Source organism: Catenulispora pinisilvae (genome assembly GCF_015356865.1).
GTDB classification, from domain to species: domain Bacteria; phylum Actinomycetota; class Actinomycetes; order Streptomycetales; family Catenulisporaceae; genus Catenulispora; species Catenulispora pinisilvae.
The window spans coordinates 1-115,343 of the sequence record NZ_JAAFZA010000002.1; the positions used below are offsets into that span (position 1 = coordinate 1).

The following is a 115,343-nucleotide window of genomic DNA, read 5'->3' on the forward strand; positions in this document are numbered from 1 at the left end:
CGAAATCTGCCGATTTCTCAACAACGCCTTTAAACCCCGTACACGACCGGCGGCCTCCGCACCCGACTCTCGTCCAACAGGTGACCACACCACCAACCCGGTGAACCAATCCGGCCACCGCACTAGCAGGACCACGGCTGACAAGCAGTCCTTGCGAAACGGCTTAGGGCAAGGCCCTCCTGGCCGCGGCAGCGAAACACTGTGCGCCCCGGACGGCCGCACTCAGCCCTGGTTGGCTTCGGGTGGCCGGCCGGGGCGGCCAGGCGCCGCTACTGTGCCCTTGGCAGCCAGAGGCTGCGTGCCGTTTCGCGCCGGTACCCCCAGGAATCAATCGTCTAGCTTCCGCCTGCGGCCGCGCGTCGGTATCTTTCGCCTGTCTGCCTGAGGTGCTCGACGAGCTCCGGATGTCGTTCCGGATTCTCGATGTCGAAGTCGACACCCAGCGCTCCCAGCCATGCGGCAAGCACCTGAGGGGTATCTGAACTGAGCTCGACCCGGCAGCTGTGCTCGTCGATCGGCTCGACCACGAGTTGCCCCGGTAGCCGGGTGAGGATGGTCTCGGCGTTCGCATGAGCGATGACTGTGACCCGGTAAGGCCACGCCATACTGACGCCCCTGATGACGTACGCCGCCGGGTCGTCGTCAGGGAGCTGACGCTGGGCGAATCGGCGCCCGGTGTGGTTCGGTCGCAGACGGATCCGATCGACCCTGAAGCTGCGCCAGGCCTCTCGGCCGGTGTCCCAGGCGAGGAGGTACCAGCATCGTCCGGCGTTGACGAGCCGGTGGGGCTCGATGGCACGGCTGCTCTCGGTGCCGTCGTGACGGCGGTAGTCGATGCGTATCTGTTCCTGGTCTCGGCAGGCGCTGGCGAGTGCCGTGAGTATGTCGGCATCGACGGTCGGACCGGAAGCGGATGCGTGCACGGAAAACGCCTCAAGCGCGCTCACGCGTCGCCGAAGAGGGGCCGGAAGCAGTTGGTGCATCTTCGCCAGGGCGCGGACCGACGCTTCTTCGATCCCGCCGACCGAGCCGCCGGCCGCGCTGCGCAACCCGACGGTCACGGCCACCGCCTCGTCATCGTCGAGAAGCAGGGGTGGGATGACGGCGCTCGATCCGAGCCGATAGCCGCCGGCCGCCCCTTCGGTTCCGTCGACCTGGTAGCCCAGCCGGCGCAATCGCTCGACGTCGTTGCGCACCGTCCGAGTGGTGACGCCGAGGCGCTCGGCGAGCTCGGCGCCGGTCCAGTCGCGGCGGCTTTGGAACAACGACAGAAGACGGAGCAGGCGAGCCGAAGTTTCGAGCACATCCCAAGAATGACACGGAACTAGGAACGATCCATACCTAGATCGCCGCTACCGTGTTCTGTATGGCCCTCGACGACAAGATCAGCCCCTACCGCATCGACATCCCCCAGGGCGCGCTCGATGACCTCCAAGACCGCCTCGGGCGCACCCGCTGGCCCGACGAACTGCCCGGCGTGGGCTGGGACCTGGGCGTCCCGCTGGACTACCTGAAAGGTCTGGCCGAGTACTGGGCCACCGCCTACGACTGGCGCGGCCAGGAGGCCGCCCTGAACGAGTTCGCGCAGTTCACGACCGTCATCGACGACCAGAACATCCACTTCCTCCACGTGCGGTCCCCAGAGCCCGCGGCGCTCCCGCTACTCATCACCCACGGCTGGCCCGGTTCGATCGCCGAGTTCCTCGACATCATCGGCCCGCTCGTCGACCCGGCCGCCCACGGCGGCGATCCGGCCGACGCCTTCCACGTCATCGCCCCTTCGATCCCAGGCTTCGGATTCTCCGGCCCCACACACGAGACCGGATGGAACACAGTCCGTGTTGCCCGCGCATGGGCGGAGCTGATGCGGCGGCTCGGATACGAGCGCTACGGCGCCCAAGGCGGTGACACCGGCGCGCTAGTCTCCCCCGAGCTGGGACACATCGACCCGGAGCACCTCGTCGGCATCCATGTCAACAACCTGCTGACCTTCCCCTCCGGACAGCTCGACAATCTGAGTGACGCCGATCAGGGGCGGCTGAAGCTCATGCAACGCTGGCAGAACGAGATGGCCGGCTACGCCAGCATCCAGTCCACCCGGCCCCAGACGCTCGCCTACGCGCTGACCGACTCCCCCGTCGGTCAGCTCGCCTGGATCGTCGAGAAGTTCAAGGAGTGGACCGACCCCGCCGCCGAACTCCCCGAGGACGCCGTCGACCGTGACCGCCTCCTCACCGACGTCAGCATCTACTGGCTGACCGCGACTGCGGGGTCCTCCGCCCGCCTGTACTACGAAGGCGCGAAAAGCTGGGGACAGGCGCACGAACCATCCGCGGTCCCCACCGGGGTCGCGGTCTTTCCCATGGACATCACCATCAGAAGCATCGCCGAGTCCCAACACAACATCGTGCACTGGACCGAGTTCGACCGCGGCGGGCACTTCGCCGCCATGGAAGCACCCGACCTTCTCGTTGCCGACGTTAGAGAATTCTTCCGGCCCCTCCGTTAAGCCGCTGGGCCGTTGAGCGGCTGAGCCGCCGGGCTGCTGGGCCGCTGGGCCGCTGGGCGCATCACAATGCCTCAGCTCGGTGATCGGTCTGCGACCGGACAGAACCCTTCGTTCGAAGACCATCTCACGGAATTGATGAACCTGGGTACGGCGCCGGGATCGGGGCCGAAGGCACCGTTCTCAACGGCCGATGTGCTGGCGAGTGCACGCCGACGGTTGCGGGTCCGCGGTCTCGGCATCGCGGGCAGCGCGCTGGCGGTCGTCGCGGTCGGGGCCGGCGTGACGACGGTGGCTGCGACCGCGGGTACGGGCGGGTCGGGCTCCACGGTGAGCGCGGGATCGGCGGCGTCCGGTGGCGCGCGTGCCGTGTCGCCGGTCAAGCATCTTCCCCGCGACGGTCAGGCCACCGTCGGCGGCACCAATCCGTTCAACCGACCACAGCAACCTGTTCGACATGGTGGGCGGCGTTGCGCTTCATTGGCTGCCGCCCTCGGCGGTCATATGATGACCGGCGTCGAGGACATTTGCGAGATGACGATGGGGCAGGCACTGTCCGAACGCCTTGTCGCGTTGCTCGCGGGACGGCCGAGCCTGGCCACGGTCGCCGATGCGGTGCGGCACGTCTGCGAAGTCGACCACGTGGCACTGGTCGAGCTCGGATCCGATGAGTGCACCGTGCTGGCGGCAGCCGGGCCCGAGTTGCTCACGGTGGCGACGGCGTTCGCCCGCGGTGGTGTCCACCCGACTCGTCGCGGTCTCCGAGGGCCGGGTCTGGTTCTCGCCGGACGTGAGCCGGGATCCGGATTCATCGGCGAGTTGGTCGAACTCGCCTCGCCGGACGTTCTCGCGATCCGTCTCTACACGGATCCGGAGGGCGGGTTCGATGCCGTGGACTTCGACACGGAACACGCAGACATCTCCTCTGCGCACCTTGAGCACGGCATCATGCAGCGCTGACGGCCTCAAGGCGGCACCGTGATGACAGGCTCGGGCACCGCGCCGGTCTGCGCGCGGGCCGAACGCCGCCGGCGAGCCGACCGGGTTCACGTCGCAACCGCTAAAGCCCTGGCAACCGCTGAAGCTCTCGCAACCGCTAAAGCTCGAAGAGCCACTCGGGCACGAAGCCAAGCAGCTGCTCCGCGGCCGCGGTGCGGATCGCCGCCTGCCGCCCGCGGATCGCCGCACGGAGCTCGACGCCCGGGTGGAAGCGGGCGATGAGGTCCGAGGTCGGTTGCCGGGAGAGGGTGTCCGGCGCGCACAGATGGACGGCGGGTGCGCCGGGGCCGGGGACTGCGAGGGCGAGGAGTGCGGCGCGCGCCGCGTCGCGGACGTCGAGATAGGTCCAGAGTTCGGCGGCGCCGGCTGCCGGGTTCTCCGAGAGCTGCCGGGCTCGGGCGGCGAGGCGCTCGTGGTCCCCGACGAACGGGTAGCGCAGACAGACGACGCTCATCCCGTGGCGGCGCGCTGCCATCTGCGCGATGAGTTCGTCAGTCTGCTTCGAAAGCCCGTATGAGTCGCTGACTTGCGGGGGCATCGCCTCGTCCACGGGAAGGTACGGCGGGTGCGCGTCGGTGACGGACCAGGGCAGGCCGGTGACGCCGTAAGAACTGGCGAGGCAGGCATGGTGGATGCCCGCGTGTCCGGCCTCCTCCAGGACGGTGAGGGTGGCCATCGTGTTCGTGCCGAAGACCTCCTGCGGGGTGTTGCGCTCCGGGGTGGGGATCGCCGCCAGGTGGATGACCGCGTCGACGCCGTGCAGGGCTTCGCGGACGGTCGCCGGGTCGGCCGCGTCGCCGACGACGACGTGCCGGGCCGTGAGGTCGCCCGGGTCCGCCAGGACCAGTGCGGTGGCCGCGACGCCGCGGTCGGCGAGGTGGGCCAGGACGGCGCGGCCGATCCGTCCTGCCGCCCCGGTGACGAGTACGTGTTCTGTCATGGCCTGTTCCTGTGCTCCGCGCTGTCAGTAGACGCGAACCGCGACCACATGGGCCGACGGCGCGCCGTTGGTGGACTCCACGACGATCCGTACCGCCGAGGTCGTGCGGCCCGTCGTCTCCGGCCCTGGACCCCCCAGGACGTGGACGTTGCGACGACGCCGGTTCCCAGCGACCCGGGCGACGGTCTCCCACTGCCCATCCGCCGTCCTGAGCTCCACGCGGTAGTCGCGGACCAGCGTCGGCATCACCGGCTCCGGGGTGCGGTGGTGGTGCAGGTTGATGAGGTCCTCGTCCACGTCGTCGTCCAGGACGACCTCGATCCGCGCCACCGGGACCGGCTCGGGCCAAGCCACTTGAAGCCACTGCGGGCCGTCCGGCTCGCCGACCCACATGTGCGGGCCGCCGAACGGCCGTGCGTATCCGTCCACTGACTTCGCCGGAGCGAAGGCCGCGGTGCTTCCGGCATCGAAGGAGAAGACCCGGTGGCGCAGGTCCGTGTCCGTCCATTCCCGAAGCAGCTGCGGCGCCTCGTCCTTGGGCCGCAACGGGATACGGCTCAGGCAGAGCACGCCGGGAACGCCCAGTTCCGAGACACGCAACGAGACGTCCGGATTGGCATTCACCACGAGGAAGGCGTTGCGGGGCGACTCCGGCGACCAGCTCAGGCCGGTCTTCACCCACTGCTGCGTCCCAGCCGGAACAGCCAAGCGCACCGTGTCGACCAGTTTCCGGGGCACATAGTTCTGCCCGAGCTCCGGATCGTAGAGTTCGACGATCAACTCAGTATCCTGCGTCGCATCGACCAGGAGCGAGAATTCGTCGAGCGCCGGATCGACCGGCAGCACGATGCCGGCGTCGGCGGCCAGCGGCCAGGACGTGGTCGGCGCCGGGGAGTCGGGCATGCCGGACGCCAGCCGCGTCATCGTCGACGACGCCGTCACCGTCCCGCGCGCCGCATGGTCGTCCGGATCGTCGAGAGCGATCCCGACCACCGAGGCGTCCTGCCGCAGCAGCGTTCGTTGCAGCGCCGCCACGTCCAGCCCGCTCGGCGAAACGCCCTCAGCCGCGCACAGCGCCGCGGCCGTCCCCGCCGCCTGACCCAGCGTCGCGCAGGTCGCCATCACCCGCGTGGACCCGAACGCCACGTGGCTCGCCGAGATGTCCCGCCCGGCGAACAGCAGGTTGCTGACATTCGCCGAGTACAGCGACCGGTACGGGATGTGATAGACGCCGTCGGCGAAGCGCTGCTTGGCACCGTCCTCCGCGGCGTACATGCCCCGCGCCGGATGCAGGTCGATCGACCAGCCGCCGAACGCGACACGGTCGTCGAACTCCGTCTGCCCGAGGATGTCCCCCTGCGTCAGGACGTGGTCGCCGAGGAAGCGCCGGTACTCGCGTTTGCCGGGGATCGAGCCGACCCACTCCAGGGTCATCGTCTCGGCGTCGAACTTCCCGGAGTTCTTGATGTGGTCCCAGATCCCGTAGACCACCGACCACAGCTCGTCCCGGATCGCCTCGTTGTCGTGGACGGTGTCCAGCTCGCCGCCGAACTCGATCCACCAGTACGCGCAGCCGTTGTCGCCGGCCTTGATGATGCGGCGCTCGGGGATCGAGGTCTTGCTGATGTCCTTCGCGAACGACGGCGGCACGAACGCGACCGGGTGCCCGGCGTCCTTGGTGTAGAACAGCAGCGTCGAGCCGAGGGTGACGTCGTCGGCGACCTCCGGGGCCCAGTCCTCGCCGTATTCCGAGCGCGCCTCCCGGCCGATCCGGTGCTTCGCTCCGGCGAGGAAGCCGACGAGCCCGTCGCCGGTGCAGTCCAGGAAGACGTCGCTCTCGAAGCGGATCAACCGCTCCGAGCCCATCGTCCAGCCGGTCAGTGCACTGATGCGACGCTCGTGCAAATCACCGCTGTCACCGACATCCGCGGCCTCAACCTCCCGCACATCAGTGTTCAGATACAGACTGATCCCCGCCTCGGCCCGCACCAGATCCAACAGTAGCGCGTCCCAGATGTAGGGGTTCCCGTCGATGTTCCGGTACTGATTCTCGACGAACAGCTCCCCCATGATCCCGCCTTCGCGGGCGAAGTGGTTCTTGCCGTGCCCGGTGGCCCCGACCACCCACACCCGCACCTCGCTGCTGGAGTTGCCGCCGAGCACCGGGCGGTTGGTGACCAGGGCGACGGAGGCGCCGAGCCGGGCCGCGGCGATCGCCGCGCAGGTCCCGGCCAGGCCGCCGCCGACGATGGTGATGTCGTGCCGTACGTTCTCGCTGCGCATGATTCCGACGCGTCCTAACTCGTCTTCCAGTCGGCGTTGGCGGCCAGGCCCCAGACGATCCGGGGCGCGCCGTCCAGGGTCAGGGTGGCGGCGTAGTTCGAGGCTCGGAGCGTGCTCTGCCGTCCGATGCAGTCGGCCACGGTGACAGTGCCGCTCGCGGTTCCCGCGTGCACGCTGACCTGGGTCTTGGTCGGCCAGACGTCGGTCCAGGCCTCGGGGGTGGCGTAACCGGTCCCAGTGCCGTGGTCCGCGTTCAGCACATAGCCGTCGTGCCGGGACCACAGGATCGACACCGGGCCGTTCGGCGTCGTGAACACCAGACCCTTGATCAGCGGATCGGAGAAGCTCAGAGGGCGCAGGAAGGTCGCCTGGTCCAGCGCTCGGGCGACGGTCGCGTACGCCAGCATCGACGGCTTCGGGCTGGTGTCCCGCATCATCAGACCGGAGTGGTACTCCACGTCCGTCGGGTCGGCCTCCTGCGGGTGGTGGATCGTCGAGTCGTGGAGCTGATACCACTGCACCAGCTCGACACCCTGGACCTTGGCCAGCGCGAGGCTCAGGACGATGTTCTCGGCGGCGGTCCGGTAGGTGTCGCTCCACCACACGTTCGGGCGGGTCGGCGCGTAGGCCTCCGTCAGCCACAGCGCCTTGCCGCCGCCGTAGGTGTCGACGATCTGGCGGGCCTTGGTCACCGCGCCGTAGAAGTTCCAGTAGGTGCCGGTGCCGCCCTGCGTCCAGGTGGACGGGTCCGGCGCGTAGTCGGCGGTGAAGTTGCCGCGTCCGGGGTGGATGGCGAAGGCGTCGATCAGCGGCCAGCCGCCGGCGGCGTAGAAGTTCGCGGTCCAGTTGTAGTCCATGCCGCCCAGACCGCAGTTGGAGACCTTCACCGCGGATCCGGCGGCCGTGAGCCGGTCGTGGATCGGCTGGAGGCCGCCGCGGACATACACGTCCGCGCCCTGGCCCGACATCCAGGGCTGATTCAGTTCGTTGCCGACCTCGAAGTGCTTGGCGCCCGAGCTCGTACAGGTCGCGACCGAGGCGTCGGCCCAGGCCGAGATCTGCGCGGCGGTCCCGTTCAAGGGGATGGCGCCGAGTTCGACGTTGTGCAGGATCCCGTTGGCGTCCAGCGTCGCGGTGTCGATGCCGGGAGCGCCGCTGTAGGCGTTCCGGATCCACTTGATGCCCATGGTCTTCAGCAGCCCGAGAACGGCAGCCTGATTCGGCTTGAGCAGCCACGGATAGTTCGCCAGGCCGAACATCGACGTCGATCCGCCCTGGTAGGCGAAGTCGGGCAGCACGGCGAGGTTCGTCCGGGCGAACGCGGAGGCCGATCCGGCGACGGCCTGCACCTCGGTGAACACGATGCCCTGCGCGGGGCCGGTGACCGGGAAGGAGCCGTTCCAGACCGCGCCGGCCGCGATGGTCGTGCTCAGAGTCCCGCCGGCGAGCTGCTGCCCGGCGAAGTCCTTGGCGAACCAGGTGACGGTCACCGGCTGCGACGCCGCGCTCCCGTTGGCGACCTGGGCGTTGAGCGTCATCGCCGCGCCCGGGGTGTTCCACAGGTTGAACGGCTGGTCGGTCCAGGCGTCCACGCCCAGAGCGGCACCGGTGGCGATCGCCCCCGCCGAGCGCGGCCGGGTTCCGCCCAGGACCAGGGTCGCCGAGGTGGCCGCCGAATCAGAGCCCGTGGACGTGCCCGGCGCGTGCATCCAGGTCGCGTTCGTGTAGGCCGGGGTGGTCGCGGCGAGATAGAAGAACCCTTGCATGTCAGCCCACGTCTCGACGTAGGTCACGCCGGCGTTGGTCTCGTACGGGACGCCGCCGCCGGTGTCGCGGTTCCACACGGTCACCGGCTCGTAGGTCTCGGCGGCGGTGGAAGCCGAGACGGTGCGCCCGACCATGAACCCGGTGGGTGTCAGGGTGCTGGATCCGGCCACCGTCCAGGACAGCTCGGCCTGGTTCGGCTTCGCCGCGAAGACGCCGGTCACCGTGACGCCCGGCGCCGCGCTGCTCAGGACGTAGGCCATCTGGATCGCCGAACGCCCGTCGGCCAGGGTGATCAGGGTCGGCGTGCCGCCGAAGGTGCGCTGCTGCCCGAGGACCGAGTCCTTGAGCATGAAGTACGGGACCAGGACCCGGTCGCCTCCGGCTCCGTCCTGGATCAGCAGGCTGCCGTCGGTCTGCCCGACGAGCGTGACGCCCGCCGCCGAGACCGTGACCGATCCGGCGGCCTGCGCGCTCTGGGCGACCGCCGGGGTCAGCAGCGCCGTCCCGGTGGCCACGGCGGTTCCCTGGACGAATCTGCGGCGCGAAAGTGACATCGTGGTGCCTTTCTCTTTCGATGGCGATACGAGGGACGAGCTTTTGCGCTATCTGGTCGGTCCGCACTGTCCGGACGACCGCCGGCGGGCCGGCGGGTCAGCCCTTGACGCCGGTGAACCCGAGTCCGGCGACGATCTGCCGCTGGAACACGGCGAAGACGACGATCGGCGGCGCGGCGGCCATGACCATGGCCGCGATGAGCTGGTCCTGCGGCGCCTGCCCGGACAGCTGGGACAGCGCCACCGAGATCGGCTGCTTCGTTGGATCGGTGAGCGCCACCAGCGGCCAGACGAACTCCTTCCAGCTGTGCGTCACCGCCAACAGGCTGATGACCGCCAGGACCGGCCGGCTCATCGGCAGCACGATCTTGGTCAGCAGGTGCCGGGTCGAGCAGCCGTCGACGTGGGCCGCGTCGAACAGCTCCCGGGGCAGGGAGTCGAAGAACTGCTTGGCCAGCAGCACGGTGAACGCGCTCGCGCCGGCCGGCAGCCACAGCGCCCAGTAGGTGTCGGCCAGGTCCACGTGGATGATCGGGACGTCGATGATCGTCAGGAACAGGCTGACCAGGTTCACGGTGTAGGGGACGAACATCGTCGCCAGGATCATCGCGTAGACGACCTTGCCGAACCTGGGCCGCAGCACCGACAGCGCGAAGCCGGCGGTCACCGAGACGAACAGCTGCACGGCCCAGGAACCGCTCACCACGATCAGGGTATTGAGCAGGTAGTGCCCGATGCCGAGTTCGTGGAACGCGGTGGAGAAGTTGGCGAACCGGGCCTGGCCCGGCCACACCGCCAGCGGGTGCGCGACGGTCTGCGCCGGCGGCGAGACCGCGCCCTTGATCATCCAGTACAGCGGGCCGATCCCGGCCGCCAGCAACAGGATCAGGGTGGCGGCCTGGATCGAGCGGGTGGCGGCGCGGGCCGCCGGGCCCTGGCGCCCGGAGGCGATGAACGTGGTCGGGAAAGCGGTGGGGGAGGTCATGTGCGGCTCCAACTCCGGGTGGCCCGCAGGTACACCGCGGACAACACGGCCAGGGTCAGCACCATCAGCGTGGTCAGCGCCGCGGCCTGGCCGTACTCGCCGTTCTGGAAGGCATAGCGGAAGATCAAGAGCAGGACGGTCATGGTCGCGTTCTGCGGTCCGCCGCCGGTGAACAGGTAGGGCTCGGTGAAGACCTGGATCGTGCTGATCAGCTGGACCAGCAGCAGCAGCCCGATCACCGGCCGCAGCTGCGGCAGCATCACGTGCCAGATCCGCCGCCAGACCCCGGAGCCGTCCATCTCGGCGGCCTCGTACAGCTCCCCGGGTATGCCGGCCATCGCCGCCAGGTAGATCAGGACGGCGCCGCCCATCCCGGCCCAGGTGGACTCCAGGACCAGCGAGGCCAGTGCGGTGTGCGGGGAGTCCAGCCACGGGTAGGGCCCGAGCCCGACCTTCCCCAGCAGGCTGTTGAAGAGCCCTGAGCCCGGATCGTAGAACCACTTCCACAGCAGGATCGCCACCGTCGGCGGGATGACCACCGGCAGGTAGACCAGGAAGCGGTACAGGCCCGCGCCGCGCCGGACCGTGGACATCACCGACGCCAGGATCAGCGGTGCGGGGAAGCCGATCGCCAGGGCCAGTCCGACGTAGATCGCGGTGTTCTTCACCGCGGTGGCCGCCAGCGGGTCGTCCAGCACCGCGCGGAAGTTGTCGAACCCGACCCACTGCGCCGGGTCCACGAGGTTGGTGCGCTGGAAGGCCAGGGTGAAGCCGCGCACGATCGGCCACCAGGCGAACAGGCCGAAGATCACCAGCGCCGGCAACAGGAACAGCCAGCCGGCGATCTGGCGCCGGGTCTCCAGGCCGCGCCGCCGTGCGGCGAGCCCGGCGAGAGGACGGCGCCGCGAGGCAGTGGGCGGCCGGTTCTGAGTGAGCAGGCTCATCGCGGGCTACTTCTGGTCCGCGGACAGGGTCGCGTCGACGGACTTGTGCGCGGCGGCCAGCAGGCTGTCCACGTCGGCGCCCTTGTCGGTGAGCACCGCCTGCATCACGGTGTCCAGGACCGCGTAGACCTTCTGCGCCTCGAACTCGGGCTCGGGACGGAGCTTCAGCGCCGCCAGACTGCTGCTGTAGGGCGTGAAGTGGGACAGGTCGACGTTGACGTACGGCTTGACGGCGTCGGCGATCTGGGCTTGCCGGGCCGCGTCGAAGACCGGCAGCGTCGGCACGCCGACCGCGGCCTTGGGATCGGCGGCGAGCGTCTTGGCCTGCTCGGCGGCGGCCGTGGTGTCGTAGGCGGGCAGGGCGTAGGCGAAGATCAGCCACTTCGCGGCGGCGTCGGCGTGCTTGGCGTCGACCGACTTGGGCACCATGTAGACGTCCGAGCCGGTGAGCGTCGCCCCGCCGCCGGCCTGCGGCATCGCCGCCGCGCCGAACGAGGCGGTGTCGGTCATGCCGTAGGTCATCTTGGCCAGCCGGTAGGTGCCCGGGGAGCCCAGGAACATGCCGATCTGGCCGGCCGCGAACGCCTTGACCACGTCGGTCTGGTTGTTCAGCTGGGAGGCGCCCATGGAGTTATCACTCCAGCGCATGGACTTCAGCAGGTTCAGGGCGTCCTTCGTGGGCGCGTCGTCGAAGGCTGAGACGTACTTGCCGCCGGTCTTGTCCTCGATGTCGCCGCCGAAGGCGTAGGTCATCATCGTGAGCTGCCAGCCGCCCTGGTTGTCCTTGGACTCCGCGACGAACCCGGCCTTGCCGGTCTTCTTGGCGATCGCGGCGGCGTCGGTGCGGACCTGGTCCCACGTCGTCGGCGGCTTGTCCGGGTCCAGTCCGGCGGCGGTGAACAGCGCGCGGTTGTACATCAGGCCCTGGGCGTAAGGGTTCTGCGGAACTCCGTAGACCTGGCCGCCGGCGTCGCTGAGCGGAGCCAGGATCTGCGGGTTGAACTCCTTGTAGTGGTCCCAGGCCTGGAGTTGGCCAGTGATCGAGCGCACCTGGCCCTGGGCGATCAGCCGCTGCGGCTCGGTGAGCGGCACCTTGATGACGTCCTCGACGGTGCGCGCGGCGAGCTTGGCCGAGAAGGTCATCGGGTCGTAGACGTTCGTCGACCCCTGGACCTTGATGCCGGGGTTCGCCTTCTCGAAGTCGGCGACCATCTGCTGGAACTGCGCGGTGCCGGCCCGGTCGGTGGCCGGCGGCATGCCCTGGACGTGCAGGGTGATGGAGCCGGATCCGGACCCGGACCCGGACGCCGAGGACGAGCAGCCGGCGGCGGTGAGCGCCGTCGCGACGCATCCCGCTATAAGTACGAACCATGATATACGGACCATTTTGGCTTCCTGGAGGGATCGTTGAAGTAAGGGCTCTGTTCTCGGTGTTTCTTGCTGTGTTCGACGGTGGAGCCGCGGGCGGCTAGCGGTTCGGCGCGGGCCCGGTCGAGGCGCGCGGCACCAGCCGGGACCCGACCTCGACGACGCGCGCCGGGACACCGCTCTCCCGGCCGGCGATCGCCTCGGTGAGCAGCTCGACGGAGCGGACGGCGAGCTCGTCCGGGGAGATCCGGATCGTGGTCAGGCTCGGCGTGGAGACCGAGGCCAGCAGGGTGTCGTCGATGCCGATGACGCTGACGTCGCCGGGTACCGAGGCGCCGAGGTTGGCGAGTTGGTGCAGGACGCCGAGCGCCACCAGGTCGTTGTGTGCCAGGACCGCGGTCGCGTTGTGCGCCAGTATCAGCGGCGCGGCGTGCACGCCGGTCTCGAACCGCGGCTCGTAGGGACCGATCTCGGTCAGCGCGAGGTCGGCGGCCTCGAAGGAGTCGTGGATCGACTTGCCGCGGGCCAGCTCGGGCCGGGAGGCGTTGATGAAGACGCATTTGCGGTGGCCGTAGGCACGCAGGTGTTCGGCGGCCTGGCTGATCCCGGCGGCCAAGGAGATCCGCACCTCCGAGACCTCGGGAACGTCCCGGTTGACCACGACGATCGGGATCCGGCCGGCGAGTTCGCGCAGCCGGGTCTCGCTGAGCGTGGAGGCCCACAGCACCAGGCCGTCCACCCGCTTGGACACCGAGGCGATCGTCTCGATCTCGTCGGCCTCCTGCTCGTCGCAGTCGGCCATCAGGACCGTGTAGCCCAGCCGCCGGGCCCGGGACTGCATCGCCTTGATGATCGGCGGGAAGAACGGGTTGGCGATGTCCGGGATGATCAGGCCCAGCGTGCCGGTTCCGCCGCCGCGCAGGCTGCGCGCCGCGGGGTTGGCCGCGTAGCCCAGGGCCGCGGCGGCCTCCAGCACTCGCTTCAGGGTCAGCGGCTTCACCTGGTCCGGTGCGGTGAAGGCACGCGAGACCGTCGAGACCGAGACCCCGGCGGCCTCGGCCACCTCGCGGATCGTCACCGTCATCGCCGCTCCTGCTCACTGTCGGGGTCGTCGTCGTCCGGCGACCGGTGCGAGGATCCTCGCGAACGTTCCCGGGATATGTCAATGGGGTTGCGGCCACGAAAACTCTGAGGTCCGCGAGTCTTGCGCGGCCGGACGGTGAACGCCCATGATGCAGATCTGCGAGATTTTGAAAGTTCCTGGGAACGTTTTCATAGCCTGATCGAGACGATTCCCGGCGCTCACCCTGGGGGCACCATGAAGATCACCGGCATCGAGGTCCTGACCCTGCCGGACCACGGCGACTCGATGATGCTGGCCGTCGTCGACACCGACGAGGGCCTGTACGGCATCGGGGAGGTGGGGGTCCGCACCCGCCAGCGCGCCGTCGCCGGCGGCCTGGACCACCTGGCGGGCCTGCTGGTCGGCGAGGACCCGACCCGCATCGAGCACCTGTGGCAGACGATGTTCCGCCGCGGCTTCTACCCGGCCGACCGGATCCTGGCCTCGGCGATCGCCGCCGTCGACGTCGCGCTGTGGGACATCCGCGGCAAGTCGCTGGGCATCCCGGTCTACGAGCTCTTCGGCGGCCCGGTCCGCGACCACATCCCCGCCTACGTGCACGTCGGCGACATCTACCACGACCGCCCGGCGTTCCTGGACCGCTGCCGCGACCTGGTGGCGCAGGGCTGGGGCCACCTGCGGTTCTCCGCACCGCACGACGAGGACGACGTCCTGGACCAGCGGCGCTGCCTGCGGGCGTCGGTGGACCTCTTCCACGCGGTGCGCGAGGCGGTGGGCGAGGAGATCGAGCTCATCCTCGACGTCCACACCCGCCTGGACCCGCCCGAGGCGGTGACGCTGTGCCGCGAGATCGAGACGGCCCGGCCCTTCTTCGTCGAGGACCCGATCCGCTGTGAGAACCCTGACGCGTACCGCATGCTCCGGGCCCGCACCGGCGTCCCCCTGGCGGCCGGCGAGCAGTTCGCCTCCAAGTGGGAGTTCGCCCGCCTCCTGGACCACGACCTGGTGGACTACGCGCGGGTGGACGTCGGCATCGCCGCCGGTCTCACCGAGGCCCGCAAGATAGCGGCGATGGCCGAGGCCCGCTACATCCGCCTGGCCACCCACAACCCTCTCGGCCCCGTCACCGCGGCGTCCTCGATGCACCTCAACGCCGCGACCCCCAACGCCGCGATCCAGGAACACCAAGTGGATCCGCAGCCGCTGGCCGACGCGCTGTTCACCCTTCGGCCGCGGATCACCCCGGGGCGGGTCGAGCTGAGCGGCGCCCCGGGCCTGGGCGTCGACATCGACCGGATCGAGGCCCGCAAGTACCAGGCGACGGCGGCCGAGCGGCCGCAGCTCCGGTCCCGGGACGGGGCTTTCACGAACTGGTAGCGGCCGGTCGCCGGCGGGGCGGCGACCCTGCGGCCGTTGGCCCTACGGCTGTTGGCCCTGCGGCCGTTTCCCTGCGGCTGTTGGCCCTGCGGCCGTTGCCCCTACGGCCGTTGCCCTGCCGGCCCGCACCGTCAGCGTACGAACCGGCGCCTGACGGTTCAGCGGAAGAATTCAGCGCGAGCTGCGAGCAGCTTCTCCTGTTCCTCGGCGGCCTGGGGGTAGTCGTCGTGGTGGCCGGCCGCCAGGACGTGCAGCTGCTTCGGCCCGGCCAGCCCGTTGTAGACGCTGAACTGGCCAGGCGGCGGAACGGACGGATCGAACAGCGCCGCGGCGACCTGGACGGGAATGCGCAGGTGCCGAGCCGCGGTGGCGGCGTCGAAATAGGCCAGGACATCCAGCACGTCAGGGTGGACCAAGTAGCGCTCGCGCACCGCCGCGCCGCTGCCGAGGCAAGGCAAGGTCACGCGCAGCGGGTGGTTGCCGAAGCTCGGAACGGTGAGGTGCGCGCTGTGAAAGCGGGCATCCCACGGCAGCGCCAGGGCACCGATCCCGCCGCCGAAACTCCCACCGACGTAGTCGAGCCGCTGAGCCGCTGCGGGCACCGCCTCGATCAGCGCGCTCGCCGCGCACCACACGTCGGCAGCACAACCGGCGTGGATATAGGTGTCGCGGGACTCGATGCCGTGCAGGACGTGCTCGGCGGCCACCGACGGGACGCCGGGAATCAGGCTGCTCACCCCGAGCCCCCGCGCGACGGGGAAGAACGCCGCCGCGCGGGAAGCGGGCAGGACCAGATCGGGAGCGTCACGTCCGCCGTACCCGTGCCCGATCACGAAACCCCGATCGACCTTCCCATCCGAGGGCAGGACCAGCCAGCCGCCGAGCCGCACCCCGCCCACGGAGCCGAAGGTGACGGTGTGCAGATCCAGTCCATCGCGGGTCTGCCGAATCAACGGTCCAACCTGTGGCCGGATCGGCACCGCCGACGCCCGCTCGAACAGGCCCCGCCAGAACTCGGCGAAATCGGCAGGCGGATTCGACGGCGGCCCGACCTGAAGCAGCGCGTCCAGACCGAACCCGTAGGCCGGATCGAACGGGTAGGGATGCGGCTGGTCCGAGAGAACGATCACGGAGCAACCTTGGCACAAGGGCGTTCCGCGGGCAGTAGCGGGAGCGCAGCATTTCGGACAAGTACAGCGCCCCGGCTACGGGGACCCGGCTCTCGGACCGCGGAACCAGGCCCCGTCACTCACCCGGGCGGATCTGTACCGGTCGCGAAGCCGACCTCAGCGTCGTCGGTGCACAACCGTGAGTGAGCTGTCAGGGAGATCCCGAAACGAACTTGTCCACGGCGCCCAGAACGGCTATGTCTGTGGTGGACCGGCCGGGACATCATTCGGGCCGCACATGCCCTCCGGTCCGCAAAGACACCGGCTATCGCAGCGGCCTGCGACGGCTTTCGCGCTACCTGGAAAGTCTCACGTTGGGACACGATGACATGCCCTTGCCGAATGACGACGGTGATCGACCCCCGTTCACGCCCGCGCGGCCGGACGCTGGTCCTGGCGACTCCGCGCCTCCTCCGGCACCACCTGCGATGCGGTCGCCGTACCGGCCGGACGAGCAGCTTCCCGAGAACCCGCCCCACAGACATCCGCAGCTACGGTTTCCGATGTTGCACCACGACACCGAGCATGACGCGGGCGACGGTGCCGGACATGCGCAACTGCCCGCGCTGCCGGTCGGGCAGCGGACGTCGCAGGGGGGTCCGTCCGGTTGGGGCACTGGTGCGGCCGGTGCGAGTAGTGATGGGCTCACACCTCCCCCGCCGCAGTTCTCCTACCGGCCGGAGGCGCAGCCCGCGCCCGTGCCCGAGCCGCCCCGCGAACGCCGTCGCAAGACGATCGTCTGGGGCTCGACAGGTGCGGTACTGGTGGCTGTGGCTGTCGGAGCGAGTGTGCTGATCATGGGCGGCATGGACACGACCCGAGGCACGCTCGCCGGGCCCACATCGTCCGGCAGCGCCAAGGTCCAGGCCACGAGCACCACCGCGCAGGCTCCCAAGAACATGCCCGCAGCCTGGTCGGCGCCGGCCGGCGGGGACTCGGCGGCGGTCGTCGGCAGCTGGCTGGTGAACGGCAAGACGATCGTCCGGGGAGACGCCGGCGCGTTGAAGGCTTATGACACGGAGACTGGGAAGGCGCTGTGGACCTTCCAGCCGCCGGGCCAGGGTGCGACCATCTGCGCGATGAGCCAGCTGGCGGCACCGAACTTCGGCATGGTTCAGTACGGGCCCAACGGCGCGTGCACCACCGTCGCGGCGATCAACACCGACACCGGCAAGCCGCTGTGGAACACCACGCTCACGCTCCCCCCGGGCTCGGCGCCCGGGACGCTGCCGGCAGTGTCCCTCGACAGCGAGGTAACAGTGTGGCAGGTCGGGACCACGGTGACGGCGTGGGCCTCGGCCGGCGGCAAACAACTGTGGACCACCGACTTGGCCAAGGCGAAGCCGGCGTGCCGGCTGGGGCAGTTCGGCTCCCAGGACGGGTCCCTGGCCCTGATAGAAGACTGCGGGACCGGTCCGATCGTGGCGATGAAGGACGCGCATACCGGCCGGGACCTTTGGCACACGCCCCTGCCGCCGGACGGTCTGCAGGGCGCGCAGATCACGCTGGTGCACACGTCCCCGGTCATGGTGCATGTGACGTCCCAGGGCGCACAGCCCGTCGACCGCTACTATTCGTTCGATCCCAGCGGCAAGCTGCTGCCCCCGATCGATGGCAACGGCGACTACGGTGACCTCGACCTGAACGTCGGCTCACAGGGACAGCAGCACCCCCTGGCCGACCTCCAGGACAACGTCTTCATCGCCCCGACTGCCGACAAGGACGCGAACGCCTCACTGGTCGCCTTCGACCTGACCTCTGGCCACCAGCTGTGGCAGGCGCCGGCGACCGCCTCCGGCCCGGTCACGGTCGTCGCGTTGAACCAGAAATGGGTGACGGTGTTCGACGGCGTCGCAGGGGGCTCGGGCGCGCGCCTTCTGGCGTACCAGACAAGCGGCGGCGGGCCGACCACGACGGGGATCAGCAAAGAGACGCTCGGTCCCGACTGGAGCGGGCCCGTGGCGGCTGGGTACATCGCGGGGGATCGGGTGATCGTGGTGCCGGCGGCGCCGGAGAAGGGCGCTGATGTCCTCGCCTTCACGTGGGGTGGCGGTCAGTGAGCTGAGGCACCGGCCGTCGAAGTCGAGCGGAGGGCCCGAACCACTGCGGCACACCGTTCTCGAACCATGCCCAGGCTCCATAACAGGAGGTTGCGGTGGGGGCGTGATGATTTCGCCGAGGATTCGTTTCCTCTTCGTGACCTGTATGGCCGTTTGGTCTCCGGCCGACTGCCGTACAGTCGATCTGCTTCCTCGACGAGGCACCGTGTTCGGCAATGGGAAGGCACCCGGTACGACACCGGGCGAGCGGGGCTCCGCACCTCGCCGAATCCCGGTCTGATCACACGTTCCACGGGGAGGTTTCGGTCAGTGCTGTTCGAAGCCGGATGATGCTGTTCGTGACCGCGTGTTCTTCGGGGAATTGGTGACCAATGGGTTCGCACCGAGATATCGATCTCGTCGTGGTCGGTCTCGGCTACGTCGGCTTGCCACTGGCGCAGGGGGCGGCTCTGGCAGGGCTGCGGGTGGTCGGCTTGGACCACAGCACACGGGTTGTCGAGGCGCTCAACAACGGCATTTCGCACGTCGACGACATCGCCGACGCCGAACTGCGGGACATGTCGGCCGCCGGGTTCCATGCCACCTCGGACGGATCAGTGATCGAGCGTGCGGCGGCTGTGGTGATCTGTGTACCGACCCCGCTGACCGACCACGGGGCTCCTGATCTGCGTGCCGTGAACAACGCGGTCGCCGTGATCGCGGAACACCTTCAGCCAGGTACCTTGGTCGTGCTGGAGTCCACCACCTATCCGGGCACCACGGACGACATCGTCCGCCCGGCACTGGAGGTCACCGGACTGACGGTGGGTGTCGACTTTCACCTGGCGTTCTCTCCGGAACGCATCGATCCGGGCAACCCGACGTACGGGCTGGCGAACACTCCGAAAGTGGTCGGGGGATGCACGCCGCAGTGCGCCAAGGCCGCGCGCGAGCTGTATGAGAGGTTCGTGGTCGAGGTCGTGGAGGCCAAGAGCGCGCGCGAGGCGGAGATGGCCAAGCTGCTGGAGAATACCTACCGGCATGTCAACATCGCCCTGGTCAACGAGATGGCGATGTTCTGCCGGGAGATCGGCGTCGACCTTTGGGACGCGATCAGGTGCGCGGCGACCAAGCCATTCGGGTTCGCGCCGTTCTATCCGGGGCCGGGCGTGGGCGGGCACTGCATCCCCATAGACCCGAACTATCTGTCGTACAAGGTCCGCTCCCTGGGCATCCCGTTTCGGTTCGTGGAGTTGGCTCAGGAGATCAACGCGCGCATGCCGTTACACGTCGTGCAGCGCGCCGCCGACCTGCTCAATACGCACGCCAAGGCGGTGCGCGGCTCGCGGGTACTGCTGCTCGGGGTGACCTATAAGCCGGATATCTCGGATGTGCGGGAGACTCCGGCCACGACGATCGCGGCGGAGCTCCTGAACCGCGGCGCCGACCTGTGCTATTACGACAGCAATGTCGAATGCTGGGATGTCGCGGGTACACCGGTACCGCGCGTCACGGACTACCTCGCCGAGGCCGAGCGCGCAGACCTGACGATCCTGCTCCAGCCGCACCGCGATATCGACATCGTCGAGCTCGCCGACCGTGCCGGGACGCTGTTCGACACCCGCGGGAAGAGCGCCGGGCACCCTCGTACGGTCCTGCTGTGACCTCATCCGACCCGGGCGATTTCAAGAAGCGGCACCGGGATCCAGGACACTCCGACGATCCCCTCCGTGCCGAGAGCCGGCCGGCTGCCGACGGCTTCGACGGCGCGCTTGTCGAATCCGGTGAATCCGGTGAATCCGACACAGGTTTCGACTACCTCACGGCACCGGTGCCGCGCCGTTCCGGCAAGGGTCCGAGCGACAAGCGTCGTGTCGTCGTGCCGCATGGCGTGACCGCGCCCCGTGCAACGACCCGCGAGAGCGACGGCGACCGCGCCCGGTTGAAGGTTTCCTACCTGGTGTTCGCCATCCTCGCCGTGATGATCGTGACACGGATGAAGGCCTCGTCGCTGCACGTGTACGCGATCCTGTCGATAGGGCTGCTGTCGATCAAGATGTTCCTCGCGTTGTTCTACCGGGTCAGGCGGGCCACCCCGGAGCAACAAGCCAAGCTCGACGGGATGTGGGTGACCGCGGTCATCCCCATCTACAACGAAGACCCGGCGATGTTCGAGCAGGGCTTGCGCAGCCTTCTGGCGCAGAGCCGGCTCCCCGACGAGATACACATCGTGGACGACGCCAGTGCCGACCCGGCCGGGGTCGTCATGGCCAAGCGAATAGCCGCGGAGTTCGAGGCGGCCGACGTCCGGTTCAAGGTCAGCGTGCAGCCGGAGAACAAGGGCAAGCGCGAGGCCCTCGCCCGAGGCTTCCAGGACGCCCCGGAATCGGACGTCTTCATGTGCGTCGACTCCGACACCGTTCTGACTCGGGACACCGTCCGCGAACTCATCACGCCCCTGGCGGACCCGGAAGTCATGGCCGCGACCGGGATGGTGCTGGCGCTCAACTACCGGACGAACCTCTTCACCCGCCTACAGGACCTCCGCTACGGCAACTCCTTCCTTTTCGAGCGGGCGGCCTATTCGCAAGTGGGCTCGGTACTGTGCTGCTGCGGCGCGCTGTCGGCATACCGCGGCACACTGGTGCGGAAGTACCTTCCGGACTTCCTGAACCAGCGGTTCCTCGGGAAGCCGGCGGTCTTCGGCGACGACCGGCGCATGACCAATTACTGCCTGATGGAGGGCAAGGTCGTCTTCCAGGAGTCGGCGGTCGGGTACACCGCGGTCCCCGAGAGGCTGGCGCATTTCCTGCGCCAGCAGGTCCGCTGGAACAAGTCATTCTTCCGCGAATCGCTGTGGGCGTTGCGCAACCAGCGGCTGGGGCGACCGGCATTCTGGCTGACCTGCATGGAGGTCGGCCTCTGGCTGACGTTCGGCACGGCGATGGTGTACTCCTTGTTCGTCAATCCGATCTTGCATCCGGCCGCGTTCCTCCGGCACGCGGCCGACTACGCCGTCTTCATGATCCTTATGGGATATCTGCGGAACGTCCGTTACCTGGACTTCCCCCGTCGGGGCATGGGCCTGGTCAAGCGGTTCGGCATGTTCCTGCTCGCCCCGGCCTACGGCGTGATCCAACTGACACTGCTGACACCACTGCGCATGTACGCCCTGGCCACCCTCAACAAGGGCACCTGGGGCACTCGCCAGGGCGGCGTCGAAGTGACCATGACGACCGAGCCGGGCGACGACCCTCCGCCGCTGGCTGAGGACGAACCGGCCTTCGCACTCTGACCTGTCCTGGTCTTCACCATCATCAAGGAGCCATTGTGGAACCCGCTCGGGGGAGGATTCGCCAGCTGATACGAGACACAGCCCTGCTGGTGGCGTTCGTTGGACTGCTGGCGCTCGTCGTCGACACGTTCACATCATCCGGGAGCGTCGCCAAGCGGGCGAAGCCCGTGCTGACGATCGAGTACCGCTCCGACGGCGCGAGCGACACCCCCGTCGCGGATCCGTCGCTGGAAGTGGTCAACACCTCCGAGCAGCCGGTGAACCTGGACGCTGTCACGGTCCGCTACTACCTGTCGGCGCCCGCTGGCAGCCAGTACACGTTCAACTGTGTCGAAGCCGCCGTGCACTGTTCGAACATCACCGGCACCATCGATGCCCCGGCCTCGCCGACCCCCGGAGCCGGCCGGTACCTGCAGATCGGCTTCACGCCGGGCGCGGGGATCCTTGCCCCGGGTCAGAGCAGCCTGGACATCAGCCTCCAGATTTACCGGCTGGACCATCAAACGTTCAACCAGGACGCCGACCGCTCGTTCAACGCCGACGACGCTGATTACACGCCGGAGAAAGTCATCACCGGCTACCTTGACGGCGCGCTGGTGTGGGGTACCGAGCCCGATGGCCAGAGCGTCTCCAGTTCTCCGAGCAGCATCTCGGCTCAGGCTGCCTCCCCAGCCCCGTCGAGCGGCACGCCGTCGATCGGCACGTTGTCGAGCGATGCGCCGTCGAGCGGTGCGTCCACGACGGGAAGCCCGGTCTCAGCACCCCCCGGGATCGTCTTCGACTCCTTCCACTACACCGGCTCCGACGACCCGGCCCTCGGCGAGCACGGCTGGGGGATCCGCACCGGCGCCGGCGGCCCGGGAATCAACGACACCTGGTCGGCCTCCGGCGTCAGTTTTCCCGCCGCGGACGGTGCGCAGGGCGGCCAGGTGCTCCAGCTGCGGGCCGCAACCGATGGGACCAAGGCCGGAACAACTCAGGCCGAGTTGGAGAGCACCGGGATGCGGTTCCTCAACGGGACGTTCGCCGCCCGCGTCCATTTCAGCGGGCAGCCCACCAGCGGCAAGACCGGCGACCCGATCAACGAGGCCTACTACCTCATCAGCCCGGAGGCCCAGAGTGGGTACAGCGAGCTGGACGACGAGTACATGCCGATCGGGTGGGGCGACGTCAAAGGCCCCATCCTGGACACCACCAGCTGGTTCGACGACCAGACCAAGGACCGGGCCACCAGCAGGACCACGATCGACCTGAACGGTTGGCACACGCTCATCCTCACCGCGGCCGACGGCAAGGTCACCTACTCGGTGGACGGCAAGCCGCTGTACACCAGCTCCGGAAAGTACGTTCCGCGCACACCGATGAGCGTCAACTTCAACGCCTGGTTCGGAGACCTGTTCGCTTCCGGCCAGCGCGCCTGGGATATGCAGGTCAACTGGTTCTTCGCCAGCGATAAGGCCTTGTCACCCGCGGACGTCGATGCCAGCGTCAACGGCCTATACGCGCAGGGGTCGTTGTTCGTCAACACCATGTCCGGATCGTGAGGCCCTTGAAACGCCGTGAGCAACGAACAGGGGAGCTGAAGGCATGAACATCTCGCTCCTGGGCGGCTGGCTGCCCTGGACGTTGCGCGTCCTCACGCTCGTCCTGCTCGCCGCGGCCGTCGGCCTCCGGAACCGCCGCTGGTATGTCACCGTCCTGCCGATCCTGCTCGCCACCGGTGCGGCCGTCGCCCTGATAGCGGTCTTCCTCGTCCGAAGGTACGTGGACGCGGGCGATCCGCTTCCCACCTCGCTGTGGTTCTGGCTCGGCTGCGTACCCATCGCGATCGGCGCGGGGATCACCGGCTGGCAGCAAGGCCGCTGGTGGCGTCGCGCGGCTGCGCCACTCGCCCTGCTATTGGCGCTGCTCACCGCCGGTGACGCCCTCAACATGGGTCTGGGCTACTACCCGACCGTGGCCGACATGTACGGGGAGTTGACCAACCAGAACCTGCCGGCCCAGGTCACCCTCAAGCAGCTGCGCAGCATCCATGGAGACACCAAGACCGGACGCATCGTCGCGGTCAACATCCCCGCCGTCCCCAGCGGATTCGAGCACCGCACCGAATACGTGTACCTGCCGCCGGCCTGGTTCCGCAGCACGCACCGCCCCAAACTCCCCGTCGTCGAGATGGTCGCCGGCGCCTACGAGGTGCCGGACAACTGGATCCGCTCCGGCAACGCCGTGAAGACGGCCGACGCCTTCGCGGCCACCCACCACGGCTACGCCCCGATCCTGGTCTTCGTCGACGCCACCTCCGGCTTCAGCACCGACACCGAATGCGTCAACGGCTCCGCCGGCAACGCGGGCGACCATCTCACCAAGGACATCCCCCGCTACATCGAGCACACCTTCGGCAGCTACACCGATGCCAAACACTGGGGCGTCGCCGGCTGGTCCATGGGCGGCACCTGCGCCGTCACCCTGGCCGTCACCCACCCCGAGATCTTCGGCCACTTCGTCGACATGGCCGGCGACCAGGGCCCCAACCTAGGCGACAAAGCGACCACCATCGCCAAGCTCTACCACGGCAACACCGCCGCCTGGGCCGCCAACGACCCCATGACCGTCCTGGCCCACCACGGCCCCTACCCCCACAACACCACCGGCTACTTCGCCGTCGGCAACCAGGAGACGGCCCACGAAGCGCAGGCAAAACAACTCAGTGCCGCGGCCAAGAAGGACGGCATCGGCACCAGGGTCGTCGTCAGCCCGGGCAAGCACTCCTGGACGTTCGCGGTCGCGGCGTTCGCGCAGTCGCTTCCGTGGCTGGCTTGGCAGGTCGGGACGCCTGGGGTGCATAAGGTTTAGGGGCTATTGGCCTTCGTTCGGGACCTTCTTCACAAAGATCAAGGCACGCCCCGCGGGCGTGCATGAGGCGGCATGGTCTGGTCGGGATCTGTTTCCTATCTTCTGCCCAGCAGCCCCACCCCGACCACCGCCAATACGGCCAGGAAAGCCAGACCGACGAGAACTTCGCCCCCCACACGGGTAGCTGCGACGAGCTTCCCAATGCCGACAGCTCCGCAGCGGCCATGACGGCAGACGGCACGGTGGCGACCGGGTGGACAACCGTGGGCTCCGCCCAGACCCGGCCCTCCCGGCCGACAACGACCGTCAGGAGCGAGCGGGTCCCGGAAGGCGCTGCCGCCGCCCGGTCATCCGAAGGACTACGACGGAACCCCGCCGGAGGCAAGGTAAAAGCCCATACCTTGCCCCCCGGCGAGAACCCGTCGAAGGGCACAGCCTGCCCTACCGACGACAGCACCACTTCCGAAGCGGACATGTGTTGTAGAAACCCAACAACCAATAGCATTATATCAGGACCCTCTGGCGGCAACGGTGCCGGCAACGCAGCTGCACAACCCTGCACTGCGAGCGGCTCGAGTGACGCGCGATGCGCCTCAGGAAATCGAGATCGTCCACACATCGCCGATTCCCGGCTTTGTCCCTCTCTCGCAGTTCAGATCGTTGACTGCAAATGCAGTTGCACGGCAGCTAGCGATGCGAAGCTCGTCGAATCCACGACCAGCGACTCGCTGGATCATATCCTCACCTACGCCCCGGCCGTGCAGTCCTTCAACCACCCCGTCCAGCTCAACGTAGCGGCCAAACGCACCGTAACTGGCTAAGACTGGCTCTGGCACTAGATCAGCACCGCCGCCAGCAAGTCTATGCACCTGAATCGAGACTCCCCGACACACCCATCCATTGTCGTTCTGATAGGCGAACTCAATTAGACCATAGTCTCGGCGCTTTATCCCCTTATAAAGGTCATCCAAGTAGTCTGACCCGAGCGCCTCCTGCATCGCCCCTGGTGGGTCGCCGATCCCGCTACCCAGGATCTTGCCAGCCAGAATGGCGTCGAGGTAGAAGTCCATATCAGCCACCGTCACCCATGTTCTGAAGTGCCTTGATCAGGAAATGCATCTCCGCTGCCCGGTTTGTGCTCATTCCCCACTCTCCCGCATTCATACTATCCATCGCGCTCTGCGTCTTGGCGATCAGGTCAGCACGGAGCGCGGGGTCTGAGTTGAGAGCGTCGAGAGCTGTCTGAACATCTGCCGCCGATGCAGTTCCAGTTCGGAGTCGAATCGCTTCGGCTCCGATGCTACCGCCGCCGTTGGGAAATATTCGCACTTCGTTTCTGCCGACATGCACATGAGCACCCTTTGTGGCCCAGTCCTGAAATGCCGGGGAAACCGTGACGCCGCAACCCTGCGTATTGTGCACCAGCACCGGCGCGTCGCCCGCGACCACATAGTACGTGTGGAGGCCGTCGATCGTCAGGTCGTAGGTGGTCTGGCTGGCGTGGAACGAGTGGACGCCGGAGACGGTTACTGTTCCGTCAGGAGTTTCAAGCGTGTCGCCGGGTTTTAGATCTACGGCTTGGACGAACGAGGCCTTGCCGACCGAGTAGAACGGGTGGTGCTCTGTCGTGTGGATCGTTTGATCGCCGCGCGAAGTGGCAACCGTCACGTCGGTGAAGTCGTGATCAGTGTGGGTGACGATAACCGCGTCGACTCGGTGTTTCTGCTCGAGCCTCGTTGCGGGATCAGCGTTTGATATTACGTCGCCAACCTTCACGGCGCTGATGGGTTTGGAAGTTCCGTCTGCCATCAACACCGGCGTGGATGCCGTAAAGGAATGTGGTTGCGCACACGAGCTCAATGCGTCGCCAGTGTCCTTGGCGCCATTTTCCGCTGCGTCCTTGGCGCCAGTCTCGAGCGCGGCCTCACCCGCAGCCTCAGCTGCCGCTCGGTCTGCGGCCGCCTCACCGCCTGTGAGGACAGTCGCGCCCACCGTGACCACCGCCGCGCCACATCCACTCACCGATGGTCGTGTGGCACAGCCGACCACGTCGGAAGCTCCGGTGTCGTGGTAAACAGCCTTCACGACACCCTTCAAGAGATTGGTGTCGCCGGGATTGGCCGCCAACTCGTTGCTCTCGCCCTGCAGGATGGCAGAGTCCAGGTCTTGATCCGCCTGCTGGAATGCGTTTATGCAATCCTGGCCGATAGCTTGAGTACAATTTCCAGTTCCGCTGCCGCCTTCAACCGCCATCAGGCCACTGGGGTCGGTAACCGTCACCGGGTTGTCGCCTGCGTAGTCGTACGCATTGAGTTGGCTTGGGCTCGCGCTGTTGACGGGGTCGGGGCTGATGAAGTGGCCGGTACTGGGGTCGTAGTAGCGTGCCCCGTCTTGGATGAGTCCCGTGCCGTAGTCATCAACATGGCCGAGGAAGCCCTTGTCAGTACTGGGCTCCAGGACGTTGCCACCGCGTTGTGCACCGTAGGGGGTGTAGAACTGCCGGTTGACGGCTCCAGTGGTGGCGTTGACTGTGATCTGCGCGCTGCCCTGCGCATCGTTGAGCAACCAAGTCAAAGTGCTCGGGGTACGTTCGGCGATGGTCGTTCCGCCGACAACGTAGGTGCGGTCTGCGGCAACGGCGCTCCCGTTCAGCACGAGTTCTTCGTTACCCAGGAACAAGGTGGCTTGGTTGGTGCCCGGGTCGTGCCGTATCAGGCGCGTTCCATCGGCGGCGTAAACGAACGATGTGCTATTCGCCCCCTGAGTAACGCTGGCAAGCTGTTGCTGCTCATCCCAATCCAGCGTGGACGAAGCACCACCAACCGTCCGCGACGTCATGTCCCCGTTGGGGTCGTACCCGTAGGTGTCGCCGCCCTGGTTGGTCAAAGCGTGGACGTGGTTGGGGTCGGTGTACTGCCCGATCTGCGTAGTCGCGGCGATGTTGTCCGTGGTCTGCACGATGTTGCCCAGGCCGTCGATGCCATAGGTGACGTCGTATGGCGACGGCCCGTAGGTGTGGTTCGCGGAAGCACAGGTAGTGCTGTCGGTGGTGAAGGCCTGCGTCATCTGGGACTGGCCGTTGTAGGCGAAGCACTGGTTCTGGACCGGGCTGTCGATCGAGGTGACGTTGCCGGCGGCGTCCCGGCCGTAGGTGTCGGATTGGATCTGGACGGTGCCGGCACCATTGGTCGTGGTGGAGGCGATGTTGGACAGTGCCTCGGTGTCCGGCTCGTAGCTGTAGCCGCGCACGGTTTGGCCCAGCCCGGCGTTGCCGAGGGTGCGGCCAGTGATCCGGCCCAGGCCGTCGAAGACAGTGCTGGTGACGTACGTTCCCAGGTCGCCGTTGACGGTTGTCGGCTGGCCGATGTTGTCGTAGTTGGTGGTGACGGTCTCGGCTGCCAGGCCGCCGGCGGCGGGGTATTTGACCGTGTTCTGGTGGCCGGCTGCGTCGTAGGTGATCGACTCGGTGTAGGTACCGGCCAGCGCACCCTCGGAGGCGGGGATGTTCCAGCTGGTGCCGAGCGAGCGGCCCTGGTTGTCGTAGCCGTTGCCCGCGACGGTGTAGGCGCCCCCGGCACTGTAGGAGGTAGCAGCGGAAGGCTTACCGAAGCCGTTGGCCTGGTTGTCGTAGGTGTACGCCTGGGCCGGGTCGACGGACCCGTCGATGGCGCCGTTCTTGTACAGCGTGGTGGCCTGAGCGCTGGTCAGAGCGCTGCTATAAACACGCACATCAGAGATGGAACCGTTGAAGAACTGGCTGATCGCGCCATTGGCGAACCCCGCGCCGATCGTCAGAGGCCCGGTGGATGCGATCGGACTTGTGTCCTTGGCGCTGCCAGCCTGCTGGCCGTTGACGTACAGCACCATGTTGCCGCTGGACGCGTCGTAGGTGGCGACCAGGTGTGTCCAGCTGCCGGTGCTCGACGAGGCGGAGGCCGCGGTGTCGTGCTGCGAGCTGGGGTCGTCGGCCTCGTGCCGGCCGAAGCTCCATCCGGTCGGGCTCCAATTGAGGTCGAAGCCGCCGGTCTTGGTCGCCTGCTGAGTCAGGATCGTCTGGGTTCCGGTGCCGTTGGTGCTCTCGTTCACCCACGCCGACACAGAGAAGGACTTAGTGGTGTCGACGATCGAGGCGGCGGTGGAGTCGGAGGCCGTGGTGCCGTCGAATTCGGTGGCGAACAGGCCCGGCTTGGGACCGGCTGCCACTACAGTCTCACGTGCCGGGGGCGCGCCCGAGACTGTGGACTCGATCGCGCTGTGCTGGTTGCCGGAGGCGTCCGCTGCCACGTTGGGGGTGTCGCGGTTGGGCGCGGACTCGTTCAGGTACCACACTCCGACGGCGCCGTCGTTGATATCGGTGACCGTCTTGCGGTTCGCCGAATCATAGGCCGTGCTCAGCAGCGCGCCCTTGGCGTCCTGGGTCTGGATGACGTTGCCCGCGCCGTCGTAGTGTGTCGCCGACGCTCCGGTGTCGGGGTCGTTGGCGGTGAGGCGGCGGCCCATCCAGTCGTAGGTATAGGTGGTTTGGTGGTTGGAATTGTCAGTGATACCGGTCTGATCGCCCAGAACGTCGTAGCTGTATTTGGTGACGGTTGTCGAGCCTGCGGGCCCGGGCTGGTCGACCTCGGAGGTGTGGCCGAAGGCGTCGATCTTGGTGGTCGTGTAGGCACCGGCCGGAGCCGGCGGGTTCACCGTGGTCTGGTCGGCGTAGTAGGTGGTCGTGGTGGATTCCGCCAGACCATTGCGGGTGACCGGCTGCCGGTTGTAGAAGTTGCTCGTCTTCCACGGCCGGTTCAACTCGTCGTACCACGTCTGCGTGGAGACCCCGTCATTGGAGTTACCCGGACCCCACAGTTGGTACGTCCCCGTGGCACCTGGCAGGAAGTTCGGGCCTTCAGTGAGCGTCTTACGGCCCAAACTGTCATAGCCCACGGTTGAGACCGAGTACCCACCGGTGGTCGGCGTCTGGGTCTCGATGGTGCGGCCGAGACCATCGACGAAGGTGTAGGACGCGGAATAGGAACCGTCGGCCTGAAGGCGCTGAGTCTCGGTGTTCGCCGGCACGTTCGTGTTCGCGCCACCGCTGCCGGAACCACCGTTGGGCTTGGTGTAGGCGATGTTGTAGGTGAACTTGTACGACGGGGAGCTCGTCGAGTCACCCGGCAACCTGACCGTCAGCAGCCGACCGAGACCGTCGTAAGTCTCGTAGGTGGAGTTGCCGTTGGAGTCGGTCACCGTCACCGGCAACTGGCGTGCCACATCGTAGTTGGTGGTGGTGGCGTGTCCCTCGGCGTCGGTGGTCGTGACCGCGGCCGCCAGACCATAGGCCGGGCTGTAGACGGTGGTGGACTGGTTGCCGTCAGCGTCGGTGCTGGAGATCGCCCGCCCATAGGTGTCATAGGCCGCCGTAGTCGTGACCGTCTGGTTCATGCCAGGAGCCTTCACCGTCTTGGTGACGTCACCCTGGATCGGCGAGGAACCCCACGTCGACTGGTTGTCGTAATACAGGAACGTCTCAGCAGACAACTGGCCACTACAGGTACCAGCCAGTGTCTTAACGTCATACGGCACCTCCCACGTGTGGTCCGCAGACTCCGAGAACGTGGTGGCAGTGCAGTACTCGTTGGTGTTGACACCGGTCTCGCCGTAGTGCTCCAACTGCGTGACGTTGCCGTACGCGTCGATCGCCGAGGCCGTTTGGATCTCGCGGGCACCACCGGCAGCCTTCAGCCCTTGCGAGAAGTCATTGTCGTTCGTGACCTGATACGCGTTGTGCGTGCGGTCGTTCGGAAGCGGATAGCCGGTGGCCGTTGTCCTGAGCAGATACTGGTGCTGATCCCATGTGACCGGCGGCCCGCCGTCAGGAGAATACTGGATGTGCTGCAGCACCTTCCCGGCCAGCGCGTCGTAGTCTGGCACGGCATTTTGAGTCACGTTGTTCAGATCTGGTCTCGGAGTGATCGTTTCGTTCCGATACGCCTTGGTGGAGGCTATCCAGTCGTCAAACTGTCCTCGATAGAACAGATAATCGTCGACCGTCTCCATCGTGCCGATGGAGAAGAACGCACCGTTGGCATTAGGTTCACCCTTGACGACTTCGACGAGACCGTACCCTCGATAGTCGTCGTAATACGGAGACTTCGACACCAGCGGCACGCCCAAGTGCCATGCTGTGCCTTTCGTGTCCACATTCGGCCGATAGTGCGCAGTATTCTGGCCGTAGAGGTACTGCGTGTTCTCCACGAACTGATCGCCGGTGCTGGAATCAGCGACCAGATCGAAGGTACTCGTGGCAGTGACCTGATACTTGATGTACCACTCGTACGTGCTTGGGTCCGGCGCGGTGGGGGTAGGCGGGTCTGGCTCCTCGAAACAGTCGGCGTAGGAGGAGTCCTGGGCCGGCGGCGTCGCCGCGACACAGGCGCTGGGCGTGCCGTATTGAACGTCAGTCTCCGCACCAAGCTCGTTACTGATCGCTGTCAGCCGATACATGTCCAACGGCCCCGAATTCGCGGGGGTCGATGTCAACAGCCGGTTGTCGAACTGGGTGCCGTAGGTGTACACCGGCGCTTCATCCGTAGCCCCGGCGTCCCAGCCGTGATGCTGAATCTTCCCAAGCCACAACGCCGTTGTCCCACCGCTGTCGCTGCCCGGCGGATCCTGGTTGGAAGTGGCCGGGAAGAAGTACCCGAAGTCCCAGGCGTCCACCGAACGCATGCCGTTGGTAACCGGATCGAAGACGTTCGTGATCACATGCGACAGCGCGTACTGAGACCAGAACGACGGCCCCGAGTTGTTCGCGCACGGCGCAGCACTGCATTGCAAGTCCCATGGAATATCCGGCCACTGCGACGCCGTCGAGTCAGACAGCGGCTTACACGGATCAGGATAGTAGGAGACCGGGTTGGCACCGCCCATATTGCAACGACCGCCGTAGTACAGAATCACCTGGCCGACGGCGTTGCCGATACCCACCATCCCGTAATCGATCTCCGCCAGGTACCCGCCCCGAGTGTAGGAACCGGTCCCGGTCCCGTTACGCATGTCGTATAGGTTCGACTCGGTGTTGTAGAAGTACCGGGACGTCGTCCCGTGGCTGTCGACGACCTTGTCCAGCATCCAACGCCAAGGCATCATGCAGTACTGGTAGTCCGGGCCCGTGCCTCCGGAGTTGCAAGCCGGCGGCGTCGTACCGCCGAAGCTGAACACCGGCACCAGCCACGCCGAATTGGGCGACCGGCCGTTCCACGTCTCGTCGTAGCCGAAGTAGTATTTCGTGCCGTCTTGCGTGGTGATGACGATGTACTCACCGGGCGCGTTCGGGTCGTTGTCGCCGTTGGTCGCACCCGTCAGATCCTGAACGGCCCAACCGTTGTCGTCCTTCAAACGCCAGCCACTGGTGGTGGTGTCACGGATCAACTCAGAGGTCGTGCCGTTCAGCGACACCGTGAGGTTGTCGTTGTCCCAGCACTCGTCCATCGACGGGCCGTTATTGGCCACGATGCCCTGGACCGCACACGTCTCATAGTCCCGCTGCACAAAGTTCTGACCCACCGACCAGCCGATCCCCGAGTCAGAAGCCTGCGGGTTGTTCGCCTTGGTGTGGCCGTCGACGCTTTGTGAGTTGTAGTTCAGGCTGAGGCTCGGGGTCACTGCACCGGGCACAGTCGGTGCGGCCATCGGATACGAGTAGGTAAAGGCACCCGAGTTCAGGTCAGTCTTCCACTTGTCTCCGGCATTCAGCGGCGAGGCCGCGTAGTTGCCATTCGGCGATGTCGTCGTGGTCATCAGCACGTAGACGGAGCCCGCAGTGTCCGCCTTCGGGGCACTACCGGTTGAAGAAGAATCTGCTGCTGCTATCGCAGTCGGGTCACCATCCGCGGCCACTGTCGCGGTCAGCATTCCAGCGCCGGTATTGTTACTTTCCTTCACCGCCGTCGACACGGAGCAACCCGGCGCTGTGGGAGTCGTCAAATAGCAAGAGGGGTAGGCGAAAAGCTGGAGCCGCCCAGCGAAATCGCCGCCGTAAGCGTTCCGGAAGCCGGAATAGTCCACCTTCACCGAGACCGGAGCCTGCTTCACCGCCGCGGACTCTTGCCCGGTTTTCTGCAACGCTCCAGCATCTGAACGGGTCACCCGGAAGGCAACGCCGACACCGCGCAGTTTCGAGACTGTCGCCTGGTCGAACGCCTCCACCTTCACCTGCGAAGGGCTGGATGCATCCACTGGCTGTGCAGCGGCCGCATGCGCCCTGCCAGCTATAGCACCGGCTGCCGCATCTGAGACAGACACCGCGGACATCCCCGCCTTCGCCGGTGTGCCGCTCAGAGACACTGTCGTCGAAGCGGCCTGCGGCCATACAGGCGCAGCAGCCTTCGGCGTTCCCGCCATCGGCTTGTGATCCGGCGACTTCGGCTTCGGCAACGCACTCGGCTTCACCGGCGTAAGCGGTTTAGCACTGCTGGACGCTGTGGTCGCGGCCGCCGCCGGCGCAGCCACAGGCGACAACATCGTGATGGCAGTAGTAGTCGACAACACGAAAGCTAGACCCGTGCTCAACCACAGGCGACGGCCCATGAACCCACCCCAGAAGATTGCGAAACGACGAGATTGACGTGCACCCCACAGGGCGGGCGACTAGGCCAAGGAAGCAGACACAGGCAGCCATCCCCCGGATACTTAAGTAGTCGATCAACGAGGCAACGGCAATACGTTCGAGTCGAGTCTTTACCGATCCTTTAGGTCACCTAGAGTGAGTTCATCTATTGACACCCATGACTAGCTCGAAGATTATTCACCGCACCACGGACCTGTGTTTGAATACCGGACGGCAACCAGGGTGGTGGCCACGCGGGGGGCCTGAAGACAGACAGGCAACTGTTCTACACAAGCTGACAAGCCCCTGCGATACGTCGAACTACTTGCTTTCGACACGACAACAAGGGGGCAACCATGCACGCCATCAGAAGGCAAACACGGACGCGGGCAACGTTAGCCATCACCACAGCCGCAGTCCTCAGCTGTGGGGCTGTAATAAAGAGCGAGGCACCGCCAGCTCACGCAGCTGCCGCAATCGACCCCACCTCGTACGTCAACATCGTGGCGCACGAGGACGACGACGTGCTGTTCCTCAACCCCGACCTCGCCGCACCACTGCGGGCCGGGGACCCGAACGTCACGATCATCCTCACCGCCGGTGAGGCCGACGGATCCCCCTTCACCACTCCTGCTACTTCTCAGGCCGACTTCGCCGCACAGCGCGAGGACGGATCCCGCGCCGCGTACGCCAAAATGATGGGCCTGGCGGACAACTGGACCCGGCAGGACGTCATCCGGCCCACCGACGCCGACTACGAGATGGACACACTCGTGGGGGCACCGCAGGTCAAGCTGATCTTCCTGAACATCAAGGACGGCGGCGACCCGAACGAACTCGACGACCTCACCAACCTCGACAGCGGCGCTGTCTCATCGATCTCGACGTTCGTCCCCAACAACCCGGTGGTCACCCCAACACCGCAGGTGTACTCCAAGCAAAGCTTGATCAATACCCTGGATACGCTGCTCAACCAGTTCCAACCGACGGTGGTACGGACCCAGCAGCCCAGCGACATCTACAACTATGCCCTTGACAACGTCGACCACCTCGCCGCCGCAAGCTTCGCCGACCAGGCGATGGCCGGCTATCACGGCCCCGGCGGCGACCGGCACGTGATCCTCGAGCACTTCCGCGACTACGCCGACAACAACATGCCGGACAACCTGTCCTCCACGCAGCGCAACGACAAAGAGACGATCTTCCAAACCTACGAGGCGCACGACGCAAACGCTTACCACTACGACACCGACAGCCCAGACCCGGACTACAAGAACTGGCCAAACCGTCAGTACCAGCGCTGGCCCGCCGGCAGCGCTTGGAACGCCACCGACGCCGATGGTCGCATCGAAGCCTTCGCCGTCGAAGACGGCACCGTCATGCGGTGGTACCAGACCACACCCGGCGGGTCATGGACCGGCCCTGAGGCGCTGGCCGCGCCTGGGGGCGAGCTAGCGCCTCAGTTGAGCATCGTCCGGAACACCGACGGGCGCCTGCAGGTCTTCGCCATGCAGTACGACTCCGTGGCCGGCACCAGCAACGTAGTCACGGCCGCACAGACGACCCCTGGATCCTCATTCGGAGGCTGGACCAACCTGGGCAATCCGAACGGAACGGGCGATCAGACGGGCTTGCCTGCCGTCGGTGTCAACGCCAATGGAGACCTCCAGGTATTCGCCAAGAACTACTACGGCGGCGTCAGTACCCTCGTACAGTCCAGCCCGGGCGGCTCCTTTGGCACATGGACCGACCTAGGCGGCGGTAGTGGCGTTCAGGACGGTCTGTCAGTGGCCTCCGACAGCGCCGGCAGGATCCAGCTATTCGCCAAGCGCTGCGACATCCCCGCCGCCCAGACCTGGGGCTACCAGATCGTGTCGTGCTGGCTCGCACACTGGAGTCAAGGCACGGCCAACGGCACCGGAACCTGGGACGCAACCGAGTGGGCGAAGGGCGGTATCAGTGACCAGCCCGTCATCGGCCGGAACCAAGACGGCCGCCTCCAAGTCTTCTTCCGCCAGGCTGGCGGCAGCGACGTCGAAACCGTCGCAGAGAATTCCGACGGCAGCTGGAACATGACACCCGTCGACTTCTCCGGCAACGGCGGCACAGGCAGCGTCGCGGTGGCCACCAACACCGGCGCCGACGCCCGAATCTTCATCTTCGAGCGCGACAACTCCAGCGGCGTCAGCGTCACCCAGCAGAGCGCCGCCAACGGCACCGTCAACAACCTCTGGACAGCGATGGGCGGGCTTGTCGAAGACCTGCCCGCCGCAGCGGTCGATTCCAACGGCAAAGTCGTGCTGACCACCCTGGGTACCGACGGTCGGCTCGATATCCAGACTCAGGAGGCAGCGGGCGCTGCGCTCACATTCAGCGGCTGGCAACCTGTCGGTTCCTAACCGCGAGAGGCAAGTCGAGCCGGGGCCGGCCTTGAGGCCGGCGTCGGCTCGACTCGAATGTGCTGCGGCTGACCGCCGTCGAGCAAAGACGTCCAAGGCCGAAGATCTCGCCTCGCTAGTCCCTATCTGCTCTCCACCCGCTTGGCTACCGCGGCTATCTCGGCTTCGAACTCGGCCAGGGTCGCCGTCGTCTTATAGCCAAGGGCGTGGTTGATGCGGATCATGTGGGCGTTGTCGTAGGCGGTTTGAGTCGAGACGACCGCGATCGCGGGCCGTTCGGGCGTTAGCCAGCGCAACATTGCGCCCTTGACGGCGAGGCCGAGGCCGTGGCCTCGAAAGTCGACCGCGACGGCGGTATCGCCTTGGAAGGCCTGGTCGGGCCGGCTGGCGAACAGCTGGATCTCGGTGATGCCGGCTACCTGGCCGCTTGATTCATGCACGGCCACGACGACGCGATTCTCGACGTTCCGCGCCCGCAGGTCTGCTTCGTGGGTGCGGACACGCTCGGGTGTCCAGTCCTCGAACTCGATCGAAGAATCCCCGATCGGCGCGTCCAGGATGGCGGTACGAGCGCGCGCGTACTGCTCAAGCAGTTCGTCAGGGGCTCCGCCAATCCAGCGCTCTAGGCGGAATCCGTCAGGAACACGGCGTTGCCAAAGGGCCGGCGCGACTTCGGGGAGGTTCAGGGTCTGGCGGACATACGCGTGGGTTCGGGCGAAGCCCATTTCCGTTGCCCACAGCTCACCGGAGGCGTCGGCTTTGACGTTCTCCCCAACCGCGACGGTCCGGCCGTGGGCACGCAGGGCCGGGAGCATCGCCCGCAACAGCGCGGTGCCTGTGCCCTGGCGCCGCCGCGTCGGCGTCACGGCGACGTGCAGGGAGGCCAGGTGGCGATTCTCCAGTTCCGGGTAGGTCGCAGAGCAACTGCCGATGATGTGGCCGTCATCCCGCGCCACCCAACGCTCTCTTGGTCTCGTCGCCACCGCGGGTTGGCACACCAGCGTGACGTACCCCTCGAGCGTCGGCACCGACTGGTCGGGAAAGTCCAACGCCATGACGGCCGTCATCACCCCGTAATGCTCGGCGAAATCGTTATCAGAGGCAGATAACGGATCAAATAGGCCGATCTCCACCGACATGATGAGCTCCCTTTCTCGAAGACGTGTCGAGTGACGCCAACGTGACTAAAAATGACCTTGCACCTCAAGATCTTGATCCTTCGTGCGATCGTTCGACTTCTACGGTGTGCCGACCCAACCACCACCCTGCGGTCGCTCCTCGGGCCACAGCTGGACCGCCTGACCGGCGGCAGCGACTACGGCGGCACCGTCGATCTCGTGGCGCGCCTCGGTGATGCCCTCAGCGAGCCAGGACATGACGATGGTGACGGGCCCCTCCGGCGGCAGCGGGTGGATCCAGTAGCTCATGTTCCAGGACGTGCCGCCGCCACCGCCTGACCCGGAGAGCAGGACCACCTCCTTGTCAGGGTCGAGTTCGCTGAAATAGTGACGCCGCTGGTTGGAGGCGGCACGACGCCCGTCCGCGAAGAGGACGCCCACACGCAGGTCCTGTGAGGGATCTCCGGGCTCCCTGACGCTGACGTTCCTCATATAGTCCCGGTGGCGGCGGTGACCCAAGGGGTCGATCCGGTCCCCATCGCCTCGGCACCGGATGTGAACCGAGAACTCGAAGCCGCTCGGATACACCGACAGGCCGCCGATGGAGATGGCGAGCCGTTCATCGCGGACGATGATGGCGTTCTCGGCCATCGCGGCCGGCAAGGCGGCGACCGGCTTCATCCACGTCGGCCGTGGCGGTGCCTGCGCGGGCTCGGCCAGGTGCGCGGGCGCGGGCTCGGGGAAGTCGTCGAAGAAGGTCATGACTCTCACCATGGCAGAGCACTGATGTGTAGGCAGCGGTCTTGAGCCATACCGTCGGTTCCGGCAGATGACAGCACGAGTCGAAGCGCAACCCGCGACGACGATCACGCGGCCCGCGATAGACAGTCCACAATGGTGGACATGTCCACCAGCCGCGCCCTCAGCGCCGCCGCCCCCGCGGCCGACCGGCCCGCTCGGCGCCGGGACCCGGAGGCGACCCGTGCCGCGATCATCGACGGGGCGCTGGCCTTCGTTGAACAGCACGGGCGAGCACCGACCGCCAAGGAGATCGCCACGCAGGCGGGGGTGTCGGAGCGGTCCGTGTTCGTGCACTTCGCCGACTTGGACGAGTTGCGGCGCGCGGTCGGGCTGCGGCAGGCCGAGCGGTGGAAGGCGCTGGCGGCGCCGATCGATCCGGTCTGGCCGTTGGAGCGGCGGGTAGAGGCGCTGGTCGATCAGCGGTGCCGGATGTATGAGCTGATGACGCCGGTGCGGCGGGTGGGGTTGTCGGAGGAGGGGGTGTCGTCGGCCGTGGCGTCGGTGATGGCCGCCGGCGACGCCTGGTTCCGCGCCGACGTCTCGGCGGTGTTCGCCGGCGAGGCCGCGGCGCTCCCGGCGGCGCAGGAGCCGGGTGGGCTGCTGGATGCGGTGGACGCCGCGGTCAGTTGGGCGGCCTGGGATCATCTGCGGCACCGGCGCGGACTGTCCGCGGCGACGACGTCCGCGGTGCTCAGGCGGACGGTGTTGGCTCTGCTGGCTTGATCGGCGCGGCCACCGCGGCCTCGGCCACCGCACGACGGATCAGGCGCCAGCCGAGCCACCCCACCGGGAGCCACATCGGCGGTCCGAGCACGACCCGGACCACGGCGAGCGCGAGTGTGTCGTTCGCGAGGTAGAGCGGGACCTCGATGGACAGGTGGACGGCCCATAGAACCAACCAGACCGACGTGGCCTGGACATGGCCGCGCAGCAGGCCGGGAACGGCGCGCAGGTCGTCCACCGGAACGCCGAGGGCCCGCAGGAGCGTCGCGGTCGCGGGCCGATGCGCCGCCAAGGACACCGCGAACCAGGTCGTGAGGGCGAAGTTGCCGATCAGGTCGGGCAGGAACAGGTTCACGCCCCGCCCGGTCCGGTGCACGACCGTGGCCGCGATCAGCAGCACCGCCAGCGCCACCAGAGCGGGCCGCGGTCCTTCCCGGCGGAGGACTCGGAAGCCGCACAGCATCGCCGCGACTCCGACTGCCGCGGCCACGCCCGCGCCGGTACCCGCCGCGAGGAAGCCGGCGATGAACGCCGCCACCGGAGCCGAGCCGTCGACGATCGGCCGCCAGCCGATGCGCTCGCGCAGCGCGCTCCACAGGTCGGCGCCGGCCGGCTCAGGCCGTTGACTCGTCGGGCTCGTGGGACTCATCGTCGAACACCTCCGGGGCGTCAGGTGAGCGTGGCCACATCTTGACGCCTATTGCAGTGACACTGCAATAGTTGGGACATGGACACCTTGCGAGACTTCGCCGAGCAGATGTGGCAGGGCCGGGGCGTGATGCGAGGCCTGATGCCCGAAGGCGCCCCGACCGCCCGGGCCTTCGCGCTCACCGGGCAGATCGCCGTCGTACCGGACTTCGCCAACATCACCGCCTTCGCCACCGACGACGGCCTGGTGCTGGTCGACACCGGTCTGGAGCTGACCGCGCAGAGCATGTACGACGCCATCCGCGCCTGGTCCGACCAACCGGTCCGCTACGCCGTGTTCACCCACGGCCACGTCGACCACGTCTTCGGTCTGGGCCCGTTCGACGCCGAGGCCGAAGCCGCCGGGCGGCCCAAGCCGGTCGTCGTCGCGCACGAAGCGGTCGCCGACCGCTTCGACCGCTACGCGACCACCGCCGGCTACAACGCGGTCATCAACTCCCGCCAGTTCGGCGTCGACGACCTGGCCTGGCCGACGACCTACCGGCGCCCGGACCGGGTCTACCGCGACCACTTCGTCCTGGAACACGGCGGCCTGACCTTCGAGCTGCACCACGCGCTGGGCGAGACCGACGACCACACCTGGGTTCACGTACCCGAACTCGGCGCGCTGTGCCCGGGCGACCTGTTCGTCTGGGTGTCCCCGAACGCCGGGAACCCGCAGAAGGTCCAGCGCTACCCCGCCGAGTGGGCCCAGGCCCTGCGCACGATGGCCGAGGTCGGCGCGGAACTGCTGCTGCCCAGCCACGGCCCGCCGATCTTCGGCGCCGACCGCGTCCGTGAGGCGCTGACGTGCACCGCCGAATACCTGGAAGCACTGATCGAGCAGACCCTCGGCCTGATGAACGCGGGCCGGCGGCTGGACGAGATCATCCACACCGTGCGGCCGCCGGACCACCTGACTTCGAAGCCTTACTTGCAGCCGGTGTACGACGAGCCGGAGTTCATCGTCCGCACCATCTGGCGCCGCTACGGAGGCTGGTACGACGGCAACCCCGCGCACCTGAAGCCGGCACCGGAAGAACAGCTGGCCAAGGTGATCGCCCAGCTGGCCGGCGGCGCGGAACGCCTCGCCACCCGCGCCCACGCCGCAGCCGATGACGGCGACCTGCGCCTGGCCACCGACCTGGTGGAACTGGCCTGGCAAGCCGCACCCGACGACGTCGCCATCCACAAGAGCCGCGCCGAGATCTACGAAGCCCGCACGGAGGGCGAACGGTCGCTCATGGCACAAGGGATCTATCGCTGGGCCGCCCGCGAATCCCGCAGGGCAACGGAATAAGCGGGGCCGCAAAGCAAAACGCTATGACGCGCAGGTCGCCGGGTTCGGCTCTAGGTCCGGCTCCGGCTCCGGGTTCGGCGGAAGAATCACGGTGGTGCTGCGGCTGACCGAGAAGGGCTGCACGGAGCGTGGATGAGGTCTTCGGCCACCACAGCTCGAGCCCTGACACCGATGCCCGTCACAGCGGGCACCGTTGCCGACAAAACGATTCCGTTCCGCCCGGACGGCGGCATCGGCTGCGAGTACGGCCGTGGTACCGCGGGCGATCCGTTCGACGTGGTGTGGCAGGCGTTCGTCACCCCGGTGACAAGACGCGGGCGCCGGTCCGGCCCGACAACGGCGGGCTTGAACCGAACGCTACGTCAGGTCCTAACGGGGAGAACGCACCCCCGAAAGGACGGACGATGACAGAAGCGGACGGACAGTGGCGAGTCGGCGACCTGGCCCGAGAAGCAGGCATCACGGTGCGGACGCTGCACCACGACGACCGGCTCGGGCTGCTGAAACCGTCGTCCGACCAAACGGTACAGCCGTCGATCAGACAATTCCTTCAACTCATCGAGGAGACGGCCACCATGACCGAGCTACTCACCCCAGAGCAGGTCACCGCCCTGATCGAGAACCGCAGGACCCAGATGGAGCAGCTCGGCACAGAAGAGTTCGCCGCGCTGGCCGCGCGTCGCGAACACCACGTCGCCGCACTCAGCTCACAGGAGAAGGAGCAGTTGAACAACCGCCAGCGCGCGGTCGCTCGGCCTACCGGAGACCCGCAGGCCTGACCCGCCGAGCATCTCCCAATCCGCGGGTTCGGGATTCAAGCCCCTGGCGGCGCACCCCTAGCAAACCCCAGCTCACCTAGCGTGAGCTGGGGTTTTGCATTCTCTATCGTGAACTGACCGGGCCAATTGAATTCGCCCTGTCGGTACACCAGGCAAGAGGGGGTCTCGCATTACCCGCATCACCAGGGTCTCCCAGGCGTCTAAAACGCCTGTCAACCTGGTTGAGTCGAAAGCGCCGACAACACTCCATGGAAACGCATTGCGGCGCGGCTTTACCCCATCAATTCACTGCCCCCGAATGCGCGACCGTGTCGGCGCATTCTTCCACGACAGAAGGAACGGCGAGCAATGGCGGACAACCAATTCACCACTCACACAGAACTCTTCGATCTAAGGGGGAAGTACGCCCTTGTCACTGGTGGCACCAGGGGCATCGGGATGATGATCGCGCGCGGCCTTCTCCAGGCGGGCGCCCGCGTCGTCATCAGCTCACGCAAGGCAGACGCGTGCGCGGAGGCACAGCATCTACTGTCCGAATTCGGCGACGTCCAAGCCATCCCCGCCGACCTGTCCAGGCACGACGAGTGTCAGCGCCTTGCTGATCTTGTCAGGGCCGACTCCGAACGCCTGGACATCCTTGTCAACAACGCGGGAGCGATGTGGCGCGAGCCGCTGGCGACGTTCCCGGACGAGGGCTGGGACTCAGTGATCGACCTCAATCTCAAGTCGCCGTTCTGGCTGGTGCAGGCGCTGCTCCCCGCACTTCGCAGGGCGGGCACCCCCGATGATCCCGCGCGGATCATCAACATCGGCAGTATCGCCGCCATCCACGTCGCCGAGGCGCCCAACTACTCGTACGCCAGCAGCAAAGCGGCACTCCATCAACTCACCAGAGTGCTTGCCAGGGAGCTGGGTCCACAGCACGTCACGGTGAACGCGATAGCACCGGGAGTGTTCCCGTCGCAGATGATGGCGTCCGCGCTCGATGCCATCGGCGACAAGATCGTGGCGGCGGCCCCGCTGCGCCGGATCGGCCGCGACGACGACATGGCGGGTATCGCCGTGTTCCTCGCCAGCCGGGCTGGGTCCTACCTCACCGGCACCATCATCCCGGTGGACGGCGGCATCGCGACGACCGCATCGGGTACCCCTTAGATTCCGGGACGGGCTTACCCCCAGAGCCGACCTGACAGAGTCACATGCCGACCCTCAACGCGGGCTGTGCCGGCTCCGGTAGGCCGCGACGCTGGCCCGGTGCGCGCAGGTTCGGGTGCAGTACTGCTTCGAGCCGTTGCGTGAGAGGTCCACGAAAGTGGCCCGGCAGGTCGGCCCGGCACAGACGCCGAGACGACTCGGACCGAACGTGGCGATCACGGAGGCCAGTGCGCTCAGCGTGGTCGCGGCCAGGTGCGTCGAGCAGCGGTCGGTGTCGGAGGTGACCTCGGTCCACCAGCGGTCGTGATCGTGGCGCAGCTCCGGGGTGGCGCGGCTGCGACGCAGACCGCCATTGATCAGAGCCGCGGCTCCGACCGCGTCGGTGCTCGCTTGTTCGAGCACGGCACGAACCGTCTCACGCAACGCGCGGACCTCGGCCAGGTCGGCGCGGGTGAGAGGCTGCCGCAGACCGGCCCATCGGTCTGCGGCCGAGCTCGCGGGTCCGGTCGGCCCGGTCGGCCCGGTCGGTTCGGTCGGTTCGGTCGGTTCGGTCGGTTCGGTCGGTCCGCTCGGTTCGGTCGGTCCGACTGATCCCGCCGGGAAATGCTCATCAAGGAAGTCCCGGAGCTGCTCCACGGTCTCGAGCGTGTCCTCTCCCTTGATCGGTCTCAAGGTGTTGGCAAGATCGACGGCCGTCTGGACCGCCGAGGGTTCGTTACACCCATTGAGCATTTGACGTGTCTCCTCGCGTCTCCTAGCGTGACACCCATAGAGCAAGTCACGTGTCACAGCATACCGGGGAGGAGACGGCGATGTTGCAGACGATCCCGTCTGGAACGACGCTCGGCGGCGGATCGAACGCATCGAACGCTCTGAACGGGCGCCGGCTGGGGCTGGCCCTGGGGGTGCTGGTGCTGCCACAGTACGTAGCACTGGGAGCGCCGTCGGTGGCGCTGCCGACCATCGGCCGCGAGCTCGCGGTGCCGTTCGGGGCCACCGCCTGGATCCTCGCCGCATGGTCGCTGACCTCCGCGCTCGCGATGCCGGTCGCGGGTCGGCTGATAGCCCGGTGGAGCCCCTTCCGAGTACTCGTCGCCGGGGTCGTAATACTCGCGGCGGGCTCGGCGCTCGCGGGACTCGGCCCGACGCTGCCAGTGGTGATCGTCGGTCGACTGATCGGTGGCGCCGGGGCGGGTGCGACCGTGATCGCCGTCTTCGCCGCGGCCACCGCCCTTCCCGGCAGGGAACGGACCCGCGCCCTGGGAATCATCGCAGCCGCCAGCGCGACGGCATCGGCGTGCGGGACCCTGGTGGGCGGGGCGGTCACCGCCTGGCTGGGGTGGCGTGCCGTGCTCGCGATCCCGGTCCTCACGCTGCCCCTGCTGCTGGTCGCATCGGCAGGTAGGCACACGTTCACGCGGATCGGCGGCGGTGAGCAGGACGGCGCGGCCGGGCGATTCGACTTCGCCGGCGCGGCCGTGCTGTCGGTATTCGCCGGCTCGTTGATCACGTTGCTCCAGGCACACTCGGTCGGTCTGCCCGCTCCGGTCACGCTCGTCGTGGCTGCCGCCGGGGCGCTCGCCGTCGTGGGACTGTGGTGGCTGGTTCGACGCAGGCCGGACGGGTTCGTGCCGCTGCGGGTGATCGCGGCCCGCGGCTTCGTCTCGGCCGGGCTCGTCGGCGGGACGGTCTTCGCCGGCTACTACGGGGTGCTGTTCCTCGCTCCGTCGCTGATCGAGCAGGCCACGGGCGGTGGCGCCCTGGAAGCCGGCGCGCTCCTGGTCCCGGCCGCCGCCTGCTCGGTGCTGGCCGGGCGGCTGGTCGAAGCCTTGACCGCCCGGTTCACCGGTTGGCAGGTGTCAGCCGGGCTCGCGGCACTCACCGTCGTCGGCGTGCTCGTGGTCGCGACCCTCGATGGGCCGATCCCCGTCGTCGTCGGCGCGGCGCTGACCGTATGTGGGTTCGCCGGTGCCCAGGCCACGCTGGTGGGCCTGGCACCGGAACTGGTCGCCGCGCGCGACCGCGACACCGCACAAGGCCTGCTCAACTTCATGATATTCCTGGGCGGCGGGATCGGTCCGGCAGCCGTCGCGGGCCTGTCCGGCATCGTGTCGGCACCGGCGGCCCTCGGCGTGCTCGCGGCACTCCCCCTGGCCGGACTCGTCCTCAGCCTGACCCTGCGCCCCGGCGCCGGCTGACGGCTGACGGCTTCGCCCTGCCCTACATCTGATCCGATCGATCACGCCCCACCGAGGAAGAGAGTCCCCGTTATGGTCGCCGAGCCATTTGAGGTCAGCGTCACCGAAGCTGAGATCGCGGATCTCCGTGAACGACTGCGACGGACCCGCTGGCCCGAGCCCGAGCCGGTGGACGACTGGTCGCAGGGGTTGCCACTGGCTTATGCGCAGGAGCTCTGCCGCAGTTGGGCCGAGGACTACGACTTCGGGTTCGCCGAGCGGCTGAACGTCTTCCCGCAGTACCGCGACACAGTCGACGGGCTGGGCATCCACTTCCTGCACGTCCGCTCACCGGAGCCGGACGCGTTCCCGCTGGTACTCACGCACGGGTGGCCGGGATCAGTGCTCGAGTTCTCGGACGTCCTCGGCCCGCTGACCGACCCCCGCGCGCACGGCGGGAACCCGGCGGACGCATTCCACGTGGTCGCGCCGTCGTTGCCCGGGTACGGCTGGAGTGACAAGCCGTCGACGACCGGATGGGGCGTCAAACGCATCGCGCACGCCTGGGACACGTTGATGGTCTCGCTCGGTTACGAGCGGTACGGCGCGCAGGGCGGTGACTGGGGTTCGGCGGTGTCCGGCGCGCTGGGCGAGGTGGCACCCGAGCGGGTCGTCGCCGTGCACCTGAACCTGGGGTCCGTGGCGGCGGGCACGTTCGACGACCCGACGCCCGCGGAGCTGGCGAACCTCGAGGCGGAGCGGGAATTCCAACGCACGGGCCGGGGATACTCAGCGCAGCAGGCGACCCGACCCCAGACGCTCGGCTACGGCCTCACCGACTCCCCGGCGGGCCAGGCCGCCTGGATCGCCGAGAAGTTCTGGGCCTGGACGGACAACAACGGCCGCCCCGAGGACGCGGTGTCACGACAGAAGATCCTCGACGAGATCTCGGTCTACTGGTTCACCGCGTCGGCCACGTCGTCAGCACGCCTGTACTGGGAGAGCTTCGCCAGCTTCCGGGACAAGGTCACCGCACCGTCCGGCCTGTCGGTCTACCCACGCGACATCACCCGCCCATCGCGACGGGAGGCCCAGCTGCGGTTCACCGACCTGCGCTGGTTCGAGGAACTGCCACGAGGCGGCCACTTCGCCGCGCTGGAACAGCCGGCATCGTTGGTGGAACAGGTGCGCGGGTTCTTCCGCCTCTTCCGCTGACGGTCCGTCCCATTCCCCGGGAAGCACGCACCCGGGGGACGATGCCGGCTCGTCAGCCGGCATCGGGTGTGAGACTGTTTGTCTTCCTGTGTGCAGTCCTGGTGCGGGATCAGGTTTGCTTGATCAGGTTTGCTTGATCAGCTCCGCAGCACGTTCGGCGAGAGCAATGACGGTCGCCTGGGTGTTACAGCGCGGGATGGTCGGGAAGACCGAGGCGTCTGCGATCTGCAAGCCTTCGATGCCGTGGACATTGAGATCGGGGCCGACGACGGACATCTCGTCGCTCCCGATCCGGGCGGTACCGACCGCGTGCCAGTAGGGGCCGGCGCTGGCCCTGATGTAGTCGTCGAGATCTACGTCCCGGCGGTCCTCGGGCACGCCGACGGCCGGCCCGGTGACGGAAGCGAGAGCGGGAGCGGCGAACAGATCCAGGGCGGTTCGCAGACCCGCGCGCAGGCGGTCATGGTCGCTCTGCTCGGCAAGGTAGCCGGGATCGACAAGCGGCAGGTCCGCCGGGTCGCCGGACCGCAGGGTGACGCTCCCTCGGCTCTCGGGCGTGAGCAGGGCGACCAGGCTGATGATCACGGGCGTGGGCAACGGGTCCCGCCCGGCGTCAACGCCGCGCAGGGCGAGAACGAGCTGCAGGTCCGGGACGGTGAGTCCAGGGTCGGAGCGCAGGACGGCGGCGGCCTGCCCTACCGCCGAGAGCGGACCGCGTCGCATCATCTGATACGTGGCGGCGGGGTCTTCGTAATACCCGCCTCGCAACGCCGAAGCGTCCGTCAGCGGCCAGGCCAGCGGGACCAGCGGGTGGTCGTGCAGGTTCGCGCCGACACCGGGCAGGTCGGCCACGACGGGAATCCCGTGGCGCCCCAGTTGGTCACGAGGCCCGATGCCCGACAGAAGCAGCAGATGCGGGGTCCGCAGCGCCCCGGCGCAGACGACGACCGACCGCCGAGCGCGGACTTCGCCCTGTGCGCAGTGGACGCCGACGGCCCGGGTGCCGTCGAGGGCTATCCGCTGCACGGCGGTCGCTGTGCGTACTGTGAGATTCTCCCGGCCGAGCGCGGGGTTCAGGTAGCCGTCCAGGACGCTGTGCCGAACGCCGTCGCGGATATTGCTCTGCACCAGGCCGATGCCCTCGCGCGTAGCCCCGTTCAAGTCGGGGATGACGGGCCAGCCCAGCGAGGCCCCGGCCGCGATGAACCGAGCGGTCGTCGGGTGCAGGTGGTACGGAGTGGTGACAGCCATGGGCCCGCCCGCTCCGTGGTACGCCCCGGCGCCGAATTCGTGATCCTCGATCAGGCGCAGGTACGGCGCCATATCGGCCCAGCCCCACCCCGCGGCACCGCCCGCAGCCCAGCCCTCGAAGTCCTCGGGGAATGCCTGGAACCAGCCCATGCCGTTGACGCTGCTGCCCCCGCCGAGCCCGCGCCCCGTGGCCAGCGCGACCCGGCGCCCGGCCAGACCCTGCTGAGGAACGGTCAGGTTCTCGTAGGCGCTGGCCCCCGCCCAGAGAGTCGAGGCCATCCCAGGGACTCGCGCCACGTCCTCATCGATGACCTCGCCCGCCTCAAGCAGGAGAACGGTGCGGTCGGGGTCGGCGCTAAGCCGGGCCGCCAGTACCGCGCCCGCGCTACCGGCGCCGACGATGATGTGGTCGACAACAGCCGGCAGCGGGCCCTGGAAACGATCGCCCTCAACGTCGGTCACTCTTCAGCATCCTTTCGGGCCCCGGAGGGGTCTACGAACCACTCAGGCATCAAATCCATCAGGTCCTGCGCGATGACCGAAGGCTCCGCGGGTTCGCTCTCCCGCAGCCACCAGATCAACGTGGACAGCACGGCACCCGCGATCAGATGCGCTGCCCTGCTCGCGTCACGGTCATCGAGATCCGGCCGCGCCTCCCGGACCGCCGGGACGGTCTCCACAGCGAACTTCTCCAACAGCGCAGTCAGTACCGCGCCCGGGGCCGCCGACGACAGCAGCAGATCCCGGTACATCGCAGAGTTCTCGGACATGTGCGCAGCCAACCGCTCCAGCGCACTCCGGGTGGTCTCCAGCCTGCTCGTCCCGAACCTCCGGGCCCGCCGGTTGACCTCCGCGATGGACTCGTACAGCGACTCGACCACCTCGACCGCCACAGCGACCGGACTGGAGAAGTGGTCATAAAACGCGCCGCGGCTCACCCCGGCCTCGGCAGCGATTCGGGAGACGGTAGCGGCGCCATAGCCGTCCTCGACCAGCACCCGCTCGAAGGCCGCGCACAACCACGTCCGCGTCTGCACCGAACGAGGATCGTCCGTGCCAGCACGCGTGGCGCGGACCATGCTCCGGCGCCGGGCCCCCGCCTGCATCTCACCCACACACCCGATACTAGGCCTTTGCACACAGCTGTGCGCAAGGCCATCGTTCCGGGTTGCCGCGCCCCTGGCGCGACGTGCCTGCGTGTTCAAAAAGCCCAGCTACAGGGTTTCACCTGCGCAAATGCTGCCCAGGGGTCGCGCGGGGGTACGGGATGATGATGCTCGTGTCTGTACGTCCGGTCTTGCCGGTCGATCTCGTGCTGCCGCAAAGCAGCCAAGTCGCCACAAGAAACTCGCTAGTTGAGGCGCACTGCTAATCAGCGAAAGCTATCTATATTAGCCGCGAGCCAGGTTGTGAACGATCGGGGACGTTCGCCCGTTAGATTCTCTACAGTCGGCAGAACCCTTTGCTCCTCCGGCTTAGGACTTCCGCTCATCGCAAGGAAGTAGTCCAACCTATCCGGGCTCATACCCCTACTAAGATTCTCGCGCGCCTGGGCGGCCGATATTTCTACATACCGAATTTCGCTTCCCAGCATATCCGAGATCCCTTTTACCATCTCTCGCGGACTGATGCAGTCCGAACCTGTTATCTCGATACGTTCACCCTGAAACCGATCTTCAATAAGGCACAACTTCACCACCGCCGCAATATCGTACGGATCGATTATCGGCACCCCGACGTCACCAAACGGGTGCCGAACGACCCCTTCCTTCACCATGTCTCGCCACCGCAAGGCGTTTGACGCAAACTGCCCTGGGTGCACACTGACAAGGTTTGGAAATATTGAACGAAATTCGTCCATGACGTCCCGAAGAAAATTGGCAAACACAAGCTCATGGCGAGTGAAAATACACGAAGAAGACAACAGTACCGCTCGCTCGACGGGGCTTCGACCAACAACGTCGGCGACCTTCCCAGCAGTCTCGATATCATTCAGGAATACCGAGTTAACAAAAACCGCGTCGACGCCTTCCAGTGCCCCTTTCAGGGATCCTGCATCCGTTGGATCCCCGATAACATTTTCGACGGTATCGGGAAGATCCACAATGAGCGGCCGCCTGCTCATCGCACGCACAGCGTGGCCTTCCGCCCCCAACTGTTTCATCAAATCGAGCCCGACGCCGCCCGACGCCCCTGTGATCAGGATAGTCATCATGCCACTCTCCGCCGTCAAAAAACGTGCTCGGATGATTTCGGGGCCGACTCTATCTCACAGAAACCCAGGGCCAGGCTATGACGTATATCACCCATCACAATGGCGCGATACCGGACAAAGCGTTAGCGCTCTGCCTTGCCGCCGCGGCCAAGTTATGGGCTCTGGAGTTGCCCGCCTTCCAATCGGGGCCTCCATCGAACTTGGCTCTATCGCATATTCTCCGCCGTAATGAAACACCATCGGCCCTTTACCTTGCATGACACTGCCGGTCGGCGGCAGCCGATCACGCGGGAGGGCAGCGACGACCCGTCGTGACGTGTCAAAGAGGTCGAGTTGCTCGTACTCCGGCACGAGAACCTCGGGACGGAGCGGATCCGGAGGCGGGGCGACGCTGGGTGAGTAGCTGCGGTTGTGAGCAGCTGGCAGTGGCCAGTCGGCGGAGTCGACGTGGGTGTCGTATGCAGTCAGACCGGCCGGTCAGGCCCGCCGGCCGGGGAGCAGCAGCGCCGGCAGAACTGCCAGGGCGAGCAGGACCGCCGCGACGGCGTAGGCGGTCCGGAAGCCGGAGGGGTTCGGGCCCGCCGATCCCAGCACCACGGAGACGAGCGCCGTCCCCACGGATGCCCATATCTGGGCGTTGATGCTCAGCGCGGTGCTCGCCGCGGCCATCCGTTCTTTCGGGAGGTCGCGGCCGGCCGTCGTCATCGTCGGCATGAGGACCATGCCCGATCCGACGCCCATCAGCATCGCCGGGACCACGATCCGCCACGGTGCCACGTCGACCGTCCCGGCCTGCAGCGCGGTCAGCGCCATTCCGGACGCCCCGACCAGGACGCCGGTCGGGATCAAGCGCCGCGGCGAGGTCTTGTCGACGCGCCGTGCCGCGATCTGCATCGTGGTGCCGACGACGAGGCCGACCGGGGCGCCGAGCAGTCCGGCCGCTGTCGCGCTCATCCCGCGCACCTGTTGCCAGTACATCGGAGTGAGCAGCATGGAACCGAAGTAGCCGCAGGTGAACAGTGCGAGCGTGACGATGCCGGCGGCGAACGTCCGGTCCTGCAGCAGTCGGAGGTCGAGCAGCGGTGCGCGGACTGTCAGCGCGCGCCGGAGGAACGCGGCGATGAGCGCGGCGCCGACGAGTGTGGGGATCAGCGTGCCGGGGGTGGTGAAGTCGCGGTGTGCGCCGCCGCTCGCCAGCCCGAACAGCAGCGCGGCGAGACCGGGCGAGAGCATGAGCAGGCCCGGGACGTCCAGCTTGGGCGCTGCCGCCCCGGCGGTCGCCGCCGGGGCGGCGGATGGCAGCAGCCTGGTGGCCAGCACCAGCGCCGCCGCCCCCACCGGCAGGTTGACCAGGAAGATCCACTGCCAGGAGGCGGCGTCGACCAGCCAGCCGCCGAGCACCGGCCCGGCCACCGGCCCGACGAGGACGGGCAGGCCGAGCAGGGCCATCGCGCGCCCCATGCGGTCGCGGTCCGCAGCCCGCATCACCATCGCCATGCCGACCGGCATGAGCAGTCCGCCGCCGAGTCCTTGGAGCGCGCGGAACGCGATGAGGCTGTCGGCGTTCCATGCGCAGGCGGCGAGGAGCGATCCGCAGGTGAAGAGAGTGAGGGCCGTGAGATAGGCGCGCTTGGCGCCGATCCGTGCCATGACCCAGGCCGCGGTGGGGATGACGGCGGCGAGGGCGAGGGTGTAGGCGGTGGCGGTCCACTGGATCGTTTCCAGGGGGACGCGGAACGTCTGCGAGAGGTGGCGCAGTGCGACGTTCACGATCGTCATGTCCAGCACCGACATCACGGAGCCGACGATGACGACTGCGACGGTGCGGTTGAGCGCGTTGGAGGGGATGGAAACCGCGGGCGTCGCGGGCGCCGGGGGCTTCGCGGCCCGGGCGCCTGTCTCCATGCTCTGGATCTCCGTGCTCTGGATCTCCGTGCTCTGGATCTCCGTGCTCTGGATCTCCGTGCTCTGGATCTCCGTGCTCTGGATCTCCGTGCTCTGGATCTCCGTGCTCTGGATCTCCGTGCTCTGTGTCATCGTGCTCTGTGTCATCGTGCGCTGTGTCATCGTGCGCTGTGCCGTAGTCATGGCGCGTCGCCCTTCACGCCTGGTAGGGCGCGGTCAGCCGGGCGTCGCGCAGCGCCTGACCCCACCAGAGCAGTTGGCCGAGCATGCCCTTGGCCGCGCCTTCACACACGGCCTGGTCGCGCGGCGTGCCGTCGGCGTCGAGACCCGACCAGGGTCCGTGCAGGCTGACGGAGTCCCGGACCGTCATGGCGTGCAGCTCGGCGAAGATCAGCCGGAGCTGCTCGACGGCGCGCAGGCCGCCGCCGAGGCCGCCGTAGGAGACGAAGCCGACCGGCTTGGCCTGCCACTGCCGGTGGTGCCAGTCGATGAGGTTCTTCAGCGCGGCCGGGAAGCTGTGGTTGTACTCCGGCGTAACGATCACGAAGGCGTCGGCGGCCGCCAGGAGCGGTGTGACGCCGGCCAGAGCCGCGGCCGCGGCCGCGTTCGGCGCGCTGCCCCAGTCGGGCATGGCCAGCGGGAGGTCGATGTCCGCGAGGTCGATGACGTCCAGCTCCAGGCCCTCGTGGCCGCCGGCTGTGTCGAGGAACCAGTCGGCTACGGAGCGCCCCGCGCGACCCTCTCGGACGCTTCCGATGACGACCGTGACGCGCAGCGCCCTCGGGGGCGTGTTCGTGGTGGTGACGGCGGTCTCGGCGGGCACGGTGTGGGTGGCGGCCATGGTGGATTCCCCTCCAGATGCGGGACGACCGCCTGGTGCGGCCTCCGCTGCGCTAAACTTACAACGATCGTTGTCAAAAGTGCAACGACCGTTGTACTTCAGGAGGGAGCGACGGTGGGAAGCATCGGTGAGGGCCGGACGCCGAAGGCGACGTCCGCGAAGGCGGCGTCGGCGAAAGCGGCGTCCGCGGTGCGAGGCGGGAATCCGACTCGGAAGCAGGAGAAGGAGGCCGCCATCGCGAGCGCGTCCTGCGGCGTCTTCGGCCGGGAGGGGTATGCCCGCGCCTCGATCGACGCGCTCGCCGCCGAGGCCGACATCTCGACGCGGACCCTCTACAACTACTTCCCGGGCGGCAAAGCGCAGCTCTTCCAGGCCGTCGTCACGTGGACGTCGGCAGAGGTGCGGGACGCCCAGATCGCGCGTATCAGTTCCCTGCTGGACCCGGCGCGTCCGCCGCGTCCGGAGGACCTGGAACGCGATCTCGTCGCCCTGGCGCACGCCCTCGTCCGCCTCATGACCGACTACCCGGACCACTTCGCGCTCGTCCGGCACATCCACGCCGAGGCCGACCACGTGCCGCCGGAGGTGCTCCAGGCCTGGAAGGAGGCCGGACCGGGCCCGGTCATCCGGGCTTTCGCCAAGGCGATGACAGGCCTCGCCGACGCTGGGCTCATCGACGTCCACGGCGATGCGGCGATGGCGAGCACCCACTTCATGGCGCTGGCCTCACACGCCATCGTGCAGAGCACGCACTACGGCGTCGTCCCGCTGCCCGAGGCCGAGACCGACCACGTGATCAAGGGCGGCGTCGCGGCGTTCCTCCGGGCCTATCAGCGCCGATAGCGGTCAGGACAGGAAGACGGGCCACGGCACATCAGGGTGTCCACACTCCAGGGGACAGGCCGGGACTCCAGACCGTGCTGAGTGTGGACGTCGCGGTTCGTTGCCTGTTCACGACCGGAATCACGCTGGCCGTCGTGAGGGCCCCGGCGGCTACGACGGTGACCGCGATCCACCACGTGCCGCTCAGCGCGAGGCTTCCGGTGCGCACGTAGGCGTAGGCGTAGGGGATGGCGGTGGCCGCCGCGGCCACGAGGCCCATCGCCGTCGCGGCCACGGCGGCGATGGCGCTTTCCATCGCGGCGGCGCGGGTGATCTGGGTCGGGGTCGCTCCGATGATCGCTAGGAGCCGGTTGTCGGTGCGGCGTCGCCGCGCGACGGCGACCAGGGCACCGAGGTTGTGACCGGCGAGGCCGACCGTGACGGAACCGGATATCTTGACGGCCCTGTCAGCCAAATGGCCCAGGGCAGGCCCGAAGCGGACCCAAAACCCATACCATCGGGCTTTGATTCGGCCCCTCACCTGCGCCTCGAAACCGATCGATCGGCGACGGCGCCAGCAAGAAGACTCCGCGCACGGGGCATCAGCCTCCTGTTGACCCGCCACCGAGGCTGCCCGGCAGGCGGCCAGGGCGTCTGTTGCGCACGCGTTCCCGACCCGACTCCCCCATACGGATCAATGCGGCGCAGCTTAGAAGACCATCGGAGCTCCTTCACCGTTTTTCAGCGAAAAGTCAGGGGATCAACGCAAAGTCTTTGGATTGGGCTTCCTGCCAGAAATAGGGGTTCCGGATGGCTGCGACACAGCAGGCGAGTTTCGAGGGCGGGATCCGCAGCCTGGTGCCGGCCCGCATCGACCGGCTCGGCTGGTCGCGCTTCCACACCATGATGGTCGTCGCGCTCGGCGTGGCGTGGGTGCTCGACGGCCTCGAGGTCAGCATCGCGAGCAACGTGAGCCCCTACCTGACCAACCCGCGCGCGCTCGGCATGAGCACCGGTTCGGTGGCCTTCTCGATCGGCACCGTCTACCTGCTCGGCGAAGTCTTCGGTGCTCTGTTCTTCGGGAGCCTCTCCGACCGCTGGGGCCGACGCAATCTGTTCATGATCACCCTGGGGGTCTACCTAGTCGGCGGCGGGCTCAGCGCCCTGACCCTGGGCAGGGGCCAGGGTTGGGTGTTCTACCTCGACGCGACCAGATTCATCGCCGGGGCGGGCATCGGTGGCGAGTACGCCGCGATCAACTCGGCGATCGACGAGCTGATCCCGGCGCGCTACCGGGGGCGGGTGGACATCGCCGTCAACGGCACCTACTGGGCCGGTGCGTTCCTGGCCTCCGTGCTGACCATCACCGTGATCAAGCACCTGGACGTGAGCTACTCCTGGCGGATCGGCTTCCTGTTCGGCCCGGTGCTCGGCCTCGTGATCCTGTTCGTGCGCAGGAACCTGCCGGAGAGCCCGCGATGGCTGGTGATGCACGGCCGAGTCGAGGAAGCGGACGCGGCAACGGCCAAGATCGAGGAGGCGACATTACGCACCGGGGGCGAACTCGCCCCCGTCGATGAGACACAGGCGATCGAGATCCTGCCGACGGACCGCGTCGGCTATTGGACCCTGACGAAAACGCTCTTCGCCCGCTACCCCGGACGGTCGGTGCTCGGCGCCTCGCTGATGATCACGCAGTCCTTCCTGTACAACGCGATCTTCTTCACGTACTCGCTCGTGCTGACCAAGATCTACGGAGTACCCGAAGGGAACACGGCCTACTACTTCATGGCCTTCGCCTTCGGCAACCTCGCCGGACCGCTCCTGCTCGGCCACCTGTTCGACACTGTCGGGCGCCGGGCGATGATCTCCGGGACCTACCTGATCTCCGGTATCGCGCTGGCGGTGAGCGCTTTGCTGTTCCACCAGGGCTTGCTCAGCGCATTGACCCAGACCCTGTGCTGGTGCTTCATCTTCTTCTTCGCCTCCGCGGGGGCGAGCGCCGCGTACCTGACCGTGAGTGAGATCTTCCCCGTGGAGGTGCGGGCCAAGGCCATCGCGGTCTTCTTCGCCATCGCGCAGTGCTTCGGCTCCTTCGGCCCCTGGTTCTACGGCAAGCTCATCGGCGACACGACCGGACGCAGCTCCGAGTACCTCGAACACCACTCGAAGCTGTGGATCGGCTACCTGATCGGCGCCGCCGTCATGGTCGCCGGCGCCATCGTGGAGCTCACCCTCGGTGTCGACGCCGAGGGCAAGTCGCTGGAACAGGTCGCGACGCCCCTCACGGCCGTGAGCCAGGACGGCGGCCTGCTGAGCAACCCGACCGGCGCGCCCCGCCCGCCGACAGCCTGACGCACAGCACAAAGACAACTCCATGGCGGAGGTCGCCGCGCCGCACGCCTTCCTCGCCGCACCCGCAGCACCCGCAGCACCCGCAGCACCCGCAGCACCCGCAGCCGACTACGTCGCCGGCTCCGTTCTGGCCGTCGCCGGCTCCGTTCTGGCCGTCGACGGCGAATACTCCGCCGTGTGACACATCGACCGACGACACGGGGCGTGGTGGAAACGGCGGCACGCCGGTGCCAGTTGACCGGGCTCGGCGGCTTGCAGCTACTACGAGCGCGCATCGGCGGGCGGGCCTTCGCCCGGCACAGCCACGAGACCTTCGCACTCGGTGTTGTGCAGGCGGGAGAGGAAGAGATCCGAACCTTCTGCACGAGCGCCTCGTCGATCCGCCGCCCCGACCCAGGCTCGACGGACCGTCGGCTTCGGTACGCCGTCACTTTCTAAATACTCTGATTCGAAAGCCGCGATCGTTTCTGTGTACGCCGGCGTCTGTTAAAGTGCGATTCGCGTCGGTAGGTGCGGGGGCGAGCACGCAGGGGGTAGGGCATGGCACGTTTCCAAAGGGCTGATCCGGAGGCCATTGGTCCGTATCAGGTGCAGCGGTTGCTGGGCGCCGGGGGCATGGGCCGGGTTTATCTGGGCGTCGACCAGGACGGCAGTCAGGCTGCTGTGAAGGTGGTCAACGCCGACCTGTTGCAGGATGCCGAGTTCCGGCGGCGTTTCACCCGGGAGGCTTCCGCAACGTCGAGGGTGAGCGGCCGGTTCGTCGCCGGTGTCATCGCCTTCGACCTCGACGCGCCGGAGCCGTGGCTGGCCACCGAGTTCATCGACGGGCCGCCGCTGAGCGACGTGGTCGCCGAGCGGGGGCCGCTGGCTCCGGCGCAGGCGCAGGCGGTGGCAGCGGGCCTGGCCGAGGCGCTGGTCACGATCCACGACGCCGGCCTGGTGCACCGCGACGTCAAGCCGGCCAACGTTCTGCTCGCCGCGAACGGCCCGCACCTCATCGACTTCGGTATCGCCCGCGAGTCGGCGGCCAGCACCATCACTCGCACCGGCGTCGTGGTCGGGACCCCGCCCTACATGGCGCCGGAACAAATCCGCGGGCGTAGCAAGGTCGGCCCGCCCGCTGATGTCTTCGCGCTGGGCGGCGTTCTGTGCTTCGCGGTCACCGGGCGTCACCCCTTCGGCGAGGCCGACCCGACGACACTCTCCTACCGCATCGCTCACGAGGAGCCGGATCTCGACGGCATCGAGGACGAGCCGATCCTGGCCCTGATCGCGACCTGTCTGGCCAAGAAACCCGACGACCGGCCCACTGCGCCGGCGTTGCGGAAGCAGATCAGCAGCATGTTGACGCGGCCTGTGATGCCAGTGGTGGCGCCGCGGCCGGTGCCGCTGGCGCAGGAGGCGACGGAGCCGATGCCGGAGGGACCGGAATCCGGGTCCGAGGCCGAGTCGGCGGCCGGGAATGCCGAAGCGGCGCAGCCTGACGATTCAGCGACGGTGCCAGACGATCCCGCGCCCATCGCGGCCTCCTCGCACAGCCCGGCCACCGATTACCCGAGCAGCCCGAACCTCCCGAACCGACGCCGTGTCGCCATTGCCCTCGCCGCGACCCTTGCCGTCATCGTCGGCGCCGGGCTCATCGGCACGGACCTCATGCAGGACGGCAATAAGAACTCGCGACACGGGCTGGGTCCCGATCACGCCGGCGGATCCACACCGTCTGCTTCGCCGACCACACCCGCGGGTTCCGGCACTCCGTCATCCTCCGCCGGCAGTCCCGCCCCGCCGACCGGATCGCACAGCTCCTCCGTGCCCCCCGGGCCGCTCACGACCGTGTCGAGCGCACCCGACTCGGGCGTGACCGGCCCACCAGATCCGCCGCCGACCACAGTTGTCGTCACCGACCCGCGCAGCACCGTCACCACCTCCACGAGCGGCCACAGCACACCGCCGCCGCACCCGACCTCCCAGCCGATCAAACCGCCGACGTCGGCCCCACCGTCCAACCCGCAGTCAAACCCCACGCCGCCCGGCAACCCGCCGCAAGCCCCGACCGGGCAGGACCCGACCGTCGACGCCGACATGAGCGGGTACACGGTGACATTCACGTGGTCGACAGTCCCGGGCGTCACCAGCTACCAAGTTCACTACACCCTTGGTGGCGTCGCCCCAAGCCCCGACCCCCGGACGATCGACGTTACCGTCACCGTGACGGGGACCACCTACCACCGCTCCGACGACTTCGGGGGGTATCCGGTGGGCGCGTGCTTCCTGGTACGCGCCGTAAACGCGTACGGCGTCTCGGCATGGGATTCCACGGCACCGCACTGCATCTGACATTCCAGGATGTCGGCGATACCGACACACGCACGCGGCCCGAGGCGAAGCCTCACTGGTGCAGCGCCGCGTTGATTCCTCGGGGATTTGTGCCTGTCCTCCGCGACCATCGGCTGACGATGACCATCGGCTGACGATTTTGTCGGCGCTCGGTGGATCGGGATCGGGATCAGGATCAGGATCCGGATGCGGTGGCGATAGCGGCGCAGCCGATGTGGCTGGCCGAATTGGATGACAGCCGGGTCATCCAGACCCAGGCGGTTATGCCCGGGTCTCGGCGGTGCCGGTCCCGAGCGTGAGTGCTCTGCTGAAGGCGGCTTGGGTGTCCTCGACCAGGGTGCGCGGGTTGTCGCCGAGGCGTTTGGCGCTCTGGTAGCAGGCGAGGGCGATCTGCGCGGCGAACCGGGCGGTGGCCTCGTCGGATCCGCGGTGGATGAGAAGTTCGCTCAGCTTGTCGGCGACCTGCTGCATCTTCACCGCGTCGCGCCCACGCAGCTCCGGGTGCTGCTCGATGAGCTGGAAGTGGCGGGTGTAGGCGTCGGGGTCGGCGGTCGCCTGGGTGCACAGGGCGAGCAGGACGGGGCGGAGCTGTTCGAGGGCCTCGGTCGCATCGCGCGGGGCGGGGACGGCGTCGGCCTGGCCGGCTGCGGCGATCGTGTCGAGCAGTTCCTGCTCGTTGGCGAAGACGACTTCCTGCTTGTCGCCGAAGTGGCGGAAGAAGGTGGTGCGCCCGACTTCGGCGCGCTCGGCGATGTCGCCGACCGAGACCCCGTCGAAGCCCCGCTCGAGGAACAGCTCTCGGGCGGCCTCGATGATGCGCTGCCGGGCCTGACGTTGCTTGCGCTCCACGAGCGGGAGGGGCGGGGTCATGACGGCAAGCATACCAATGTCGGTTCACAGTCCCAAGCGGTACACGGTACGCTTCGGTACTCAGTACCAAAACGAACGGAGGGCGCAATGGCACACGAGCTGAACGCGGAAGACCGCCAGGCGATCAGCGAGGTCTTGTCGTTGCACGGGCACCTATTCGACCAAGGCCACCTGGGCCGGCTCGGGGAGATCTTCACCCCCGACGTCGTCTACGACATGAGCGCCTCCAGCGTGAATCACCAAGACACCCTGCGGCGTCACGACGGCGGCTGGCGCATCAGCCGCCGAGTCATCTCCCCGCAGCACACTCCCTTGGGCGGAGCCCACCTCGCCGACGCAGACGCCGACGACCGGTGACCTCGCCCCTCTCAACGGCCACTATCTGCGAAGTGAGGGAACAGTCATGACCGAATCGCTCGTCATCACCCGGATCACCCACAGCTGCCACCTGATCCAGATCGGCGGCCAGACCGTGCTGACCGACCCCTGGTTCTCCCAGCGCGCGATGTACCACCCGGGCGAGCCGATCGCCTTGCAGCCGGAACAGTTGCCGCATCTGGACGCCGTCGTGATCAGCCACGAGCACTACGACCACTGCGACCTGGACGCCTTCCGCCGCTACCCCGACAAGGACGTGCCCCTCCTGGTCGCCGGACCGGTCGTCGGCAAGGCCCGCAAGGCCGGCTTCACCAACGTCCGCGCCCTCGAACCGTGGCAGTCCGCCCAAGTCGGCGACCTGACCATCGCCGCCGCCCCCGGAAAACACGGCGTCTACGAGGTCACCTACGTCATCAGCGGCGGCGACCGCAGCGTCTACTTCGCCGGCGACACGCTGCTCATCCCGGAACTGCACACCCTGACCGAGCGCTACGGACCGCTGGACGTGGCCCTGCTTCCCGTCAACGGCCTGACCATCCGGATGGCGCGCAACAAACAGGTCGTCATGAACGCCGAAGAGGCCGCCGAACTCACCGCCACCCTGCGCCCGAAGCTCGCCATCCCACAGCACTACGCCTTCACCGGCGGCACAGTAGGCGACATGCTCTTCCTCAAGAGCGACAAGGACCCCGGCCTGTTCGTCGAGGCGGTCGGTCGCCTCGTCCCCGACGTCCCGGTCAAGGTCATCGACCCCGGACAACCACTCACCGTCGCCCCCTGACCCCGGGCAGCCGCATGGAGCCCTGACGGTGTAGTGGAGCCCTGACGGTGTAGACGGCCGAGTATCGGCTCCCTATGGTGCCGGGCTCCGGCATCGCTCGGTGATCTCACCGCATTCCTCGGGACGGCGAGTCCCGGCTGAAGCGCCCCGGGTTCAGGCCACGGCGACGGCTTTGCCAGCCAGGTCAGCGACGTCCCTGACCTGGCTGTCAAACGGAGGAGCATGGCACAGTCCCGGTCCGGTTCAATCGGGGCCTGTCACCGAGGAAGAAGGAACGTTCTGTTGACTCGTGGCGGGCGAGGCCTCTAGGCTCCGCACCATGAAGAGAACGAACGTTACTTCTACTCGCACCGCCGTCCTCGTCCACGGTGCGCTGACCGACGCGTCGATCTGGCACCAGGTCGCCAGGCGACTACAGAACTCCGGCTATCGGGTCACCGCGCCCGCGCTTCCGATGCGCGGCCTGGAGCAGGACGTGGCCTACCTTGTGGGCTGTCTCGAACGCATCGAGGGGCCGGTGGTGCTGGCCGGACACTCCTGGGCCGGCGCTGTGATCTCCCACCCGGCCATCGCCGCCACCGGACGCGTCAGCGCACTGGTATACGTCGCGGCCTTCCAGCCCGATTCGGAGGAGAGCGCCAGCGAGCTCAACGCCAAATACCCCGGCACTCTGCTGATTCCGGAGAACCTCGATGTGTTCCCCAACCCGCTCGGCGGCGCCGACCTGACCCTCAAGCCGGAGCGCTTCGCCGAGGCCTACGCAGCCGACCTGGACCCGCTGGACGCCGCGGTGCTCGCCGTGAGCCAGCGCCCGATCGAGCCGGCGGCGCTCGGCGAGACGTTCACCGGCGAGCCCGCCTGGCGCACCATCCCCTCCTGGGCACTGGTCTCCACCAAAGACCGCTCACTCCCGCCGGAGATCCTGCAGTTCATGGCCGAGCGCGCCAGCTCACGCATCGTCGAGGTCGAATCCTCACACGCCGTCCCGGCTTCCCAGCCCGACGTCGTGGCAAGGGTGATCCAGGAGGCAGCCGTAGCGAAGGCCGAGCCGTAGAGAGCCCGCGCGGTGGTGGGCCAACCCGCGCACCGGGTGCGCGTGCGGTCGGCGCTCCCTGTCATGAGGGCATACGGGCGCGACCGCTGAGCGCCGAGCTCAGCGGTGCGCTCGCCGGCCGAGGCGATCATCGCCTGCGACTTCGTCGTGGTCGACCTGCTGGACCGGTCGAAGGCACACGTACTGGCGGTGAACGAGCACGCGACCCGTCGGGTCCGCGTCTTGGGCGCCACCTTCCACCCGACGTTCGACGCGTTGTTCACCACCGCCGGGATCGATGTGATCCGCACCGGCGTGCGGGCACCTCGGCAGAAGGCGATCATGGAGCGTTGGTTCCGCAGCCGGACAACAGGAGCCGTACTCGCAATGCTCAACGCGGCCAGGCTGGATGAGGAGTCGGTTGTGGCCCAGAGATGGCGGGCGCAGCACTACGACCGGCGAGCGCGAGAAGGCGCGGCTTCACCCCAGGCCATACTCGCCGCGCGCTCGCCGGGAACGGCGACGCCGGCCCCGGCGCACGGCTTGGGGACTGCACTAGGCTCGGCGCATGAGCAACGCTGATGCTGTCATCGCCACCTTGCGCAGCGAGTTCGACGACCTCGCCGGGCTGTCGTCCCGTTTTTCCGACCAGCAACTCGCCGCGCCGACCGCCGCGGAGGAATGGGACGTCTCCCAGGTTCTCTCGCACTTGGGCAGCGGCGCGGAGATCAACCAGAACACACTGCGGGTATCGCTGGAAGGCAAGCCAAACCCCGGGATCGAGTTCAACAAAGCGATCTGGGCAAGATACGACGCGGCGGACCCGCGGGATCGGCTGGAGTGGTTCTTGGCCGCCAACGAGGCGCTGACCCAGTCCTTCGAGTCACTCGGCGAGGAAACCCGGCAGAGCCTGAAGATCGACACAGGCTACCTCCCCGCCCCCGTCGACGTAGCGGGTTTCGCGACCGCACGGCTGAACGAGCTCGCGCTGCACTCCTGGGACGTGCGCGTCGGCTTCGACCCGGCGGCGACGGTCGCCCCGGCGGCCACTGCGCACCTGCTGGCCCTGAGCTCGGACGTAGCCGGCTACACCGGCCGACCAGAGACGCTGGATGGCCTGGCCGCCGTGATCGCGGTGAAGACGACCGACCCAGGGCAGTCCTTCACCCTGACGCTGGGCGACAAGATCAGTGCCGCGCCCGGCGCCCCCGAGCAGGCCGACGGAACGCTCACCCTGCCCGCCGAGGCCTGGCTCCGGCTGGTCACAGGCCGACTGAAGGCGCAGCACACGCCCGACGGAATCACCGCGACCGGCGTGGTCGACCTGAACCTGCTGCGCCAGGTGTTCCCGAAGTTCTAGGCGACCGCGTTCGCCCAGTCGTCGCCCCTGTGGGGCTCGGCAACACCATTTTTCCTGCGAGCTGGTCGGTTGCAGGCCGTGGTCGTCGGGTTGAGATCCTGGCGGGATGTTCCTGTCGATGGCTTACCGCGTGACGCGACGCGTTCTGAGTAAACAAGCGATCCCGTCGCGTACTGCTCAGCCGGCCGGGTTGAAGGTGACTCCTCCAGCGCACAGCGAGTCGATGTCGGAATCGAAGGCGATGAAGACGTGGCTAGAGTCTTCGCAGACATATACCGTCACCGGATAGCCCGGGTTGCTGGGCGTGAGCTTCATGTCCAGCTCCAGCTGTCCGGGTGTGCCCGAACCGGGCACGTCCATCGCCCAGGTGCCGGAGCCCGAGTACCGAGTGGCGCCGTGGGACAAGTACTCGACCACTGAGACGCCGGTGGCGGAAGCCGCTCCGTCGGCCGTGAGACGCAGGGTGCCGCATTCGGACACCTCTCGTCGGGCTCGCGCTCGTCGTCGTCCCCGCCAACGTCACGGAGTGGGCATCGGCCCCGTCGGCGCGGGCTGCACCGGCGGAGGGGTGCCGGTGGGAGCACGGGTGTCCAGGTGCATCTGCATCGTCCATGTGAAGACCTCCGTAATCGAGGCGCCCTTGCCCGTCGTTCGGTCCGGAATGTTCAGGCCGGGGATCACGTGGAAGAAGGACTTCTAGCCACTCTTGTTGTTCACGACGAAGTCGGCCGTCACATCGTTGGTCACTGAGTCGAAGACCGTCACCCGGTACTTCTCGTTGTAGCCGCCCAAGAACACCGTGATCGGTTTGCTGCCGAACAATCCTCCGGTCACCATGCCGACACCGTTCTCGAACACCGTGAACGGATCCGGCGGGTATTCGAGGTCTGATTCGTTCCACTTGCCGCTCGGCATGGTGTGCTGAGCCGCGATGGCCTGGCGGATGCCGATGTTATGGACACCGATTACCTCGACCTCGATCGCGTGGCCCACACTGACGATCTCCGAGGGGTCCTCGGCACGACGCCAGAACAGCTCGCCCCGCAATATACGACCCGCCGCGTGACTTCGAGTCCATCGAAGCCGGCCACCGTACCCATCCGGACTTCACCTGGCTGAACAGAGTTGAGGAGCGTTTGCAGAGTCTCGATCGACTCGGGTTCGGTCACGCCTTCGACCTTATGCGCCACGGTCACCGCCGCCCAGCGCATAGAACCAGCTGGTGACGCCCACACGGCTGGAGAACTGACGGCATGTTGGTCTCATCTCCGCTCAGACCTCGGACACGGCACTGCTTCGCCCGGCATCGCGACGGAGCTCGGGCATGCCGAGGTGAGCCGCGGAGGATTGCGCTGCGCAATCGCGCATGGCTGTTGCGGTCTGCTGTTGCTCTGATCCGCGCATCGTGGGCGGGTGTGGCTGAGGGTGACCAGGGCGTTGCCGATGCCCAGGATCTCAGGGCTCTTGCCGTATCGCTTTTCGTTGGTTACGTTTTTCGATAGCAACGATAATCGATATGGGGGCGGTCCGGATGACAGCGATGACACGGAAGCAGCGCGACCCGCTGCAGCCCTTGCTCACCGTGGTTGACTTCATCTTCTCGGGGCTGGTGGTGGTCACGGTGCTCGGGGCGGGTCTGGCGGTGTTCAGCCGCGGCGTGAGCATCTTCGGCTGGAGCCGAACCGTTCCCTACTCGGTGTGCGTACCGACAGACGACAGCAACTTCCGGGCCACGGGGATCACCGTCGAACCGGGCGGGCTTCGGCCGGGCACTGGCGCCTCGATGCAATCCGCCAGCATCTGCCTCCTGCATCCGACTACAGGCCAGGCCGTGGCACTGACCATCGCCCAAGTGACGGGGTTCGTCCTGTTCGCGGGCGCGTTCTATCTGGTCCGACGACTGCTGCGCGATGCCGCCAAGAATGGTCTATTCACGCCAGACCTCGCCCGATGGCTACGAGCCCTCGGATGGTGGCTGCTCGCGGGAGAGGTGATCGCGACCATCGTCGTGGCCGCCATTCGAATCAGTCTGCTGAACAGAATGGTGAACGACCGCATCGGCCCTGGCCTTTGGTATGGCTACCTGCACGGATCGTGGACTGTCATCTTCTTCGGTGTCGGGCTGATCACCGCCGCGCGGATCATGAGGGTCGGCTCTGTGATGCGCGAAGACCTTGAGGGCACGGTGTGACGACCTCTGACGACCTGGGGCCAACGATCTCCGTGCACCTGGACCGGCTGCTGGCCGACCGAGGCATGACACTCACCGAACTCTCTCAGTTGGCCGGAGTGTCCACTGTGAACCTGTCGATCCTCAAGAACGGCAGAGCCAAGGCCATCCGCTTCACGACACTGACGGCACTCTGCGAGGTCCTGGACTGCCAGCCCGGAGACATCCTCGGCTTCCAGCCACGTCCGAAGACGGTTGATCTCAGCGACGCCTAGAAGCTGCGTTGTGAGCCCAGCCAGGCTGAGGTGAGCCCAGTGGGGGGAGCTTGGGCGCTGTTCGAGATCGTGCTCAAGGGTTTGACGATCCTCGGGACGACCTCGAAGACGGGCTCGCGAAGGAGCTCACCGAAGACGACGGTGAACGCGGTCACCATGCCGTCCTCGCGCCGCTCGGGGCGCGAAGCGCCCGCCAGCGGTTCCGGGTGGGGTTGAGGGTGCCGAGAAATCCATCGATGCTGGTCACCTGCTTGCCGTCGTGACCGATGACCGGGGATGATCGGTGCTCCTGCCTGCGCTTCGTCTTCCTTCTCGCGGCTCGGCTACCGCTCTCGCACGTCTGTCCCGGCGCGATACAACGTGGAAGAACGCGGAGATCCTCCTTCTGCGTCACCAGCTGGCTGTCCTACAGCGTCAGTTCGGTGAGCGCACCCGGCCGAGATGTCGTGGGCCGACCGGGCGCTGATCGGGCTCCTGCTCGGCTTGATACCGAAGGCGCGGCAACCAGGGCTCCGGCTGATCGTCGCCCCCGGCACGATCGTGGGCTGGCGTCGTGACATCCTGCGCCGTCGCTGGGCGGCAAAGTCGAAACCTAAGGGCTGGCCCGCGACCCGCCGCAACGTCAAAGCCCTGGTGCTTCAGATGGGCCCGGGAGAACGAAGGATGGGGCTATCGGCTCATCGCTGGGGAACTGGCCGGCCTCGGCGTCACGATCACACCCTCCACCGCGTGGGTGATCCTCAAGAAGGCCGGCATCGGCCCCGCGCCCAGGCGCTCCGGGCCAGCCTGGACACAGTTCCTACGTTCCCAGGCCCAAGCGATCCTCGCCACCGGCTTCTTCACCATCGATCGGCTCGACGGCACCACCGCCTACGCCCTGACGATGATCGAGCACGCCACCCGGTGGATCGGCGCCGCCGCTCACCCGACCGCCGCCTGGACCGTCCAGACGGCCCGCAACGCCCTGATGGATCTGGAAGGCCAAGCCGACCGGTTCAAGTTCCTCATACGAGACCGCGGCCCGCAGTTCACCGCATCCTTCGACGCCGTGTTCGCCTCCGCCGACATCGAGATCGTCACCACGGCCGTCCGGCCTCCGGTCATGAACGCGATCCAGGAACGCTGGCACCGATCGGTCCGCGCCGAACTCCTGGACCGCAGCCTCGTCTGGAACCTCGCCCACCTCCGACGCGTCCTGACCGAATACGAGTCCTTCTACAACGAGCATCGGCCCCACTGCGTCCTCGGCCAGGCCGCGCCACCCAAGCCGCTCCCCGACAACGTCGTCGTCCTCGACCAATTCCGCGCCACCGGCCACGATCGGATCGGCGGCACCCTCCACGGATACCACATGGAGGATTGACCTGCATGGATGGACTTCTCGGCGCCCTCAGGCCGTCGACCCGGCAGACGCGCGCCAAGATCGTCCGCATCACGCCCCTGGGCGGCCATGCGCGGTGGCGCGCGTCCGAGGCCGTGGCCCGACACCGGCAGCGTTGGGTCGACCGTCTCGGCGCGGAACTGGAACTTGTCGGGGCGATCATCCACGGCCGCACCGACATCGTCGACATGAAAGTGCTTCGTGCACGAACTCGTCCAGACGGTGACGCGGACTACAGCAATATAGTCAAGCACTACGACGGTCAAGTATCTTGTGTATCTCGCCGGCGTGTGCCAGCCTTCTGCCCATGGCAGGTGGCAACGTGGCCCACGTGACACAGGACGACCGACCAGTGGCGCAGGCCCTGGAGGACCGTCGTAGCTGTGCCGGTTTCCGGCCGTTTTTGGTCGGGCTGGACGAGATCTGCTCAATCGCCGAGGTCGCGGGTCTGGCGCCGAGTGAGCTGGATTTGCAGCCCTGGCGGGTTCACGTCGCTCAGGGCAGCGCGCTTGACCGCGTGTGCTCGGCGTTGCTGGAATCCAACGTCGCCAAGGCCCGCGCGGCCGGCACGGCACTCGTGCTCAGCGGCGACACGGCCACGGTGGACGACAGTCCGGTCGCAGCGCGCTTCTACGAGAACCGGTCCCGTCGCGACTTCGTCCTGCGAAATGTGTCGATGTATCTGATGGCTTTCATGCTTGTGGCGGAGTCGCGGGGGCTTGCCACTCGGCCGATGGCCGGGTTCGACGAGGAGGCGTTGTCCGCTGTCTGCGGATTCGCGCCGACACAGTTCCCGGTCGCGGTTCTGCTCATCGGGGCATCCGATGGGCGTCGGCCGGATCGGCGGGGCAGGCGCCTGGACCCGGCGGTGATGGTGGTCCGACTCGGCGATGGCGCGCACCGATGAACGATTGCCTGCTCTGTACCCACGCCTCGACCGCGCCGACTGAGGTCTACCGCGATGACTGGTGGGCGGCGACCGTCTTTCCGGCGCTGGCGGTCCCGGGGTGGTATGTCCTGCGGCTGCTTCGGCACGCCGAGGGACTCGCGGCGATGACCCAGCCCGAGGCCGAGGCGCTGGGCAGGGCATTGCGACGGTTGAGCGGGGCCGTCACGGTCACCTGCCACACCGACGTGGTCTATGCGACGTGCTTCGGTGAGGACAACCGGCACCTGCATTGGCTGGTGATGGCGCGCGCCGACGACATCCCCGCCGAGCAACGGCGTGGACGGCTGGCAGAGCAGGCAGCGCGGCTGGTCGACCCAGCCCGTGCGCAGGTGACGGCGGCCCGCGTCCGCGACGCCGTAACGGAGGTCGCACCGTGAGACTCACCCGCATTGACGACCGGGCCTGCATCCAGGTCGGCGAACAGCACTACGACATCGCACGCCTGTCCGATCAGCAGCTGCCTTCCGAACTCGACGTGCTGGTTCGGCACGAGTTGCTGCCCCAGGTCGCCGCGCTGGCAACGCGCGCCCCCGGTCACGACGACGCGGTACTGAACGGTCAGGTCGGCCCACCGATCCGCCGCCCCGGCACGATATTCGGCTGGGGCTTGAACTTCGGTGACCACACAACGCAGAGCGGCTTGGCACAGGATGAGCTTCCGACGCTGTTCGTCAAATTCCCGTCGGCGGTGACCGGGCCATACGACCCGATCGTCATCCCCCAGGGGTGCGACCAGGTCGACTGGGAGGCCGAACTCGCGATCGTCATCGGCAAGCCGGGACGGCACATCACCGGCGGCGACGCGATGTCCCATGTCGCCGGGCTGATGTGCGCGCAGGATGTGAGCGAACGACACGTACAGCTCAACGCGGGAACGCAGTTCTGCCTCGGCAAGGGCTTCGACACGTTCTGCCCGTGGGGCCCGGCGCTCGTCACGCTCGACGAATTGCCGGATCTCGCATCCCTGGAGATCAGCTGCCGGCTCAACGGAGAGTTGGTACAGCGCGCATCCGTCGGCGAGATGTTGTGCGATGTGGCCGAGCTGATCACCCGACTGAGCCGATTCACGACCCTGCGAGCCGGCGACGTGATCCTGGGAGGCAGCCCGGGGGGCGTGGGCCTGTTCCAGACGCCACCCCGCTTCCTCGCAAACGGCGACGTCCTGGAGACGGCCATCACGGGGATCGGCTCCCTCCTCAATCACGTCACAGACGAGAACCACGCTGATCAGCAACCTTCGTAGGAGACAACCGCCATGGCTGAGCACATCTTGGGTAGTCCGCACGAGGTCGGCACCGTCGAGCACGCTCAGTGGCTCGTCGACCGCCATCTCCAGGAAGAGAACCCTCTGCACATCGAGCAGGCGATGCGCCTTTATACCGAAGACGTCATCTGGGAGGTGCCCGGCCGGCGCCTCACGTATCAGGGCAAGGAACAGGTCAAGGCCAACTACCTGCGCATCTTCGACGCGGCTGAGGACATCTCATTCGAGCCGATCGAGCGATTCGCCACGCCGGAACGCGTCGTCGACGACATGTGGGTCCGGTTCAAACTGATCGGCCCGGGCTTCGAGAACGCACCGATGCCATACGGCACGCGAGTCAAGATGCGTCTTGTCCACAACTTTCACATCACCGACGGCCTGATCTCGCGAGAGATCGGCTACGAGATGTGGATGGCTGACGACGGTGATCCCGCCGATACGAATCCGTGAACGGCGCAGACTGATGGACGGCCCGGAACAAGTCGAGACGGACGGCTCGGCGGCGCCGCGGTAGGCCTCTGGGCCTCGGCGGCGCCGCGGTAGACCTCTCAGCCTCGGCGGCGCTGTCACAGCTCGGGATCTCGGGTTCAGCTCTGGCGAATCCACGCATGGACGGTCTACTAGACCATCACGGATACGGACTATCGTGCATATGGGCCTGAACAGGAAGACCGCGCAGGATGTGATCGTCGTCGGTGCCGGTCCCGTCGGTCTGGCGACGGCGATCGAGCTCGCGCAGCGTGGAATCGCCGTGACCCTGCTTGAGCGCTCCGAGCGCATCACGCCCCAACCCCGAGCGAAGCTGGTGAACGTCCGCTCGATGTCGTTGATGCGGCGATGGGGAATCGCCGAAAGCGTGAGGTCGGCTGCACCGCTTGGCCGTGAGTGGCCGGGCGACATCGCGTTCGTGACGGAGTTGCTCGGTTTCGAGGTTGCCCGGATGCCGAACGCGCTGATGACCCAGGGCGTGCCAGGAGAGGTCGCCCCGGAGACGGCGCTCACGATTCCTCAACGCGAGTTCGAGCAGGTGCTGCTGGATCTGCTGCGCAGCTTCGCGCTCGCCCGTGTCGTCATGGGGGTCACGGTGTCGGGGGTCGTTCAGGCAGCCGAGGAAGTGCTGGTGACCTGTCGCGATGCCGATGGCGCTGAGCAGGTCGAGAAGGCGAGCTGGCTCGTCGGGTGCGACGGCGCACACAGTGCTGTGCGGGCTGCGATCGGGGTTGAGATGTCGGGGCAGCCGGCGATCGCGCGGAACCTCGGGGTGGTCTTCCGGTCAGACGCGCTCGCGGCCATGAACCCTCATGCCGATGCGGTGCAGTACTGGGTGGCGAACCCCGACTGGCCGGGAATCATGGGGCAGCTGGATACGCAGGGGACCTGGTGGGCTCAGCTGACCGGTTTCGCAAACGATCAGGACCTGCGCGCGCTCGACATCGAGCAGCACATTCGGGGCATGATCGGCTCGGCCGATTCACCTGTCGAGGTTCTCGGCACCGAATCGTGGGCGGCGCGGCAACAGCTGGCCGATACCTACCGGCGCGGACGGGTGCTCTTGGCCGGCGACGCGGCCCACCTGCACCCGCCGATGGGCGGATACGGGATGAACATGGGCCTGGGCGACGCGGTCGATCTGGGCTGGAGGCTCGCCGCGGTCCTGCAGGGATGGGCCGGTCCGGAACTCCTCGACGGCTACGTGAGCGAACGTCGCGAGGTTCACCGCCGAGTGCTCACCGAGTCGACCGCGAACTACCGGCATCTCAGCCAGAGCTTCGGCGATCCGGCGTTGTTCGACGATTCCCCGCTCGGGCAACGTGCCCGTGACCGAACGGGCGCGCAGATCGTGACAGCCAAGATGCGTGAGTTCCGATCGATCGGCATGCAACTTGGATGCTTTTACACGCAGTCCCCACAGATTGTCTATGGCGGGCGCGACACGCTTGAGTTCTCCGTGACCGAGTACCACCCGAGTTCAGCGGCCGGGCACCTTGCTCCGCACGTGTGGCTGGACGACGATGTCGCGCTCTACGACACCCTCGGCCCCGGGCTCACCGCACTGCTTTCGTGTGGCACGCCGACCCGGCCGAGCGAAGGGACGACACGGCTGGTCGATGCCGCGCGGCGGCTGGGCACCCCGATCACCACAGTCCATCTCCCCGACGCCGCACGCCGGCTCTATCCGTGTCGCTACACACTGGTTCGCCCGGACCAGTACGTCGCGTACTCCGGGGGCGTGCCGCGATCGGGCTGGGAACCACTGCTCGCTTCGATCACCGCGACAACGAGACGAGGCATGGAACCCCATGAGCCTTCCTAGTCTGTTCGACCGTGGCGTCACGGTCGCCGGACGACGATTGTTCCTCGTCGAGGGCGACCAGAAGTGGACCTATCTGGAGGCAGACGAGCTGATTCGGGGCATGGCGTCCGCGCTGGTTGAGCGCGGAGTGACCAAGGCGACGCCGGTCGCCGTCCTGTCACCGAACAGCGCGTTCGGGTTCATGGCCGTCCTCGCGGTACTGCGCGCGGGTGGCACCTGGGTTCCGCTCAATGTCCGCGCCGAGCCGCGGTCAAGCGCGACGTACCTCAGCCGCACCGGAACGCATTTGTGCATCGTCCACGAGGACCTGGCTGACGTCGCCGCCGAAATCCACGGTCATTGCGCAGTCGAATCGCTGCCGCTCGGCGAGCTGGTGAACGCGGGCCACGGCGCGAGCGTCGGACTTCCGGCGGTGCAACCGGATGATCTCGCCGTGCTCATGCCCACCGGCGGCACCACCGGCGAGCCGAAGGCCGCGCGCCTCACGCACCGGGTCTTCGACATCTTCGTGGCCAACTTCCTGTCGGGCATGCCGGTCACTGACGCGACGGCAACCCATCTCATCGCAGCACCGATGACCCACGCAGCCGGATTCCTCGCCTTCGCATTAATGAGTAAAGGCGCTACCAATATCGTCCACGGGCAGGTCGATCCCGTCAGGATTCTGGCGGATATCGCAGCGCACAAGGTCACCCATCTCTTCTTGCCGCCGACGGTCATCTATATGCTGCTGGCCGAGCCGACCCTCGGCGTGCACGACTACTCGAGTCTGGAGAACTTCGTCTACGCCGCCGCGCCGATGAGCGTGGCTAAGCTCCGCGACGCGCTCACGGTATTCGGGCCGGTCATGACCCAGGTCTACGGGCAGGCTGAGGCACCGATGACCATCACGTACCTGTCTCCGTCCGACCACGTCGCGGCGCTGCGCGACGCCCCGGCTCTGCTCGCCTCGTGCGGTCGAGGCACCCCCTTCGTCGAGCTGTCGGTCGTCGACCCCGCCGGCTCGCCGGTGCCACCTGGCACGGCCGGTGAGATCTGCGTCCGGGGCGACCTCGTCATGGAGTGCTATCACGGCGAGGAGCCGAGTGACCGAAGCGCGTGGCACCACACCGGTGACGTGGGCCATCTCGACGTCAACGGCTATCTCTTCATCACCGACCGCCTCCGCGACATGATCATCAGCGGCGGCTTCAACATCTACCCCACCGAGATCGAGCAGGTCCTGTGGTCCCACCCGGCCGTGCAGGACTGCGCCGTCGTCGGGGTGCCGGATCCGAAGTGGGGCGAGGCGGTGACCGCGATCGTCCAGCTTCGCAACGGTCACACGGTCGACGACGTCGAGCTCATGCAGTTGGTTCGCGCCCGGCTCGGCGGCATGAAAACGCCCAAGGCAATCCACTTCTGGCTCGACCTCCCCCGAAGCCCCGTCGGCAAGGTGCTACGCCGCAAAGTGCGCGACACCTTCTGGGAAGGGCACGACCGAGCGGTATGACGACCGGCCGGATGTACTCCGATCACCCAGCCTCGTCTTGCGATCCAGTGAGCCGCGGTGACTATGCTGGCGATGTGTCCGCACAACGTCCCGATTCCGCCCCGCTACCGCAATCCTTGGACAACCTCGGATTGCTGATGGCACTGACCTTCCGAACAATCGTCGATCGCCACGCGGCGGTGTTGGCCGAGCGCGGCCACGGCTGGCTGCGCCCCTCGCACGCCTATGTCCTGCACGCCCTGGAAGAGCAGCCGCGCAGCATCAAAGAGCTGTCCGAGTTCAACCAGGTCTCCAAGCAGGCCATGAGCCAGATCATCGACCAACTCCAGGAACGCGCCCTCGTGAGCCGAAGCATCGACCCCACCGACCGGCGAGCCCGCGCGATCCAGATCACCGAACAGGGCCGGCAGACCCTGGTACAAGCAGCAAGCGCCTGGGTGGCCGTGGAGGAAGAAGTGCGCACCGCCGTAGGCGAACGCGACCTCGCCACGACGATGCGCACGATGCGCCGGTACCTCGAGTCCGAGCCCCACGGTGCGAAAGACTCGACCAAGCTCAGCCGGGTCTGGTAGTCCTCAGCGATACCCGAGTCGAGACACCGTCATCACAGCCTCACTGAGTCAGGGAGCGAAGTTCAACGCCGTGTGCCTGTCCTGCGGCTAGTTCTCTCCGTACGAGTGGAGGCGATTTGCTTTCAATCGTCCAGCGCGAACCGTTCGGCCCCTTCGCCCGGTTCAGGCGGAGGGGGCTCGAAGGAGGGGACCTCGACCGTGCCGGGGACCTCCGTTTCGCTGCGCGAGCAGAGGTCCGCGCTGCCGGACGAATGCCGGGTCAGAAGTTACCCGCGGCGGGATTGGAGTCTGGCGGCCTGGTCGCGGAAGACGACGGGCCGGTAGTCGGGGTGGATTCCGGGCTTCATGCGGGTTCCTCCTAGCGCTCTTCGCGGAACTCGACGTGGCGGCGGATGACGGGGTCGTACTTGCGCAGGACCAGGCGGTCGGGGTCGTTCCGCCGGTTCTTTCGAGTCACGTAGGTGTATCCGGTGCCCGCGGTGGAGCGGAGCTTGATGACGGGGCGCAGTTCGTTGCGGGCCATGGGTGCGGGCGTCTCCTGCAAGGTGATGGTCGCGGTGACCGGGTGGCGTTGCCGGCCAGCTTATTGGCAACAGTTTTCATTTTCATCTAGGGTGGCACGTGGAAGCAACCCGACGAGCAACCAGACCTCCGGAAAGGACCCTCCGTGTCCGCACACTGCATGGTCACCGGCCGCAAGCCGATGTTCGGCAACCAGATCTCGCACTCGCACCGGCGCACCAGCCGCCGGTTCGACCCCAACATCCAGACCAAGCGCTACTGGCTGGCGAGCGAGAACCGGTCCGTGAAGCTGAAGCTGTCCGCCAAGGGCGTCAAGACCGTCGACAAGCAGGGCATCGAGAAGGTCGTCGCCCGGCTGCGCGCCGAGGGGGTGCGCCTCTGATGGCGAAGGCCTCGAAGATCGCCAAGAACGACCAGCGGCGCGATGTGGTGGCCCGGTACGCCGAGCGGCGCGCCGAACTCAAGAAGCTGATCGCCTCCCCGCACACCCCCGCCGAGCAGCGCGCCACCGCCGTGCAGGAACTACAGCGCCAACCGCGCGACGCCAGCGCCACCCGGGTGCGCAACCGCGACTCGGTGGACGGTCGGCCGCGCGGCTACGTGGGCGCCTTCGGCCTGTCCCGGATCAACCTGCGGACACATGCCCACGCCGGGCACCTGCCCGGTGTCCGCAAGTCCAGCTGGTAATCGAGGCCTCGGAAAGGAATCACCGTGTCCGTCGCGGATCTGCTGCCCGTGGTGATCGTGACCGGCCTGCATCGCGAGCAACGGCGCCAGGCGGTACGCGAGCTGTTCCGGCAGCCCGGTGCCGTCGTGCTGCATCACGACCTGTCCAAGGCCGGCGAAGGGGAAGTCATTCGCCAGGTGTGGGAGCGCGACGGGCTCCGCGCCGAGCGCGTCCCGCTGGTCAACGACTGCCCGTGCTGCGCTTTGCGGGAGGACCTGCTGCCGCTGCTGGTGCGGCTCGCCGTGGCCGGTCGGCACAGGCTGGCGATCGTCGACCTGTGGGACGGCAGCGATCCGGAGCCGCTGGTCGCGACCATCGCCGGGGAGGACGTGGCCGGGGACCGCCGCATGGACGAGTTCGTCAAGGTGGTCGGCGTGGTCGCGGCGGTGGATCCGCTGCGGGTGGTCGCCGATCTGCGGCGCAACGACGCGCTGGCCGACCACGGCCTGCACACCGGCCCGGATGACGAGGGCACGATCGCCGAGACGCTGGCGCACCAGATCGAATACGCGAACGTGCTGGCGGTCGGTTATGCCTCGGACGCCGACGAGCACGAGCTCAGGACCGGCCTGGCCATGCTGCGCCGGCTCAGCCCGACCGCGCGCGCCCTCACGCTGCAAACCCAGCAGTTAGTCCCCGCGGCCCTGGCCGGCTTCGATGTCGAGCAGGCGGCGCAGCGTGTCGACCCGGCGCTGGCCCTGCTGCCGACACAAGGCGAGGACGACGGTGTCCACACCTTGGTCTGGCGCCGACGCCGACCGCTGCACCCAGGCCGCCTGTACGAAGCGCTGGAACACCTGGTGCCGGTCGCCGAGCGCAGCCGCGGCCGCTTCTGGCTGGCCAACCGGCCCGGCGTGATGCTCGCCTGGGACGCCGCCGGCGCCAGCCTGACCGTCGGTGACTGCGGACCTTGGCTGGCCGCACTGTCCGACGCGGAGTGGGAGGAACACCCGCCCGAGCGCCGCGCCGCCGCGGCAATGGAATGGGACCCGCGCTACGGCGACCGCGTGCAACTGCTCTCCTTCACCTCCCCCGGACTCGACATCGACGCCGTGGCCGGCATCCTCGACGACTGCCTGCTCACCGACGACGAGGTCGCCGCCGGCGAGCCCGCCTGGCGAGGACTGCCCGACGCCTTCGAAGAACTCCTCGACCCCGTCGCCTGAACTCCACAAGAAAGAACCCTGATGCCCCGCTACACCGCCGCCGACCGTGGCAAGCCGCGCAAGAAGAAGCGCCCCGACAGGGCGCTGGCCGCCCGACTGGAACACGTCGACTATAAGGACACCGATCTGCTGCGCATGTTCATCTCCGATCGCGGCAAGATCCGCAGCCGACGGGTGAGCGGACTGAGCGTCCGGCAACAGCACGCGATCGCACGCGCGGTGAAGAACGCCCGTGAGATGGCGCTCCTGCCCTACGCCTCCGCCTCCAAGGGCAGCGGCCGATGACCATCGGGACCGCGCCGCTGCCGGTGACGGTGTTGTCCGGGTTCCTGGGCGCGGGCAAGACCACGCTGCTCAACACACCTGCTGACCAACCGCGAAGGCCTGCGGGTCGCGGTCATCGTCAACGACATGAGCGAGATCGGCATCGCGCCAGCGCCTCGGCGACCTGCTCGACGGTCAGGTACTCCAGCGGCGCGAGGATCTTCGTGGTCTGTGGCGCGAACGCCGGGGATGCCACTATGACCTCCGCCGTGGGCCCGTCAGCGACCACGTCACCCTCCGCGAGCACGACCACCCGGTCGGCGCAGGCGGCAACGAATTCGACGTCGTGCGTGGACACCGCGACCGCGCGCCCTTCCGCAGCGGCGCGATGGGGAGATCGTGCAAGGGCCGCCGAAGACGCCGACGAGTGTGCGGGAGGTGGCGCTGGATCGGACCACGGTGAAGGTGTTGAAGGCCCACCGCCGGAAGCAAGAAGCCGAGTGCCGGGCCTGCGATATGGTGCCGTCCGGGTTCGTGTTCCCAGGCGTCGCACATAGCGATTGCCGTTCAGGGGTTTGACGGCTGCACACCTGGTCGGAGGGCGCCCCCGGCAGGATTCGAACCTGCGGCCATCGGGTTAGAAGCGCGTCAGGGGCGCAGCTCCACCAACGCGGCGATCTGTCCCTCGACGAAGTCTGAGATCGCCGCCTGCCCGCCGAACAGGGTGACGTTCTCCTGGCGCTTCCCGTCGACGGTCAGCTCGTGGGCGGTGTCGGCCGGCAGCGTGTCCGGGTCCGTGAGCAGCAGCGGCTGGCCGGCGGCGGCCATCAGCGCGCCGCCGGACAGGGCGTCCGGGAAAGTCGTCCCGGTCGCCACACCGAACAGGGTCACGGCGCTCAAATGGAAAAGCCGCACGGTGTTCGCCGCTGTGGCGTACCGGTCGTTGCCGACGGCGGTCTCGATCTGCTTGCCCCCGGCAGGGACCTGCTTCGCCACGGCGTCCCAAGCCGGCCCGCCGACCGCGATCACGGTCTGGTGGGCCTGCACGAAGGCAGCCGTGGCCGGATCCATGCGGTTCTTGTCCGAGAGCACCAGCACGGCGCCGCGGTTCGCCGCGAGCGGTCCGGCCGCCAGCGCGTCGGCGAAGTCGTCGCCGCGGGCCACCACGACCGTGGCCGTGGCGCCCATGCCGTCCTGCGCGATCTTCAGCGCGGTGTCGAACCGGCTCGCGCCGCCGTAGCGGACGATCCGGTAGCCGAGCGCACGCACCTGCTTCTCAACCGCCGGGCTGATCGCCGACTCCCCGCCCAGGAGGTAGACGGTGCGGGAATGGTCGTGGCCGAGCACCCGGTCAATCTCCGCCGCGGTCGGCGTGCCGAGGTCCTTGGGGTCGGTCAGCAGCAGCGGGCCGCCGACGCGTGCGGCCAGCGGTCCGCCGGCCAGCGCGTCGGCGAACGCGTCGCCGCGGGCCAAGACGACCGCCTTCGCAGTGCCGCCTGGGAACTGGCGGAGTGAGGCGTCGATCGCGGTCTCGTAGCGGTCCCGGCCGCCCACGCGGGTGACTGTCCCGCCCGCCGCACCGGCCGGCGGCGGTGGCGTCTGGCCGGGGATGGTGACGGCCACCTGCTTGGACGCGGTGCCTGTCCAGCCGTTCTGGTCGCGGACCGTGACGGTGACGGTGTAGGTGCCGGATGCCGCGTAGTAGTGGTCGGAGTATCCGGCGTCGTTGTTCTTGTCCGACTGCCCGTCGCCGAATTCGAAGTCGTATGTCGCGCCCGGGCCCCAGGAAGCGTTGACCGTGACCAAGTGCGGATCATCGGCGTTCGGCTGGAAGGACGACACCACCGGCGTCACCTTGGTGGGGGCCGGGGCGGCGGTGAACTCCGCTGTCGCCGTCTCACCCTTCTGGCCGGTGAACGTCACGGTGCCGTGGTAGGTCCCGGCTGCGGGGTAGTGGTGAGTGCTCTGACTCGTCGTGGCGGAACCGTCGCCGTAGGAATAAAGGACTGACACCGGGCCGGACCACTGGAACATCCCGTCGGTTTGCACGGTGGCGTCCAAGTAGTTCTGCGGTGACAGACCCAGTGCCGCGGTGGCGGTGAACGGCCTGGTCTGCATGCCCGTGAACTCGCGGGCGCCGCGGTCGGCGTAGCCGACCGGTCCGGATCCGGTGTCCGCCACGTCGGGGTCGTCGACCCGGTCGACGGCCGGCTCACCCGGGGCGGCCGCGTCGGCCGCGTCGATGGCCGGGGAGTTCCAGGTCAGCCGGTAGGAAGGCGCGACGAAGTACTCCTGAGGCGTGGCCGGCCAGTCCGGGTCGTTGGAGGTGTCGAGCTGCGCCGCACCGTCCAGGTCCGCCGACCCCAGATGCGCGCTGTCGAAAGCTTGGCCGGTCGCGTAGGCGCTGGTTCCCCAAAGAACCGACGTCGTCCGATAGGTGCTGCCAAAGAGGTCGTGTCCCACCAGGGTATCGGCGATCGCCGTGGCGGCCACGGTGAGGGCCGGTTGGGGGCCGCCGTCGGCGAAGATGTCGTTCTCGACCACGGCGCCGGTCGAGGCTCCGGACAGGACGACGTCGGCGATGTTGCCGGCGGCCGTGTCCGAGACGAGGCGCACGTCTTTCGAGTCGGTGACCTGGATACCGGTCCCGTAGACCTCGCCGATGATCGTGCCGCTGACCGTCGTGCGGTCCGACCCGTTCTCGACGAGGATGCCCGCGGTCAGGTTGGTGCCATCGCTGTTGTCGGCCTCGACGTGGCTGTCGGTGACGGTCGAGTCTGTCGTCGCGGAAAGCCGTATCCCGAAGGGAGCCGAGTGGCTATCGCCGGAGACGAAATAGTGCGGCGTGACCAGGACGTGGTTCACGGTCAGCGCCGACGAGCCGGAAGCGTCCAGGCCGCCCAGCCGGACGTCGCGGACCACGACGTCGTGCTGCCCGGTGACGCTGACCACGGTCTGCCAGCTGTTGTCAGTGAACGTCTGGTCGGCATAGTGGCTGTAGACGGTGATCGGCTTGCCCGGTGCGCCCGAGCCGGCGATCTTGTCCGTCGCTCCGAGTTTACCGACCAGCACCGAGTCGCCGGGCTGGGCGGCGGCGGTCGCGCCGGCGAGCGTGCAGTACAGGGCACTGTCGGCGCGCGGCGCGGCGTCGGAGCACGTCCCGGTGAAACCGACGCGAAGCGTCACCGGCGCGGTCGTATCGGCGTCGGCGGCAGCCGCCATCGGCGCGCCCAGCACCGCGATAGAGAGCGCTGATATCGACATGGTTGTGATCCGGCGTGCGCGCATACCGACCCCCGTAGACCGTGACCCCACCCTGACAAGCCGCGACGAGTTTCGCGGGATCGAAGGTCGGCAGTCAACTCCGGCGATCGCGGCCCTCATCAAGCGGGCCGCGACCGTGGCACCCAGCCGGCTCACCCCTGAGCGGTTCAATAGCACCGCCGTGGCGCTCACCTGGGACGTTTCGGGCCGGAGCGGCATCTGTTGCGGGATGATGGGACTTGCTGGCCGCCGCTGTGCTCGGCACCACAGACCATCCCACCGCTGCCTGGGTCACCCAGGCGGCGCGGAACCTGGTCATGGACCTGGAAGAAGCCGGAGCCACGGTCAAGTACCTGATCCGGGGCCGGGACGCGAAGTTCCCGCCGCTGTTCGACGAGATCCTCGCACAGGCCGGGATCCAGGTCGTGCTCAGCGGTATCCGCATGCCGCGGATGAACCCGGTCATGCAGCGGTGGGTGCAGACCTGCCGTCACAAACTGCTGGACCGCACCTTGGTCTGGAACCAGCGTCACCTGCTTCACGTCCTGCACGAGTACGAAACGCACTACAACCCCGGACGGCATTATCGGCAGGCGCAGAGGTCTACGGCTTCCTCGGGCTCCCGGCGCCGGCGCCGGGGCCGCTCACGGTGGGAGTCGCGAGCAACCAGCCTGCCGTTAGGGCGGGCGTCAGTCAGCACGGCTTGGTGTCAAGAATTCGAGAGCGAGCTGGGCCGTCGCCCCGGTCGTGGACCGTTGGCAGGTTGAATCAGGTCGTCCAGCCGAGGGGGTCTCGGCAACTCGCAGTCTGTGGCGGTATCGGATAGCCCGGCAAGAAGGATTGCCAGCGTACGTTCCCACGCGGCGCCTCCAGTCGTGCTCTCCATGCTGCACTGCACAGCCAGGAGAACAAGAAGAAGATCTTCGGGAACCACACCCGCTCTCAGCACGCCCGCATCCTGCCCGGCCCTGATGAGCTTCAGTTGCCGCTGTCGGAGCTGGCGACGCAAGCGACCCGCGATCTGCGAGTCCGGCAGAGGGAGTGTGAACGTTCGGACCAGGCTGCGATCGACGAGCCCACGAGCGCATAGGCCCCGCACGTAAGAGAGGACCGCCTCTTCGGGAGCCAACGCGAGCGCGTCGTCAGCGGTGTCTACATGCTCCAGCAGGCGCTGTTCGATGACGGCTTGGACGAGCTGCGCGCGGTCGAAGTGGCGCGAAAGCGTTGCCACGCCGACCCCGGCGACAGCAGCGATCTCAGACAGCGGCACCTCGCAACCACGCTCGGCGAACACCACTCGCGCAGCGCTGATGATCCGAGCACGGCTTTCGATCGCATCTCGTCGTAGCGGCTTCACAGACATGCCTCCAGCGTAGCAACTGGAAGTAATACTTCCACCTCCTCTCGATCCGGGGTACGGTGAGCGCAAGGTGGAACAGTTGCTTCCACATAGATGACTGATTGATACGGAGGTGTCCTCGGGTCCGACTGTGAGGACCCGGAGCATGCCCGCCAGGTACGCGACGTGGCGGTCCTCCTCATCGAGCGCTGCCGGGGACTGCCGCGAGACAACTCGTCGCGCTCATGCTCTGGGAGCCGCGCTCGGAGGGCAGTCGGACGACACGGAAGTCCGATTAGCCGCTCAGGTCGATGCTCGAGTCGAGTTTTGCCTCCTGATGCCGTTGCCTGGCTTGAATCTGCGTGAACACCGATATTCGATAGTCGAGAAATCCGAAGGTGAGGAGATGTCACATGGTGACGTCCGTTGATTATGAGTTGTTCGAATCGGTGGAAGTGGAGATCAGTGGGGCCGTAGCGACTGTGAGTTTGTTGACCACAGAACGAGTGGCGGTTCTCAGCGCGCAGGGCTCTCACGCTGAACTCCACTTCGACCTCGGCCGGGCGCTCGCACGATTGCGAGAGGATGATGCGGTCAGGGTTGTAGTCATCACTGGCATCGACGACGGCGCGCCGTGGATTCTGCCAGCTCCGCCCTACGCGGAGGGCAACAGGCTCGATCCCGAGCCGATCGACTTTCCGGACTGGATGTGGAAAGGATTTCAGGGTGTGCGGCTGACTCAGCAAACACTGGCCGAAATGGAGAAGCCGGTGATCGCTCGAGTTAATGGAGACTGTATCGGGTTCAGCCAAAGCATCATGTTCGGCTGCGACCTGATCGTCGCCAGGGAAGATGCGATAGTGGCCGATGCGCATATGGACCTGCAGAAGATCTTTGGGTTCGACACGGTTCCGGGTGACGGCGGAGGTGCGCTGGTGCCCTTGCACATGTTCCCGGCCAAAGCGATGGAATACCTGCTTCTTGCCAAGCCCTACACGGCCGCCGAACTGGCCACCATGGGTGCGATCAATTACGCCGTTCCCCCGGCTGAACTGGATCAGGTCGTTGACGACATGGTTCGTCAACTTCTGTCGAAGTCCGCCTATGCGCTTGCTCTGACCAAGCGTGTTGTGAAGAGACGAGTGGCCGAACAGCTCAACCTGACCCTCGACGCCGCCTCTGCATACGAATGGGTGAACTTCCTTCACTATCGAGGCAGTAACGGCAAACCCAACGTCAATCTCTAGTCAGGAGTCTCGACTTGCGAGCCATTGTCTACACCCGCCCCGGAACCTCCGACGTTCTGTCTCTGGCCGAGCGGGACATTCCCGAGCCCGGTCCGGGCGAAGTTCGTGTCCGCCTGATGCGTTCCGGAGTCAATCCCACCGATTGGCGATTCCGAATCCGACCGCTGCTGTTCGATGAAGTGACGCCGGGTCAAGACGGTGCCGGCGTTGTCGACGCGGTGGGGCCGCATGTCGGTGATTTTGCGGTTGGGGATCGCGTCTGGCTGATTCTCGCCCAGCATGGAAAGCCTTCCGGTACGGCAGCTGAGTATGTAGTGCAACCGATAAGCCGCGTCATCCCTTTGCCCGATGGAGTGGGTTTCGACATCGGTGCCTCGATCGGGATCCCTGCCCTGACCGCGCATCGTGCTCTGACGGTGCACGATCGCGGCCCCTGGCATCTAGGGCCGGGCACGATGACCGGACTGACGGTCCTGGTGCAGGGCGGTGCCGGCGCGGTCGGCAACGCCGCAGTCCAGTTGGCGCGCTGGTCGGGCGCGACCGTCGTCACAACGGTGAGTTCGACAAGCAAGGGATCGTTGGCGAAGGCCGCTGGTGCCCACCATGTGATCAACTATCGGCAAGGCGGCACCGAGAGCGCGGTACGCGCCGCCGCGCCTGACGGCGTGGACTTGGTGGTGGAGGTCGCTCCAGCCCAGAACAACGCACTGGACCTCGCTGTTGTGAAAACCGGCGGAACCATATCGATCTATGCCAAGCACGGGGGCGACGAATACTCAGTACCCATTCTGGAAACCTATTTCAAGAACCTCCGATATCAATACCTTGTCTTGTACTCCCTGCACGCCGAGGCACTGGCGCGGGCGGCGAGTGACGTGACGGCGGCCATCGCCACTGGTGGCTTCCGCATCGGTGAGGAGTCTGGACTCCCGATCCATCACTTCCCCCTGGCGGAAGCTGCGGCGGCGCAGGACGCGGTCGAACAAGGAGCGGTCGGCAAAGTGCTTTTGGACATAGCGGAGACATGATCGCGACGCCGATGCATTGAGGGGATCCCTTCTTCCGGGCAAGACGAGCACCCTCACACGCTCCGCGACGCCTGTGCTGGTCAGAAACCCGGCGTTTCTGACCAGCACAGGCGTCGCGGCGTTTCTTCGGGCCTATCGACCCCGATAGCGGCCAGGGCAGGAAGACGGGACCGGGCTCCGTGCGACGATCGTCGTCGCACGGAGCCCGGCCGTGTCGGCGGACCCATGGGCGAGGAGCCTCGTCAGCGCTGGTCAAGCAGCTCGCGACCTCAGCGAGCGGGGTTCAGCATCTGCGAGCGCTGCCGGATGCCCGGTGTCAGTTTCCGGAGCCGTCTGCATGGGTGAGGTGCCACTTCGCGGTCGCGTGCCGAGGACTCCGGAGCGCGCCGTGTACCGGACCCGCGCTCGCCTCGCCTCGCCGCGTTGCTGTCGCAGGTCATGTGGTCTTGTGATCAGCGACAGCAACGCGCACAGGACTATGGACACCCGTGCAGACGGCTTCGGAAGCTGACAAGTGCGCACCGGGACCGGTCCCTGTGCGCTGTGCTGACATGCCCCGTCCTCGGCCGCGGCACATCAGGGTGTCCACGCTCCAGGGGACAGCCGGGACTTCAGACCGTGCCGGGTGCGGCCGTCGCGGTTCGTTGCCTGTTCACGACCGGGATCACGCTGGCCGTCGTGAGTGCCCCGGCAGCTGCGACTGTGACTGCGATCCACCACGTGCCGCTGGGCGCCGGGCTTCCGGTGCGCACGCAGGCGTAGGGGATGGCGGTGGCCGCCGCGGCTATGAGGCCCAGCGCGGTCGCGGTCACGGCGGCGATGGTGGTTTCTATCGCCGCGGCGCGGGTGATCTGGGTCGGGGCCGCTCCGATGATCGCGAGCAGCCGGTTGTCGGTGTGGCGTTGCCGCGTGACGGCGACCAGGGTGTTGACGGTGGCGATGCAGCAGAACGCGGTGATGATGCCGACGACGGAGCGCGGGATTCGGGAGGTACGGCATGGGGACTCCAGCTCTGAACGGTGTGAGCCATCGCCGTCCACGGTGAGATTCATCAGGTGGGTGGGTTGCCGGAAGGCTTTCAGGTCTCCTCGAGGCCATCGACTTCGCCCACTTCCTGAGAGCACGGCACCGCGCGCCCGGGTCGTCGACGCCGGGCGCGCGGGGGCTTGCGTCGATCAGGACGGCGTTCCGGTGACCGTGGTTCCGGTCTTCGTCACGTAGTACGTCGCGGTGGCGCCGCTCCAGAAGTGGAAGGTGAGCGTCACGCGCTGGCCGTCGGTGAGCGAGTTGAGGTAGTCGGCGGGCAGGATGATGGCGCTGTTCGGGTAGTCGGCGGAGAAGGACGTGCCGTACGCCTGGTACGGGGTCCAGCCGGCCTGGCCGGCGTTGCTGCCGTCCGCGTACACGGACTGCATCATCGAGAGCATGTCGCCGTTGAACTGCGTGGGGATGGTGAACGAGCTCGTCGTGCCGGTGGCCGCCGAGAGCACAGGCTGCGCGTTGGTCACGATGTTGATCTGCCACGGCAGGCCACGGGAGAAGTGCGCCTGAAGCGTCGCGTTCACTCCGTAGGCCTGGGAGCCGACCAGCTTGGTCAACAGCGCGGCCTTGAGGGTGAGCGTGTCACCGCTGACTGTGTAGTCGCAGCCCTCTTCCAATCGCTTGTCACCGTTGGAGAGCCCGGTGAACTGCAATCCGTTCGGGTTGAGCGTCAGGCTCGCATCGGCGATCGGGCTCGCCTTGGGCACGTAGACCGTGTCGTTGGACGCGGTGCCCGAGCGGGTCGTCCGACTCGACTTCGACATGGCGAACGTGGCCGGGTCGAGCAGCTGCAGCGTGTTGCGGTTGAGGATGCGGCCGCCGTCGTCCCAGTAGTTCAGGGTGACGCCGGTGAGACGCGCCTCGTAGCCCAGCTCTGATGCGGCCGCACCGGACTTCGGCCATCGAAAGTTTCGCAGTAGCTAGAGAAAACTTTCGCTCCCAGCGAGTCGGAGGCTACTCGCCGCCCTGCCGGGAGGCAACACCCGCACCGCCCGCCTGGCGAATCGGCCGACACATCGCGGAAGAGGGCTTCCCGCAAACGGCGTTCGACATTACGGTCGCACGCATCACCCCCGACCGCTTCCAGAGGACCAGGTATGTCTGCGCGCTATTTCGAGGACCACGCACCCGGCCACGGCAGGCTGGTGCCCCGCGCGGCCTTGGACTCCGATGCGCCCAGGATCGACCTCAGCGGTGACTGGGCGTTCCGCTTCTCCCCGACGCTGCGTCCGGAGCCGGACGGGTTCCAGTCCCCCGAATTCGACGACAGCTCCTGGGATCTGCTTCCCGTGCCCTCACACTGGCAACTGCACGGCTACGGCAGGCCGATCTACGTCAACATCGCATATCCGATCCCGGTCGACCCGCCGTTCGTCCCGGACGAGAACGAGACCGGAGACTACCGCCGGATCTTCGACCTTCCCCCCTCCTGGGAGAACGGCCGGGCCGTACTGCGTTTCGAGGGGGTGGACTCCTGCGCCCGCATCTGGCTCAACGGCGTCGAGCTCGGCATCACCTACGGCAGCCGACTGCCGGCCGAGTTCGACGTGACCGATGCGCTGCGGCCGGGCCGCAACGTGCTCGCGGTCCGCGTCCACCAGTTCTCCGCGGGAAGCTACCTGGAGGACCAGGACACCTGGCGCCTGTCAGGCATCTTCCGTGAGGTAGTGCTCCAGGCCCGGCCGGCCGGAGGAATCCGGGACGTGTTCCTGCACGCCGACTACGACGCTGACACCGGGACCGGCCTGCTGCGTGTGGAGACCGACGCCGATGCACCGGTACGGATCAGCATTCCGCAACTCGGGATCCACGACCAGCCCGCCGAAGGCGACTTAGCATTCGAGACGGTACGGCCCTGGAGCGCGGAGGACCCGCACCTCTATGAGGCACACCTGGCCACCGACAGCCAGCGCGTCCGAATCCGGTTCGGGTTCCGCACCATCGCGGTGGACGCCGCCGGCGTGCTGCGCGTCAACGGCCGCCGCATCGTGCTGCGCGGCGTCAACCGGCACGAGTTCGACCCCGACCACGGCCGCGCCGTGTCCCGGGAAACCATGCGCCGCGACGTGGAGCTGATGAAGCTGCACAACATCAACGCCGTCCGGACCGCCCACTATCCGCCACACCCCGCGTTCCTCGACCTGTGCGACGAACTGGGCCTGTGGGTCACGGTCGAGACCGACCTGGAAACCCACGGCTTCGAATACGTCGACCCCGAACGCTGGCAGCGCAACCCCTCCGACGAGCCCCGCTGGCACGCCGCCTACCTGGACCGCGTCGAACGCACCGTCGAGCGGGACAAGAACCATCCCAGCGTCCTGCTCTGGTCGCTGGGCAACGAGGCCGGCGACGGCTGCAACCTGCGGGCCATGGCCCAGTGGGTACGCCGGCGCGACCCGTCCCGCCCGATCCACTACGAGGCCGACCGGCTTTGCCAGTACACCGATGTCCACGGCCAGATGTACCGCCCGCCCGCCGCCGTGGCCCGGATCGGCCGAGGGCAACTGCTGCCCGGCGAGATCCACTATCCGGCGCGCGCCGGCTCCGGCGATCCTGCGGACGATCCGCGCAACCGGATGCCGTTCCTGCTCACCGAGTTCGCCCACGCGATGGGCAACGGCCCCGGCGGACTGGCCGAGTACCTTCAGCTGTGCCAGGAGTACCCGCGGGTCCAGGGCGGCTGGGTCTGGGAGTGGATGGACCAGGGGCTGCGCACCCGCGACGCGCAGGGCCGCGAGTTCTTCGCCTATGGCGGCGACTTCGGCGAGGATCTGCACGACGGCAACTTCATCTGCGACGGTCTGGTCTTCCCCGACCGGGCGCCGTCACCGGGGCTGCTGGAGTACGCGAAAGTCATCGCCCCCGTGCGCATCGGCCCGGGGCCGGAGCCCGGAACGCTGGCCGTGGAGAACCACTACGACGTGCTGGACCTGTCGCATCTGGCGTTCGTCTGGTCGCTGGCCCGCGAGGGCGTCGAAGTGGCCCGGGGAACCCTGCCCACACCGCGGTTGGCACCCGGGGAGCGCGGCCTGGTGCCGTTGCCATCGCTGGACCTCGGCGGCGGGGATGCGAACGGCGGCGAGGGCGAGCTCTGGCTCACTGTCCAGGCAGTACTGCCCAAGACCACCGACTGGGCGCCCGAAGGCCACGTGATCGCGTGGGGTCAGCTCCAGCTCGCCTCGGCGGCGCTCCCCCGCACCGCCGGCACACCGGTGCCGACCCGCGTCGCGGGCGAGGACATCCTGCTCGGCCCCGGACGCTTCGACCGGATCACCGGAACCCTGCTCGGGCTCGGCGACCTCGCGCTGCACGGCCCCCGATTGGGCCTGTGGCGCGCGCCCACCGACAACGATCTGGGCTGGTCCCAGCGCGACGCCGCCTCGTGGAAGGCCCGCGGCCTGGACCGGCTGCGGCACCGCACCGTCTCGGTCACCGTCGAGGCGGACGGCCTGGCCGTCGTCGTCCGCAGCGCCGCCGCCGCAAGCGGCTGCGGCTACCTCACCACCTACCGCTGGGACAGCGACGGGGCAGGCCTGCGGCTGCGGGTGCACGCCGAGCCCGTCGGCCACTGGCCCGAGCGGGGCGACGACTTCGCCGACACCATGGTGGACCCGGAACTCCCGCCGCAGGAATACCAGGAGCTGGTTCGCAGGAACCTGTCCCGCTCTCTGGGCCGCATCGGCCTGGACTGGGAGCTGCCCGCCGACCGGTCCCAGGTGCAGTGGTTCGGTACCGGTCCGGGCGAGGCCTACCCCGACTCCCGTCACGCAGTGCGCATCGGACGCTTCCAGGCCACCGTGGACGAGATGCAAACGCCCTATGTGCGCCCACAGGAGAACGGCAACCGCGCGGACGTCCGCTGGGCGACCTTCACCGACAAAGCCGGCAACGGACTGCGCATCGCCTCCGAAGACCCGTTCCAACTCACCGCCCGCCGCTGGACCGACCGACAACTGGACGCCGCCCGGCACCACAGCGAACTGATGCCCGGCCCGATGCTCCACCTCCACACCGACCACGCCATACAGGGTCTGGGCAGCGCCGCCTGCGGCCCCGGAGTCCTGCCCCAATACCGGCTCGAACTCACCTCGGCGGACTTCGCCTTCACCCTGACTCCGCACACCCCTCGATCGTCGACCTGACCGCCGCCGGGCGCAGAAGGCCTGCGTTGCCCCGCCCTGATCCCGGCCGCCGATGCGGAACTGGACCGAGCGCAACGTCCGGTAGCGGCGCGGTGGTCGGCCAGATCCGCTGGGCCGCCGGGCTCATCGGCGCCGCCGCCTCGTGCGCAGCGCCGGCCGCTACGCGTAGTGGTTCGTGCCCGCGCTGCTCGTCCCGGCCGTCCTGAACCACCACCTCAGCGACAAGATCGGCGACCGCTTCAGGGCGTGCCGAGGCCGAACCGGGCACGGTCGGGGAACTCCTGGCGGAAGAGTGCCGGATCGTCGATGGCCTCGACGCGCCGGGACGGATCGGCGACACTGGTCACTCGCGGCTTCTCGTGGTGGACGGATGGGTTCTTGGCCGAACTCGAATCCTCACCCGGAAGCCGGTTTCTTGTCAGGGCACTGAGGCGGTCTCGTCAACGAATAGGACGCCGCAGCATAGGCCCGGCTCAACTCGTCGGCAGGGTTGTCGAACCCGGCAAGCCCGATGGCGGCCCCCAGGTGGCGTCGGCCTTGCCAGTGGCACGTCCGGCAGCTCCTCAGTTCCAGGGGGCGGCGGCGAGCCAGGTGGTGTCCTGCGCCCACAGCGAGCTGGTGTCCCAGTTGTTGGTGCCGCCGTTGCTTGCGACGTAGGCGGTGAAGTCGTAGTGGCGGATGTACTTGGCCGGGTAGTTGAAGGACTGGAGGGAGTAGCCTGTGCCGCTGTTTCCTGGCTGCGGGCAGAAGGTGGCGTCGACGGCGAACTGGCTGGTCCCGTCGTTGGGATTGAGGTAGAGCTCGAACGAGGAGTGCCTGAGGTAGTTGCCGGAGGCGTTGGCGGACTCCAGGGAGATGCAGTTGCTGTCGGCCAGGCCGGCGTGGACGATCCAGGTGGCGTCGGCCTTGTCGGTGGCCGAGCTGGCAGAGTTGATCGCGGAGATGACGGCCTTGGTGTCGGCGTCATCGTGGCGGAGGTAGTCCGAGATGCAGCAGGAGGTGGTGGCCTGCAGCGAGACCCTCGCGCCCGGCGTGAACGGGGTGGCTGTGCCGGCAGCGTACCCGGCCGCGACGATGTTGGCCTGGACTGCGGCGTCGGTGGCGTCGGAGGGGTAGCCCTTGACCATGGCGCCCTCGTAGAAGGTGCCAGCGCTGTCGTTGTGGTTGGTTTGGCAGCAGTCGCCGCCGCTGCCGAGGATGATGGCGCCCTGCTTGCGCATCGGGTTGTATCCGGTGGGCAGTGAGCCGCTATAGAGCTTGGCCAGGCTCCCGGACTGGGCGTTGGCGCCTTGCAGCGCCATCTGGGTGGTGCCGTTGTTCTTGAGCATCGCGGTGACGAAGTGGCTGGTTTCGGAGACCTGGCTGGGGTTCCACACCGTGCTGCCGCCGGTGAACAGGCCGTCTTCCAGGTCGGCCTGGACCCACGGTCCGGTGCCGCTACAGCCGCCGAACCAGCATGACGTGCTGAAGTTGATCGCGTCCATGGCGCCGTTGCCGTCGGCATGGTGGTCGGTCTCGGTGTTGCCGTAGTCGAAGCAGCAGCCGTTGTTGGCGTGGGTGCCGCTGGTGACCATGTACTCGCCCTCGGGTGAGCTGCCGGTGGGCACGCCCGCGGTGGAGTTGTAGGCGAAGTAGCTGTTGCCGGGGTTGATGTAGAGGGCGTAGGCCTTGTGGCCGCCCACGGTCACCGGTTCGGTGGTCGCGGTGGCCGCCGCATCGGCGCCGCCGGTCCCGCCGGGTCCTTGGTAGACCAGGGTGCTGCCGTTGCCGGTCTGGTCATAGACGCCGGTGATGGTGCACGAGGTGCCGGCGCAGAACGAGTCCTGCGTCGCGGCGTTGGCGACGCCTCCTGCGGAGATCACGCCGATGTTCTGCAACGCGCTGTCCGAGGTCCGCTGCACCTGGTAGAGCGGGCCGTTGTAGGAGGCGAACAGTGCGCGGGTGGTGCTGTGCGCCGCGACGCACGGCGTGCCGCCAGAGGCGTAGATGTCGCACACACCGCTGGCGGCAGCGTGCGAAACCGAGGTCGCCTCGACGGCGAAACCGACGACCAGCGCCAGCACGGCGCTCGCGGCGAGCAACGTTCTTCTGACCCGGTCCAGGCGCGATCTGAGAACCATACGTGTACTCCTTTGCTCGGGGGTGAACGGTGCGTCGAACGAACGGCGAGTGTTACCGGTAACACTCCTGCGTCGCAAGCCCTGGACATCTTCCGAACGGGAGTGGGTGCGCGAGCGTCGCGACGCCCACTATCACCTTCAGGTCATGTTGCGTCAAGGTTTCCGGCGGATGTCGCGCCGGCGATCCCCGGCCGGCCCGGGACGGGCGCCGGTGCCGCGAGGCGAGATCAGCGATGTCAGCACGCTACGATCCGGCGCGATGAGGGCGGTGCCGCTCGGCAAGGTACCTCGTTCGCGCGTCCCGAGACCGGCCGGTCGTCTCAAGGCGATTCGCCGGAAACACCTGCGCCATCAGGGCAGATTGCTCGTCAATGCATCGCCGGGACGGCATGGCGACGGTCCTCTTGACGAGCAGCCATCACGGTCCGCTGTTCAGACGAACCGGTTCGAGGTATGGATTCGGATCTCAACGCCGCAGGTTTCGATCGCCTGCCGAATCGGCCGCCCCCCGGCCTTACGCACCGCGTCCACGGGATCCGCCGCGCCGACCTCGGGCACCCCCTGCTTGACGCCGTCGAAAACGACTGTGGATCCGCCAGGGCCCACTGGTGTGGAACACCAAATGGCCGATGAAGAGCCGACCGTCCCATTCGCGTCCGGCACCAGACATCGTCGATAAGGACGTTCTTGCGGGCGCCCAAGCCCGTCCAGAACGCGAGATCCCACCGTTGACTCTGATACCGCGGACCTCGGTCGAGATATCGGCAGATTCCGAAGCCGTCCCACCGAAACACACGATCACATCAGACGTCTCAGAAACCCCAGGATCCCCGACAGAGTCAAGCGAACGTCGCGGCGAGGACCTGGATCGTGGCCTGGCCAGGCTGCGCCAGCACGCCGCGGCGCTGCCCCGGGAGCCGCTGGAGTTCTTCTGCGACGCGCTACTGTCCGGCCTGGCGACCGCCAGCGCCGACGATGTCGCAATGATTGCCATGCGCATCCCCCGCCGGGTGAGGCCCCGCGACCGCCACCGCCGAACAGCAGTGTCGGCGTCGGCTGTCTCCGCAGATCGGACTACCGAGCCGAGCAGTGCCGATGTGAGCGGTGCGGCTCCTCGCCCCGGGAGGCCGGGGTCATCCTGGGTCGGAGCGGTGAAGCTGAGCGTTGAGGCGCTGGGCTTCTTCGAGCTGGTCTTCCAGAACGATGATGCGGCAGGCGGCGTCGATGGGGGTTCCGGCGTCGACCATCTCGCGGGCGCGGGCGGCCAGGCGCAGCTGGTATCGGGAGTAGCGGCGGTGGCCGCCTTCGGAGCGCAGCGGCACGATCAGCTTGACCTCGCCCAGGGCCCGCAAGAACGCGGGCGTGGCGCCGATCATCTCAGCGGCCCGGCCCATGGTGTACGCGGGGTAATCGTCGTCATCCAGCCGATCAGCCGGGGTGGAGCTGGTACTGCCCGTCACTTGCACCTCTTCTTTCCACTCTGCCGGCCGGACACGAGGAGGGGCCCGGTGCCGTGCGGCACCGGGCCCTGGGGGGGTTCAACACCATCTACCTACCGGCTGAACGCACCGGCCTACTGTTTCCGCGAGGCCGCTTGATACGACCTGTTGCGGGGATCTCGGACGTGTGACCGGAAATCACCTTCCCATCCGCGACTGACTTGCCAACCCGGGCCCGACCTGCGCTCGGGCGATCCTGATGGTGTTCGCTCCTCTTTTCTTCGTGTCCTACCAAACGGGGTACTGCTTCTTCACCTGCGGTACTGCTTACTACCTACTGCATTTTCGCTACTGCCCGGCAGCCCCGGGCCTCATTCGGCCCGGCCGTCGGCTCCGGCGCGCCAATACCGCTGGCCCCGGAACCCCATTGCCGTCCTGCCACTACTGCTCGCGCCAGTTCGTGTCTGCCGCGCTTCCTCGCCTGCTGTGGTTACGACAGGAACACTACCCACGCGACATGCTCATGTCTACACCCACCGCGATAGATTTTCGCTAACCGATGCCGGAGGTGTCCTTCCCCCCAAGCCTCCAACGCGTCGCCTGCTGCCGAACCACGGCCTGCCGCATATGGTCTGAGCAGGCACGATGGCAGCCTCGGGAGCCCCTGGGCGCGGTCCGACAGTTCCGCCGATCCGCCACGCCAGACGTCCGGATCGGATAGGCCGATCCGGTGACACGCAGCCGACACAGCCTGGACATGGCCGATTCAGATCCCCTGCGAGGCCGTTCTAATGCGATTGCCCGCTGGCTGCGGTAAGCCAGTTCATCTGGCCTAGAAGAACAGGTACGCGGCACCGAACTCGGTGCCGGTTTCGGTGAGCAGGTCGACGGCGGCGGGGAAGTGCCGGCCGGCGGTGGGAATCCAGATGAGCATCTCCCGGGCCTCATCGTGAGCCAGGCTGCGCGGCGAGCCGGCGAGTCGGCGGGTCCGGTAGTCCAGGATCCACGTTTCCCAGGCGGTTTCGGCGCTCTCCGTGGAGATCTTGCCGAGCAACCAGCCGACGGTGCTGGCCCAGTCCTTGCGTTCGTCTTCGCTCGCCAAGCTGATGAAGACAGAGATCAGGCGGGCGATCAGCTCGTCATGTGCGGGCGCGCCCACTGCGATGTTCGCGACGGTCTCGACCACCGCCTTGCGCATCTTGCCTTCCAAACCTGCAAACGCGTCGGTGAAACACGGCTCGAGGAAACCGATCACTCGGCCGTTCCACGCCGGATGGGTGAGGAAGCCTTGCCACGCAGCCTCGGCTCGATGGTGATTGGGATCGTCGGCCTGGCTCCAGTCGAAGCCCGGAACGATGTGCGCCGCTGTCCACGGCTCATCCATCGCGCACAGCAACGCGAGCGAGCGCCTAGCGACGGCGAGAACGGCCAGGCGGTCCACGAAGTCGATGTCGAGCAATTCTTCGAGCGGTTCGCGTAGAGCGGGAGGGAAGACCGCTCCAGGCGTCACGGTCAGCGTGCCATTGTTGTGCGGCGATCTGGATGAAGGTGACGGTCAGGCTTCCGATCCAGTGGTAGCGAGCGGACCAGACGAAGAGCCGTTCCTCCGAAGCCTCGATCTCAGGCAGACCCGCTCCGTCGCGTGCGCGTGCCGCGCCCCACAAGGTGGTGGCGAGTTGTTGGCAACGATCGAGTGTCACCGTAATGATGTCCTGCCGACCTGTAACGCCTGTATTACCTCTGAAACTAGGCCACCGGGCTCGACCTGGGATGATGTGTGATCGTGATGGTCCGTCTCGTCTACCGGTTCGCGGCTACCGTTCTGGCCTGGTTGTCGCTGCCGGCAAGATCGTCGGCGCCCAAGAACGCCGAAATACTGGTCCTGCGGCAGGAGGTTGCGGTCCTACGCCGGACCAACCCGAAACCGCGGATCGGCTGGACCGATCAGGCGGTGCTTGCGGCACTGGCGCGGATCCCGCCGAAGACGCTGCCTAGCCACCGGATCGTCGCCCCCGGGCACGCTGCTTCGCTGGCACCACCGCACGATGACCAGAAAGCGGACCCAGCCCCGGTCGTCGCGCTGATCGTTCGCCTAGCCACGGAAAACCGCACCCGGGACATGGCCAGGATCCAAGGCGAGCTGCGCCACCTGGGCCATCGTGCTGGCGCCGACACCATCCGCAAAAACCTCAGAACCCACCGTATCCCGCCACCAGCAGTCCGCGATGACACGTGGCGCACATTCCTGCGGGCCCAGGCCGCATCGATCCCGGCGACCGATTTCCCACACGTCGACAGCGCGGCGTCTTTGACACGCCTGTACGTGGCATACGTCATCGAACACCACACCCGCCGGATCCACCTGCTCGGGATTACCCGCCCCCGACCAGGGCCTAGGCTACGCAGGCGGGCCCGGGACTTCACCGCCGACCTCGAACAGGCCGGCCACCGGTTCAAGCATCTGATCCGCGACCGAGATGCCAAGTTCACCGCCGCCTTCGACACAGTGCTCGCCTCCATCGGCGTCGACACCGTGCTCACCGCACCACAGACACCGCGGATGAATGCCACCGCGGAGCAGTTCGTGCGCACCGCCCGCGCCGAATACACCGACCAGATGCTGCCACCAAGGCGACGGAATGGAACTGCGGGTACCCCGCGATGACTCGAACGTGATCCCCTTCCCCGCCCCAGCACACCGGATCCGCCGCAAACCAGTCCTAGGCGGACTGACGAACGAGTACCAAGCTGTGGCATGAACCGGCAGGCCAGACCCGGTAGCCGAGTTTCAGGAGTACTACAGGGTCCGCATTACGTGTCGCGCAGCCGGGACCGCGCCCACGCGTGAGTGGAGAAGGAGAGGGAGTGTCCCGTGGCGCGCCTTCTCCAGGCGCGTCTCCAGGCGCGCCGCGCGCCACGGGACGATCAGGTGTGGCCGGGCCCCGGCGCTGTTCGGGGCCCGGCCGGTGTGCGTGGCGAGCCGGCAGGTGCAGACCGTCACGATCAAGAAGGGGGCGAGGAGCACGGCGAAGTTCGTGCTGCTGAAGGACTGACGGTGACCGGCAGTCCGATCGCCGAGTAGGCGCCCCGGAGGCGGGATCGCGCGAATGCGCGGTTCCGCACTCTGTGCTTCGCGCCGGAAATCAGTTCCCTGAGGACCGGTCCTCACGCCGGGTGGCTACCCTCCCCAGCAAGGGCCGGGGCAGCAGAGAAGGCGAGACGTTCCATGGCGGATCCCGACATGGCCGAACAACCTCCGCGGTTGGACGGCGCACCGGGCCCGGACCACGCGCCGGACTCGGACGACACCCCGGACTGGGACGACACGCCGGACCTGGACGACACCCCGGACCCGGACGACACCCCGGACTGGGACGACACCCCGGACTCGGACGGCAAGCGCCGCCGGACGGTTCTCGACCACATCAGGTCCGGCGTCTACGTGCTCCTTGGGATCGCGATGGTTGTGCTCTTCGCGCACGGACTGCTCGCGCTCGTCGAGCAGTCCACGTACACGCCGGGCACCGACGGCATCGCCCCCGCCTGGAGCAAGCCCACGCTCGGAGCCGCCGTCCGGGGAACCTGGGTCTACAGAGACGACCTCATCGTGGCCACTCCGAGCGCCGTGACCGCCTATCGGGCCGCGAACGGCGACCAGGACTGGACCTGGCCCGTGCCGGCCGGCAAGACGATCTGCCTGATGAGTCAGAGCGCTTCGACGCCGCGCGGAGCCGTCATCTACGGCACCGGCCAGAACTGCGGGAACCTCCAGGTCATCGACCTGGCCACCGGCAATCAGGTCTGGTCCGGCCCGGTCGATCTCACGGACTCCAAGGGTTTCAGCCCCAGCATCGGCACGGCCGGCCTGTCCATCAAGGGCTCTTACGTGCTAGCGCCCTATGGGGACAAGGACGTGGTCGCCATCGACGTGACCACCCATCGGCCGGTCTGGAACACCGAACAGAACCCGCCCGACTACAACTGCCCCTCGAATCGCGCGGTACTGGTGGGCACCGAGGCCTTCTACGCGGCCAGGTTCTGCGGGCGCGACAACAGCACCCAGATCTGGCGCCGCGACACCACCTCAGCAACCCCGGCGACCGCGATGAGCCTGCCGGGCGCCTGCACCGACCCCGATCTGCTCGCGGTCGGAAGCGATCTGATGGTGGTTTGCTCCGGCACCGGTGACGATGCGGCCCTTTACCTCGCGCTCCCGAGCTCCTCGTCCTTCATCAGGCTGAACGTTGCGAAGCCCGACTCGTGGCGGATCATGACTGACGCCTTCCCGGACTCAGGGCAGTTCACGCTCACGAACATCCCCTTCCACGGCGACACGCTCTACATCCCCGAATTGACGGACCAACACCAGACCGACGCGATCACCGCGGTCGACCTCAGGAACGGAAAAACGCTGTGGTCCAAACCGGCCGGCCATAAGAAGGTCCAGGGGCTGCCCGGGGCCACAAGCACCGGAGCGCTCCTCGGATACCTGAAGGACTACGACGAATATGCGATCACGACAATGGCCGCCTCGTCCGGGACCCAGTCCTCCGAGACGAGCTTCGACATCAGCACGCAGGAGTTGCCGAACACCTATGTGCTGGTAGCCGGCTACCTCATCGGCGTCGTCGACGACCCCGTGTCGCAGGGACCACAAGCCAACAACCACCAGCTGGTCGCCTACCGCCTGAGCTGAGCCCCGGCGGCGGCAGCCGCCGGTACGGCCAAGAACGCGGCGATGTTCAGAACTCAGTGCTCCAGCTGGAAGACGTAGGTGACGCCGAGCGAACGGCCTGTGGTTGGCAGCCTCCGCACACGATCAGGGCGCCGGTCAGGACAGGGACACCGCGACGCGGAAGGCTCGGCCGACAAACTTGGGCGCCCTGACTCCTAGGGTGGTGTCGGTGATCAGCGCGTACGGCATGGAGTCCGGGGACGCGGTGGTCGGGTACAGGTCCAGCGGCCTGTACTGCCGCACCCACGGACGGACCAGGTTCTGCGGGTCGCGGGAGATCAGAAAGATGTTCTCCAGGCCCTGCCCGCCAGGTCCGATGCCGGTGTTGGTGCCGTAGTAGGTGATGGGCAGGAAGCCGGGGACGGTGGCGCCGTTGGAGGGGACCAGGGCGGTACCGGTGTCGGTGATGGTGGCGGTCATGATCGGCGTGATGCCGTCGGCCGCCAGCCCCACCGTGGCATCGACCCAGCCCAGCAGTGTCTCGCCGCCGGCCGCGGTGCCACGCCAGACCTTGTACAGCGTCGGCTGCGCGCCTTCCGGGCCGGAAGAACTCGCCTCCGTCGAGGTCGGCGACGTGACCCTACCGAAGAAGGGATGGGGCAACGTCATCGTCCACGACCCAACCCCGGAGGTCGGCAAGCAGTGGACCGACAGCGGCGAGCGACGCGACGAACGGCCGGGAATGAAGGGGCGGGCAGTCGGCACCACCCGGATCGTCCCGTTCCCGCCGGCGCTGGTAGAGATCCTGCGCGCGCACATCGAACGCGAAGAACTCAAGGAAGACGACCTCCTCTTCCAGGGTGAAGGCGGGGCCCCGTTGGCCAGCGTCGTGTGCCGCCGGGCACTGGACCGGGCCCGCGAGGCCGTACTGACCGAACGCCAGCACAAGTCGCCAGTGCTCAAGCGCGTACGACACCCGCACACAGAGCACGGTGCGGCCGGTCCTGGCAAGCCCTTCGAGCTTCGCACATGTCAACCAGCGTCACTCCGCGAGTCCCCAGCGCCGCTGGTAGGCAGCGCGTAGGCCGCCCGGCGGAACGTGCCCGGCCACGGAGTGGAGATGGACCTCGTTGCAGTAGCCGATCCACGTCTCGACATCCGCGAACACCGAGGCCCGATCCGGCCAAGCCGCTCTCCCGATCTCCGCCTTCATGGACGCGAACCAACTCTTGGCCGCAGCGCTATCCAGGCAGGATCCAGTTCGGGATTGGCCTGCCCGCACGTCTCGACGCCGCGTGTCGCCCTTGATGCAATTCCCCGCCGAGTACCATGATCGCGTCACGTAATTCCCGCTGGGATCGGCCGGCCGCCCGACCCCACCAAGGTCACGGCATGGCACTACACGCACCGACGACGCCACGGCGCTCCGTTCTCCACCCAGACCGCTCGGATTCACAGAAGACAACGCCTCGGGGGCTGTTCAACGAATACCAACCCGCGACATGAAGGCCCACGCCAGCACTGATGTCAGCGTTTCCGACCAGGACAGGCACGTCAAGGTGGTCGCCTGGTACGACAACGGATGGGGTTTGTCGAACCGCGTGGTCGACACGCCGGAACTCCTCACGGGCGGTTGACCCTCAATCAGGACTCGATCAAAAGCCGTGGTGGCCGACGCCGGCATCCCCGCCGCCACTGTGACCTCCGGAATCGTGCCCGCCGCCGTGATGATGGTGGTGATGGCTGCCGTCCCCGCTCGAGCCGTTATCCGTCCACAACACGCCGGACCCGCGGTTGGAAGAGGTGCCGCGGCGCTCGGCGTTCGCTTGCCCGACGAGGTACGCCACCACGAACCCGATGAGACTGACCACCGCGAAGCTGATCCCCGCTATGACACCGACATTCGACGAGGACGACGTCGACTGATTCAACGGCAGATTCCCAAATGTGTCGGACGAATCCGTCGGAGACGGATCCAGCGGATCCCACCCGCCGGAATTCCCTCCGTCCGTATCAGCCGCCACCGGAAACCCCACGGCCGCAGCCCTGGGAAGCACCGCGGAGTCGATGCTCCAATGCGGAGGGTCCGCCGCCGCGTGCGCCGCTCCGGAAAAGGCCAAGGCCACGACGGCCAGCGCCATCGCTGCGGCGCTATGACGAAACTTCGACATCCCCGTACCCCCATGTCATCGTTGGATGATGGCGAGGACACGCTACCCGGAGGCGTGCTTCCTAATCGGCGCACGGCATATCAGTGCACGACCATCCAGCTCAGCACCGACGTCGACCGCAGCCACACGATCGTGCACAGCGCGACCAGCACCGCGACGCTTCACCCCAGCACGCGCCGGAACAGCAGGCCCTCCGCGCCGACCTCGCCCGCCGCGGTGGCGGTGGCGATGGCGATGGCGATGGCGAAATCATCTTGCCCAGGACGCCTGTGTGACTCTGTTGCCCGTTGTGATGCTACGCGGCGGGGTCGAGTTCGAGGCTGTCCTTGCCGAGAACCTCGTCCGCGCTGGTCAGGTGCTATGTCCAGACGGCGGCGGGTTGCCGGTGGGATCGTGAGTTCTTGTGCACCTGCGCTTCGCCTACGTCCTGACCGTCCGTATTGTCCCCGCGCTTGGACTGTGGCGGCGCGGCGACAATCACAAGACCATCGAGATACTGCTTCTACGCCACCAACTCGCCGTCTTGCAGCGGCAACTCGCCGCCACAGGAAGACGTCCGCGGCCTGACTGGGCGGATCGCGCGATCATCGCGTTGCTGGTCGTTCTGGTGCCCAAGGCGCGTCGTGCTGGATTGCGGCTGTTCACCACCCTGGACACGATCCTGCGCTGGCATCGCGACCTGCTGCGCCGCCGCTGGGCGAAGAAGTCCCGCTCGAAGAACAGCCGCCCGGCCACGCACCGGAACATCAAGGCCCTGGTTCTGCGCCTGGCCCGCCAGAATCCTGCCTGGGGCTGTGGGCAGATCCACGGCGAGCTGGCCGGACTGGGCATCACCATCGCCGCCTCCGCCGTCTGGGAAATCCTCAAGACCGCTGGCGTCGACCCGGCGCCCCGACGCAGTTCGATCACCTGGACAAGCCTCCTGCGATCCCAAGCCGAAGGCATCGTGGCCTGCGACTTCCTCACCGCCGATCTCCTGGGCGACACAAAGGTCTACGTCCTGGCCGTAATCGAGCATGCCACCCGCCGTATCCGCATCCTCGGCAGCACGCTCCATCCGACCGGCGAGTGGACCACGCAGATGGCCCGAAATATGGTCATGGACCTCGACGACGCAGCAGCCACGGTGAAGTTCCTGATCCGCGACCGCGGCTCCAACTTCACCGAAGCCTTCGACGCCGTCCTGGCCGATGCCGGCATCCGCACCGTGTTATGCAACGTGCGGACCCCGCGCATGAAACACGACCATGGAGCGCTGGATCGGCTCGGTCCGCCACGAACTCCTGAACCGCACCCTGATTTGGAACCACGAACATCTCCGCCAGATCCTGCACACTTACGAACTCCACCACAACAGCCACCGGCCGCACACGAGCCTGTCCCAGGCCGCCCCGCTCAAGCCGCTGCCGCCGAACGTCACCGACCTCGACGCCTTCCGAATCCGACGAACCCGCCGCGCGGGCGGCGTCATCAACGAATGGCGGCCGGCTGCTTGATCAGTCCGCAACCGCACCGACGACGGACGACGAATGCCGCCACGCCAACCACACCACGGCCTCGGCGCCCATGGGTGCTCACGCCGAGGCCGGCTTCCCTGGTCCCCGCCCTACTGCGCATGCGGCAGCGCGCTGAGCTCTGACAACACAGGCTCAAACTGACGTTTGACCATACGCAACGGATACCACGCCCTTCTACTGTGCGCAGCCGTCGGGTCGAAGCGTATGAATGCCGGCGTCTTCTCGCCATCGAAAACGACGATCCCCTTAAGAGGGAAATCCCAGTTCGAATTATCCTTGCCGCCGCGCAACATTATCTTCCATCGTGAGGTAGGGCGTGGTCTGGACAGCGGTGGGAAGTCGGGCAGATTGGGCAGGGCCGGCCACCCCCCGCCTTCGGCGGCTCGACGTTCAGCGTATTCGGCGCTCACGGCAGCGCGGAACGCGTCATAGCCCGCCGGCCCGCAGTATACGAGCAGGACCAGGCGTCGCAGATCCAGGACGCGGACCGCCTCGGTGTATTCCCAGAGCGTGCCCGGGCCGGTTCCGGCGGACATCGCGACCACGTGGGCGCTGCGAATCAACCCGCTCACCACACCCTGCCAGCCATCGCGTGGCAGGTAGCCGCGTGCGGCTCCGGGGAGCGGGAGGTCCTCTTCGGGTTGGCCGACGGCGACGACCTGCCCGATACCCGCGAAACGGCGCACCAGGGACTCCTCCTGAGTCAGCCAGGGCGTGAAGAACATGGCCTCTCCGGTGTTCCAGGGAAACACTGACCGCGGGACTGACATCACCTTGTCCTCCGAGAACGACCGCAGATAGAGCACGTAGCGCGCATAGATGAGCTTTGCGAAAGAACCGATGATCTTGACGGTGTGCCGCTTTCCACGCGCGATCAGCATAAGGCCCTGCGAAAACACCCAGATGCCGATCATCATAATCGGGAATCCCGCGGCCTTGATCAGCCAGGTACCGGCCGCAGTGAAGTCAACGGCGCCATCAGCGCCGTTCTCATAACCCTGTCTCAGCAGCTCGTAGCCGGTCACCCCGACGCAGGTCCCGACTATCCGCAGCGTCCACCCGACTCCGATCATCCACCGCCCTTTGACAGGATCCTGCTTGCCACGGAACGGTTGCCCGCCGTCACCCGACCCCGTACCTCGCCTGCGCCAGGGCTTGAACGGCGGCCGGATCGGCGGGAACGGCGGGACGGGAAACGCGGCGCTGCTCACCTCGCTGCCCGCCGCCGCTTCAAGTGTCTCGCCGAGGCGCTCCGTGCGGATACACCGGTCGATGTAGAGCAGACCCTGGCTCAAGGGCGCCAGAGGTGCCCGCAAAATCGCAGCAACGACGGCTGCGATCAGGATGATGGTGACGGGGATGGCAAGGACTGCGACAGACAGGTGTGGCGCCTGACCGCCTTGCATGCTCGCGACAAACCCCGCCGGCAGGTCCCGCGCAGCGACGTTGCCGGCTCCGCCGGTGATCACTTCCGTCGCCGCCCTGCCGACCAGTCCGGGCAGCATGGCGATACCGAGAGTGCGCCACCAGACACCGCGGTCGAGGTGCCAAGATCGACGCATCGCAGCCTTCGGCGGCATGCCCTCCAAAACCGTCACCGGCGCGGCGTAGAACAGTCGGCCTCCCACATAGAGCGCTACGCCCGCACCCGGGATCAGCAACAGCAGGCCGAACGCCACAGCGGTTGAGCTGTCCAAGGCGGCGCCGAGCACGACGGCCGGCAGCGCGAAGCAGAAGAAGACTCCAAAGACAATCAGAACACTGAGGATCTGGGTGTTGAGCGTGCGCCGTACATGTGGTCGGGCATCCGCCCAAGCCTCGCGGGCGGTCAGCGGCTGGTTCCCGAGAACGGCACGATGGCCGAGGACAGTGATGCTCACGGCCGCAGTCACCGCAGAGCCGATGGCAACGCACGCCAAGGCGGGTACGACGAACACACTGGCCGCCAGGCAGATGTCGATCAGACGACCCGCGCTCATCGACTCGCCGTGCCCGGGCAGCAGTGACGTGATCAGCTTCCAGGCGACGAACCCGCATCCGCTGAGCACCGCCATGCTGCCGAGCACGACAACGAACAGCGGGCAGTACAGTGCCCAGAAGTAGCGTCGGAGGGTGACGAAGACGCCCTTGAGGATGTCGTTCGCATCGAGAGCCCGCAGGGGCACAACCCCGGGTCGAGGCGCGCGTTCGGCCCAGGGCCACACCGGGACGTCGGCTCCCTGGCCTTCAGGCCCGGGACTCCACGGCCCCCCGTCGGTGGTCATCGCACAGTCTCAGACGCGCGAGAGGGTCGACGTCGCAGCGCTTTCCTTAGGATCCGGACCATACCTGTTAGGCCCGTGCGTGCCCTCCTGGGCAAGCAAGACGAGAAGGATGATGGCGCCGATGATCGGGACGAGAACGACCACAATCCAGCCGGCCGGCCGATCGGTGTCGTGGAGCCGGCGAACCACCACCGCGAGCCCGGGAATCGTGACCGCGAGGCCGTAAATGGCCCAGAGCAGCGGAAAGCCGATCACGACGCCGATGACGATGAGGGCTACGCCGATGATGCAACTGGTCAGGACGTACATCCAGTACTCCGCGCGCCGTGCCCGGCCGGAGAATCCGGCGTAGTTCCTGAGCACGTCCAGGTAGTAGTTCATGGAACCTCTCCGTTCGTGGTCGAGCAGTTGCTTGCAGTACTGACGGACAGGACGTCGCCGACGTCCGGCATCAGTCGGGCACGGTCAGTTCCTGCGCACGCCCTCAGGCCAGATGACCGTGACGGGGCGGCCGACATCGCGGGCGCGGCGCACGATGTCCCCGGTGCCGCCTAGGCCCCGCGCGGGCTGTCCGTCCCAGACTGCCGCCAGCAGATCGCAGTGATCGACGACGTACAGACCGGCCGCGTGGTACGCCGGTTCGCCCGGTTCGTCGAAGTCGAGCACGGTCGTCTCGGCGGCGGCCGAGCTCAGCTCGCGGTAACGGGCCAGGTCTTCCGGACCGAAGGTCTGCTCGTAGCCGCGGGAGGGGATCACTGCGTGCAGTGCACCCCCCGCCTGGAGGACGAGCCGGGCGAAGATCTGGTCGGACCCGGCGGCCAGGCTGCTCACCCCCAGCAGATGCCGCTGATCGGCAAGCAGGCGGCGCAGTTCGTGTTCGGCGAAGGCAGACGCTGCGGCGGGCATCGCCTGATGCCCGGTGAGACCGATCACGGTCACAGATATCCCCGATCCGCAAGGTGCCAGTAATGTCGGCCCAGCGCTGTCAGTCGGCATCCGCCGCTCTCGACGGCCGCGTAGTACAGGTGTCGATGCGGGCTGGCCGGCTCGACCAGCTTGCTCGCCCGACAGTCCTGAAGCTGCGCGAACACCGCCTCGTGCTCCGGATCCCGCGGCGCGGCCTCCGGCTCGTAACTGGGATCAAGCGGAAGTTCGAAGTCGGATGTCGGGAACCACTTGGTCAGCGACCGAAGCGTCCTGACGTCCACGGCGGGTACGCAGTGGCGAAGTGGATGCAGGCGCTCGACATTGGCCTTGAAGGTAGGGCGTTGATCCCATGCGCCGAAGGACTCGGACAGGAACGCGTAGACGCTCGCGACGGTCACGTTTCCCAGCACATCAGCCGCACCGCCGTCGAGGGCCGCCTCCACGAACACCGAGAACTGTCCCCGCCCGAGACTCTCCCACGAGGCCTGGTCGCCGCGGCTCGCCGCGAGAATCGAGACCCCGGAGCGCAGCACCGCGGAATTGCTGTCCAACAGCGCCAGAGTACCGGCGCCGCCGGAGAAGCAGCAGTCGAGGATGACCACCACCTCCTTGACCGGCGAGGCGGCGATCCGCTCGAGCACCTCGCGAAAGCCCACTCCCGGAGTCGCCGTGGTCCCGTCGGTGGTGGCCAGCGCGACGTCACCGCGTGCCTGCTTGCCGTGCCCGGCGAAGTAGAACAGCGCGACGTCGGCACCCGGCGCCAGCAACGCGTCGAGCAGGGCCAGCATCTCCTCCCGGCACACGGCTCCGGCGGCCAGCCGGCAGTCGAAGTTGGGCCTGCCGTCGTCGTGCCGGGCCAGCAGCGACGCCAACGCGGCGGCGTCGGCGGCGCAGCCGGTCAGATTGTCGGCGGCCCCGTACTCGTCGATGCCGATCAGTAGCGCTCGACTCATGACGTCCCCTCTCGTCGGGAACAGTTCTCGACCGATGTCGCGCGGAGATACCAGGTCTCGCTGCCGACGATCGACGTCATGTTCATCAGCCATCCGTCATAGCTCCTTACCAGGCACGGATCGATGATCGAGACGCACAGCCCCTCGTTTCCCCGCCAGCAGGACTGACGGACGGCGGAGCATGTAGGAGAAAGCTCTGAGTTGCCCTGGCACCTGACCTCGCTCTACGACGAGCAGCGTATGAGGGTTCTGTCAGGACCGGTCCTCCCGATGGCCGTGCAGCCTTGTGCCACCACGACCTCATCGCCGCTGTCCGTCAGACCACCGCAGGAGGGAAGTCATGAGCTCTAGCGGGATCTTCGTCGCACCACACGCCGTAGCCGTCGCAGCGGTGAGCGGCCCGGTCCTCACCGAGGCAGCGGCTGCGGTGCTCACGGTCCGGGCGGCAAGCTCGGCGATCGAAGGACCGGCGCGTGGCGCGGTCGAGCAGACGGCTGGCGAATCCTCGCTGCTCGCCTGGGAGCCGGTCGTGGCCGCGGTCGTCGAGCTGAATGTGCGGATCAGGATGCTGACAGCGCGCGCTGCGCGAACAGGGGCCGCCGCCGACATCCCGCCGCCGCTGAGCCTGGCCGGGCGCTCGCGAGCCGAAGCGGAACGCTGGACCGCTGCCTCCACTGGGCTACTGACTCAGGCCCGGTCGGCAGTGCGGGACTCCGTAGTGGCCGAGGAGGCCCGGCAGGTCATCGCGCGTTTGACGCACCGGCCGGAGATCATCGAGACGCTCGCCGTCTTCCAGCAGACCCTGCGCCGACGCAGCGCCCTAACCGGCTCTGAGTCGCAGGCCACACGGATCGCCGGGGACATCGGGACCTGCCTCACCGTCCTGGACGAGGACGCGAACGAACGGGAGCATTGCGAGGCCCTGAGCGCTGCCGTGTCTGTCGCCCACGGCGGCGTGCAGGAGGCACTTGTGCTTCTGGACCGCCTGCAATCCTGGATTTCGGATATCAACGCCGTGGTGGCCCGGCGGCGTCTGGCCGCGCAGTGGCTGGCGGCGCTGGAGGAGCCGGTGGTGGCGACTGCGGCCGCGGCTGAGGCGCCAGGTGCGTTCCGGAACACCGCCGCGGCGTTGCGCGCGGTGCTTGACGGGGACCGGGACCTGAGCCCGAACCTGCGCGCCGAGGGCGCCGAGGCGATCGCCTGGGCCGCCGCCGTCACCCGGCGCTGTTTCGTCAGTGAGCTGTTGCGCGACAGCCTCGCCGAGCTGGGCTACACGGCGTCTCAGGAGGTCGACGTGCGGTACTCGGCCGGGCTCGCGATGGGACTGTCCCGGCCGCTCTGGCAGGGAGAACACTCGGCGGAAATCTGGGTGGACCAGCAGGGGGCCGTCCACGGACGCGTCGTGCGCAACCAGGACCTTGCGGACGACTCGGCAGTCGAGCGCGACCGCGAGCGGCGGGTGGGCTTCGACGTCGATCTGCGGACCCTGGGACATCGGCTCGGCGCCGACGTGGTCACCGAGGAAGGGTACTTTCCGCTGGACTCGGCCCGGGAGCGCCGACCATGAAAGCGGCGACGACGACCGATGAGGCCATTCGAACTCGTATATCAAAGTCCTTTAACACTTCCCGGCACCACCGGAACGCGGGACACAATGGCGCCATGACGGCGGTACAATTCATCGGGCGCGACAACGAACTCCAACGGCTTGGAGCCCTGCTCCACAAGGCGGCTGACGGCGCAGCGACCACCGCGGTGGTCGCCGGTGAAGCCGGCGCGGGCAAGAGCCGGTTGCTGGCCCGGTTCACCGCGCAGGCCCGCGACACCCACGGCGCCCACGTCCTTCAGGGCTCCTGCATCAATCTGGGCGGCGGGCTCATCCCCTACGCGCCGCTGGTCGAAGCGCTGCGCCTGCTGATACGGGAGTGGGGCGAGGAACGGACGCGGGCGGCCGCCGGGCCCGGCTGGGACGACCTGGCACCCCTGATCTCTGTGTTCACCGGTATCCCGTCCGGCAACGAACACGTTTCCGGACAGCCGGGCCGCCTGCACGTCTTGGGCGCGGTGCTGCGGATGCTCGAGTATCTCGGGCGGAGCGCTCCGGTCGTCCTGGTCTTCGAGGACATGCACTGGGCCGACCAGTCGACGCTGGACCTGGTCGCGTACCTCGCCAGGACGATGTCGACCGAGCGGACGTTGCTGGTGTGCAGCCACCGCTCGGAGCTCCCCGCCGGGCACGCGCTGCGTGTACTGCTGGCCGAACCCGATTTCGGCCGGCGCGTCCAGAGTCTGGAGGTTCCCAGCTTCACCGAGCTCGAGCTCCGCTCCTTTCTCAAAGAACTGACACCGCTGGACCGGGACATGGCGCGACGCTGCTACGAGTTGTCAGGTGGCAACGCGTTCTTCGCCGAGCAGCTGGTGGTATCGGGCGCCCTGACGAACACCGGCCCCGGCACACCCCGCGTCCCAGAATCCGTCAATGAACTGATGCTGGCACGGATCGCGGTGCTGAACGCACCGGCGAAGAAGGTGCTACAGGTGGCCGCGGCCGCGGCGCGCCGACTGGACGACCGCCTGCTGGAGGCGGTCTGCGAGCTCCCGGCCGACGTCCTGGACGGTGCACTCCACGAGTGCCGGGAGCAGGGCATGATCGTCATCGATCCGAACGGCGACGCCTACGCTGTCCGGCACGCCCTGCTGAGCGAAGCCGTCTACCACCAGATGGGCCTCGGCGAACGCAGACGCCTGCACACCAGGATGGCCGAGGCGATGACCGCGGACGTCGCGCTCGGGCTCGCGCAGGAGTGGGGAATCGCCGTCGAGTCGGCCCATCACTGGTACCACGCCGAACGTCACCCCGAGGCCTTGGCGGCCGCTGTGCACGCCGGCGAGGCGACGATGCGGGTGCGGGCGTTCCATGAAGCGGAGAAGCAGTACGGCCGCGTGCTGGACGCCTTGTGGAGCTGTGTGCCCGACCCGGAGCGCTCGGCCGGCCGCACCCGTGAGCAACTCCTCGCCGCCGGGGCGGAGGCCTCCCGATGGGCAGGGCACGTCTCCCAGGCCGTAGAACGCGTGGAGGAAGCGATATGCATCCTCACGACGCAGGCCCATCCGGGCCGGCTCGGCTTGCTGTACGAACGACTCGGCAGCTACCAGTGGGAGGCCGGCGAGACGGAGACAGCCCAGAGTGCCTACGCCGAGGCCGTGCGGCTGCTGGCCGAGGCCGCGCCGGACGAAGCGGCCTACGCGCGGGCCTTGGTCGGGCTCGCCATGGCGGAGATCCGCAGCGGTTCCTACTCTCCCGCGCTGGCCCGGGCCCAGCAGGCCGTCGAGCTGGCCAGAACCTGCGGCGACGTGAGCGCCGAGGGGCGGGCGCTCAACGCCGCCGGCCTCGCGCTGGCACTGCTAGGCCGGGCCGGCGAAGGTGAGCCCCTGCTGCGGGAAGCCGTGGACATCGCCGACCGGACCGACCATCTGGAGGATCTCCTGCGCGCCTACGGCAATCTCACCGTGGCCCTGGAACTCGCGGGAGATCTCACGGGCTGGGTCGATGCGGCGCGCGCCGGGCTCCGGCGAGCCCAGGCGCTCGGCCTCACCGATACCCGGCTGGGGATCGTCCTGGCCAACAACGCCGGTGTCGCGCTGACGCTCCTGGGCCGCTGGGACGAGGCCACCACCATGCTGGAAGAGGTGCTGCTGAGCCGGCCGCGCATCGAACAGAGCGCCTTTCTCCGGCTCACCCTCGCCGAGGTCCACGTGGCCCGCGGCCGGAACGCCGAGGCGGAGGAGCTGATCGGCGAAGTCCGGAAGGGGCACATAGTCGACCCGCGGTTCGTCTCGGCGATGTACGCGTGCGAAGCAGAACTCTGGTGCTGGCAGGAGCAGCCGGACCGGGCCCTGGAGGCGGTCCTCGGCGGGCTGGCCACGGTCGCCGATACCGAGAACACCTTGGTGCGCCTGCGATTGTGTTCGGTGGGGCTGCGGGCGGCGGCCGACCGCTTCTCCGCGGCGCCGCAGGACGCTGGCACACTCGGCGCAGACCTGCTCGCCACGGCCAGGCGGGCGGCCGAGGCACAGCCCGGGAATGCGGAAGCCCGGGTCCATCTCTGGATGTGCGAGGCCGAACACCGCCGGCTCGTCGGCGAAGACCCGGGGACGATCTGGTCCGATGTGGCCACCGATTCGGAGAAGCGGGGCCTGCCGTATCAGACCGCTTACGCACGTTGGCGACAGGCGTCCGTCGGGCGAGACGTCGACAGGGAGGCCGCGGCGTGGGCGTACGAGACCGCCACCCGGTTGGGCGCCGTGCCTTTGCAGGCCGCGGTGGCGAAGCTGACGGGAGATCCGTTTCTGCAGAAGCCTGATACTGCGCACGCCCGCGACGCAGCCGTGCGGCCCGCCGCTACTGCACAGACGTTGAAGGACCTGGGTCTGACCCCACGTGAGATCGAGGTCTACCAACTGCTGGCGGCAAACCCACAGTCCAACCGCGAGTTGGCCAAAAGGCTGTTCATCGCCGAGGGCACCGTTGCGACCCACATCCACCGCATCACTCGCAAGCTCGGCGTCGAGAGCCGGACCGAGGCCGTCGCGCTCGCCTACACCTCGGGCTGGTTCGTAGAGCACCCGGCGTCGACCTCCGACTGACCGCCGCCAGCCGCCCACGCGCCACCGCTCGGATCCGTCATGCGCGTCAGCACCCTATATGCGAAGAAGGAGACATTATGTCCGAGAGGGCATTACTGGTCGGCGCCGCCGTGGACGGCCTCACGGGGGTCGAGAATGACGTGGAGGCGATGGCACGGACGCTGACCGCCCGAGGATTCACCGTCGAACCGCTCACCGGAAAGCTCGCGACCCGGGCCGGAATCCTCGATGCTTACGAGCGCCTGATCTCGGACAGCGGCCCCGGGGACACGGCCGTGGTCTACTACAGCGGCCACGGAGGTCGTGTCCTGCCGCCGGCCGCGGGCACGCCCGGACACGACCTCATGGACCTACAGTTCATCGTCCCCTTCGACTTCCACGACTCCGGTCCGGATGACTTCCGCGGCATCACGTCGGTGGAGCTGTCCGTCTTACTGGCGCGTCTGACCCAGCGGACCGACAACGTGGTGGCGATGTTCGACTGCTGTCATTCCGGTCGGGTCTCCCGCGACAACCGGCTGCGGGTGAAGGCGGTTCCGCGCACTACGCCCTACGAACGCCTGCGAACGCACATCGAGCGCCTGCGACGGGACGAGGGGTTGCGCACGGACCTGCTGCGGGCCACCGGCAACCCCGACGCCGTCCGGATCGTGGCGTGCGCTCCCGAGCAGGCGGCGTTCGAATACCCCGGAGCCGAAGGCGAACAGATCGGCGTCTTCACCGAGGCCTTGACCATGGCCCTGCACGCGGCCGGCACCGAGCCGGTCAGCTGGGCGACCCTTCTGGACGGCGTCCGGTACCGGGTGTCCGCCTTGGTCTCCGGTCAGCGCCCAGAGGCCGAGGGTCCGGCCCGCAGGCTGCTGTTCGCGACGCGGGAGGACGATCACCTCGACATGCTGCGGGCCACCGATGCCGGCGGCGGCCGCCTGTCGCTGGAGTGCGCGCCGTTGCTGGGGGTGCGGCCGGGCGACGCCTTCACAGTGTGGTCGCCGGCCGGGGATCGGATCGGCGACCTGACCGTGGACCGGGCGGGCCCGCTGGCGGCTCAGGGGCCTGTGACACTCGCCCCGGGAATCACCGAGATCCCGCTGGGTGCCCGGGCGCGTCAGACCGCCGCCACCGCACCCACGCTCGCCGTGTCCATACCCGCGGCTGATCCGCGCGCCCTGGATCTGGCACGCGCACTCACGGGATCGCCGCTGCTCCGGCTGGTCGACAAAGACGATCGGTGGGACGCCCAGGTGCGCATCGACGCCACCGGCGACCTCACAGTCGCGGACCGCATCGGTCCGCTGCACGAGCCGCGACCCAATGGTCCGGCCGGCGTCACCGGGACTGTCGGCGATCTGACGACGCTGGCCCGGGCCGCGGCGCTGCGCGGGCTGTCCTCGGACACCCGGTGGTCGCTCAACGCCCGTGTCGTCTGCGAATGGGGCCTGGTTCGGGACGGCGAACGGCACCGGCTGCCGGACTCGGGGGCCACGGTGCGGGTCGCTGAGACGGTCTACGTCAGCGTCCGGAACGAGGGCGACCTGCCTGTCTACGCAGCCCTGGTGGACATCGGCGTTTCCGGGCTCATCACAGTCCTGACCGACTTCGCGCCCTCAGGCGTCCGGCTCGTTCCAGGCGGCCAGGAAGAGTACGTATACGGCTTGGACGACTACTCGGGGGTCCTGGAAGGCGTCGCGATGGAGTGGCCGGACGGGTTGGAGCCGGCCTATGCGCGGCCCGAGACGGTGCTGTTGTTCGTCACCTCGGACCCGCATGATCTCAGTGCGCTGACGCAGCGGGGAGTCGCCCGCGCCGGCTCCGGCTCCGGTGCCGAATCGCCGCTGACGGCGGTGCTGAACCAGATCGCGACCGGCCGATCCCGGGAACTGCGGTCCGCATCCGGCCCGGCCGGCAGCTATGACGTGCGGGTCATGGAGTTCGACGTCGAACCCGCCGCGGTCAGGACCGGGTTCCTGATCGAGGAGGTTTCGTTCCCGCGGCCGAAAGGGCCGACCGGCCTGGCCGGAGCGACACCTCGTACAGCGCCGGCCACCGTGGCGGTCCGCCTGAACGAGCTGATCGTCCACCACAACCGCGCACGGTTCGGCGGGGCGTCCGTGCGGGTCGACGCGATGGTGCTGACCGGCACGCCGGATTCCCTGGAGCCGACGTTCCGGGCGCAGACCGAGCGATTCTCCCGCATCCGCGACGGGGAACCCCTGCCGCTGGACCAAATGCTCGTCTACCACGGCCCCGCAGCGGACTATCTCGACATCGCGCTATGGGTCTCGCGGGACACCGCCGGCGCCCTCGATCTCGGCGAGTTGCTGACCGACGAGGTCGCCGGGTTCGAGGTGCAGGAGGCGCTCGCCAAGATGAGCGAGACAGTCACCGGGGCCCCGTACGCCACCGCTGCGGCCGCTCTGGTGGGGGCGGGGGCCGTGGTCGTCAACCTCGCCTACCGGCTGCTGCGCGGCTCGGTGAACGACGTCATCGGGCTGTACCGGGGGTCGATGCTCGCCGGGGAGCGGTTCGGCGTCGGACGTCATCCTGCGGAGGGGGTGCGCCGAGTCCAAGATTTCTCTTTCGCTTACACCATCGATGAAGTCTCCTGAAGCACCGATCAGAAAGGATCGCCGTCAAATGACGAACGAGCACAGCCTGGACAAGCAGATCATCGTGGACGGATCCGCGTGGACCCTGCCCAAGGAAAGCGATGCGGTCAAGGCATTCCAGGAAATCGAAACCGCCCTCGACAAAGACTCAATAGCGCGGGTCGCCGTTCTCGACGCCCACCGGCGCCGAGTCGACCTCCTCATCAACGGCGCCACCGTCGGCACCGTGGTCCTGGACGCGTGCGTCGACCCGCGGCCGACCGAGACTTCCGGCTGACCTGCCGGTCCTGGCCCGGCCACCGCTGTTGTGGCCGGGCTTGGGCATGTCCGACACGGGGGTAAAGGTTCTTTGTACGTGCGGCCCGAACCCCGCGACCACAGGTCGCTTGCCATCCATACTTCTTTTCATCTTCGCCCCCGGCTCTGGCCAACCGAATTCGCGGCACCATACGGTGAAAGCACCGTCGACGGTTTCCAGCGAAAGGGCAAAGCGAAGGAGTAGGGGCATGGCTGGCATGGTGTTGTCGAGGCAGAGGTCCGAACTGGAATTCCACCTCGCGCTCGGAGAAGGGCGCCTGATGGCTTTTCTGGAAGAGGATCCGGAGACCGCGAACGCTTTGCTGTACCAAGTCGTCTCAGACCTCGTCTACGAACGACTCACCCGGCGCGTCGAGCGCCATCGCGGCCACTTCGGCTGCGCCTCGGTGCCCGCGCGCCTACTGCCGGACTGCCGCGACCGGTTTCAGGACGACGTCGAAGCCGCCCGGACCGACCTGCTCCGGCACGCCGACCGCCCGATAGCGAACCTCGGCGGCTGGATGACGGCCCGCCTGACCGCGGTCACCGTCGACGCCAACCGCAAGCGGCGCGGCGAGCGTGGCGCCCAGCAGCGTCCCCGCGTCCCCGGCTGGCTCGACGCCGCCCTCGATGACCCCTGGCTCAGCAGCCTGGCGCTGAAGATACTCACCTGGGTAGGCGTCCCCACCGCGGCAGCCCACGGGCCCTGGCCGCTCAGCGCGTGGGCCGAACACCGCCCGGGCGCCGCCGGCGACTGGGACACCACCGGGATCCACATCGCCGCCGACGTCGAGCGGGTCCTCACCGCGATGCGCAGCCGCCGAGCCTGGTACGAGAACTACATCGAGCGCCCACTGGGTCGCAAAGAGGCTCCGCTGATCCCCGGGCCCCGCGACAGCGGGGACCCGGATCCCCTCCCGCTGACGAACCCGGCAGAGCTCGCCGACGCGCGGCTCCGCGATTTGGCAGCCGAGGCGATCAACACGGCCGCCGGACGCATCCGGGCCGGCGGGGACCCCCGCGCGACAGTCGTCGACGTGCTCGGCGTCGTCTTCGTCGGCAGAACCGGAGCCGACGAGATGAGCTGCGCGCCGGGAAGCATGGCGGACACCGACGAAACGGTGGCCCGGCTGCTGTCCAGTCCCGCGGACATCGACCGGGTTGTGGACGTATTGCTGCGGGTGGTCTCCGAACCTGCGCCCTAGGCCGTGACGCTGACCTCCTGCAGAATGTTGTCGAGCTGCTGACGGTGCTTGGCGTACTCCTCCCCCTTAAGCCGCGGCCTCAGCGCCAATGCACGACGGCGGCATTCGGAGCTCACCGACTCCAGCACCGTACGCAGCTCTTCGCGCTTCGCTCCGGCGAACCGCCTCATATTCTGGCGGTGCTCCCAGGCCATGCTGACCAGTGCCTCGCAGAGTTGATAGTGCGCCATCAAGTGATCGGGATCGTATTCGACCATCTCACGCAGCACCCGGACAAGCGGCTCCACACCGGCACCCTCACGGTGCCCCTTGAGCGCCGCGTTCAACGCCAATATCCGGCGGTTGCGAACCGCTTCCTCATCCGTCCAGCGCAAGAACGCCGCAGTGATCTGTTTCGGCGTCGGGACCACCTTCCCGGATGTGATCCACCGGTCGAACGCGTTCGTCAGCAGCACCCGAAGTTGCTCGTCGTCCGGATTCTTCTCGACAAGAGACCAGAGCGTGTCGACGGCCATTTGGTACTGGCCCCGCAGGATGTCGAGCTGAATGCGCTCCCGCAGCACCTTCTCCCGGCCCGCGGCGCTGACCGCCTCGGCGTCGGCGCGCGCCAGCACCCTGAGAGCGTCGTCATAGCGATCGAGGCGGCCGAGCATCATGGCCAGAGTGCGCGCTGGACCGGTGGCGCCGGGCAGGCGTTCCACCCAGGATTCCAGGACCGGCACCGCCGCCGCCAGGACCTCGCGGTCGGCGTCGTCCGTGGAGTCGTGCCGCTTCTGCAGGATCTTCAACGCCGGCTCTGCTTTCGCACCATAGAGCTGGACCAGGTCGTCGAGGATCCCCGACCACGGCTCGGGCACCGCGTTGCGTCCCCACGAGCGGCCGATACGTCGGAAGTGCTCGGCGAAGCGCTGCGCGTCGGCTTCGGACGAATTCGTCGCGGCCTCGGCGGCGGCCAGGATCTGGCCGAGCGCGAACCGCGCCGCCTCGCCGGAGATGCCGTCGAGCATCTGGATCATCTGGTCCGGGTCCTTGCCAGGGAAGGACTGCTGGACGCGGTCCCGGAGCAGCGGATCCTTCGCCTCCAGCGACACCGCGTCGACGAGTGCCAGATTGGCGACGACCGCGCCGGAGTAGTCGCTCAGCGGCCAGTCACCGTCCAGGACCGCGCTGCGGAGTCCGCGCTTCCACCCGATCCGCCCCATCACCCACTTCTCGTGCACGTCTTCCTCCGCCTGATCCCCGGACCGGCGGACGCGTCCCTTCGCCTCCGAGGCCTCGCTGCAGGCCGCGTCGAGCAAACGGAGGCATTCCCGCTCCATGGCGTCCCGCACCCGCGCCGGCAGCAAGGACACTGCCGCGCGCAACGCCTCGGCGCGACGTTCCCGGGCCGCCGACGCGCCGTCACCGTCGGACCGGCCGATGCCGAGCAGCAGGATCGGACTGCGGTGCGAAACCATGTGGTTGAGCTCCTCCAGCCGCAGGTGCTCGGTGGCCAGCCGCACCTTCGCACGGCTGGCGAGCAGCAGCGGGATCTGCCGCGCGAGGTCCGCGTCATCGTCACCCCGATTCGGCGCGACGCACAGCGGAGTCGTCCCGAAGGAGGCCGCGAGGACCCTGTGCAAGGACTCCCGCGCCGCGGCGCCTCGGCGGATTTCGCCGTGCAGGAGGTCTCGCAGATACACCGCCTCGACGTACCGGCCCCACGCTTCCGCGGCCTCGACGGGATCGCCTGCGGATGTGTGCGCGACCGCGAGGTTGTGCAGCACGCCCGGGTGCAGGGGATCGTCGGCGAGCATCGCGTTCCAGACCCGCCTGGCCGCGGACAAGCGGCCGAACCGGAATTCGGCTTCGGCCTGCCGGCCGCCGAGATAGCCGCGAAGCAGGACCAGCGCGTCACGATGCCGCAGCGCACGCGGGTACGGTTCAAGGGTCTGCCACCCCTGACCGAAATTGGCATCGAGAGCCTGCTCGGCCGCGGCCAAGGAGTCTGCGATCTGTTCTCGCGCGTCGGCCCGGACCGGCGGTTCCCCGCGCGGCGTGGCTTCGACACCACCGGTCTGGTGCGCGTGCGCCGGACCGGAGGCCTCGGCCGGATCGGCATCCGACGCCGCCGCCTGACGTGGCAGATCCAGCGTGGCACATCGGGCGGCTAGGTCGGTGGCGGCAGGAGTAGGAGCAGGATCGATGCCGGTGTGTACGGATTCCAACTCTTTCAGCCGCTTGTCGACCTGTCTCCTCAAAGGGATGACCGTGCTGCGGAACGACTCCTGGAGCACAGACTCACAATCCTGAAGCCGCCGCTGGAACTCGGCGAAGTCCATAACGAGCCCGGCCGGCTCGGTGTCTTGAAACTGGTGAAATACCGCGAGCCACCCCGTACGAACCTGCTCCAGACCGTCAGCCAGGTCCTCAAGGAGGCGCCGGTCCCCCGCCACCCCGACATAGTCGAAATCAGCGTTCTTCGTGGCCTTGGTCAAGACGCCGATCTGGCTCTTGAGGTCGTCTCGCAGCGTCTTGAGCTCGCTCGTCACCTTCTCGAAGGCGGCGAGTCGGGAGTCCGGATCGGCGGCCGTCGACTGCACCGCGGCGGCATCGTCCGCCACGTCTGCCATCGGCCCCGGCTGTTCGGCACTCAGCTCCCGCCGGGCTGCCTCCAGGGCTTTGACGTGCCGGTCCGGTTCGCCTTCAGTGGACTCCCGAGCCGCGGCGTGTGCGCCGAGGTCTGGGAATCGCAGTGGGCGCCACAACAGTCGCCGGTGGTGGATCAGTGCCGCGAGCATGTCCGGCACAGAGCCCTCGGCCAGACACTCGGCGAGCCGGCCGGGAAGCTCGGCCGGATCGGTCTCGAAGAGCCCGCACACCCGCTCCAGCAGGCGAGCCGAGGGACCGTCGTCGGGCGAAAGCCGCTCCGCCAGGCGGCGGATCGTCGCGACGGGATAGCCCCAGACCATCCACTGCACGGCCAGAACCGTGAACGCGGCCCTGCCGCCCGGCCGACGGCCGGCGAGTTCGGCGACGGTTTCCAGTTCTGCGACCAGCACGTCGCGGGTACGCTCCGTGGCCCGGCCGCGCAGCCGGCTCTCGGCCTCGACATCGTGGATGCCCGACCACCGGCACACGCCGGGCCGGATCAGCGCGATCGTCGCCGAAGGCTCTGGGTCCGCGCCGGTGGCGGATTGGTGGGAGGTCTGGGAACCATCCGCGGCCTCGGCGGCTTCTGCGTCAGTCTTCGCGTCAGCGGCTTTGGCTTCAACCTTGGCGTCGGCATCGGTTTTGGGTTTGGGTTTGGGTTTGGGCTTGGACTTACCACTGAGATCAGCCGTGGCATGAGCCGAGGGATCGTAGTGGTCCACCCCGCCGCGGACCTCGCCGGCAATCTTCTCTCCCGTGGCCCGGTCCGCGCCGGTGTACCCGGCGTCGTCCCGGCGCTGTGCGTCAAGATCCCGGAACGCGATGCTCAGATGAGCTCGGACCCGGTGGTTCACCGGCGATCGGGCAGCCGCCGCCTGCAACCACTCGATCGCCGAGCCGGGCTGCCCTCGCCGCAGATACTGCCGCCCGAGGTGATACGGATACTTCGGATTGGCCGGATCCAGCTGGTGGGCATGGCCGAGCAGCTCGATGGCCCGCTTCGGCCCGGTGTCCGGATGCACGCTGATGCGGAAGTACGCCTCGGCCAGCGCAGCGGCGTGGGCTGCGGGGAGCGGGCTCCCGGCGGTGAAACGCTGATGCACCGGGTCGATCAGCCGCCACAGCACCTCGGGCCGGGACTCCAGGGGGCTGGAACCGCTGGGGCCCGAGCCGATCTCAGTATCTGATCTCATCCCCGGTCTCCCACTTCCTCCGATACGCCATCGCCTTCCGTCAGTTCGCCGATCGGCAGGACCACCAGACGGCTCCCGTCCGACGCCGCTGCACGGCGTCCGTCCGGGGAGACGGCGAACGGATGTCTGGACACTGAGGTGGCACGGCCCTCACGCACCAGCGAGTGCGAGCCGTCGGGATGCTCCAGGACCAGCAACCGCCCGCCCTCGGCGACATCCACCGGTCGCGCTCCGGGCACCGTGCGGAAGCCCACCCGTACCGCCAACTCGGTGTCGAAACACA

Annotated in this window: 93 protein-coding genes and 2 pseudogenes (1 of these 95 running past the window's edge); 54 read left to right on the forward strand and 41 right to left on the reverse strand. The window is 67.6% G+C overall.

Annotated features, from left to right (window positions below; all coding sequences use genetic code 11):
• Positions 1-335: 335 nt before the first annotated feature.
• Positions 336-1,304 (reverse strand): helix-turn-helix transcriptional regulator, encoded by a 969-nt coding sequence (locus tag IZR01_RS00750; RefSeq protein ID WP_194922486.1) that lies wholly within the window; start codon positions 1,302-1,304, stop codon positions 336-338.
• Positions 1,305-1,366: 62 nt separating this feature from the next.
• On the opposite strand from IZR01_RS00750, the gene IZR01_RS00755 reads away from it, so the two are divergent.
• Both IZR01_RS00755 and IZR01_RS00760 read left to right on the forward strand, forming a co-directional pair.
• Entirely contained in the window at positions 1,367-2,509 is a 1,143-nt protein-coding gene (locus IZR01_RS00755; RefSeq protein ID WP_194922487.1) for an epoxide hydrolase family protein, read from the forward strand.
• Positions 2,510-2,875: 366 nt separating this feature from the next.
• Positions 2,876-3,466 (forward strand): hypothetical protein, encoded by a 591-nt coding sequence (locus IZR01_RS00760; RefSeq protein ID WP_194922488.1) that lies wholly within the window; start codon positions 2,876-2,878, stop codon positions 3,464-3,466.
• A gap of 136 nt (positions 3,467-3,602) precedes the next feature.
• On the opposite strand, the gene IZR01_RS00765 is transcribed toward IZR01_RS00760, so the two are convergent.
• The 7 genes from IZR01_RS00765 to IZR01_RS00795 all read right to left on the reverse strand — a co-directional run bounded on the left by IZR01_RS00765 (position 3,603) and on the right by IZR01_RS00795 (position 13,430).
• On the reverse strand, positions 3,603-4,445 hold the full coding sequence (locus tag IZR01_RS00765; RefSeq protein ID WP_194922489.1) for an NAD-dependent epimerase/dehydratase family protein: 843 nt from the start codon (positions 4,443-4,445) through the stop codon (positions 3,603-3,605).
• 24 nt (positions 4,446-4,469) lie between these two features.
• On the reverse strand, positions 4,470-6,728 hold the full coding sequence (locus IZR01_RS00770; RefSeq protein ID WP_194922490.1) for an FAD-dependent oxidoreductase: 2,259 nt from the start codon (positions 6,726-6,728) through the stop codon (positions 4,470-4,472).
• A gap of 14 nt (positions 6,729-6,742) precedes the next feature.
• On the reverse strand, positions 6,743-9,010 hold the full coding sequence (locus tag IZR01_RS00775; protein WP_228558755.1) for a hypothetical protein: 2,268 nt from the start codon (positions 9,008-9,010) through the stop codon (positions 6,743-6,745).
• A 136-nt stretch (positions 9,011-9,146) separates the two neighbouring features.
• Positions 9,147-10,034 carry a carbohydrate ABC transporter permease gene (locus IZR01_RS00780; RefSeq protein ID WP_194922492.1) on the reverse strand — a complete coding sequence of 296 codons (888 nt, stop codon included), beginning with the start codon at positions 10,032-10,034 and terminating at the stop codon, positions 9,147-9,149.
• Entirely contained in the window at positions 10,031-10,978 is a 948-nt protein-coding gene (locus IZR01_RS00785; protein ID WP_194891278.1) for a carbohydrate ABC transporter permease, read from the reverse strand. The genes IZR01_RS00780 and IZR01_RS00785 overlap by 4 nt, the downstream gene beginning before the upstream one ends.
• A 6-nt stretch (positions 10,979-10,984) precedes the next feature.
• Positions 10,985-12,364 carry an ABC transporter substrate-binding protein gene (locus tag IZR01_RS00790; RefSeq protein WP_194922493.1) on the reverse strand — a complete coding sequence of 460 codons (1,380 nt, stop codon included), beginning with the start codon at positions 12,362-12,364 and terminating at the stop codon, positions 10,985-10,987.
• An 82-nt stretch (positions 12,365-12,446) separates the two neighbouring features.
• Complete coding sequence (locus tag IZR01_RS00795; RefSeq protein WP_194922494.1) at positions 12,447-13,430, reverse strand: LacI family DNA-binding transcriptional regulator; 984 nt, start codon at positions 13,428-13,430, stop codon at positions 12,447-12,449.
• Between the two features lie 234 nt (positions 13,431-13,664).
• Between IZR01_RS00795 and IZR01_RS00800 the strand changes: the two genes are divergently transcribed.
• Entirely contained in the window at positions 13,665-14,807 is a 1,143-nt protein-coding gene (locus tag IZR01_RS00800; protein WP_194922495.1) for a mandelate racemase/muconate lactonizing enzyme family protein, read from the forward strand.
• Positions 14,808-14,965: 158 nt separating this feature from the next.
• Here the strand turns inward: IZR01_RS00800 and IZR01_RS00805 are convergent, their stop codons facing one another.
• The gene (locus tag IZR01_RS00805; protein WP_323746060.1) at positions 14,966-15,937 is read right to left on the reverse strand and encodes an acetylxylan esterase; all 972 of its coding nucleotides are present in this window, start codon (positions 15,935-15,937) and stop codon (positions 14,966-14,968) included.
• An 845-nt stretch (positions 15,938-16,782) separates the two neighbouring features.
• Between IZR01_RS00805 and IZR01_RS00810 the strand changes: the two genes are divergently transcribed.
• From IZR01_RS00810 to IZR01_RS00830, 5 genes are all read left to right on the forward strand, one after another.
• Positions 16,783-18,036 (forward strand): outer membrane protein assembly factor BamB family protein, encoded by a 1,254-nt coding sequence (locus IZR01_RS00810; protein WP_194891273.1) that lies wholly within the window; start codon positions 16,783-16,785, stop codon positions 18,034-18,036.
• Between the two features lie 371 nt (positions 18,037-18,407).
• Positions 18,408-19,679, forward strand: a complete 1,272-nt coding sequence (locus IZR01_RS00815) for a nucleotide sugar dehydrogenase (protein WP_194891272.1) — start codon at positions 18,408-18,410, stop codon at positions 19,677-19,679.
• A complete protein-coding gene (locus tag IZR01_RS00820; RefSeq protein ID WP_323746059.1) occupies positions 19,676-21,310 on the forward strand; it encodes a glycosyltransferase in 1,635 nt (544 codons plus the stop codon). The genes IZR01_RS00815 and IZR01_RS00820 overlap by 4 nt, the downstream gene beginning before the upstream one ends.
• Before the next feature lie 89 nt (positions 21,311-21,399).
• Positions 21,400-22,854, forward strand: a complete 1,455-nt coding sequence (locus tag IZR01_RS00825; RefSeq protein WP_194891271.1) for a cellulose binding domain-containing protein — start codon at positions 21,400-21,402, stop codon at positions 22,852-22,854.
• Between the two features lie 43 nt (positions 22,855-22,897).
• Complete coding sequence (locus tag IZR01_RS00830; RefSeq protein ID WP_194891270.1) at positions 22,898-24,163, forward strand: alpha/beta hydrolase; 1,266 nt, start codon at positions 22,898-22,900, stop codon at positions 24,161-24,163.
• 593 nt (positions 24,164-24,756) lie between these two features.
• Here IZR01_RS00830 and IZR01_RS00835 read toward each other — a convergent pair.
• Positions 24,757-25,233, reverse strand: a complete 477-nt coding sequence (locus IZR01_RS00835; RefSeq protein ID WP_194891269.1) for a hypothetical protein — start codon at positions 25,231-25,233, stop codon at positions 24,757-24,759.
• A gap of 1 nt (position 25,234) precedes the next feature.
• Positions 25,235-32,362, reverse strand: a complete 7,128-nt coding sequence (locus IZR01_RS52895; protein WP_194922496.1) for a LamG-like jellyroll fold domain-containing protein — start codon at positions 32,360-32,362, stop codon at positions 25,235-25,237.
• Positions 32,363-33,259: 897 nt separating this feature from the next.
• Between IZR01_RS52895 and IZR01_RS00845 the strand changes: the two genes are divergently transcribed.
• Entirely contained in the window at positions 33,260-35,155 is a 1,896-nt protein-coding gene (locus IZR01_RS00845; RefSeq protein ID WP_194922497.1) for a DUF8189 domain-containing protein, read from the forward strand.
• 122 nt (positions 35,156-35,277) lie between these two features.
• Here the strand turns inward: IZR01_RS00845 and IZR01_RS00850 are convergent, their stop codons facing one another.
• Both IZR01_RS00850 and IZR01_RS00855 read right to left on the reverse strand, forming a co-directional pair.
• Positions 35,278-36,294 (reverse strand): GNAT family N-acetyltransferase, encoded by a 1,017-nt coding sequence (locus IZR01_RS00850; RefSeq protein ID WP_194922498.1) that lies wholly within the window; start codon positions 36,292-36,294, stop codon positions 35,278-35,280.
• A 99-nt stretch (positions 36,295-36,393) separates the two neighbouring features.
• Positions 36,394-37,035, reverse strand: a complete 642-nt coding sequence (locus IZR01_RS00855; protein ID WP_194922499.1) for a hypothetical protein — start codon at positions 37,033-37,035, stop codon at positions 36,394-36,396.
• Positions 37,036-37,176: 141 nt separating this feature from the next.
• Between IZR01_RS00855 and IZR01_RS00860 the strand changes: the two genes are divergently transcribed.
• Positions 37,177-37,797, forward strand: coding sequence for a TetR/AcrR family transcriptional regulator (locus tag IZR01_RS00860; protein ID WP_194922500.1), 621 nt, complete (start codon positions 37,177-37,179; stop codon positions 37,795-37,797).
• On the opposite strand, the gene IZR01_RS00865 is transcribed toward IZR01_RS00860, so the two are convergent.
• The gene (locus IZR01_RS00865; RefSeq protein ID WP_194922501.1) at positions 37,766-38,446 is read right to left on the reverse strand and encodes a DUF3159 domain-containing protein; all 681 of its coding nucleotides are present in this window, start codon (positions 38,444-38,446) and stop codon (positions 37,766-37,768) included. The two genes, IZR01_RS00860 and IZR01_RS00865, sit on opposite strands and share 32 nt — an antisense overlap.
• A gap of 78 nt (positions 38,447-38,524) precedes the next feature.
• On the opposite strand from IZR01_RS00865, the gene IZR01_RS00870 reads away from it, so the two are divergent.
• The 3 genes from IZR01_RS00870 (at position 38,525) to IZR01_RS00880 (ending at position 41,718) form a co-directional block, all read left to right on the forward strand.
• Positions 38,525-39,784: an alkyl sulfatase dimerization domain-containing protein gene (locus IZR01_RS00870; protein WP_194922502.1), complete on the forward strand. Its 1,260-nt coding sequence runs from the start codon at positions 38,525-38,527 to the stop codon at positions 39,782-39,784.
• Between the two features lie 404 nt (positions 39,785-40,188).
• Positions 40,189-40,563: a MerR family DNA-binding transcriptional regulator gene (locus tag IZR01_RS00875; protein WP_194922503.1), complete on the forward strand. Its 375-nt coding sequence runs from the start codon at positions 40,189-40,191 to the stop codon at positions 40,561-40,563.
• A 348-nt stretch (positions 40,564-40,911) separates the two neighbouring features.
• Complete coding sequence (locus IZR01_RS00880; protein ID WP_194922504.1) at positions 40,912-41,718, forward strand: SDR family oxidoreductase; 807 nt, start codon at positions 40,912-40,914, stop codon at positions 41,716-41,718.
• Between the two features lie 54 nt (positions 41,719-41,772).
• On the opposite strand, the gene IZR01_RS00885 is transcribed toward IZR01_RS00880, so the two are convergent.
• On the reverse strand, positions 41,773-42,450 hold the full coding sequence (locus tag IZR01_RS00885) for a CGNR zinc finger domain-containing protein (RefSeq protein ID WP_194922505.1): 678 nt from the start codon (positions 42,448-42,450) through the stop codon (positions 41,773-41,775).
• A 173-nt stretch (positions 42,451-42,623) separates the two neighbouring features.
• Between IZR01_RS00885 and IZR01_RS00890 the strand changes: the two genes are divergently transcribed.
• Together IZR01_RS00890 and IZR01_RS00895 are read left to right on the forward strand one after the other, a co-directional pair.
• Positions 42,624-43,916, forward strand: coding sequence for an MFS transporter (locus tag IZR01_RS00890; protein WP_369125464.1), 1,293 nt, complete (start codon positions 42,624-42,626; stop codon positions 43,914-43,916).
• A gap of 72 nt (positions 43,917-43,988) precedes the next feature.
• Positions 43,989-45,110, forward strand: coding sequence for an epoxide hydrolase family protein (locus IZR01_RS00895; RefSeq protein ID WP_194922506.1), 1,122 nt, complete (start codon positions 43,989-43,991; stop codon positions 45,108-45,110).
• A 123-nt stretch (positions 45,111-45,233) separates the two neighbouring features.
• On the opposite strand, the gene IZR01_RS00900 is transcribed toward IZR01_RS00895, so the two are convergent.
• The 5 genes from IZR01_RS00900 to IZR01_RS00920 form a co-directional block, all read right to left on the reverse strand.
• A complete protein-coding gene (locus IZR01_RS00900) occupies positions 45,234-46,823 on the reverse strand; it encodes a GMC family oxidoreductase (RefSeq protein WP_194922507.1) in 1,590 nt (529 codons plus the stop codon).
• On the reverse strand, positions 46,820-47,467 hold the full coding sequence (locus tag IZR01_RS00905) for a TetR/AcrR family transcriptional regulator (protein WP_228558772.1): 648 nt from the start codon (positions 47,465-47,467) through the stop codon (positions 46,820-46,822). Before IZR01_RS00905 ends, IZR01_RS00900 begins: the two co-directional genes overlap by 4 nt.
• A gap of 266 nt (positions 47,468-47,733) precedes the next feature.
• Positions 47,734-48,576, reverse strand: a complete 843-nt coding sequence (locus tag IZR01_RS00910) for an SDR family oxidoreductase (protein ID WP_194891255.1) — start codon at positions 48,574-48,576, stop codon at positions 47,734-47,736.
• A 477-nt stretch (positions 48,577-49,053) separates the two neighbouring features.
• Positions 49,054-50,481 (reverse strand): DHA2 family efflux MFS transporter permease subunit, encoded by a 1,428-nt coding sequence (locus IZR01_RS00915; protein WP_194922572.1) that lies wholly within the window; start codon positions 50,479-50,481, stop codon positions 49,054-49,056.
• Between the two features lie 196 nt (positions 50,482-50,677).
• Positions 50,678-51,322 carry an NADPH-dependent FMN reductase gene (locus tag IZR01_RS00920; protein ID WP_194922509.1) on the reverse strand — a complete coding sequence of 215 codons (645 nt, stop codon included), beginning with the start codon at positions 51,320-51,322 and terminating at the stop codon, positions 50,678-50,680.
• Positions 51,323-51,436: 114 nt separating this feature from the next.
• On the opposite strand from IZR01_RS00920, the gene IZR01_RS52900 reads away from it, so the two are divergent.
• Positions 51,437-52,165 (forward strand): TetR/AcrR family transcriptional regulator, encoded by a 729-nt coding sequence (locus IZR01_RS52900; protein ID WP_323746865.1) that lies wholly within the window; start codon positions 51,437-51,439, stop codon positions 52,163-52,165.
• Positions 52,166-52,196: 31 nt separating this feature from the next.
• On the opposite strand, the gene IZR01_RS00930 is transcribed toward IZR01_RS52900, so the two are convergent.
• Entirely contained in the window at positions 52,197-52,619 is a 423-nt protein-coding gene (locus tag IZR01_RS00930; protein ID WP_194922510.1) for an FtsX-like permease family protein, read from the reverse strand.
• A 335-nt stretch (positions 52,620-52,954) separates the two neighbouring features.
• Here IZR01_RS00930 and IZR01_RS00935 point away from each other — a divergent pair, with 335 nt between their 5' ends.
• From IZR01_RS00935 to IZR01_RS00945, 3 genes are all read left to right on the forward strand, one after another.
• Positions 52,955-54,499, forward strand: a complete 1,545-nt coding sequence (locus IZR01_RS00935; protein WP_194891252.1) for an MFS transporter — start codon at positions 52,955-52,957, stop codon at positions 54,497-54,499.
• A 22-nt stretch (positions 54,500-54,521) separates the two neighbouring features.
• Positions 54,522-54,680, forward strand: coding sequence for a hypothetical protein (locus IZR01_RS00940; RefSeq protein ID WP_194922511.1), 159 nt, complete (start codon positions 54,522-54,524; stop codon positions 54,678-54,680).
• A gap of 359 nt (positions 54,681-55,039) precedes the next feature.
• Positions 55,040-56,836 carry a serine/threonine-protein kinase gene (locus IZR01_RS00945; RefSeq protein ID WP_194922512.1) on the forward strand — a complete coding sequence of 599 codons (1,797 nt, stop codon included), beginning with the start codon at positions 55,040-55,042 and terminating at the stop codon, positions 56,834-56,836.
• Between the two features lie 261 nt (positions 56,837-57,097).
• Here IZR01_RS00945 and IZR01_RS00950 read toward each other — a convergent pair whose 3' ends face one another.
• Entirely contained in the window at positions 57,098-57,706 is a 609-nt protein-coding gene (locus IZR01_RS00950; RefSeq protein WP_194922513.1) for a TetR/AcrR family transcriptional regulator, read from the reverse strand.
• 87 nt (positions 57,707-57,793) lie between these two features.
• On the opposite strand from IZR01_RS00950, the gene IZR01_RS00955 reads away from it, so the two are divergent.
• The 5 genes from IZR01_RS00955 (at position 57,794) to IZR01_RS00975 (ending at position 61,258) form a co-directional block, all read left to right on the forward strand.
• Positions 57,794-58,063, forward strand: a complete 270-nt coding sequence (locus IZR01_RS00955) for a nuclear transport factor 2 family protein (protein WP_194922514.1) — start codon at positions 57,794-57,796, stop codon at positions 58,061-58,063.
• Positions 58,064-58,109: 46 nt separating this feature from the next.
• The gene (locus IZR01_RS00960) at positions 58,110-58,865 is read left to right on the forward strand and encodes an MBL fold metallo-hydrolase (protein WP_194922515.1); all 756 of its coding nucleotides are present in this window, start codon (positions 58,110-58,112) and stop codon (positions 58,863-58,865) included.
• 319 nt (positions 58,866-59,184) lie between these two features.
• A complete protein-coding gene (locus IZR01_RS00965) occupies positions 59,185-59,919 on the forward strand; it encodes an alpha/beta fold hydrolase (RefSeq protein ID WP_194922516.1) in 735 nt (244 codons plus the stop codon).
• A 105-nt stretch (positions 59,920-60,024) separates the two neighbouring features.
• Entirely contained in the window at positions 60,025-60,480 is a 456-nt protein-coding gene (locus IZR01_RS00970; protein ID WP_194922517.1) for a hypothetical protein, read from the forward strand.
• Positions 60,467-61,258: a maleylpyruvate isomerase family mycothiol-dependent enzyme gene (locus IZR01_RS00975; protein WP_194922518.1), complete on the forward strand. Its 792-nt coding sequence runs from the start codon at positions 60,467-60,469 to the stop codon at positions 61,256-61,258. The genes IZR01_RS00970 and IZR01_RS00975 overlap by 14 nt, the downstream gene beginning before the upstream one ends.
• A 177-nt stretch (positions 61,259-61,435) precedes the next feature.
• Here the strand turns inward: IZR01_RS00975 and IZR01_RS00980 are convergent, their stop codons facing one another.
• Together IZR01_RS00980 and IZR01_RS00985 are read right to left on the reverse strand one after the other, a co-directional pair.
• Positions 61,436-61,738, reverse strand: a complete 303-nt coding sequence (locus tag IZR01_RS00980) for a hypothetical protein (RefSeq protein WP_194922519.1) — start codon at positions 61,736-61,738, stop codon at positions 61,436-61,438.
• Positions 61,739-61,954: 216 nt separating this feature from the next.
• Positions 61,955-62,251, reverse strand: a complete 297-nt coding sequence (locus IZR01_RS00985) for a hypothetical protein (protein WP_194922520.1) — start codon at positions 62,249-62,251, stop codon at positions 61,955-61,957.
• 547 nt (positions 62,252-62,798) lie between these two features.
• Here IZR01_RS00985 and IZR01_RS00990 point away from each other — a divergent pair.
• The 11 genes from IZR01_RS00990 (at position 62,799) to IZR01_RS01040 (ending at position 71,675) form a co-directional block, all read left to right on the forward strand.
• Positions 62,799-63,449, forward strand: a complete 651-nt coding sequence (locus IZR01_RS00990; protein WP_194922521.1) for a DUF2975 domain-containing protein — start codon at positions 62,799-62,801, stop codon at positions 63,447-63,449.
• Positions 63,446-63,703, forward strand: a complete 258-nt coding sequence (locus IZR01_RS00995) for a helix-turn-helix domain-containing protein (RefSeq protein ID WP_323746866.1) — start codon at positions 63,446-63,448, stop codon at positions 63,701-63,703. Before IZR01_RS00990 ends, IZR01_RS00995 begins: the two co-directional genes overlap by 4 nt.
• A gap of 733 nt (positions 63,704-64,436) precedes the next feature.
• Positions 64,437-65,066, forward strand: a complete 630-nt coding sequence (locus IZR01_RS52905) for an integrase core domain-containing protein (protein WP_194922522.1) — start codon at positions 64,437-64,439, stop codon at positions 65,064-65,066.
• A 5-nt stretch (positions 65,067-65,071) separates the two neighbouring features.
• Positions 65,072-65,419 (forward strand): hypothetical protein, encoded by a 348-nt coding sequence (locus tag IZR01_RS01005; protein WP_194922523.1) that lies wholly within the window; start codon positions 65,072-65,074, stop codon positions 65,417-65,419.
• Complete coding sequence (locus IZR01_RS01010) at positions 65,392-65,991, forward strand: nitroreductase family protein (protein WP_194922524.1); 600 nt, start codon at positions 65,392-65,394, stop codon at positions 65,989-65,991. Before IZR01_RS01005 ends, IZR01_RS01010 begins: the two co-directional genes overlap by 28 nt.
• Positions 65,988-66,410, forward strand: a complete 423-nt coding sequence (locus IZR01_RS01015; protein WP_194891243.1) for a hypothetical protein — start codon at positions 65,988-65,990, stop codon at positions 66,408-66,410. Before IZR01_RS01010 ends, IZR01_RS01015 begins: the two co-directional genes overlap by 4 nt.
• A complete protein-coding gene (locus IZR01_RS01020; RefSeq protein ID WP_194922525.1) occupies positions 66,407-67,276 on the forward strand; it encodes a fumarylacetoacetate hydrolase family protein in 870 nt (289 codons plus the stop codon). Before IZR01_RS01015 ends, IZR01_RS01020 begins: the two co-directional genes overlap by 4 nt.
• A gap of 12 nt (positions 67,277-67,288) precedes the next feature.
• Entirely contained in the window at positions 67,289-67,747 is a 459-nt protein-coding gene (locus IZR01_RS01025) for a nuclear transport factor 2 family protein (RefSeq protein WP_194891241.1), read from the forward strand.
• Positions 67,748-67,949: 202 nt separating this feature from the next.
• On the forward strand, positions 67,950-69,611 hold the full coding sequence (locus IZR01_RS01030) for an FAD-dependent oxidoreductase (RefSeq protein WP_194891240.1): 1,662 nt from the start codon (positions 67,950-67,952) through the stop codon (positions 69,609-69,611).
• Positions 69,598-71,103 carry an AMP-binding protein gene (locus IZR01_RS01035; RefSeq protein ID WP_194922526.1) on the forward strand — a complete coding sequence of 502 codons (1,506 nt, stop codon included), beginning with the start codon at positions 69,598-69,600 and terminating at the stop codon, positions 71,101-71,103. Before IZR01_RS01030 ends, IZR01_RS01035 begins: the two co-directional genes overlap by 14 nt.
• A gap of 137 nt (positions 71,104-71,240) precedes the next feature.
• A complete protein-coding gene (locus tag IZR01_RS01040) occupies positions 71,241-71,675 on the forward strand; it encodes a MarR family winged helix-turn-helix transcriptional regulator (protein ID WP_194891238.1) in 435 nt (144 codons plus the stop codon).
• Positions 71,676-72,033: 358 nt separating this feature from the next.
• On the opposite strand, the gene rpmG is transcribed toward IZR01_RS01040, so the two are convergent.
• On the reverse strand, positions 72,034-72,198 hold the full coding sequence (rpmG, locus tag IZR01_RS01045) for a 50S ribosomal protein L33 (protein ID WP_194891237.1): 165 nt from the start codon (positions 72,196-72,198) through the stop codon (positions 72,034-72,036).
• 144 nt (positions 72,199-72,342) lie between these two features.
• Here rpmG and rpmB point away from each other — a divergent pair, with 144 nt between their 5' ends.
• From rpmB to IZR01_RS53995, 5 genes and pseudogenes are all read left to right on the forward strand, one after another.
• The gene (rpmB, locus tag IZR01_RS01050; RefSeq protein WP_194891236.1) at positions 72,343-72,579 is read left to right on the forward strand and encodes a 50S ribosomal protein L28; all 237 of its coding nucleotides are present in this window, start codon (positions 72,343-72,345) and stop codon (positions 72,577-72,579) included.
• Positions 72,579-72,884, forward strand: a complete 306-nt coding sequence (gene rpsN / locus IZR01_RS01055) for a 30S ribosomal protein S14 (RefSeq protein WP_194922528.1) — start codon at positions 72,579-72,581, stop codon at positions 72,882-72,884. Before rpmB ends, rpsN begins: the two co-directional genes overlap by 1 nt.
• 24 nt (positions 72,885-72,908) lie before the next feature.
• Entirely contained in the window at positions 72,909-74,090 is a 1,182-nt protein-coding gene (locus IZR01_RS01060) for a CobW family GTP-binding protein (RefSeq protein ID WP_323746867.1), read from the forward strand.
• A gap of 21 nt (positions 74,091-74,111) precedes the next feature.
• On the forward strand, positions 74,112-74,375 hold the full coding sequence (rpsR, locus tag IZR01_RS01065) for a 30S ribosomal protein S18 (protein WP_194922529.1): 264 nt from the start codon (positions 74,112-74,114) through the stop codon (positions 74,373-74,375).
• Positions 74,372-74,528: pseudogene (locus IZR01_RS53995) on the forward strand (GTP-binding protein); the annotation flags it as partial. The gene rpsR and the pseudogene IZR01_RS53995, both read left to right, overlap by 4 nt.
• Here IZR01_RS53995 and IZR01_RS01075 read toward each other — a convergent pair.
• Together IZR01_RS01075 and IZR01_RS01080 are read right to left on the reverse strand one after the other, a co-directional pair.
• Positions 74,494-74,736 (reverse strand): annotated as a pseudogene (locus tag IZR01_RS01075) (cobalt ABC transporter ATP-binding protein); the annotation flags it as partial. The pseudogenes IZR01_RS53995 and IZR01_RS01075 overlap by 35 nt on opposite strands.
• Positions 74,737-75,002: 266 nt before the next feature.
• Positions 75,003-77,618 (reverse strand): cell wall-binding repeat-containing protein, encoded by a 2,616-nt coding sequence (locus IZR01_RS01080; RefSeq protein ID WP_194922530.1) that lies wholly within the window; start codon positions 77,616-77,618, stop codon positions 75,003-75,005.
• A gap of 239 nt (positions 77,619-77,857) precedes the next feature.
• On the opposite strand from IZR01_RS01080, the gene IZR01_RS01085 reads away from it, so the two are divergent.
• The gene (locus IZR01_RS01085; RefSeq protein ID WP_194922531.1) at positions 77,858-78,385 is read left to right on the forward strand and encodes a hypothetical protein; all 528 of its coding nucleotides are present in this window, start codon (positions 77,858-77,860) and stop codon (positions 78,383-78,385) included.
• Here the strand turns inward: IZR01_RS01085 and IZR01_RS54000 are convergent.
• Positions 78,328-79,125 carry a TetR/AcrR family transcriptional regulator gene (locus IZR01_RS54000; RefSeq protein WP_369125461.1) on the reverse strand — a complete coding sequence of 266 codons (798 nt, stop codon included), beginning with the start codon at positions 79,123-79,125 and terminating at the stop codon, positions 78,328-78,330. The two genes, IZR01_RS01085 and IZR01_RS54000, sit on opposite strands and share 58 nt — an antisense overlap.
• A 245-nt stretch (positions 79,126-79,370) precedes the next feature.
• Here IZR01_RS54000 and IZR01_RS01095 point away from each other — a divergent pair, with 245 nt between their 5' ends.
• Complete coding sequence (locus IZR01_RS01095) at positions 79,371-80,204, forward strand: enoyl-CoA hydratase/isomerase family protein (protein ID WP_194922533.1); 834 nt, start codon at positions 79,371-79,373, stop codon at positions 80,202-80,204.
• Between the two features lie 14 nt (positions 80,205-80,218).
• Positions 80,219-81,232 (forward strand): NADPH:quinone reductase, encoded by a 1,014-nt coding sequence (locus tag IZR01_RS01100; protein ID WP_194922534.1) that lies wholly within the window; start codon positions 80,219-80,221, stop codon positions 81,230-81,232.
• A 611-nt stretch (positions 81,233-81,843) separates the two neighbouring features.
• Here the strand turns inward: IZR01_RS01100 and IZR01_RS01105 are convergent.
• Complete coding sequence (locus tag IZR01_RS01105) at positions 81,844-82,284, reverse strand: FtsX-like permease family protein (protein ID WP_194922535.1); 441 nt, start codon at positions 82,282-82,284, stop codon at positions 81,844-81,846.
• Between the two features lie 123 nt (positions 82,285-82,407).
• Positions 82,408-83,037, reverse strand: coding sequence for a X2-like carbohydrate binding domain-containing protein (locus IZR01_RS01110; RefSeq protein ID WP_228558759.1), 630 nt, complete (start codon positions 83,035-83,037; stop codon positions 82,408-82,410).
• A gap of 333 nt (positions 83,038-83,370) precedes the next feature.
• Here IZR01_RS01110 and IZR01_RS01115 point away from each other — a divergent pair, with 333 nt between their 5' ends.
• Complete coding sequence (locus IZR01_RS01115) at positions 83,371-86,415, forward strand: glycoside hydrolase family 2 TIM barrel-domain containing protein (protein WP_194922536.1); 3,045 nt, start codon at positions 83,371-83,373, stop codon at positions 86,413-86,415.
• 563 nt (positions 86,416-86,978) lie between these two features.
• Here the strand turns inward: IZR01_RS01115 and IZR01_RS01120 are convergent.
• The 3 genes from IZR01_RS01120 to IZR01_RS01130 all read right to left on the reverse strand — a co-directional run bounded on the left by IZR01_RS01120 (position 86,979) and on the right by IZR01_RS01130 (position 91,433).
• The gene (locus tag IZR01_RS01120) at positions 86,979-88,535 is read right to left on the reverse strand and encodes an alpha-L-arabinofuranosidase B (protein WP_194922537.1); all 1,557 of its coding nucleotides are present in this window, start codon (positions 88,533-88,535) and stop codon (positions 86,979-86,981) included.
• 1,133 nt (positions 88,536-89,668) lie between these two features.
• On the reverse strand, positions 89,669-89,995 hold the full coding sequence (locus tag IZR01_RS01125) for a MerR family transcriptional regulator (protein ID WP_194891399.1): 327 nt from the start codon (positions 89,993-89,995) through the stop codon (positions 89,669-89,671).
• Positions 89,996-90,806: 811 nt separating this feature from the next.
• Complete coding sequence (locus tag IZR01_RS01130; RefSeq protein WP_194922538.1) at positions 90,807-91,433, reverse strand: hypothetical protein; 627 nt, start codon at positions 91,431-91,433, stop codon at positions 90,807-90,809.
• 324 nt (positions 91,434-91,757) lie between these two features.
• Between IZR01_RS01130 and IZR01_RS49855 the strand changes: the two genes are divergently transcribed.
• Both IZR01_RS49855 and IZR01_RS01140 read left to right on the forward strand, forming a co-directional pair.
• Complete coding sequence (locus tag IZR01_RS49855; RefSeq protein WP_228558760.1) at positions 91,758-92,639, forward strand: integrase; 882 nt, start codon at positions 91,758-91,760, stop codon at positions 92,637-92,639.
• A 561-nt stretch (positions 92,640-93,200) separates the two neighbouring features.
• Entirely contained in the window at positions 93,201-94,670 is a 1,470-nt protein-coding gene (locus IZR01_RS01140) for an outer membrane protein assembly factor BamB family protein (RefSeq protein ID WP_194922539.1), read from the forward strand.
• Positions 94,671-94,805: 135 nt separating this feature from the next.
• On the opposite strand, the gene IZR01_RS01145 is transcribed toward IZR01_RS01140, so the two are convergent.
• Positions 94,806-95,129 carry a hypothetical protein gene (locus IZR01_RS01145; RefSeq protein WP_194922540.1) on the reverse strand — a complete coding sequence of 108 codons (324 nt, stop codon included), beginning with the start codon at positions 95,127-95,129 and terminating at the stop codon, positions 94,806-94,808.
• Between IZR01_RS01145 and IZR01_RS01150 the strand changes: the two genes are divergently transcribed.
• A complete protein-coding gene (locus IZR01_RS01150; protein WP_194922541.1) occupies positions 95,128-95,733 on the forward strand; it encodes a site-specific integrase in 606 nt (201 codons plus the stop codon). The two genes, IZR01_RS01145 and IZR01_RS01150, sit on opposite strands and share 2 nt — an antisense overlap.
• A gap of 418 nt (positions 95,734-96,151) precedes the next feature.
• Positions 96,152-96,286, forward strand: coding sequence for a hypothetical protein (locus IZR01_RS52040; protein WP_267254734.1), 135 nt, complete (start codon positions 96,152-96,154; stop codon positions 96,284-96,286).
• A gap of 18 nt (positions 96,287-96,304) precedes the next feature.
• Here the strand turns inward: IZR01_RS52040 and IZR01_RS01155 are convergent, their stop codons facing one another.
• On the reverse strand, positions 96,305-96,790 hold the full coding sequence (locus tag IZR01_RS01155; protein WP_194891404.1) for a hypothetical protein: 486 nt from the start codon (positions 96,788-96,790) through the stop codon (positions 96,305-96,307).
• Positions 96,791-97,223: 433 nt separating this feature from the next.
• Between IZR01_RS01155 and IZR01_RS54730 the strand changes: the two genes are divergently transcribed.
• Positions 97,224-98,459: a hypothetical protein gene (locus IZR01_RS54730; RefSeq protein ID WP_228558761.1), complete on the forward strand. Its 1,236-nt coding sequence runs from the start codon at positions 97,224-97,226 to the stop codon at positions 98,457-98,459.
• Here IZR01_RS54730 and IZR01_RS01165 read toward each other — a convergent pair.
• The 4 genes from IZR01_RS01165 to IZR01_RS01180 form a co-directional block, all read right to left on the reverse strand.
• A complete protein-coding gene (locus IZR01_RS01165) occupies positions 98,427-100,502 on the reverse strand; it encodes a hypothetical protein (RefSeq protein ID WP_194891411.1) in 2,076 nt (691 codons plus the stop codon). The two genes, IZR01_RS54730 and IZR01_RS01165, sit on opposite strands and share 33 nt — an antisense overlap.
• Before the next feature lie 108 nt (positions 100,503-100,610).
• Positions 100,611-100,982: a DUF805 domain-containing protein gene (locus IZR01_RS01170; RefSeq protein ID WP_194891412.1), complete on the reverse strand. Its 372-nt coding sequence runs from the start codon at positions 100,980-100,982 to the stop codon at positions 100,611-100,613.
• Between the two features lie 84 nt (positions 100,983-101,066).
• Complete coding sequence (locus IZR01_RS01175) at positions 101,067-101,540, reverse strand: hypothetical protein (protein WP_194891413.1); 474 nt, start codon at positions 101,538-101,540, stop codon at positions 101,067-101,069.
• Positions 101,537-102,481 carry a caspase family protein gene (locus tag IZR01_RS01180; protein WP_194891414.1) on the reverse strand — a complete coding sequence of 315 codons (945 nt, stop codon included), beginning with the start codon at positions 102,479-102,481 and terminating at the stop codon, positions 101,537-101,539. The genes IZR01_RS01175 and IZR01_RS01180 overlap by 4 nt, the downstream gene beginning before the upstream one ends.
• A 340-nt stretch (positions 102,482-102,821) precedes the next feature.
• Between IZR01_RS01180 and IZR01_RS01185 the strand changes: the two genes are divergently transcribed.
• From IZR01_RS01185 to IZR01_RS01205, 5 genes are all read left to right on the forward strand, one after another.
• On the forward strand, positions 102,822-104,048 hold the full coding sequence (locus IZR01_RS01185; protein ID WP_194891415.1) for a hypothetical protein: 1,227 nt from the start codon (positions 102,822-102,824) through the stop codon (positions 104,046-104,048).
• Between the two features lie 95 nt (positions 104,049-104,143).
• On the forward strand, positions 104,144-107,128 hold the full coding sequence (locus tag IZR01_RS01190) for a helix-turn-helix transcriptional regulator (RefSeq protein ID WP_194922542.1): 2,985 nt from the start codon (positions 104,144-104,146) through the stop codon (positions 107,126-107,128).
• Between the two features lie 77 nt (positions 107,129-107,205).
• Positions 107,206-109,734, forward strand: a complete 2,529-nt coding sequence (locus IZR01_RS01195; protein WP_194891417.1) for a caspase family protein — start codon at positions 107,206-107,208, stop codon at positions 109,732-109,734.
• Between the two features lie 28 nt (positions 109,735-109,762).
• The gene (locus IZR01_RS01200; protein ID WP_194891418.1) at positions 109,763-110,011 is read left to right on the forward strand and encodes a hypothetical protein; all 249 of its coding nucleotides are present in this window, start codon (positions 109,763-109,765) and stop codon (positions 110,009-110,011) included.
• Between the two features lie 301 nt (positions 110,012-110,312).
• Complete coding sequence (locus IZR01_RS01205; RefSeq protein ID WP_194891419.1) at positions 110,313-111,236, forward strand: hypothetical protein; 924 nt, start codon at positions 110,313-110,315, stop codon at positions 111,234-111,236.
• Here the strand turns inward: IZR01_RS01205 and IZR01_RS01210 are convergent.
• Both IZR01_RS01210 and IZR01_RS01215 read right to left on the reverse strand, forming a co-directional pair.
• Positions 111,233-115,060: a hypothetical protein gene (locus IZR01_RS01210; protein WP_194891420.1), complete on the reverse strand. Its 3,828-nt coding sequence runs from the start codon at positions 115,058-115,060 to the stop codon at positions 111,233-111,235. The two genes, IZR01_RS01205 and IZR01_RS01210, sit on opposite strands and share 4 nt — an antisense overlap.
• On the reverse strand, positions 115,057-115,343 hold the 3' end of the coding sequence (locus IZR01_RS01215) for a toll/interleukin-1 receptor domain-containing protein (protein ID WP_194891421.1). Its footprint extends 1,471 nt past the window's final position; the window shows 287 of its 1,758 coding nt (coding positions 1,472-1,758); its start codon lies beyond the right edge, outside the window; its stop codon occupies positions 115,057-115,059. Before IZR01_RS01215 ends, IZR01_RS01210 begins: the two co-directional genes overlap by 4 nt.

Bases quoted from the DNA above. Each gene is read 5' to 3' on its own strand.
- IZR01_RS00800 (WP_194922495.1), top strand. From the start codon at position 13,665: ATGAAGATCACCGGCATCGAGGTCCTGACCCTGCCGGACCACGGCGAC.
- IZR01_RS01115 (WP_194922536.1), top strand. From the start codon at position 83,371: ATGTCTGCGCGCTATTTCGAGGACCACGCACCCGGCCACGGCAGGCTG.
- IZR01_RS00965 (WP_194922516.1), top strand. From the start codon at position 59,185: ATGAAGAGAACGAACGTTACTTCTACTCGCACCGCCGTCCTCGTCCAC.
- IZR01_RS00815 (WP_194891272.1), top strand. From the start codon at position 18,408: ATGGGTTCGCACCGAGATATCGATCTCGTCGTGGTCGGTCTCGGCTAC.
- IZR01_RS01015 (WP_194891243.1), top strand. From the start codon at position 65,988: ATGAACGATTGCCTGCTCTGTACCCACGCCTCGACCGCGCCGACTGAG.
- IZR01_RS00920 (WP_194922509.1), bottom strand. From the start codon at position 51,322: ATGGCCGCCACCCACACCGTGCCCGCCGAGACCGCCGTCACCACCACG.
- IZR01_RS01110 (WP_228558759.1), bottom strand. From the start codon at position 83,037: ATGTCGAAGTCGAGTCGGACGACCCGCTCGGGCACCGCGTCCAACGAC.
- rpsR (WP_194922529.1), top strand. From the start codon at position 74,112: ATGCCCCGCTACACCGCCGCCGACCGTGGCAAGCCGCGCAAGAAGAAG.
- IZR01_RS01010 (WP_194922524.1), top strand. From the start codon at position 65,392: ATGGCAGGTGGCAACGTGGCCCACGTGACACAGGACGACCGACCAGTG.
- IZR01_RS01180 (WP_194891414.1), bottom strand. From the start codon at position 102,481: ATGAGTCGAGCGCTACTGATCGGCATCGACGAGTACGGGGCCGCCGAC.
- IZR01_RS01080 (WP_194922530.1), bottom strand. From the start codon at position 77,618: ATGTCGATATCAGCGCTCTCTATCGCGGTGCTGGGCGCGCCGATGGCG.
- IZR01_RS01190 (WP_194922542.1), top strand. From the start codon at position 104,144: ATGACGGCGGTACAATTCATCGGGCGCGACAACGAACTCCAACGGCTT.
- IZR01_RS01145 (WP_194922540.1), bottom strand. From the start codon at position 95,129: ATGACCGCCACCATCACCGACACCGGTACCGCCCTGGTCCCCTCCAAC.
- IZR01_RS01120 (WP_194922537.1), bottom strand. From the start codon at position 88,535: ATGGTTCTCAGATCGCGCCTGGACCGGGTCAGAAGAACGTTGCTCGCC.
- IZR01_RS01150 (WP_194922541.1), top strand. From the start codon at position 95,128: ATGATCGGCGTGATGCCGTCGGCCGCCAGCCCCACCGTGGCATCGACC.
- IZR01_RS01035 (WP_194922526.1), top strand. From the start codon at position 69,598: ATGAGCCTTCCTAGTCTGTTCGACCGTGGCGTCACGGTCGCCGGACGA.
- IZR01_RS00865 (WP_194922501.1), bottom strand. From the start codon at position 38,446: ATGAGTCCCACGAGCCCGACGAGTCAACGGCCTGAGCCGGCCGGCGCC.
- IZR01_RS00955 (WP_194922514.1), top strand. From the start codon at position 57,794: ATGGCACACGAGCTGAACGCGGAAGACCGCCAGGCGATCAGCGAGGTC.
- IZR01_RS01025 (WP_194891241.1), top strand. From the start codon at position 67,289: ATGGCTGAGCACATCTTGGGTAGTCCGCACGAGGTCGGCACCGTCGAG.
- IZR01_RS00770 (WP_194922490.1), bottom strand. From the start codon at position 6,728: ATGCGCAGCGAGAACGTACGGCACGACATCACCATCGTCGGCGGCGGC.
- IZR01_RS01140 (WP_194922539.1), top strand. From the start codon at position 93,201: ATGGCGGATCCCGACATGGCCGAACAACCTCCGCGGTTGGACGGCGCA.
- IZR01_RS01105 (WP_194922535.1), bottom strand. From the start codon at position 82,284: ATGAATCTCACCGTGGACGGCGATGGCTCACACCGTTCAGAGCTGGAG.
- IZR01_RS00790 (WP_194922493.1), bottom strand. From the start codon at position 12,364: ATGGTCCGTATATCATGGTTCGTACTTATAGCGGGATGCGTCGCGACG.
- IZR01_RS01030 (WP_194891240.1), top strand. From the start codon at position 67,950: ATGGGCCTGAACAGGAAGACCGCGCAGGATGTGATCGTCGTCGGTGCC.
- IZR01_RS00765 (WP_194922489.1), bottom strand. From the start codon at position 4,445: ATGACAGAACACGTACTCGTCACCGGGGCGGCAGGACGGATCGGCCGC.
- IZR01_RS00810 (WP_194891273.1), top strand. From the start codon at position 16,783: ATGGACACGACCCGAGGCACGCTCGCCGGGCCCACATCGTCCGGCAGC.
- IZR01_RS54000 (WP_369125461.1), bottom strand. From the start codon at position 79,125: ATGCTCCGGGTCCTCACAGTCGGACCCGAGGACACCTCCGTATCAATC.
- IZR01_RS01210 (WP_194891420.1), bottom strand. From the start codon at position 115,060: ATGAGATCAGATACTGAGATCGGCTCGGGCCCCAGCGGTTCCAGCCCC.
- IZR01_RS00780 (WP_194922492.1), bottom strand. From the start codon at position 10,034: ATGACCTCCCCCACCGCTTTCCCGACCACGTTCATCGCCTCCGGGCGC.
- IZR01_RS00785 (WP_194891278.1), bottom strand. From the start codon at position 10,978: ATGAGCCTGCTCACTCAGAACCGGCCGCCCACTGCCTCGCGGCGCCGT.
- rpsN (WP_194922528.1), top strand. From the start codon at position 72,579: ATGGCGAAGGCCTCGAAGATCGCCAAGAACGACCAGCGGCGCGATGTG.
- IZR01_RS52040 (WP_267254734.1), top strand. From the start codon at position 96,152: ATGAAGGCCCACGCCAGCACTGATGTCAGCGTTTCCGACCAGGACAGG.
- IZR01_RS00885 (WP_194922505.1), bottom strand. From the start codon at position 42,450: ATGCTCAATGGGTGTAACGAACCCTCGGCGGTCCAGACGGCCGTCGAT.
- IZR01_RS00945 (WP_194922512.1), top strand. From the start codon at position 55,040: ATGGCACGTTTCCAAAGGGCTGATCCGGAGGCCATTGGTCCGTATCAG.
- IZR01_RS01205 (WP_194891419.1), top strand. From the start codon at position 110,313: ATGGCTTTTCTGGAAGAGGATCCGGAGACCGCGAACGCTTTGCTGTAC.
- IZR01_RS00795 (WP_194922494.1), bottom strand. From the start codon at position 13,430: ATGACGGTGACGATCCGCGAGGTGGCCGAGGCCGCCGGGGTCTCGGTC.
- IZR01_RS01095 (WP_194922533.1), top strand. From the start codon at position 79,371: ATGGTGACGTCCGTTGATTATGAGTTGTTCGAATCGGTGGAAGTGGAG.
- IZR01_RS00940 (WP_194922511.1), top strand. From the start codon at position 54,522: ATGGCGGAGGTCGCCGCGCCGCACGCCTTCCTCGCCGCACCCGCAGCA.
- IZR01_RS00935 (WP_194891252.1), top strand. From the start codon at position 52,955: ATGGCTGCGACACAGCAGGCGAGTTTCGAGGGCGGGATCCGCAGCCTG.
- IZR01_RS01005 (WP_194922523.1), top strand. From the start codon at position 65,072: ATGGATGGACTTCTCGGCGCCCTCAGGCCGTCGACCCGGCAGACGCGC.
- IZR01_RS00875 (WP_194922503.1), top strand. From the start codon at position 40,189: ATGACAGAAGCGGACGGACAGTGGCGAGTCGGCGACCTGGCCCGAGAA.
- rpmG (WP_194891237.1), bottom strand. From the start codon at position 72,198: ATGGCCCGCAACGAACTGCGCCCCGTCATCAAGCTCCGCTCCACCGCG.
- IZR01_RS00860 (WP_194922500.1), top strand. From the start codon at position 37,177: ATGTCCACCAGCCGCGCCCTCAGCGCCGCCGCCCCCGCGGCCGACCGG.
- IZR01_RS00895 (WP_194922506.1), top strand. From the start codon at position 43,989: ATGGTCGCCGAGCCATTTGAGGTCAGCGTCACCGAAGCTGAGATCGCG.
- IZR01_RS00960 (WP_194922515.1), top strand. From the start codon at position 58,110: ATGACCGAATCGCTCGTCATCACCCGGATCACCCACAGCTGCCACCTG.
- IZR01_RS00830 (WP_194891270.1), top strand. From the start codon at position 22,898: ATGAACATCTCGCTCCTGGGCGGCTGGCTGCCCTGGACGTTGCGCGTC.
- IZR01_RS00855 (WP_194922499.1), bottom strand. From the start codon at position 37,035: ATGACCTTCTTCGACGACTTCCCCGAGCCCGCGCCCGCGCACCTGGCC.
- IZR01_RS01195 (WP_194891417.1), top strand. From the start codon at position 107,206: ATGTCCGAGAGGGCATTACTGGTCGGCGCCGCCGTGGACGGCCTCACG.
- IZR01_RS01040 (WP_194891238.1), top strand. From the start codon at position 71,241: ATGGCACTGACCTTCCGAACAATCGTCGATCGCCACGCGGCGGTGTTG.
- IZR01_RS00975 (WP_194922518.1), top strand. From the start codon at position 60,467: ATGAGCAACGCTGATGCTGTCATCGCCACCTTGCGCAGCGAGTTCGAC.
- IZR01_RS00870 (WP_194922502.1), top strand. From the start codon at position 38,525: ATGGACACCTTGCGAGACTTCGCCGAGCAGATGTGGCAGGGCCGGGGC.
- IZR01_RS00835 (WP_194891269.1), bottom strand. From the start codon at position 25,233: ATGGACTTCTACCTCGACGCCATTCTGGCTGGCAAGATCCTGGGTAGC.
- IZR01_RS00915 (WP_194922572.1), bottom strand. From the start codon at position 50,481: ATGGAGACAGGCGCCCGGGCCGCGAAGCCCCCGGCGCCCGCGACGCCC.
- IZR01_RS00850 (WP_194922498.1), bottom strand. From the start codon at position 36,294: ATGTCGGTGGAGATCGGCCTATTTGATCCGTTATCTGCCTCTGATAAC.
- IZR01_RS01200 (WP_194891418.1), top strand. From the start codon at position 109,763: ATGACGAACGAGCACAGCCTGGACAAGCAGATCATCGTGGACGGATCC.
- IZR01_RS01170 (WP_194891412.1), bottom strand. From the start codon at position 100,982: ATGAACTACTACCTGGACGTGCTCAGGAACTACGCCGGATTCTCCGGC.
- IZR01_RS01185 (WP_194891415.1), top strand. From the start codon at position 102,822: ATGAGCTCTAGCGGGATCTTCGTCGCACCACACGCCGTAGCCGTCGCA.
- IZR01_RS00880 (WP_194922504.1), top strand. From the start codon at position 40,912: ATGGCGGACAACCAATTCACCACTCACACAGAACTCTTCGATCTAAGG.
- IZR01_RS00950 (WP_194922513.1), bottom strand. From the start codon at position 57,706: ATGACCCCGCCCCTCCCGCTCGTGGAGCGCAAGCAACGTCAGGCCCGG.
- IZR01_RS01155 (WP_194891404.1), bottom strand. From the start codon at position 96,790: ATGGCGCTGGCCGTCGTGGCCTTGGCCTTTTCCGGAGCGGCGCACGCG.
- IZR01_RS00755 (WP_194922487.1), top strand. From the start codon at position 1,367: ATGGCCCTCGACGACAAGATCAGCCCCTACCGCATCGACATCCCCCAG.
- IZR01_RS00905 (WP_228558772.1), bottom strand. From the start codon at position 47,467: ATGCAGGCGGGGGCCCGGCGCCGGAGCATGGTCCGCGCCACGCGTGCT.
- IZR01_RS00910 (WP_194891255.1), bottom strand. From the start codon at position 48,576: ATGATGACTATCCTGATCACAGGGGCGTCGGGCGGCGTCGGGCTCGAT.
- IZR01_RS00990 (WP_194922521.1), top strand. From the start codon at position 62,799: ATGACACGGAAGCAGCGCGACCCGCTGCAGCCCTTGCTCACCGTGGTT.